Below are 93,711 nucleotides of genomic sequence, written 5' to 3' on the forward strand. Positions count from 1 at the left end.
TGTGTAATTTTGGGGGGGCGGGCGGGGCGGCCCGCCCCCCCCCCCCCCCCGCTCCTACAAAGGCCGTGCATAGTCTGCGACAGGAAAATTTATGGCTTAGTGCCACTAACCTGGCTAAAATCGCCAGGCTTTCTGCGCCTGGCGACATCGCTACCGCTCCATCCCCTCGGACGACGGTGAAATCTTGCGCAGGGAGCGTTACCCCCTCAGCTTCAGTGCGAATTCTCGCGGCTGTTCTCCAGCGTTTCCAGCAAGGCAATCTGCATGCGCGTGTGCACGCGGATGAACCAGCGCCACAACAAAGCCACTACCACCGCAGCCACCACGGCAATCACCAGCAGTAACTCGCTGGTCGGCAGAATGCTCGCCGACAACGCCGACAGCAGCAGGAAAATTACCAACAGCGACAGCAGCGGGATCACTTCGGCGATCACCCGACGCACCCGCTGGGTATGCCGCCCGGCCATTTCCGGCTTCACGCCCATTTCTGCCAGCAGCATCGACAGCGCCTTCAGCTTACGGTATGCGGCAATCAGGAAGGGCAACGACAGCAACAACGCCGCGCCCCAGATAACCGCCTTCTGCTGGCTGGCATCACTGACCCATTCGCTAAGCCAGTTGCCAATGCGCCCGGCAAAGTAGCCACCGCTGAAAAAGATGGCAATTACCAACGCCAGGTTAACCCCCACCTGCAACAGGATGCGCCGGATCATCGCAGCCAGCATGGCACCCTCACCCTGTGGCTGAATGTTGCGCAACCACTCGCCATACAACGACAGCACCCGTGCCAGGCGCCCGGGCACCACGTTGCCCAGTTTCTGCGACAACGGGTCAGCCGCGCGGATCAGGTAGGGTGTGAGCAGTGTGGTGATTGCCGATACGGCGACAGCCACCGGGTAGAGGAAGTCGCTGGTCACCTGCAGGGTCATGCCCAGTGCGGCAATGATGAACGAGAACTCGCCAATCTGCGAAAGCCCCATGCCCACCCGCAGCGAAGTACGCCCGTCATTGCCGGCGATGAACGCGCCCATGCCACAGGACAGCATCTTGCCCAGCACCACCGCCAAGGTAATGACCACGATCGGCCAGGCGTAATCGACCAGTACCTGAGGGTCGATCATCAGGCCGATGGCGACGAAGAAGATGGCGCTGAACAAGTCGCGTACCGGCTCGATCAAGCGCTCGATCTTCAGCAACTGGCGCGATTCGGCCATGATTGCGCCGATCAGGAAGGCCCCCAGCACCATGCTGTATTCCAGCTTCACCACCAGCAGGCAGAAGCCGAAGCACAGGCCCAGCACGGTAATCAGCAGCATCTCGTTGCTTTCGAACTTGGCCACATAGGCCAGCAACCGCGGCACCAGCAAAATGCCAATGACCAGGGCGACGATCATGAACAGCGACAGCTTGCCGACAGTGGAAAACACTTCGCCCGAACTGACCGTGCCGCTGACGGCGATGCCCGAGAGCAAGGCGATGATGCCGATGCCAAGGATGTCCTCGACAATGAGCACGCCGAAGATCAGCTGGGCAAAACGCTCGTTCTTCATCTTCAGGTCGTTAAGCGCCTTGACGATGATGGTGGTCGAGGAGATGGCCAGGATGGCACCGAGGAACAGCGAATCCATGGTGTTCCAGCCGAACCAGCGGCCGATCTCGAAGCCGATCCAGATCATCAGCACGATTTCGAGGAACGCCGCGATGAAGGCCGTGGCCCCCACCTTGAACAGCTTGCGCAGGCTGAACTCGAGCCCCAGGCAGAACATCAGGAAGATCACCCCCAGTTCGGCGAGGGTCTTGATGGTGTCTTCGTCGTGGATCAGGCCGAACGGCGGGGTGTGTGGGCCGATAATGAAGCCAGCGACAATGTAGCCCAGTACCACCGGCTGTTTCAGACGGTGAAAAAGAATGGTGACCACGCCAGCGACCAGCATGATGACTGCCAGGTCCTGGATGAAGCTGATGGCATGCATGGCGTGATACTCCTTTTCTCGTCTTTTTATGAATGCCTGGACAGACCGCTCCTCTGCCGGGGCAAACCTGAGCGAGCAGCAAGTACATACTGTATTGAATGCACGATGGCCCATGTTGCATGGGCGTACTCAGGTTAACATCGCGCTCAGCCGCAAAAAGCCGGTGCAATATGCAGAAACAGATCGGCTGGAAAAGCGCCGCTGATGGCATGATCAGCGTGACGATAGCGCCTCAGCCAACGTCCCGTATCAGCAAGGCAAAATCAAAGAGGGGAACAGAAGTGTCAGCAGATAACGCCCTCCATTCGCCCGATTCAGCGCAACCTAACCGTGAGCACACTATGGAACCTGGAAACGCCCAGCTGAGCATGACCGTCCTGATGACCCCGGACATGGCCAACTTTTCTGGCAACGTACATGGCGGCACCCTGCTCAAGTACCTCGACGAAGTGGCTTACGCGTGCGCCAGCCGCTATGCCGGCAGCTATGTGGTGACGTTGTCTGTCGACCAGGTGATCTTCCGCGAACCGGTACATGTGGGAGAGCTGGTGACCTTTCTGGCGTCAGTCAACTACACCGGCAACACGTCGATGGAAGTCGGCATCAAGGTGGTGACAGAAAACATCCGCGAGCGCTCGGTGCGCCATTCCAACAGCTGTTTCTTCACCATGGTCGCGGTCGACGACAACCGCCGCCCGGTGCCGGTGCCGCCACGCCAGCCGCACAGCAGCGAGGAAAAACGCCGCTTCCTGCAGGGCCAGCAGCGCCGCCAGATCCGTCAGGAACTGGAAAAGCGCTACCAGGACCTGAAAACCGACGCCATTTAAAACGCCAGCAACTGCGCTTCGAAGCGCACCCGTGGGTGGGCGATGCGATCCTGGGCCCGTACCAACTGCAGCTCGTAGCTGGCGCAGGCCTGGGTTTCCAGCAGCACTTCGTGTACCGCTGCGGCAGTGAACTCGAAGGCCTGCACCCAATTGTCGCCGAGCAGCACGCGGGCCAGGAACAGCCCGGAAGTCAGGTCACCCACCCCCACTGGCTGGCGCGGGAACGCCAGCAGCGGGCGGCGCAGGTGCCAGCTGTGCTCGGCAGTTACCAGCAGCATTTCGAATTGGTCCTCGTCACGCCCGGGGTAGGCCAGGTGCTTGACCAGCACCACCTGAGGCCCACGTTGCAACAGGCTGCGTGCCATGCCCACGCAATCCTCCAATGACTGCGCGTGGCGGCCGCAGAAACTGTCCAGCTCCAGCTGGTTGGGGCACAGGATATCCGCCTGGGTGGCGGCCTCGTCGAGCAAAAACTCGCTGACTTCCGGTGGCACGATACAACCTTTTTCAGGGTGCCCCATGACCGGATCGCACAGGTATAGCGCCTTTGGGTTTACCGCCTTGATCCGCTCGACGCCGGCCAGGATTGCCCGGCCTTGTTCAGCACTGCCCAGGTAGCCGGAAAGCACCGCATCGCAGTGGCCCAGTTCGCCGATGTTGGAAATACCTTCCACCAACGCAGGAATTTGCGCTGGGGCAAGCACTTCACCTGCCCACTGGCCATACTGTGTGTGATTGGAGAACTGCACGGTATTGAGCGGCCAGACATTGACCCCGATACGCTGCATGGGAAACACCGCGGCGCTGTTGCCGGCGTGGCCGAACACCACATGGGACTGAATGGCGAGCAGGTGCGGGGTACGTTTCATGCGGGAGGTTTCCAAAGCGGTTTCAAAGGATTGTGCGCAACGCAGTATGAACTCGATTGCCACCTGTACGACAGGCCAGGGACGCAGTTAAGCTGGATCTACCTGTTTGGAGCATATGCAAATGTTGACCCTGGAGAACCTCTTCGTCCTGATGCTGGTAGCCACGGCAGGCGCCTGGTTGTGGCACAACCATGGCTTGCGCGAAAAAGCCCTGGAACGGGTCAAACAGCATTGCGCCAAACTCGACCTCGAGTTGCTCGACGACGCTGTGGCGCTCAAGCGCATCGCCTTCGTGCGGGATGCCAACGGCCGCAAGCGCCTGGCTCGCATTTATGCCTTCGAGTTCACCGTCACTGGCGAACAACGCCACCCCGGCACTGTTACCCAGTTCGGCGCGCACAGCGTGCAAATCGAACTGGCACCCTACCCGTTCGAAATCAAGACCCCGCCGCGCGCCGATAACGTTATCGAAATGCAGCAGTGGCGCCAGGAACATAACCGCTGGCGCAACTGATCAGCTGACGCGGCACTCGCTCAACCCGGCTTGCAGTGCGGGTTGAGGCTGCGGCTGATCGAAAATCAGCTCGATACGGGTGTCCCTGCGCCAGTCGCTGGGCTGCCAAGCGGGCATTTCCCCATCAAGCCCGTTAAATGACTGCCATCCCTCCACACTGTGGATAACTCCCTTGGCGCGACGCCAGGGCCATGCGTGCAAAAACGCCTGGAGCCGCTGTGGATAAAACCGCTCGCCGGGGTGCCAGCGCCACCCAATACTCCAACCTCCCTCACCCTGTTGGGCAAGGCAAATCGGCTGACTGGGGTCTGTCCATAGCAAAGCCGGGGCGCTCGCAGGATTGTCGACAATCCTGACATCGCGAAATGGGCTGTCAACAATCTGCCGAGCCGCCGTCGGCAGGCCTGAAAAGGCTAGCTCTCCCTGCACAGTCCAGGTGATAACCTTGTTTTTAAATTTATTAGTTATCAACAACTTAGTTGATTCATCCACAGCTTCAGACTTGTTGAAAACCACCCTTTCGCAAGCATCGAATGCCTGCTGTTGAGCGTCCGGAAGTGGCTGGTTTCGAACCATGGCTTGAGCATCCAAAACCATCAGTAAAGGCTGAATTGTCAGCACTCCAGCCCACGGGGCTTGTTGCAGTTGCGCCAATAGCTGCAAGGGGTGGCCCAACCCGGAGGGCTCGATGAACAACCGGTCAGGCCGGAATTTGCGCAGCAAACGGCCTAGCCCCACCTGGAACGGCATACCGTTGACGCAGCACAGGCAGCCGCCAGCAACCTCGCCAATGGCGATGCCGTCTTCATCGCGGCTGAGCAAAGCCGCATCCAGACCTACCAGGCCAAATTCGTTGATCAGTACCGCCCAACGTTCATTGGCCGGGCGCTGGGCCAGCAAATGGCGGATAAGGGTGGTTTTGCCGGCACCCAATGGGCCGGCAATTACATGGGTGGGGATGTTCTGCAGCATGGGCGGGGCTTCGACGAGGGTGATGGCTCACTATGCGCCGTCAGGCAAGCCAGTCAAGGCTGAGCAACAACCGCCCCTGCTGGCCCGAAGGCGAACGGTGAACCAGCCCTGCACCTTCGTTACCCTGCCACTTCTCACCCTTGAGCACGGCAACATCGCCGGCTTGCAGATGCTGGACGTTATCCACAGAGGATTCTGCTGTGGGTAACTCCCCTTGTGGGCTAGCCTGCTCCTGCAACCACTCGCTTCCTGGGCCAACATAGGTGGTGAGCAGCCGCAATGGCACGTTATCCACATGGAAGCGCGGGCACATGGGGCCACCCAGTACCCGTAGCCGCAAGCCGACCCGGCGCGCGCCCACCAGGCAGGTGTAGGCCGCCACCAGCCATGTCACATCGGCAACAAAAGACTCGTAACCCTGCAGGTCCGCTGCTTCGCGCAGCAGATCAGGCAATATTGGCGGGCGCTGCTCATCCACCTCGATAACTCGCTGATCAGCCAACGGCTGGCCAAGGCTGATCACCAGTGCGGCAAAGTCTTCCAACTGTGCCGGCAAGCGCCGACGCCATACCGCCAGATTCACGCCATCCTGCAGCACTTCGGTCAGTACTTGTGGGTTCTCGCCGAATACCTGAAAGATATCCACAGGGCGATGGGCCAAGTTCATACTGCCACTTCCTCGTGCCACGGGCCGAACGGATCGGGCAGGCGCAGCCAACCCATGTGCCCCAGGTCCATTTCTTCATCCGTCAACAGGCAGGCATCCAAGGCTGTGGATAGTTTTTCGAAGTCGATATTCTGACCAATGAACACCAGCTCTTGCCGGCAGTCGCCGGTCTCCGCGGTCCAGTGTTTCAAGATCGCACTGGTGTTATCCACATCCTGTGGCCACTGATCACGCGGCACGAAGCGCCACCAGCGACCAGCCAGGCCATGACGCATCATGCCACCTGCTTGCGACCAGCTGCCGGCTTCCTGATATTTGCTCGCCAGCCAGAAAAAGCCTTTGGAACGCAGCAAGCGTCCATTACTCCAGTGGCTGTGGATAAAGTCGAAAAAGCGCTGTGGATGAAGCGGTCGTCGTGCCAACCAGGTGGTGGCCGCGATGCCGTACTCTTCGGTTTCCGGTACATGTTCACCGCGCAGCTCCTGCAGCCAGCCCGGCGCTTGGGCTGCCTGGTCGAAGTCGAACAAGCCGGTATCGAGAATGCGCGCCAGCGGCACCTGACCCATCACCATGGGCACGATCTGCGCCCGTGCATTGAGGCTGCGCAAAATGGCGGTGAGTTCTTCACGCTCATGCTGGCTGATAAGGTCGATCTTGCTCAGCAGCAGCACATCGGCGAATTCGACCTGCTCGATCAGCAGGTCGCTGATCGAGCGTTCGTCTTCCTCGCCCAAGGTTTCACCGCGGCTGGCCAGGCTGTCTGCGGCCTGGTAATCGCGCAGGAAGTTAAGGCCATCAACCACGGTGACCATGGTGTCAAGCCGCGCCATGTCGGACAGGCTGCGGCCTTGCTCATCACGAAAGGTGAAGGTCTCGGCTACCGGCAGGGGCTCCGAGATACCCGTGGACTCGATGAGCAGATAATCGAATCGTCCCTCCTCGGCCAGCCGCGCCACTTCTTCGAGCAGGTCTTCACGCAGCGTGCAGCAGATGCAGCCGTTGCTCATCTCGACCAGTTTCTCTTCAGCGCGGTTAAGGCTGACATTGCGCTGCACCTCACTGGCGTCGATGTTGATTTCACTCATGTCGTTGACGATTACCGCAACTCGCAGGTTGTCGCGATTACGCAGCACATGGTTGAGCAAGGTGCTTTTGCCGGCGCCCAGGAAGCCGGACAGCACGGTGACAGGGAGACGATTGAGCATGGCGAACCTCTTCAGGCAGACGCATTCGAAACGATGCATTGCACAATGTTATAAAGTAACAATACAATTTCGCCAAGCCGTTCTCGACGGACGCGTGCTCACTGGGGATGAATCATGAAGCTTTTTCGTGCCATGGCGGTGCTGCTACTCGCCATGCCCACCACGCTGTTCGCCATGCCACAAGGCAGTGCATTGGCGCTGTGTACCCGCAGCGCAACGCTGCTCGCTTGCCAGGATGGCAAGGGCAATTACTACAGCGTGCGCACCGAGGGCAGCACGTTCTACCTGCGCGGCTACGACTTCAACAGCCGGCGCCTGTGGGCACAAACCAACAGCCGTTATGGCTCGTTGACCTTTTTTACCGGCCTGGCCAGTGATGGCGAGGCCTGGGTGGGTTACAGCCGCCGCGTTGGCTGGACCACTTTGAACCGCGTATCCAGTTCCAGCGGGCAGCGCTTCAACCTGCATTGCAGCTTGATCGGTGGTTGCCGCTGAGGCCCCTTTTTGTGTGGAAAGACAAATGACCCAGCTCCAGCTCCCCGACATCGCTGCACAAACCCAGGAATACACCTTGCCGTTGAACTGGGTGGGGATGTGCGGCATTGCCCTGCCTGTGCAATTTGAAGGGCGCACCGCCGCTGCAAAAGTCGATGCTGGAGTCAGCCTGGTCGATGGCAGCTCACGCGGCATCCACATGTCGCGGCTTTACCTAGCCTTGGAATCACTGGAAAACCAGCCCCTCACACCGCTAGCGATCCGGCAGCTTTTATCCGGTTTTCTCAGCAGCCACGAAGGGCTTTCGTCTGCGGCCTATCTGAGCCTCAGCTTTGAGCATTTATTAAAAAGGCCTGCCTTGATCAGCCCCTTGGCGGGGTGGAAAAGCTATGCCGTAAGAGTCGATGCAAGAATCGAAAATGAAATGTTCCACGTGGAACTATCCGTTTCCGTACCTTACTCGTCGACCTGCCCATGCTCGGCGGCACTTGCTCGGCAGTTGATTCAACAGCAATTTCAGGCGCATTTCACCGAACAGCAGGTCGAAAAAACTGCAGTCCTGGATTGGCTTGGCACGGCCGAAGGCATTGTCGCCACCCCGCATAGCCAACGCAGTAACGCGCAAATCCAGGTACGGTTACGCAACAACCAGCACGTATTGCCCATTACCGAACTGATCGACTGCATTGAGGCCAGCCTCGGAACGGCGGTGCAGACTGCAGTGAAACGCGCAGACGAACAGGCCTTTGCCTTGGCCAATGGGCAGAACCTGATGTTCTGTGAAGATGCCGCTCGACGCCTGCACAAGACGCTGCGACAAATAGAATGGAGTACAGCTTTCAAGCTGCGTGTGGAACATGCAGAAAGCCTGCATGCCCACGACGCTGTTGCCACCAGCCAGTGGCAATGGGATTTCAACTGCGCGGTTTGACCGTGCCGCAGTCGCTACCCACCCACACTGCCCGGGTGTTCATGCTGCCTTGCTGCTGTACACCCGAGGCATTGAACGTACCACTGACCTGGGTGGTGAACTCCCGATCGCTAAGAAAGGTCGCCTGACCACTACCCTGCGCCTTCGGGCAGCTGAACTGGAACTTCCATACGTTCCCGGTCCGGTCGGTAATTTTCTGAGTACAACCTGACTTCGGGTCCTGCAGCGGGATGTCATTGGTTGCAACCTGCTCGGGTGTCAGGCACGAGCGCACGCCGTTGCCGCCAACCGTCACCCCTTGTTTGGCCAACGCCCCTTCCATCATTGCGCGCTGTTCCGGCGGCAGGTTCTTCAGCTGGCTGAGCATGAACGCCATGTCGGGCAGCGGCTTGCCATCGACCTGCATGTTGCTGGTGGTCAGCTCCCACAAACCGGGCTGGAGCATCTGGGCATGCACCAGCGGGCTGCTCAAAGCCAGGGCCAGCGCCAACAGTGGCAGACGAATCTTCATGGGTGAACGCTCCTGGAAAAACCGGCCAAGGGGGCCGGGCTGAGCCTTAGACGCCAAATCCACCTACTGGTTGCAAGGCGGACCGGGAAGTGTTCTGTTAGCTCAAGTGTATATGGCAAGCAGGATGCATATGGATTACCACAGCCCCTACTTCTTTGGTTACCTACTCGGTCTGGTACATCTGCTGGGTATCGTCGCCGCACTGCACGCGCTGTTCACCGTGCGGACTGCCCAAGGTGCCATTGCCTGGGCCATGCCCTTGTTCTTCATCCCCTACCTTACCTTGATCCCCTACCTGATCTTTGGCGCCCGCTCGTTCTATGCCTACATCAAGGCACGGCGCCAGGCCAACCAGGAAATGCACGTGGCCATGGCCAACCTCAACTGGCGTCCCTGGGTAGAAGAAGCGCTCACCGCCCGCGAGTCGGAAAGCTACGCAGCCTTGCGCGCCATGCCCAAACTGGGGCGTATGCCATGCCTGGCGAACAACCAGGTGAAGCTGCTGATCAATGGCAAGGCCACCTTCGATGCCATCTTCGCTGCTATCGAAAAAGCCCGCGATGTGGTGCTGGTGCAATTCTTCATCATCCATGACGACAACCTGGGCAAGGCACTGCAGCAATTGTTATTGCGCAAAGCCGCCGAAGGGGTGCAGGTGTTCGTGCTGTACGACCGCGTCGGCAGCCACGCCTTGCCTGCCAGCTACAGCCAACAGTTGCGCGATGGCGGCGTGCAGATCCATGCCTTCGCTACCCGTCGGGGCTGGTTCAACCGCTTCCAGGTGAATTTCCGCAACCATCGCAAGATTGTGGTGGTGGATGGCCTGCTCGGCTTCATAGGCGGCCACAACGTGGGGGATGAATACCTGGGTGAACACCCGCAGCTGTCACCCTGGCGCGACACCCATGTACAGATCAACGGGCCGGTGCTGGCTTGCCTGCAGGAGTCGTTCGCCGAAGACTGGTACTGGGCTACGCGCCAGCTGCCACCGCTGATCCTGCCCGATACCTATCCGGACAACGGCGTGTTGTGCCAAGCCTTGGCCAGTGGCCCGGCCGACCCGCAGGAAACCTGCTCGCTTTTCTTCCTTGAAGCCATCCACTCGGCCACCCGCAGGGTATGGATCACCAGCCCGTACTTCATCCCGGACGAGGCAGTGTTCGCCGCCCTGCGCCTGGCGGTATTGCGTGGGGTGGATGTGCGGGTGCTGATTCCGTCACGGCCTGACCACCGCATTGTCTATGCTGCCTCCAGCTTGTTCGCCTTCGAAGCGGTACGTGCAGGCGTGCGCATGTTCCGTTACCAGCCGGGCTTCCTGCACCAGAAGGTGGTGCTGGTGGATGACGATGTCAGCGCGATTGGCAGTGCCAACCTGGACAACCGTTCGTTCCGCCTGAACTTCGAGATCACCCTGCTGACCGTCGACCGTGGCTTCGCCGACCAAGTCGAGCAGATGCTGAATGATGACTTTGAACAGGCACGGGAAATTACGGCTGAGGACAGCCGCGATACCCACCGGCTGCAGCAGTTGGGGATGCGCATTGCGCGGCTTATTTCCCCGATTCTGTAACAACCCACTTTCACTCAGGCCCATGTAGGAGCGCATCTGCCTAAGGCCTGCACAGTACCTGTGGGAGCGGGTTCACCCGCAAAGAATCCAACTCGGTACATGGCACCGGCTGTGCCGGTGTTCGCGGCTGAAGCCGCTCCCACAGAGATTGCGCCAGCTTTCAGATTTTGAACAAGACAGTTGATCCCACAGGGTATGGGTTAACCTGCGGGTTTCAGCGGTAGAGATCTTCCCGCGTCCAGGGCAGATCATGGTGCCCATCGGCATACGGCTTAACCGCCAGAATCTGGTGCAGGTTGATCCAGCCCTTCTGGAAGGCATAGGCACACCCAGCGAGGTACAAGCGCCAGATTCGCAGGGTCTTCTCGGGCACCAGCGCCGCCGCCTTGTGCAGCTGGTTTTCCAGGTTCTCGCTCCAGTGGTGCAGTGTCTTGGCGTAGTGCAGGCGCAGGCTTTCCACGTCTACCACTTCCAAGCCCGCTTCACAGATACTGGCACTGATCATCGACAGGTGCGGCAACTCGCCATGGGGGAACACGTAACGATCGATGAATTCGCCCGCGCCGCGCCCAACGGGTCGACCGTCGATATGCTTGGCGGTGATGCCGTGGTTCATCACCACGCCCCCTGCCCTCACCGCACCAAAAAGCTTCTGGCAATAGAGCGCCAGATTGGCATGCCCGACATGCTCGAACATACCCACGCTGACCACCTTGTCGAAGCGGCCGTCTTGAGGCAGGTCGCGGTAATCCAGAATCTGCAGATCGACCTTGTCGCCCAGGCCCTCCGCCTTGACGCGTGCGCGGCCGAGCTTGAGCTGCTCTTTGCTCAGGGTGATACCGAACACCTTGGCGCCATACTCACGCGCAGCAAAACGCGCCAAACCACCCCAGCCACAACCCACATCGAGCAGGTACTCGCCCGCGTCCAACCGCAGCTTGCGGCACAGGTGATCGAACTTGTCCTGCTGCGCCTGATCAAGCGTGTTGTCGGGCTCGCGGAAGTATGCGCAGGAGTAGGCCATGTCCTGATCCAGCCACAGCTGATAGAACTCATTGGACACATCGTAGTGATAAGAGATGGCCTGGGCATCGGTGCTCTTGTCATGGGACAACCGCTGCGGCGGCGTTTCTACTTCGCCCGCCAGTAAGGCTTCACTCAGCTCATCGCAAACGCGAATGGCCTCACCGATGTCGCCTTCCAGCTCCAGCTTGCCTTCAACGAATGCAGTACCCAGCTGATCCATGCTCGGGTGGGTCAACTGGCTGATCAACTGGGGCTCTTTCACCAGTATGGTGACCTGTGGGCTAGGCCCGAGATCGAAGTGGTTACCGTCCCAAAGTTTCAGCCGCAGCGGCAGATGCAAGCTCTGCAGTGCCGGTGGAAGTTGCGCAAGCATGAACGACCCTCCTATCCGTATATGGCCACGACGCCTGATATTTCGAACGTCGCCGGATCAGAGTAGTTCATTCGTGGGATGTTTCCTCTAAACAAGACCATGGTCTAGAACCAACTGATCTTATCCACACAGTCGATTGTATACAATTTCCGCATCTCAGCTTAACCTTGTGCCCCTCTCGCGCTTCTACATCCTGGAGTTGAACCCATGAAATCCTATGACGTGGTGATCATCGGCGGTGGCCCTGGCGGCTACAACGCAGCCATCCGCGCTGGCCAGTTGGGCCTGAGCGTCGCTTGCGTGGAGGGCCGCTCGACCTTGGGCGGCACCTGTCTCAACGTGGGCTGCATGCCGTCCAAGGCACTGTTGCATGCTTCCGAACTGTACGAAGCAGCCAGCGGTGAAGAGTTCGCCCACCTCGGCATCGAAGTGAAACCTACCCTCAACCTCGCCCAGATGATGAAACAGAAGGACGAGAGCGTGACCGGCCTGACCAAGGGCATCGAGTACCTGTTCCGCAAGAACAAGGTCGACTGGATCAAGGGCTGGGGCCGCCTGGACGGCGTCGGCAAGGTCGTGGTCAAGGCCGAGGACGGTAGCGAAACCACGCTGCAGGGCAAGGACATCGTCATTGCCACCGGCTCCGAGCCCACCCCGCTGCCGGGCGTTACCATCGATAATCAGCGCATCATCGATTCGACCGGCGCGCTGTCGCTGCCGCAAGTGCCCAAGCACCTGGTCGTCATCGGTGCCGGCGTGATCGGCCTCGAGCTGGGTTCGGTATGGCGTCGCCTGGGTAGCCAGGTTACGGTCATCGAATACCTCGACCGCATTTGCCCGGGCACCGACACGGAAACCGCCAAGACCTTGCAGAAAGCTCTGGCCAAGCAAGGCATGGTATTCAAGCTGGGTAGCAAAGTGACGCAGGCCACCGCCAGTGCCGACGGCGTGAACCTGACGCTGGAGCCTGCCGCCGGCGACACGGCTGAATCACTGCAAGCCGATTACGTGCTGGTAGCAATCGGCCGCCGCCCTTATACCAAAGGGCTCAACCTTGAAAGCGTGGGCCTGGAAACCGACAAGCGCGGCATGCTCGTTAACGAGCACCACCGCACTTCCGTGCCAGGGGTTTGGGTAATTGGGGACGTCACTTCCGGGCCGATGCTGGCGCACAAGGCCGAAGACGAAGCGGTGGCCTGCATCGAGCGCATCGCCGGCAAGCCGCACGAGGTCAACTACAACCTCATCCCTGGCGTGATCTATACCCGCCCGGAACTGGCCACGGTAGGCAAGACCGAAGAGCAGCTCAAGGCCGAAGGCCGTGCCTACAAGGTTGGCAAGTTCCCTTTCACCGCCAACAGCCGTGCCAAGATCAACCATGAGACCGAAGGCTTCGCCAAGGTCATCGCCGATGCCGAAACCGATGAAGTGCTCGGCGTGCATCTGGTGGGCCCAAGCGTCAGCGAGATGATCGGTGAGTTCTGCGTGGCCATGGAGTTCTCGGCCTCGGCAGAAGATATCGCTCTCACCTGCCACCCCCACCCTACCCGCTCCGAAGCCTTGCGCCAGGCAGCAATGAATGTGGATGGCATGGCCATGCAGATCTGATGCTGCTAGCTCCGCCGGTTTTTTCGAAATACCATTGATGCACGCTTTCGATCAAACCAGCGGAGCCTTGGGTGAGCATCAATTTCGACCTGAACGACTTGCAGGCCTTCCGCGCCGTGGTCGAACAAGGCAGCTTCCGCCGCGCTGCGGATACCATCCGCATCACCCAGTCGGCCTTGAGCCGGCGCATTGAAAAGCTGGAATCAGCGCTTGGCGTGAAGCTGCTTGAACGCACCACGCGCAAGGTGTCGCTCACCAACCTTGGGCGCGCCTTCCTGCCCCAGGTCGAACGCCTGCTCGACGACCTGGACCTGGCCTTGCTCAGCGTCGGCGACGGGGGTGCGCTGCGCACCGGTTCCCTGACTATCGCCTGCGTACCTTCAGCTGCTTATTATTTCATGCCCCACGCGATCCGCGCCTTTCACTCGCAGTACCCGAAGGTGCGCATCAACCTGCACGACGCCTCTGCCAATGAAGTCAGCGCCGCCGTGGCCTCAGGCGAAGCCGACTTCGGCCTGAGCTTCACCGGCAACCTCGCCCCGGAAATCGAATTCAGTGTCTTGCTCGAAGAGCGCTATGTCATCGCCTGCCGGCAGGACCACCCGCTGGCCGGGCAAACGCAGGTGACCTGGGCACAAGCCTACGCGCATGACTACATCACATTGGGCAAATCATCAGGTAACCGCCTGGTGCTGGACCGGGCGCTGGCCGGGATGCCCGTCAGCAAGAACAGCGTGTGCGAGGCCAGGCACGTGACGACCCTGCTGGGGCTTATCGAAGCCGGCCTGGGTATCGCCGCGGTTCCGTCGATTGCCTTGCCGATGACGCCGCACCCCATACTCGCCAGCGTTGCACTGGTCGAGCCGGAGGTCACCCGCAAAATGGGCTTGCTCAAGCGCCGCGGCCGCACACTGACGCCCGCAGCACTTGAAATGATAAGGCTGATTCGTGAGCTGCCCGGGGTACTACCGGGCGACTGAGTCCAGACCGGTAGCCCGCACGGCGGGTTGCACGTCGGGGGAAGCCAGGTAGTTCAGCAACTGCCTGGCCTCGGCAGGGTGCCGGGCGTTTTTCGGTATGCCGGCAGCGAAGCGGGTGACCGACTGCAAGCTTTCTGGAATCTTGCCAACGTAAGTGACGCCCGGCACCGGCAGCAGTTCGGCAACCTGCTGGAAGCCCAGCTGGTAGTTGCCCTTAGCGACCTGCGCCGCCACCGGTACCCGCTCAACCATGGTGCTCTTGCCCGCCAGCTGGTCGTGGATACCCAACTTTTTGTACAGCTGGTTCTCGATGTACACACCGCTTGCGCTGTCCGAGTAGGCCACCGATGTGGCTGCGAGCAACGTCTGCTTCAACTCGGCGGCGGTGCCGATTGCCGGTTTGGCCTGCCCTTCCCGGACCACCAGGCCAATGCGCGAATCGGCCAGTTCTACCCGCGATGCCGGATCGACCTTGCCCTGGCGAATCAGCTCATCCAGCGCGTAGCCAACCATGATGACCACATCAGCGTGCTCACCCCGTGCCAAGCGATTGGGAATGGCCTCGGCGGCCTTGCCCATGGACGGGCCCAGGACCGTGACCAACGTATCACCGCTGCGGGCTGCATACTGCGGCCCAAGCTGCTTGTAGGCGGCCGTGAAGCCACCCGAGGTCATCACCGTAAGTTCGGCCGCCTGGGCAAGGCCAGCGCCGGCCAGCAAGGCAGCACACAGCAAAGCACCGATCGAACGCTTCATGCGGCCACCGCTGCACGGCAGGCCAATCGACGGTACAGCACCCAGGTAGCGACGAACGCACAGAACGCGGCAAACATGAGCCAGTACGCAGGGGCAGCCTTGTCACCGGTTGCGTGGATCATCCAGGTCGAGATGGCAGGGGTAAAGCCGCCGAAGATGGCAGTTGCCAAGCTGTACGCCAGCGAGAAGCCGGCTACCCGCACTTCCACGGGCATGATTTCGGTCAGCGCCGGGATCATCGCACCGTTGTACAGGCCATAAAGGAACGAGAACCACAGCAGCACTTCGAGCATGTGCCCAAAGCTTGGTGTCTGCGCCAGAAACGACAGTGCAGGATACGCCGTGAGCACGGTCAGCAGCGACATCGCGGCGAGCAGCGGCTTGCGCCCGAAGCGGTCGCTGAGCATGCCACCGATGGGCAGCCAGACGAAATTCGACACCCCCACCAGCAAGGTCACGATCAGCGCATCGCTGGTACTCAGTTGCAGCACGGTCTTGCCGAAGGTCGGGGCATACACGGTGATCATGTAGAAGGCAGTGGTGGTCATCGCCACCATCAGCATGCCGAGCAACACCACGCTGGCGTTGTCGAACAGGGTGGCCAACACCTGCTTCATGCTCGGTCGATGCTTGCGGGCGGTGAATTCTTCGGTTTCCTGAAGATTGCGGCGCAACAGGAAGATCATCGGGATGATCAGGCAGCCCAGGGCGAACGGTACGCGCCAGCCCCACTGGGCGATCTCGGCGGCACTCAGCCACTGGTTGAGGGCAAACCCGAGCGCTGCGGCGACGACAATCGCCACCTGCTGACTGGCGGACTGCCAACTGGCATAGAAGCCTTTATGCCCAGGGGTTGCCATTTCTGCCAGGTAAACCGACACACCGCCAAGTTCGGCACCGGCGGAAAAGCCCTGCAGCAAACGCCCTAGCAGCACCAGTGCCGGCGCCCATAGCCCAATGCTGGCGTAGCCGGGCACCAGCACGATCAGCAGTGTCCCGCTGGCCATGATCGCCAAGGTCACGATCAGCCCTTTACGGCGGCCGACATCATCGATGTAGGCACCCAGGATCACCGCCCCCAGCGGACGCATGAGGAAGCCTGCGCCAAAGGCTGCGAAGGTCATCATCAGCGAGGCGAACTCGTTGGATGCCGGGAAGAATGCGGCGGCGATATGGGTGGCATAGAAGCCGAACAGGAAGAAATCGAACTGTTCGAGGAAGTTTCCGGATGTTACCCGAAAGACCATCCCGGCCCTGGACTTAACCGCAGGCAGCGAATGTGACGGCAGACTCATTGGTGGATCTCCAGCGTTTCTTGAAATTTGTAAGTGCTTGTTGCTGGAATGATCGGGCAAAGTCGCGCTGGGGATAATCGTTGAATTCTCATCAATTGATGCGCGGGTGCGATCAATAATGCGCTGAAACAAAAAAGCGGCTGCTGGCATCACTGCCGGCAGCCGCTCTTGATAGGTGCGAATCGCTTATTCGACTGTCACCGACTTTGCCAGGTTACGCGGCTGGTCCACGTCAGTGCCCTTGAGCACGGCCACGTAGTACGACAGCAGCTGCAGCGGAATGGTGTACAAAATCGGCGCCAGTGCATCGGCAATGTGCGGCACCTTGATCACGTGGGTGCCTTCGCCATTGCTCATGCCAGCCTGCTCGTCGGCGAACACCACCAGCTCGCCACCGCGCGCACGGACTTCCTGCAGGTTGGACTTCAGCTTTTCCAGCAGTTCGTTGTTCGGCGCAACGGTAACCACCGGCATGTCGTTGTCCACCAGTGCCAACGGGCCGTGCTTCAGCTCGCCCGCCGGGTAGGCTTCGGCGTGGATATAGGAGATTTCCTTCAGCTTGAGTGCACCTTCCATCGCTACCGGGTACTGCGCACCACGGCCAAGGAACAGGGTGTGGTGCTTGTCGGCGAACAGCTCGGCGATTTTCTCGACCGTGGCGTCCATGGCCAGGGCTTCGCCCAGGCGGGTCGGCAGGCGACGCAGCTCTTCAACCAGCTCGGCTTCGACACCCGCTTCCAGCGTGCCGCGCACCTGGCCCAAGGCCAGGGTCAGCAGCATCAGCGAAACCAGCTGGGTGGTGAAGGCCTTGGTCGAGGCCACGCCAATTTCCGGGCCAGCCAAAGTCAGCAGGGTCAGGTCCGATTCACGCACCAGCGAACTGATGCCCACGTTGCAGATCGCCAGGCTGCCGAGGAAGCCCAGCTCCTTGGCGTTGCGCAGTGCGGCGAGGGTGTCCGCGGTTTCGCCAGATTGCGAGATGGAAACAAACAGGGTGTCCGGCTGGACCACTACCTTGCGGTAACGGAACTCGCTGGCCACTTCGACTTGGCACGGGATGCCAGCCAGGCTTTCCAGCCAGTAACGGGCGACCATGCCGGCATGGTAGCTAGTGCCACAGGCAACGATCTGCACGTTACGCACTTTGGCGAACAGCTCTGCAGCCTGTGGACCGAAAGCCTGGACCAGGACATGGTCCTTACCCAGGCGGCCTTCCAGGGTGCGCTGAACCACGGTTGGCTGCTCGTGAATTTCCTTGAGCATGAAGTGGCGGTAGTTACCCTTGTCTGCCGCCTCGGCACCTTCGTGGTACTGCACGGTTTCGCGCTGTACCTGGTGGCCGGCCTGATCCCAGATGGTGACCTGGTCACGGCGGATTTCAGCGATGTCGCCCTCTTCCAGGTACATGAAGCGGTCGGTGACCTGGCGCAATGCCAACTGGTCGGAGGCCAGGAAGTTCTCGCCCAGGCCCAGGCCGATCACCAGCGGGCTGCCGCTGCGTGCGGCTACCAGGCGGTCAGGCTGCTTGGCGCTGATAAGTGCCAGACCATAGGCGCCATGCAGGCGCTTTACCGCGGCCTTCAGGGCATCGGCAAGGTCCGGAATGCTCTTCAGGGTGTGGTGGATCAGGTGGACAATGACTTCAGTGTCGGTCTGCGACGTGAAGACATAACCCAGGCCCTTCAGCTCTTCGCGCAACTCTTCGTGGTTCTCGATGATGCCGTTATGCACCACAGCCACTTCATTGCCCGAGAAATGCGGGTGGGCGTTGCCTTCGGTCGGTGCACCATGGGTAGCCCAGCGGGTGTGGGCGATGCCCAGCTGGCCGGCCAGGGGGTCAGCAGCAACTGCAGCTTGCAGTTCGCTGACCTTGCCGATGCGGCGGCGGCGCTGCAGCTCACCGTTCTGGGTGAGCACGGCCAGGCCGGCGCTGTCGTAGCCGCGGTATTCAAGACGCTTGAGGCCTTCGATCAGGATGGCGGTGATATTACGCTCGGCGACGGCGCCAACGATTCCACACATAATTATTGCTCCTGGCTGATCGCGGCGCAGATCAGGTTTATGCCGCGGGCTTGAATGTGTTCGCGTGCCGCTGCGGGCAGGCGTTCATCTGTGATAAGGGTGTGTACGCTGCCCCACGGCAGCTCAAGGTTGGGGATCTTGCGCCCGACCTTGTCCGACTCGACCATCACGATCACTTCGCGGGCGACTTCAGCCATGACCCGGCTCAGCCCGAGCAGCTCGTTGAAGGTGGTAGTACCCCGGCCGAGGTCGATGCCGTCGGCACCGATGAACAGCTGGTCGAAATCGTAGGAGCGTAGTACCTGCTCGGCGACCTGGCCCTGGAACGATTCCGAATGCGGGTCCCAGGTACCACCGGTCATCAGCAGTACCGGCTCGTGTTCAAGGTCGCAGATGGCCCGGGCCACATTCAGCGAGTTGGTCATCACCACCAGGCCAGGCTGGCGCCCCAGTTCCGGGATCATCGCTGCCGTGGTGCTGCCACTGTCGATGATGATGCGCGCATGCTCACGGATACGCCCCACGGCCGCGCGGGCGATAGCCTTCTTGTAGGAAGACACCGGCTGGGCGGGTTCACCGAGCAACTCCTGCGGCACTGGCACTGCACCGCCGTAGCGGCGCAGCAACAGGCCGTTGGTTTCCAGGGCGGCCAGGTCTTTGCGAATGGTCACTTCCGAGGTTGCGAAACGCTTGGCCAAGGCATCCACGCTCACCTCGCCCTGCTCACTGAGCAAGGCCAGGATGTTGTGCCGACGTTGGGGGGTATTTCGTTTCGACATGAGCAGTTAAGTTTCGATTCGAAAGATAATGGTTGCAATCAAAACCTAAGATGGGCGATTCGTCAAGCTGTGGATAAATATTCGCGACAACCTTGTCCTTTGTGGGAGCGGGTTTACCCGCGAAGAATGCGGCACGGTGATGGCACCGGCTTCGCCGGTGTTCGCGGGTGAACCCGCTCCCACAGGGGATAGCGTCGGAGTCTGGAAATTGAGCAAGGCAGTTAATCCCTGGGGGTAGGTGGTCAACCAATAAAAAAGCCGACTTATTCACATAAGTCGGCTTTCGATTGAAACAGCTGTGAATAACTCAGCTCTTCTTGATCTTCTCCGGCCGCTTCCAGCCGGGGATGTTGCGCTGGCGCGCACGCGCCACGGCCAGGTCACCCGCCTCGACGGTCTGGGTAATGGTCGAACCGGCAGCCGTGGTCGCACCGGCCTGGATTTCCACAGGCGCCACCAGCGAGTTGTTCGAGCCGATGAACACGTCCTCGCCCATCACGGTCTTGAACTTGTTGGCGCCATCGTAGTTGCAGGTGATGGTGCCGGCACCGATGTTGGTGCGCGCCCCAATCTCCGCATCGCCCAGGTAGGTCAGGTGGCCGGCCTTGGCGCCTTCACCCAGGTGGGCGTTCTTCAGTTCCACGAAGTTACCCACATGGGCCTTGGCCTCCAGCACGCTGCCCGGACGCAGGCGGGCGAACGGGCCGGCATCGCTGCCCTCGCCCATCACGGCACCTTCCAGATGGCTGTTGGCCTTGACCACCGCGCCCTTGCGCAGGGTGGTGTTCTTGATCACGCAGTTGGGGCCAATCTGTACATCGTCCTCGATGACCACCTTGCCTTCGAGAATCACGTTGATGTCGATCAGCACATCACGGCCAACGGTGACCTCGCCGCGAACATCGAAGCGCGCCGGGTCACGCAAGGTCACACCCTGGGCCATCAGGCGACGGCCTTCACGCAGCTGGTAGTGACGCTCCAGCTCGGACAACTGGCGACGGTCGTTGGCGCCCTGCACTTCCATCGGGTCGTGTGGCTGCTCGGTAGCCACCACCAGGCCATCAGACACTGCCATGGCGATGACATCGGTCAGGTAATACTCGCCCTGGGCGTTGTTGTTCGACAGGCGGCCCATCCAGTCAGCCAAGCGTGCAGCCGGCAGCGCCAGAATACCGGTGTTGCCTTCCTTGATGGCTTTCTGCGCGTCATTGGCGTCCTTGTGCTCAACGATGGCAGTGACCTTGCCCTGTGCGTCGCGGACGATGCGGCCATAGCCGGTCGGGTCGTCGAGGGTAACGGTGAGCAGGCCCAGCTGCTTGTCGTTGACGTTGGCCAGCAAGCGCTGCAGGGTTTCCACTTCGATCAGTGGCACGTCGCCGTAAAGCACCAGCACGGTGTCGGCGGTCAGCGCCGGCAGTGCCTGGGCAACCGCATGGCCAGTCCCCAGTTGCTTGTCCTGCATGACGAAGTTCAGGTCGTCAGCGGCCAGGCGCTCGCGGACCAGCTCGGCGCCATGGCCGATAACCACATGGATACCTTGCGGCTGGAGCTGGCGCGCGCTGTGGATAACATGGCCGAGCATGGAGTTGCCGGCGACCGGGTGCAGTACTTTGGGCAGCGCCGAGCGCATGCGGGTACCTTGGCCGGCGGCAAGAATTACGATATCGAGTGACATTACTGGCTACCAATCCTGGGCGGTCAGCTACGTGACCAAAATAGAAATGCAGAAAAAGAAAAAGGGTAGCCGAGGCTACCCTTTAACTCAATCGCAACGGAAGTACCTGGCCTAAGCCGGATTACTTGCCTCTGCGCAATTGCTGGACAGTACGCAGCTGAGCTGCAGCCTCGGCCAGACGTGCGGCAGCTGCGCCGTAGTCGAAGTCCGAGCCTTTAGTGTTCAGCGCGTTCTCGGCAGCCTTGAGGGCTTCCTGAGCCTGAGCTTCGTCCAGGTCGGCAGCACGTTGCACGGTGTCGGCAAGGACCTTCACCATGTTCGGCTGCACTTCGAGGAAGCCACCGGAGATGTAGAACACCTCTTGAGTGCCACCCTGCTTGGTCAGCGTAATCGGACCTGGCTTGAGATTGGTGATCAGCGGCGCGTGGCCTGGAGCGATACCCAGATCGCCCAGGTTGCCGTGCGCTACTACCATCTCGACCAGGCCGGAGAAGATTTCCCCTTCCGCACTGACGATGTCGCAATGGACTGTCATAGCCATCTGCTTGCCTCAACCTGATTAGCGCCCCTTGCGGGGCGCCGGGATTACAGTTTCTTGGCTTTCTCGATCGCTTCGTCGATGCTGCCGACCATGTAGAACGCTTGTTCTGGCAGGTGGTCGTAGTCACCTTTGAGGATGCCGCTGAAGCCAGCGATGGTGTCCTTCAGGGAAACGTACTTGCCTGGCGAGCCGGTGAAGACTTCGGCCACGAAGAACGGCTGCGACAGGAAGCGCTGGATCTTACGAGCGCGGGCTACCAGTTGCTTGTCGCTTTCGGACAGTTCGTCCATACCCAGGATCGCGATGATGTCTTTCAGCTCTTTGTAGCGCTGCAGAACATACTGAACGCCACGAGCGGTCTCGTAGTGCTCGTTGCCGATCACGTTCGGGTCCAGCTGGCGCGAAGTCGAGTCCAGTGGGTCGACCGCCGGGTAGATACCCAGGGAGGCGATGTCACGGGACAGAACGACGGTGGCGTCCAAGTGGGCGAAGGTGGTCGCTGGCGACGGGTCGGTCAGGTCGTCCGCAGGTACGTATACGGCCTGGACGGAGGTGATCGAACCTTCCTTGGTGGAGGTGATGCGCTCTTGCAGAACGCCCATCTCTTCAGCCAGGGTCGGCTGGTAACCTACTGCCGAAGGCATACGGCCCAGCAGAGCGGATACTTCAGTACCGGCCAGGGTGTAACGATAGATGTTGTCGACGAACAGCAGAACGTCGTTACCTTCGTCACGGAACTTCTCAGCCATGGTCAGGCCGGTCAGCGCTACGCGCAGACGGTTTCCTGGTGGCTCGTTCATCTGACCGTAGACCAGCGCTACCTTGTCGAGAACGTTGGAGTCCTTCATCTCGTGGTAGAAGTCGTTACCCTCACGAGTACGCTCACCCACACCAGCGAACACGGAGTAACCGCTGTGTTCCATGGCGATGTTACGGATCAGTTCCATCATGTTTACGGTCTTGCCGACACCGGCACCACCGAACAGACCAACTTTACCACCCTTGGCGAACGGGCAAACCAGGTCGATAACCTTGATGCCGGTTTCCAGCAGGTCGTTGCCGCCTGCCTGGTCAGCGAACGAAGGCGCTGGCTGGTGGATACCGCGACGCTCTTCTTCGCCGATCGGGCCGGCTTCGTCGATTGGGTTGCCCAATACGTCCATGATACGGCCCAGAGTGGCCTTACCAACTGGAACGGAAATGGCAGCGCCAGTGTCGACGACATCCAGACCGCGCTTCAGGCCTTCGGTCGAGCCCATCGCAATGGTACGAACCACGCCGTCGCCCAGCTGCTGCTGAACTTCCAGGGTGGTTTCCGCGCCTTGTACTTTCAGCGCGTTGTAAACACTCGGCACGACGTCACGTGGGAATTCCACGTCGATGACGGCGCCGATGATTTGAACGATACGTCCGCTACTCATAGCTGGATCCTCTGAATTTTTGAACCGTTAAACCGCGGCAGCGCCGCCGACGATTTCCGAGATCTCCTGGGTGATCGCAGCCTGACGCGCCTTGTTGTAGATCAATTGCAGCTCTTTGATCAAATCACCGGCGTTGTCTGTGGCGTTCTTCATGGCGATCATCCGGGCCGCTTGTTCAGCAGCGTTGTTCTCGACCACCGCCTGGTACACCTGCGACTCCACGTAACGCACCATCAAGCCGTCCAGCAGCTCTTTTGCGTCGGGTTCGTACAGGTAGTCCCAGTGGTGCTTGAGTTCCTGATCCGGGGTTGCCACCAACGGTACCAATTGCTCGACCGTCGGTTGTTGGGTCATGGTGTTGATGAACTTGTTCGAAACCACCGAAAGGCGATCGATACGGCCGTCCAGGTAGGCGTCCAGCATCACTTTGACGGAGCCGATCAGATCGTTGATCGATGGCTCTTCGCCCAAGTGGCTGATCGCGGCTACGACGTTGCCGCCAAAGATGCGGAAGAAAGTCGCACCCTTGCTGCCGATCACGCACAGGTCGATTTCCACGCCCTGTTCGCGGTTTGCGTTCATGTCCTTGACCAGGGCCTTGAACAGGTTGGTGTTCAAGCCACCGCACAGACCACGGTCACTGCTCACCACGATATAACCGGCGCGCTTTACAGGGCGGTCGATCATGAACGGGTGGCGGTATTCCGGGTTGGCGTTGGCCAGATGACCGATCACCTGGCGGATACGCTCCGCGTAAGGACGGCTAGCAGCCATGCGCATTTGTGCCTTGCGCATTTTGCTGACCGCCACTTTCTCCATGGCGCTGGTAATTTTTTGCGTGCTTTTGATGCTCGCAATCTTACTGCGAATCTCTTTTGCGCCTGCCATGTATCACCTATCAGGTTAGCAAGCGGGGGCCAGGGCCCCCGCTGCGGCTTACCAGGTCTGGGTGGCCTTGAACTTCTCGATACCGGCTTTCAGGCCAGCGTCGATTTCGTCGTTGAAGTCACCCTTCACGTTGATCTTCGCCAGCAATTCGGCGTGATCACGGTTGAAGTAGGCAATCAGCGCTTGCTCGAAGCTGCCGACCTTGGAGACTTCCACGTCAGTCAGGAAACCACGCTCAGCGGCGTACAGCGACAGGGCCATGTCCGCGATGGACATTGGCGCGTACTGCTTCTGCTTCATCAGCTCGGTTACGCGCTGACCATGCTCCAGCTGCTTGCGGGTCGCTTCGTCCAGATCGGAAGCGAACTGGGCGAATGCAGCCAGTTCACGGTACTGAGCCAGCGCGGTACGAATACCACCGGACAGCTTCTTGATGATCTTGGTCTGAGCGGCACCACCTACGCGGGATACCGAAACACCGGCGTTCACTGCAGGGCGGATGCCCGAGTTGAACATGGCCGATTCCAGGAAGATCTGACCGTCGGTGATGGAAATCACGTTGGTCGGAACGAACGCGGAAACGTCGCCAGCCTGGGTTTCGATGATCGGCAGGGCGGTCAGGGAACCGGTCTTGCCAGTGACTGCGCCGTTGGTGAACTTCTCGACGTACTCTTCCGAAACGCGCGATGCACGCTCCAGCAGACGGGAGTGGAGATAGAACACGTCGCCTGGGTACGCTTCACGTCCTGGTGGACGGCGCAGCAGCAGGGAGATCTGACGGTAGGCAACGGCCTGCTTGGACAGGTCATCGTAAACGATCAGGGCGTCTTCGCCGCGGTCACGGAAGAACTCGCCCATGGTGCAGCCGGCGTATGGCGCCAGGAACTGCAGTGCGGCGGATTCCGAAGCACTGGCAACAACCACGATGGTGTTGGCCAGGGCGCCGTTTTCTTCCAGCTTGCGAACGATGTTGGCAACGGTGGAACGCTTCTGGCCGACAGCAACATAAACACAGAAAATACCGGAGTCTTTCTGGTTGATGATGGCGTCGATGGCCATGGCGGTCTTGCCGATCTGACGGTCACCGATGATCAGCTCGCGCTGGCCACGGCCGACAGGGATCATGGCGTCGACGGACTTGTAGCCAGTCTGTACAGGCTGGTCTACCGACTTACGCCAGATCACGCCTGGGGCTACTTTCTCGACCGCGTCGGTCTCGGTGTTGCCCAGCGGACCTTTGCCGTCGATCGGGTTGCCCAGTGCGTCAACGACGCGGCCCAGCAGTTCCTTACCAACCGGAACTTCCAGGATGCGGCCGGTGCACTTGGCGCTCATGCCTTCGGCGAGGGTGTCATAGGCCCCCAGGATCACTGCACCTACGGAGTCCTGCTCCAGGTTCAGGGCCATGCCGTAGACGCCGCCAGGGAACTCGATCATTTCGCCGTACATGACGTCGGCCAGACCGTGGATCCGCACGATACCGTCGGATACCGAAACAACGGTACCTTCGTTACGGGCTTGGGAGCTCACATCGAGGTTGTCGATGCGGCCCTTGATGATTTCACTAATTTCGGAAGGATTGAGTTGCTGCATTGCTCTGCTGCCCCTTCAAACTCAAGATTTCAATGCTTCGGCCAGTTTCGCGATTTTGCCGCGAACAGAGCCATCGATTACCAGGTCACCAGCGCGGATGACGACGCCGCCAATCAGGCTGGCATCCTCCGACGCGTGCAGGCGAACTTCCTGGCCTAGCCGTGCACTGAGAACCTTGGCGAGTTTGTCTTGCTGTTCTTGGTTCAACGCGAAGGCACTGGTGACTTCCACGTCCACGGATTTTTCTTGCTCGGCCTTGTACAGGTCGAACAGGTTGGCAATCTCCGGCAGAAGCAGGAGACGGTCATTTTCCGCGGCAACATGAATGAAATTCTGTGCCTGTGCATTGAACTTGTCACCGCACACGTCAATGAACGTGGCGGCCTTTTCTGCGCTCGTCAGTCGCGGGGCCTTGAGCAGGCGCTGCATGGTGTCGTCTTGCGACACCGCAGCAGCCAGGCCGAGCATGGCTGACCAATTGGCCAGTTGCTGATGGGCCTGGGCATGCTCAAAGGCAGCCTTAGCGTAAGGTCGGGCCAACGTGGTCAGTTCTGCCATGATCGCCCTCGCTTAAATTTCAGCGGCCAGTTTGTTAACCAGCTCCGCATGCGCGTTTTGATCGATTGTGGCGCCAAGGATCTTTTCAGCACCGCCAACAGCCAGGGCACCCACTTGGGCACGCAGGGCGTCTTTAGCGCTGTTCAGTTCCTGTTCGATCTCGGCCAGAGCCTGAGCCTTCACACGGTCAGCTTCGACGCGGGCCTGTTCACGGGCTTCCTCGACAAGCTGAGCAGCGCGCTTCTTGCTTTGCTCAATGATTTCGGCTGCCTGTGCTTTAGCTTCACGCAGTTGCTGACCCGCTTTCTCTTGGGCCAGCTCCAGGTCGCGAGCTGCGCGGTTGGCAGCGTCCAAGCCGTCGGCAATCTTCTTTTGACGCTCTTGCAGGGCAGTAATGACCGGAGGCCATACGTACTTCATGCAGAAGAGTACAAAAATCAGGAAGGCAACGGATTGGCCAATCAGGGTTGCATTAATGTTCACGCCAACACCTCGCTCGGTCTTTGGTTCATCACAGCTATCAACTCGTGGTTAACGAGTGATTAGCCGGCGATTTGACCAACGAACGGATTCGCGAAGGTGAAGAACAGAGCGATACCAACACCGATCATGGTTACGGCGTCGAGCAGACCGGCAACGATGAACATTTTAACCTGCAGCATTGGAACCATTTCTGGCTGGCGAGCAGCGCCTTCCAGGAATTTGCCGCCCAGCAGGCCGAAACCAATGGCGGTACCCAGAGCACCCAGGCCGATCAGCAGAGCAACAGCGATAGCGGTCAGACCAACTACAGTTTCCATCTTTCCTCCCGACTTTTACGTCGTATTGGTTAGGTTTTTAAGTTGAAGCGGTAAAACAAATCGTTTGGTACAGCATGCCCTTGCGGACTTTTTAAGCCCTCCCCCCAAACAGGCGGGGAAGGCTATCAGACACGCCAGGCGGTCTTAATGGTTATCTTCGTGCGCCATCGACAGGTAGACGATGGTCAGCATCATGAAGATGAAAGCTTGCAGGGTGATGATCAGGATGTGGAACACAGCCCACGCCCATTGCAGCACCACACCCAGGCCACTCAGCCAGAGCAGGCCGGAGCCGAACATTACAGCGATCAGGATGAACACCAGCTCGCCGGCGTACATGTTGCCGAACAGACGCAGTGCCAGCGAGATCGGTTTGGCGATCAGGGTGACGAATTCCAGCAGGAAGTTGACCGGAATCAGCAGGATCTGCACGAAGATGTTCTTGCTGCCGAACGGGTGCAGTGTCAGCTCGCCGATGAAGCCGCCCAGGCCCTTGACCTTGATGCTGTAGAAGATGATCAGGGCGAACACGCAGAAGGCCATGGCCAGGGTCGCGTTCGGGTCGGTGGTCGACACGGCGCGGAACGGAATGTGCGGATCACCGGAAATCAGGATGGCCAGCTGAGGAATCCAGTCGACCGGTACCAGGTCGACGGCGTTCATCAGGAATACCCAGACGAAAATGGTCAGCGCCAGCGGTGCAATGACCGGGCTACGGCCGTGGAAGGAGTCCTTCACGCTGCCGTTGACGAAGTCGACCATCACTTCCACGAAGTTCTGCAGACCGCCAGGCTGACCGGAAGTCGCCTTCTTGGCCGCCATGCGGAAGATGAACAGGAAGATCAGACCCAGCGCAACGGACCAGCCCAGGGTGTCCAGGTGGAACGCCCAGAAGCCCATTGCCTTGGCTTCTGCAGCCGAATGGGCGAAGCCCCAGCTGCCGTCTGGTAGTTGACCGTAGGTCAGGTTCTGCAAGTGGTGCTGGATATAGCCCGAAGCGGTTTCTGCTGCCATGGTTGCCTCAAACGCCCTAAGGTCTCGAAAGTCTTTTATTCATTAGCAGTGGCGCGAACCAGCTGACCATGAGGGTCAGCAGGAAGACGCCGAATACTGCTAACGGCGCCAATGGCTTCACTCCTGCGAAGGTCAGTGCAAACAACACTGCCGTCAAAATCATTTTGCCTGCCTCGCCAGCGTAGAACGACTTGACGATGGCCTGCGCTGCCCGGGCTCCGCTAAAGCGAAATGCCTTCCAGGCGAAGTACAGATTGGGTAGCCAGGCAATCAAACCTCCGCAAAGGCCTGAATATCCACTGACCGCCCCTTTCCACTGCCACAACACCAACGTTGCCAGCAGCGCTACAACAAACTGAGTCAGCAGTACCGGAAAAACCGCCCAGCGATGGAAAGGCAGGCGGTTTGGCGTGCGTATTTCCATCACAACTGCTCCTCGGAAGTCGACCAACAAGTCAGCTATGACTTGGCATAATTTGTGCCGACAAAATGCGCGCAGAGTATAGGGGTGGATTAACCCCTATTCAACTCTTCGGTAGTGATTTCCGACTGCGCGCTACAACAGGAATTGTTTCAGCGGATGTGAGCGAGCACGCCTTGCAACTCGTCAAGCGAGTTGTAGCGAATAACCAACTGGCCCTTGCCCTTGTTGCCATGGCGGATCTGCACGGCAGAGCCCAGGCGCTCTGCGAGCCGCTGTTCAAGGCGTGCGATATCCGGATCAGGTTTGCTCGGTTCGACCGGATCAGGCTTGTCGCTGAGCCACTGGCGAACCAGTGCCTCGGTTTGGCGCACAGTGAGGCCACGTGCGACAACATGACGCGCCCCCTCTTCCTGACGATCTTCGTCCAGGCCGAGCAATGCACGGGCGTGGCCCATTTCCAGATCGCCATGGGCGAGCATGGTCTTGATCGCCTCGGGCAGGGTAATCAGGCGCAGCAAGTTAGCCACGGTCACCCGCGACTTGCCCACAGCGTCAGCCACCTGTTGCTGGGTGAGCTCGAACTCTTGCTGCAGGCGCTGCAGGGCCAGGGCTTCTTCCAGCGGGTTGAGGTCTTCGCGCTGGATGTTCTCGATCAGCGCCATGGCAATGGCGGCTTCGTCGGCCACTTCGCGGACCATGGCCGGGATGGTATCCAGGCCAGCCTGCTGGGTGGCGCGCCAGCGGCGCTCACCGGCGATGATCTCGTAGCGGTTGTCGCCGATCGGGCGCACCACGATCGGTTGCATCACGCCATGCGTGCGAATCGAGTGCGCGAGCTCTTCCAGCGCCTGCGGGTCCATGTCCCGGCGAGGCTGGTACTTGCCACGCTGGATCAGCTCGACCGGCAGGTGTTGCAGTTCTTTCTGGTCGATCTTCACAGCCTGCTCTTCGAGCGCGCTGACGGAAGGACCACTGAGCAGTGCATCCAACCCACGTCCGAGACCCCGTTTCTTGACGGCCATACGGATTCCTTAAGTTGTTTGTGCAGTGCGTGATTGACGGCGTTGACGGCGAACCAGTTCCCCAGCCAGGGCCAGATAAGCCAGCGCGCCACGCGATTGCTTGTCGTAGGCCAAGGCCGGCATGCCGAAGCTGGGGGCCTCGGCCAGGCGAATGTTGCGCGGAATGACCGTGTCGTACAGCTGCGGGCCGAAGTGCTCCTTCAGCTGCGCCGAAACATCATTGTTCAGGCTCAGGCGCGGGTCGTACATGGTCCGCAGCAGGCCTTCGATCTTCAGTTCCGGGTTCAACCGGGCGGCGATGCGCTTGATGTTATCCACAAGGTCACTGAGACCTTCCAGCGCGTAGTACTCGCACTGCATGGGGATAATCACGCCATCGGAAGCGACCAGGGCGTTCAGTGTCAGCATGGACAACGAAGGCGGGCAGTCGATGAGGATGTAGTCGTAGTTCTCGCGGATGGGCGCCAGCGCATTGCGCAGGCGGCTTTCCTTGACCTGCATTTCCAGCAGCACCACCTCGGCGGCGGTCAGGTCGCGGTTGGCCGGCAGCAGCTGGAAACCACCGTGCTCGGAGTAATGCATGGCCTGGGCCAGGTCGCATTCCCCGATCAGCAGGTCGTAGACCGAGTGCTCGAGCTCGTGTTTGTCCACACCGCTGCCCATGGTGGCGTTGCCCTGCGGATCGAGGTCGATCAGCAGCACACGACGCTTGGTCGCGGCCAGCGAGGCGGCGAGATTGATACAGGTGGTGGTCTTGCCTACACCACCTTTCTGGTTCGCGATTGCGAATACCTTAGCCATTGATGCGCGTGTTCCCAGTCATGCCTTGCGGCGCAGTATCAGCAGATGGCGCTGGCCCTGGCAACCCGGAACGGTCAGGGCCTGTTCGCTTTCCACTGTGAAGTCTGCGGGCAATGCTACCAGTTCATCGGCAGGATGCAGCCCCTTCATTGCAAGCCATTGCGTCCCGGTGTCGCCCAGGTGGCGGGTCCAATTGGTGAAGTTCTCCATGCTGCTGAAAGCACGCGAGATGATTCCGTCGAACGGTTGCGCTGGCTGGAAGGCTTCGACCCGGCTGTGGATAACCGTCAGGTTGTCCAGCTTCAGCTCCATTTTCACCTGGGTCAGGAAGCGGGTTTTCTTGCCATTGGCGTCCAGCACGGTAACGCGTTTGTGCGGATGCAGGATAGCCAACGGGATGCCTGGCATGCCACCACCGCTGCCAACATCCAGCCAGTTGTCACGCTCACTGTGGATAAACGACATGACGCTGAGGCTGTCGAGCAAGTGGCGCGAAACCATCTCGTCCGGGTCACGCACAGCAGTCAGGTTGTAGGCTTTGTTCCATTTGATCAACAGGGCCAGATAACCAAGCAGCCTCTCGTGCTGTTCGGCACTCAGCTCGACACCTAGCTGGCGCGCACCTGTGGACAACTCTTCAGCGTGTTGCGGGGTGACCAGGGAACTCAAGCGCTTTGCTCCAATTCGCGGCCAGCGCCGCGTTTTTTCAAGTGAATCAGCAACAGGGAAATCGCCGCCGGGGTCACGCCCGGGATGCGCGAAGCCTGGCCCAAGGTTTCCGGGCGGGTCTGGCCCAGCTTGCCCTGGATCTCCTTGGACAGGCCGGAAATCGTCGTGTAGTCGATATCCACAGGCAGGCGGGTATCTTCGCTGGCGCGCAGCCGGGCGATTTCATCCTGCTGGCGGTCGATGTAGCCAGCGTACTTGGTGCGGATTTCAACCTGCTCGGCGACCTGTGGGTCGATGGCTGCACCGCCGGTCGCCTCAATCAGGCCGGCATAGTCGATTTCCGGGCGCGCCAGCAGGTTCAGCAGGCTGTACTCGTGGCTGAGTGGGGTGCCGAACTTATCCACAATGGCCTGGCCTTGCTCGGTGTTCGGCCGTACCCAGGTCGACTTCAGGCGCTGTTCTTCGCGCTCGATGCCATCGCGCTTGGCGCAGAACGCGGCCCAGCGCTGGTCATCGATCAGGCCCAGTTCACGGCCCTTTTCGGTCAGGCGCAGGTCGGCGTTGTCTTCGCGCAGGATCAGGCGGTACTCGGCACGCGAGGTGAACATGCGGTACGGCTCCTGGGTACCCAGGGTAATCAGGTCATCGACCAGTACGCCGATGTATGCCTCGTCGCGGCGCGGGCACCAGCTTTCACGGCCCTGCGCCCGCAGTGCGGCGTTGGTCCCGGCCAGCAGACCTTGGGCACCGGCTTCTTCGTAACCGGTAGTGCCATTGATCTGCCCGGCGAAGAACAGGCCGCCGATGACTTTGGTCTCGAGGCTGTACTTCAGGTCGCGCGGGTCGAAGTAGTCGTACTCGATCGCGTAGCCCGGGCGCACGATGTGGGCGTTTTCCATGCCGCGGATCGACCGCACCAGCTCCAGCTGCACGTCGAACGGCAGCGAAGTGGAAATGCCGTTGGGGTACAGCTCATGAGTGGTCAGGCCTTCCGGCTCGATGAACACCTGGTGGCTGTCCTTGTCGGCGAAGCGGTGGATCTTGTCTTCGATCGACGGGCAGTAGCGCGGGCCAACCCCTTCGATCACACCCGAGTACATCGGCGAACGATCAAGGTTCGAGGCAATGATTTCGTGGGTACGCGCGTTGGTGTGGGTGATCCAGCAGCTCACCTGGCGCGGGTGCATGTCGGCATTGCCCATGAACGACATCACCGGGATCGGCGTATCACCCGGCTGCTCGGTCATGACCGAGAAGTCTACCGAGCGGCCATCGATGCGTGGCGGGGTACCGGTTTTCAGGCGGCCGACGCGCAGCGGCAATTCACGCATACGGTGGGCCAGTGCAATCGAAGGCGGGTCGCCGGCACGACCGCCGGAATGGTTTTGCAAGCCAATGTGGATAAGGCCGCCGAGGAAAGTACCGGTGGTCAGTACCACCGATTCGGCGAAGAAACGCAGGCCCATCTGGGTAACCACGCCCTTGACCTGGTCCTGCTCGACGATCAGGTCGTCGCAGGACTGCTGGAATATCCACAGGTTTGGCTGGTTTTCCAGGATTTCACGCACCACTGCCTTGTAGATGGCGCGGTCCGCCTGTGCACGGGTGGCGCGTACGGCCGGGCCCTTGCGGTTGTTCAGAACGCGGAACTGGATGCCGCTCTTGTCGGTGGCCAGCGCCATGGCGCCGCCGAGCGCATCGATCTCTTTCACCAGATGGCTTTTGCCAATACCGCCGATGGCGGGGTTGCAGCTCATGTGACCGAGGGTTTCCACGTTATGGGTCAGCAGCAGGGTTTTTACACCCATGCGTGCAGACGCAAGCGCAGCCTCGGTACCGGCATGGCCGCCGCCGATGACGATCACTTCAAAACGGGAAGGGAAATCCACCACGCACCTCGTGCCTGTTTTTGCGAATAGAGAAGGTAAGCGGACAAGTATAGGGACTTCACCCCCCTTAAAGAAACCGTCTGAGCAAATTTTGACCAGTCTGTGGATGAGTGGCAAACAACAGAAATCAAAGAAGAGAAATTTATAAAAGCTTTGTTTTTATGTTTATTCTTATGCACAGCCTTATCTGTGGATAAACCTTTGTAGACCATGAATTACGCCATGTACAGAGAAATTAAACCCTGTGGTTGGAGTGCCATAAGGGGTATGGATAACGCGATTTAGCCTGTGGATTAAACGCCTGTTTACCCACAGGCGGTTTTGTCCTCAGAAAAAAAGCATGCTTATCAACGGAGCTGAAGGCGGGTTTTCCACAGGGCTCCTGAAGCCAGATTTATGCCTGTGGATGAAAGAAGATTCAGATTTGCGGCCAGGTACGGACAAGGTGGGAGCGGGCGTGCCCGCGAAGAGGCCGGTGCAATCGCTGAAAATTTTTGGCTGGACCGGCGCCTTCGCGGGCACGCCCGCTCCCACAGGTAAACGCTTAACCTGACTACGGTCATCTTCCGCAACGAATTTCTGGCAAAAAAAAGCCGCTCCCGAAGAAGCGGCCTATGGCATTGCCTGACTGTGGATTATTTGCCAATACAGAAGCTGGAGAAGATTCGCCCCAGCAAATCATCCGAACTGAATGCCCCGGTGATCTCGCCCAACGCGTGCTGCGCCTGGCGCAGGTCTTCCGCCAACAGCTCTCCTGCGCCCGCCAATGTCAGTTGTGCACGACCGTGCTCCAGGTGCTCACTGGCCTGGCGCAACGCATCCAGATGGCGCCGGCGGGCGCTGAAACCGCTCTCGGCAGTCTGTTCATAACCCATGCAGGCCTTCAGGTGGTCGCGTAGCAGCTGCAGGCCTGCATCATTGCCCTTGGCACTGAGGGTAATGGTCACATGCCCGTCATCGCAAAGTTCCAGCCCCACCTGCTCGCCACTCAGGTCGGCCTTGTTGCGAATCAGCGTAACCTTGGCCGGGTCTGGCCGCTGGTCGAGAAACTCGGGCCACAACGCGAACGGGTCGCTGGCCTCGGGCGCGGTGGAGTCGACCACCAGCAACACCCGGTCAGCCTCGCCAATGGCCTTCAACGCGCGTTCCACGCCGATCTTTTCCACATGGTCATCGGTATCGCGCAAACCGGCTGTATCAACCACATGCAGCGGCATGCCGTCGATGTGGATATGTTCACGCAGGATATCCCGGGTGGTGCCGGCGATATCGGTAACGATAGCCGCTTCGCGTCCGGCGAGCTGGTTCAGCAGGCTGGATTTGCCAGCATTCGGCCGGCCAGCGATGACCACGGTCATGCCGTCACGCAGCAAGGCACCCTGCCCGGCTTCACGCTGCACGGTGGATAACTCGCCACGCACCGCATCTAACATCGACAGCACATGGCCATCGGCAAGGAAGTCGATTTCCTCTTCGGGGAAGTCGATTGCTGCCTCGACGTAGATACGCAGGGCAATCAACGCCTCAGTCAGGCTGTGCACACGCTTGGAGAACTCCCCCTGCAATGAGCGCAGCGCGTTGCGCGCGGCCTGACTGGAGCTGGCCTCGATCAGGTCGGCGATGGCTTCTGCCTGGGCCAGGTCGAGCTTGTCGTTGAGAAATGCGCGCTCGCTGAACTCGCCCGGGCGGGCCAGGCGGCAGCCCACTTGTACACAGCGCTGCAGCAGCATGTCCAGGACCACCGGGCCACCGTGCCCCTGCAGTTCCAGCACATCTTCACCGGTGAACGAATTCGGCCCGGGGAAGAACAACGCGATCCCCTCGTCCAGCACCAGCCCTTCCTCATCGCGGAACGGGCCATAGTGGGCGTGCCGCGGGGTAAGTGTACGACCGGTTATCAACTGGCCAGCCTTGGCCGCCAGAGGGCCGGACAACCTGACAATACCCACACCACCGCGGCCCTGGGCAGTAGCGATGGCGGCGATGGTTTCACGCACAGTGTTCATGCTCGAAAGCCTCTACGACAAAAACGACAGATAGCAAAAACGCCCCACTAGGGGGCGTTTTTTATTCACAGGCTAGCGTATCAGCCCGTCAGGCAGCAGCTTTTTTCGTTGCTGCTTCGATGCGACGGGTGATGTACCACTGCTGCGAAATCGACAGGCAGTTGTTCACAACCCAGTACAGCACCAGACCAGCTGGGAACCACAGGAAGAAGAAGGTGAAGATGATTGGCATCATTTTCATTACCTTGGCCTGCATCGGATCCGGCGGCGTCGGATTCAGGCGCTGCTGGATGAACATGGTAGCGCCCATGATGATCGGCAGGATGAAGAACGGATCCTTGATCGACAGGTCGGTAATCCACAGCATCCATGGGGCCTGGCGCATTTCCACGCTTTCCAGCAGTACCCAGTACAGGGCCAGGAACACCGGCATCTGCACCAGGATCGGCAAGCATCCGCCCAACGGGTTGATCTTCTCTTTCTTGTACAGCTCCATCATCGCCTGGGACATCTTCTGGCGATCGTCACCGAAGCGTTCCTTCAGTGCGGCGAGCTTCGGCGCAACGGCACGCATGCGCGCCATGGAGCGGTAGCTGGCAGCCGACAGCGGGAAGAACAGGCCTTTGATGAGCATGGTCAGGACAATGATCGACCAGCCCCAGTTACCCAACAGGCTGTGGATATGTTGCAGCAGCCAGAAGATTGGCTGAGCGATGAACCACAGGAAGCCGTAGTCGACAGTCAGTTCCAGGCCTGGGGACAACTCTTTCAGCTTGGACTGGATCTTCGGACCGGCGTACAGCATGGCGCTGGTTTCAACCTTGCCACCTGCGGGTACGTTAAGAGCCGGGCCGGTGTAGCCGATGATGTAGTTGCCTTGACTGTCCTTGCGGGTCTGGACAACGTTGTTGTCCGATTTAGCCGGAATCCAGGCGGTTACGAAGTAGTGCTGCAGCCAGGCAACCCAGCCGCCAGACACATTTTCTTTCAAACTACCTTTGTCGATGTCCTTCATCGAGACCTTTTTGTAAGGCTCGGAAGCTGTCCACAGGGCTGCACCCAGATAGGTCGCGGTGCCGGTGGCAGTGCTCGAAGACGGGTCACCGCTGGCGTCACGCTTGAGCTGGGCAAACATGTTGCCGCTCCACGCCTGACTGCTCTGGTTGTCGATCAGGTAGCTGACATTCAGGTCGTACTCACCGCGCTTGAAGCTGAAGCGCTTGATGTAGTTGACGCCGTTGTCGCTGAACTTCAGGTCGACCACCAGTTGTTGCTGGCCATCAGCCAGCTGGTAGCTCTTCTGTTCGGCAGCATACAGCGGGCGACCGCTGGCGCGAGCGTCCGGGCCGTTGGCGCCGGTCAGACCGCTTTGTGCCAGGTAGACACGCTCACCACCGTTGTCGAACAACTGGAACGGAATGTCCGGGTGGTCCTGACGGCGTGGGTACTGCGGCAGGTTCAGTTGGACGATGTCACCACCGACCGGATCGATAGCCAGTTCCAGGACGTCGGTCTTGACGCGGATCAGGTCCTTGCTGAGTGCGGCCGGTGCCAGTTCGGCAGGGCTCGATTCGGCGTTGGCGCTCGGTACATCGGCGCTGGCACCGTTGTTACCGGCCGGCACGCCATCGGGCAAGCCCGGAGCAACAGTGCTGGCAGCAGTATTCTGAGTCGGCAGGGCAGCCTGGCCGTAGTCATCGTTCCACTTCAGGACCATGACGTAGGACACGACTGCCAGCGCGGCGATCAGGATCGTGCGTTTAATATCCATGATTACTCGGCTATCGAAGAAGTTCGGGAGGAAGGAGCGGGTGGAACGGGGTCGAAACCGCCGTCATTCCACGGATGACAACGCCCCAGGCGACGAACGGCCAGCCACCCACCACGCCAGAGGCCATGGTTTTCGATGGCTTCATATGCATAACAGGAGCAGCTGGGGAAGAAACGACAGTGGCTGGCCATCAGAGGACTAATGGCATAACGGTAAAACTGGATCGGAACGAGCGCCAGTTTACGCATCTTGGCTGTCTACCCCTGCCGAATTGGCGGTGACTGCTGGTGTTGGCCGGCTGCGCGCCAGGCGTTTCCAGAGTTTGCCAAAGTGTTGGTGCAATTCCGGGTTTTCTACCTCACCCAATCCCTTGCGCGCGACGATCACAATGTCCAACCCGGCAAGCATTTGCTGGTTCAGACGAAAGGAATCGCGCATCAAGCGCTTGAGGCGATTGCGTTGAACGGCGAGCTTGACGCTCTTCTTGCCGATCACCAGGCCGAGGCGTGGGTGATCAAGGCCGTTCTCGCGAGCAAGGATCAGCAGGTTTTTCCCTGGAACCTTGCCGGTTGGGGAGTCGAAGACCGCTTTGAAATGTCGGGGTGTAAGCAGTCGCTTTTCCCGACTGAAGTCCTGACTCACCACCTGTGCCGAAAAATCAAATGGCCAGACGCTTACGGCCTTTGGCACGACGACGCGACAGGACAGCGCGGCCGTTCTTGGTAGCCATACGGGCACGGAAACCGTGAGTGCGCGCGCGCTTGATGGTGCTTGGTTGGAAAGTACGTTTCATGGCGTGTTACCTGGTTTGTCGACGACGGGCCGGGATGGCCCCCTTTTTAAGAGACCGGCGATTCTAGAGAAAGCAAGCCCGTAGGTCAATTTCCAACCAGTCTTTCCCTATAGAGCACGTGATGGACGGTGCTGGTTGGTACATCACCAGAGGGTGCTTGATCGGACACACGAATCGGGGACAACATGAAAAAAAAGAAGAGACATATAAAAAGCTTTTCTGAAAAATCTATAAATCTTAAGTGGATAAGTTTCTGTGGATAACAAGCTCTAGGCCAGTATTCATGCACTGTACAGAGTTTCATAAGGTTGTTCTGAACCGGTGCTGCGCTTGTTTTCTACGTGGTCGAAACCTGTGGATTAAAATGTCGATTATCCACAGATGAGTTATCAACAGGACTGACCTCAGGGTTGTGCATAGCCCTCGTGGGCGGTTATCCACAGGCCTTATTCACATGGCCGCCAAGCCGATTTGGTCGATAAATGGCTGTTTTGTCATGGTTCCTAACGTGTCCACATGTGGATAACTGAACGCTCGACCGGTACAATGGCGGTTTGTTTTTGCCTCATCCGGCTTTCAAACTCAGGGGATATCCGTGTCAGTGGAACTTTGGCAGCAGTGCGTGGAGCTTCTGCGCGATGAACTGCCTGCCCAGCAATTCAACACCTGGATCCGTCCGCTACAGGTCGAAGCCGAAGGCGACGAGTTGCGCGTCTATGCGCCTAACCGTTTCGTTCTCGATTGGGTCAATGAAAAGTACCTGGGCCGCTTGCTCGAGCTGTTGGGCGAGAACGGCAGCGGCATAGCACCTGCCCTTTCCTTATTAATAGGTAGCCGCCGCAGTTCGGCGCCACGGGCTGCGCCCAACGCGCCGGTCAGTGCCGCCGTGGCCGCTTCGCTGGCGCAGAGCCAGGCCCCCAAGGCCGCTCCGCTGGCAGCTGCGGCCGAACCGGTTGCCCTGGCCCCAGCCGAACCTGTGCTGGTCGATCAACTGGCCGAGCCGTCTTCACGTGATAGCTTCGATGCCATGGCCGAACCTGCTGCAGCACCCGCTGCCAGTGGCCGGGCCGAGCAGCGCACCGTGCAGGTTGAAGGCGCGCTCAAGCACACCAGCTACCTGAACCGGACCTTTACCTTCGACACTTTCGTCGAGGGTAAGTCGAACCAACTGGCACGTGCAGCCGCCTGGCAGGTGGCAGATAACCCCAAGCATGGCTACAACCCGCTGTTCCTTTATGGCGGCGTAGGTTTGGGCAAAACCCACCTCATGCATGCTGTGGGTAACCATCTGCTGAAGAAGAACCCGAACGCCAAGGTGGTGTACCTGCATTCGGAGCGCTTCGTCGCCGACATGGTCAAGGCGTTGCAGCTCAACGCCATCAACGAATTCAAGCGCTTCTACCGCTCGGTAGACGCGCTGCTGATCGACGATATCCAGTTCTTTGCCCGTAAAGAGCGCTCGCAGGAAGAGTTTTTCCACACCTTCAACGCCCTGCTTGAGGGTGGCCAGCAGGTAATCCTGACCTCTGACCGCTATCCCAAGGAGATCGAAGGCCTGGAAGAGCGCCTGAAATCGCGCTTCGGCTGGGGCCTGACGGTGGCTGTCGAGCCGCCAGAGCTGGAAACCCGCGTGGCGATCCTGATGAAGAAAGCCGACCAGGCCAAGGTCGAGCTGCCGCATGACGCAGCCTTCTTCATTGCCCAGCGTATTCGCTCCAACGTCCGTGAGCTGGAAGGTGCACTGAAGCGGGTGATCGCCCACTCGCACTTCATGGGCCGTGACATCACCATCGAGCTGATCCGCGAATCGCTGAAAGACCTGCTGGCGCTGCAAGACAAACTGGTCAGTGTGGATAACATTCAGCGTACCGTCGCCGAGTACTACAAGATCAAGATCTCCGATCTGTTGTCCAAGCGCCGTTCGCGCTCTGTTGCGCGCCCGCGCCAGGTGGCCATGGCCCTGTCCAAGGAGCTGACCAACCACAGTCTGCCGGAAATCGGCGACATGTTCGGTGGTCGCGACCATACGACCGTGCTGCACGCCTGCCGCAAGATCAACGAACTGAAGGAATCCGACGCGGACATCCGCGAGGACTACAAGAACCTGCTGCGGACGCTGACGACCTGATGGCCGTTTGCGCAGCTAATTGAAGGCAAGGGACTAGACCATGCATTTCACCATTCAACGCGAAGCCCTGTTGAAACCCCTGCAACTGGTCGCCGGTGTCGTCGAGCGCCGTCAGACCTTGCCGGTCCTGTCCAACGTATTGCTGGTCGTGCAAGGCCAGCAACTGTCGTTGACCGGTACCGACCTGGAAGTCGAACTGGTAGGCCGCGTGCAACTGGAAGAGCCGGCTGAGCCTGGCGAGATCACTGTCCCGGCGCGCAAGCTGATGGACATCTGCAAAAGCCTGCCGAACGACGCCCTGATCGATATCAAGGTCGATGAGCAGAAGTTGTTGGTCAAGGCCGGCCGCAGCCGCTTCACCTTGTCGACCCTGCCAGCGAACGACTTCCCGACTGTGGAAGAAGGCCCGGGCTCGCTGACCTGCAACCTGGAGCAGAGCAAGCTGCGCCGCTTGATCGAGCGTACCAGCTTCGCCATGGCTCAGCAGGATGTGCGTTACTACCTCAACGGCATGCTGCTTGAGGTTTCCCGCAACACCCTGCGTGCAGTGTCGACTGATGGCCACCGCTTGGCGCTGTGCTCCATGACTGCGCCGATCGAGCAGGATGATCGCCACCAGGTCATCGTGCCACGTAAAGGTATCCTGGAACTGGCGCGCCTGCTAACCGACCCGGAAGGCATGGTTAGCATCGTCCTGGGCCAGCATCACATCCGTGCGACCACCGGCGAGTTCACCTTTACCTCCAAGTTGGTGGACGGCAAGTTCCCTGATTACGAGCGCGTACTGCCTAAAGGTGGCGACAAACTGGTGGTCGGTGACCGTCAGGCCCTGCGTGAAGCCTTCAGCCGTACCGCGATCCTCTCCAACGAGAAGTACCGTGGTATTCGCCTGCAACTGGCTGCTGGCCAGTTGAAGATCCAGGCGAACAACCCCGAGCAGGAAGAAGCGGAAGAAGAAATCAGCGTGGACTACGAAGGTAGTTCGCTGGAAATCGGCTTCAACGTCAGCTACCTGCTGGACGTGCTGGGGGTGATGACTACAGAGCAAGTTCGTCTGATTTTGTCTGATTCCAACAGCAGTGCCCTGCTGCAGGAAGCTGGCAACGACGATTCTTCCTACGTTGTCATGCCGATGCGCCTGTAACCGTAGCAGGCGACATGTCCCTTCGACGTATCATGGTCACCGCGGTGCGCAACCTGCACCCGGTGACTCTCTTACCTTCCCCCCGCATCAACATCCTTTACGGCGATAATGGCAGCGGCAAGACCAGCGTGCTCGAAGCCGTACATTTGCTTGGGCTGGCGCGGTCTTTCCGTAGCACCCGCTTGAACCCGGTCATTCAATACGAACAGCCTGCTTGTACCGTGTTTGGTGAGGTGGAGTTGACCGAGGGTGGCACCAGCAACCTGGGTGTTTCTCGGGAGCGCCAGGGGGAATTTACTATTCGCATCGACGGGCAGAATGCGCGCAGCGCTGCCCAGTTGGCAGAGTTGTTACCGCTTCAGCTCATCAACCCAGACAGTTTCCGTCTTCTGGAGGGGGCGCCGAAAATACGCCGCCAGTTCCTGGATTGGGGGGTGTTCCACGTGGAACCTCGTTTTCTGCCTGCCTGGCAACGGCTGCAGAAGGCGCTGCGGCAGCGGAACTCATGGTTGCGGCATGGTACACTTGACCCAGCTTCGCAAGCCGCTTGGGACCGGGAATTGTGCCTGGCCAGCGCGGAAATAGATGAATACCGTCGCAACTACATCAAGGCCTTGAAGCCCGTCTTCGAGCGAACCCTGAGCGAACTGGTCGAGCTGGACGGGTTGACCCTGAGCTACTACCGAGGCTGGGACAAGGATCGGGAACTGCAAGAAGTACTCGCCTCCTCTCTCCTTCGCGATCAGCAGATGGGCCATACCCAGGCCGGTCCGCAGCGTGCTGATCTGCGTCTTCGTCTGGCTGCCAACAATGCAGCCGACATTCTGTCGCGTGGTCAGCAAAAGCTGGTGGTATGCGCATTGCGCATTGCCCAAGGCCACCTCGTTAGCCAGGCTCGCCGCGGTCACTGTATTTATCTCGTGGATGACTTGCCGTCCGAACTGGACGACCAGCATCGCCGCGCACTGTGCCGCTTGCTTGAAGAATTACGCTGCCAGGTGTTCATCACCTGTGTAGATCACGAATTACTGAGGGAAGGCTGGCAGACGGAAACGCCAGTTGCTTTGTTCCACGTGGAACAAGGCCGTATCACCCAGACCCACGACCATCGGGAGTGAAGGCATGAGCGAAAATCAAACGTACGACTCCTCCAGCATCAAGGTGCTGAAAGGTTTGGATGCCGTACGCAAGCGTCCCGGCATGTACATTGGCGACACCGATGATGGTAGCGGCCTGCACCACATGGTCTTCGAAGTGGTCGACAACTCGATCGACGAAGCCCTCGCCGGTCACTGCGATGACATCACCGTCATCATCCACCCGGACGAATCCATCAGTGTGCGCGACAACGGTCGCGGCATTCCGGTCGACGTGCATAAAGAAGAAGGCGTTTCCGCAGCTGAGGTCATCATGACCGTACTGCACGCCGGCGGTAAGTTCGACGACAACTCCTACAAAGTATCCGGCGGTCTGCACGGCGTAGGTGTATCGGTTGTTAACGCCCTGTCCGAGAAGTTGGTACTCACCGTTCGCCGCAGCGGCAAGATCTGGGAACAGACCTACGTTCACGGTGTTCCACAAGCGCCGATGGCGGTTGTCGGTGAAAGCGAAACCACCGGTACCCACATCCACTTCAAACCGTCGGCTGAAACCTTCAAGAACATTCACTTCAGCTGGGACATCCTGGCCAAGCGTATCCGTGAGTTGTCGTTCCTCAACTCGGGCGTTGGCATTCTGCTGAAGGATGAGCGCAGCGGTAAGGAAGAGTTCTTCAAGTACGAAGGCGGCCTGCGTGCGTTTGTTGAGTACCTGAACACCAACAAGACCCCGGTCAACTCCCAGGTCTTCCACTTCAACGTTCAGCGTGACGATGGCGTGGGTGTTGAAGTCGCCCTGCAATGGAACGACAGCTTCAACGAAAACCTGCTGTGCTTCACCAACAACATTCCGCAGCGTGACGGCGGTACTCACCTAGTGGGCTTCCGCTCTTCGCTAACTCGTAGCCTGAACAGCTACATCGAGCAGGAAGGCCTGGCCAAGAAGAACAAGGTGGCAACCACTGGCGACGACGCCCGTGAAGGCCTGACCGCAATCATCTCGGTAAAGGTGCCGGACCCGAAGTTCAGCTCGCAGACCAAAGACAAGCTGGTCTCCTCGGAGGTGAAAACCGCCGTGGAACAGGAGATGAACAAATACTTCGCCGACTTCCTGCTGGAAAACCCGAACGAAGCCAAGGCCGTCGTTGGCAAGATGATCGACGCTGCCCGTGCTCGTGAAGCGGCCCGTAAAGCCCGTGAGATGACTCGTCGCAAAGGTGCGCTGGATATCGCCGGCCTGCCAGGCAAACTGGCGGACTGCCAGGAGAAGGACCCTGCCCTTTCCGAACTGTACCTGGTGGAGGGTGACTCCGCAGGTGGCTCGGCCAAGCAAGGCCGTAACCGTCGTACCCAGGCGATCTTGCCGCTGAAGGGTAAAATCCTCAACGTCGAGAAAGCGCGCTTCGACAAGATGATTTCGTCCCAGGAAGTGGGCACGCTGATCACGGCGCTGGGCTGCGGTATCGGTCGCGAAGAGTACAACATCGACAAGCTGCGTTATCACAACATCATCATCATGACCGATGCTGACGTTGACGGTTCGCACATCCGTACCCTGCTGCTGACCTTCTTCTTCCGTCAGTTGCCGGAGCTGGTCGAGCGCGGCTACATCTACATTGCCCAGCCACCGCTGTACAAGGTGAAGAAAGGCAAGCAGGAGCAGTACATCAAGGACGACGAGGCCATGGAAGAGTACATGACCCAGTCGGCCCTGGAAGATGCCAGCCTGCACCTGGACGAATCGGCGCCAGCAGTTTCCGGTGTGCAGCTCGAGGCGCTGGTCAATGAGTTCCGCAGTGTGATGAAGACGCTCAAGCGTCTGTCTCGCCTGTATCCGGAAGAGCTGACCGAGCACTTCATCTACCTGCCTGAAGTTACGCTGGATCAGTTGGGCGACCATGCTGTGATGCAGTCGTGGCTGAGCAAGTTCCAGGAGCGTTTGAACAACAGCCAGAAGTCTGGCCTGGTGTACAAGGCAAGCCTGCGCGAAGACAAGGAGCGCAACGTCTGGCTGCCGGAAGTGGAAGTGACTTCCCACGGTCTGGCCAGCTACGTCACCTTCAACCGCGACTTCTTCGGCAGCAACGACTACCGTACAGTGGTCAACATCGGTTCCAAGCTGTCCAGCTTGCTGGGTGAAGGTGCCTACGTTCAACGTGGGGAGCGCCGCAAGGCGATTGTCGAATTCAAGGAAGGCCTGGACTGGCTGATGAACGAGACCACCAAGCGTCATACCATTCAGCGATACAAAGGGCTGGGTGAGATGAACCCTGACCAGCTGTGGGAAACAACCATGGACCCAACCGTGCGCCGTATGCTCAAGGTCACCATCGAAGATGCGATCGCAGCCGACCAGATCTTCAACACCCTGATGGGTGATGCGGTCGAACCTCGCCGTGACTTCATTGAAAGTAATGCGCTGTCGGTTTCGAACCTGGACTTCTGATTCAATCGCCTTTCGAAAGAATCAGTATCAGAAAGTCCATAAAATTAAAGCCCCGGCCTAGTGCCGGGGCTTTATATTTTGAAGCCGATGATCGAGGACCCCATTGGCCAGCGACCTAGGTAGGTGAACTGATTTGTAACCCATGAGGGTGAGTCATACCCCAGCACTTCACGACCATTTTGTTGAAGCCAACAAAATGGTGTTGTTGGGCTCCGGTTCCCAGCGCGAGCTTGACGACGTGCACCTCTCGCGTACAAGTAATCGATTTTGTGGATGAGGGCAACGTCGCATTAATGCGAATTTGGGAAAAGCGCAAGATGGGCTATAAGACGATGGGGTACAGGATGGTCGACAGCCTGGCCACTAAGAAACTGCTCTAGCGGGCGATCGCAAAGCTCCTGTATCTACACTCGAAGGCAAATTAAACGAACCCCAGTATTACTGGCGTTCTGCTTTTTGATCCCCAGGAATGAAATATATTCCGGGCGGGCCCTAAGCCATCTTCACGGGCTTGATCAGGCTTTCTGCCGGAATGCCAAACAGATCGTGCAGCTTCCATATCATGGGCAGCGTCAAAGAGCGCTTACGGTTCAGCACTTCATAGACCCGGTTTGTCTTACCGATGGCAGGAGCCAGATCGGCAGCGGTGAGGCCGGACTGTTCCATGCGGAACTTGATGGCCTCGATCGGGTCTGGCAACTCCACTGGAAAATGCTTGCTCTCGTAAGCCTCGATCAAGGTGATCATGACCTCAAAAGCATCTCCCTCTGGCGTGCCAGGTTCTGGCTCACTCTCAAACAGCGGAGAAATCTCCTTGAGTGCAGCCCGGTAATCGTCATCGTTGCGGATTGGGCGGATGTTCATAAATGGTCACTCCATCTCCACAGTGTTTGCGTCGATTTTGTCGTAATCCTCGTGCGTGCCAACAAATTTTATGTAGACCGCTCCAAAGCGGTAGGCAACGGCTACCACCAGCCTGTAATCGTTACCTTTGATATTGAAGACCACGCGCCTGCCTTTCAGGATGCTTGCGTTACGGTATTGGCTCTTGATGGCATCAGGGCTGACCCATTTAGCGTTCCTGGTTTCGTCTACCCATGCGCGTAATGGCTGTTCAGCTTTTGGGTACATTTCCCAAAACGATTTCAACTGGCTGATGGCGATAATCTTCATGGTTTGCAGTGTAGTCCCAAGGTGGGACTACATGCAAGGTTTGGCGAAATCGCTTAGAAACTATTCAACGTTCCACGTGGAACAGGCCTTCAGTAGCCAGTAAGAATGTTGACGATTACGCCACTGGCAATCGCTACCAGCACATAGTCTCCGTTCACATACAACCAGCGGTGATCGCGCGGCGGTGCATACAGGTGGCGTGCTTTCCAGTCGGTCACCCAGTAACGGTCGCCACGGTAATGCGGGTCGACCGCATGCCCACGCTGCCACTGTTGATGGGGTACCGGCATGCCTTATTGTGGGCGGAAGTTCGGGTCGCGGTACGCCGGGCCACGGCCATTGTCATGGCGACCTTGTTGCTGTGGTTGGCCATGTGGCGGGTTGCCCTGATGCGATGGGCCGCCATCATGCCGGTCAGGCGGGCCTGGCTGGGCGAAGCTGGCCAGAGGTGCGCTGAGCATGAGCGCGGCGCAGATCACGGTTAGGGTTTTCTTCATTTGTTGCGGTCCTCTGTGCGGTTAACTCATCAGACCATGGATTTGGGTACTTAATGTCAGGACAGAGGTAAAGGTCGGGTAAAGGTATACGAGGGTCTCTAGGCTTTCGCCATACCTGTGGGAGCGGGTTCACCCGCGAACACCGGCGAGGCCGGTGCCATGCACCGCGTCACATTCTTCGCGGGTAAACCCGCTCCCACAGGTGTTGCGCTGTATTTGGGATCTGCGCTGTACCTTTGGGAGCTGTCAGCGATAGGGCCAGCACAGGCAACGGGTTAATTCAGACCGAGCGCCTTCAAGCGGCGGTACAGCGTGCGTTCGCTCAATCCCAGGTGAAGGGCAAGCTCACTGCGCGACCCCTTGAACTGCTCAAGGGCCTGCGCCAGCTCCCCTAGGTCATTACGCCGTCCGCCTGACTTCATGACCGGCATTGGCTCAATGTCTTCCGGCAAATGCTCCGGCCGAATCACCCCGTCATCAGCAAACAATCGCGCCCGCTCCAGAATATTGCGCAGCTCGCGAATGTTGCCCGGGAACGGGTGCAACCCAAGCTGCTGCAAGGCACCGTCGCTCAAGCTGGGCGTCGACTTGCCGGCCATGCGTTGCAGCAGGCTCAGCGCCAGCAAGGGCAGATCCTCGACCCGCTCGCGCAGCGCCGGCAGACGAATCGGGAAACCGCTGATGCGGTAGTAGAGGTCTTCGCGGAAGCTACCCTCGGCAACCATTTGCCTGAGCGGTTTGTGCGTCGCCGATACCAGGCGAAAATCGGAGTGCACCGTACGCAGGCTGCCCACCGGGCGGAAGCTGCCAGACTCGATCAGGCGCAGCAGCTTCACTTGCATGGCCAGCGGCACTTCGCCAATTTCATCGAGGAACAAGGTACCGCCATGGGCTGCCTCAGCCAGGCCGATCTTGCGCTGGTTGGCGCCGGTGAATGCACCCTTCTCGTAGCCGAACAATTCGCTCTCGAACAGTGATTCAGTCAAGCCGGTGCAGTCGACCACCACCAACGGGCCGTTTGCCCTGGGGCTGCCCATATGCAGCGCGCGGGCGAACAATTCCTTTCCGGTACCCGACTCACCCTGCAGCAATACCGGAATCTGTGCTGGCGCCGCACGTTGCAGGCTGGCCAGGGCCGCTTTGAAGGCCGGAGCCCGGCCGACCAAGCCCTGCTCCTGAGGCTGCGCCGAAGCAAGGGTGATGGTAGTCAGGCGTTCGACAAAGGCCACCACCCTGCCCTGTTCGTCCAGGATAGGCCGCAGCTCGACATCCACATGCTCCGGCCCGCGTGGCGTGTGATGGATGTGCAACACCCGCTCCGGTACCTTGCTGTCCCACGCCTTGCGCATCGGGCAATGTTCGCCGGCCTGGTCGCACGGTACGGCGTAGTGGTGCGAGACCTTGTGGCACTTTTCGCCCAGCGGCGCCTGGTCATGGCTACCGAACTGGCGGCGATAGGCTGCGTTGGCAGCGAGGATGTTGTAGTCGGTGTCCAGCACGATGGTCGGCAGGGCATCGTGCTCAAGGTAGGAAACCAGCGCTAGGATGAGGGGATGGGCTTCAGGCATGACGGCACCGTTTGGATGACCGGCGCAGGGTAACAAGGACTGCCAAACACTGCCATTGGCTGACAGTCGACTGCCATTCGCGCTGCCAGTACGGCCCACAGCTGTCAGCGCCCGGCCGGTTTCATTGAGCCATGCGCGGGAAAAAGCCTGGCATGCATCTTGATAAACCTCCTGTCACTGCCTACGCCTTAAAAGGCGCGGCGGATAAATTGGAGAACGTGATGATCATCGGCAACAACCTTCACGTGGACGCCTTTTACGACAAGGCGACCTCGACCATCAGCTACCTGGTCATGGACCGTGAAACCCGGCAATGCGCGTTGATCGATAGCGTGCTGGATTACGACCCCAAGTCCGGGCGCACCTGCAGCGCGTCGGCCGATCGCCTGATCGAGCGCGTGACTGAACTGAATGCCAGCGTGCGTTGGGTGCTGGAAACCCATGTGCACGCCGACCACCTTTCAGCAGCGGCCTACTTGAAGGAAAAGCTAGGCGGCCATACCGCCATCGGCGCGCACATTACCCAGGTGCAGAAAGTGTTCGGGGCCCTGTTCAATGCCGAGCCTGGTTTTGCCCGCGATGGCAGCCAGTTCGACGTGCTGTTCGAAGACGAGGAAGGGTTCCGCATTGGCAACCTGCGTGCCCGCGCATTGCACACCCCGGGGCATACGCCCGCTTGCATGAGCTACATGATCGAGGATGCTGGCGAGATCGCAGTGTTCGTCGGTGACACCCTGTTCATGCCCGACTACGGCACCGCCCGCTGTGACTTCCCGGGCGCTGACGCCCGCACCTTGTATCGCTCAATCCGTCGCCTGCTGGCCTTCCCCGACCAGACCCGCCTGTTCATGTGCCACGACTACCTGCCAGGCGGCCGCGACATGCAGTACGTCACCACCGTGGCCGAGCAGCGCGCCGGTAATATCCACATCCATCAGGGTGTCGATGAGGACAGCTTCGTCGCCATGCGTGAAGCCCGTGACAAGACCCTCGACATGCCGGTGCTGATCCTGCCTTCGGTGCAGGTGAACATGCGCAGCGGCCAGCTCCCCCCGCCGGAAGCCAACGGCGTGAGCTACCTGAAGATCCCGCTGAACAAGCTGTAAGCGCCCTGCCCCCATAACCAGATTTCCAGGATTTACCGCCATGCCTGCCTTGTTGTCCCCTGCCACTACCGACCACCACAAGGTGGTCATCGTCGGTGCCGGTGCCGCTGGTATCGCCACTGCTGCCAGCCTGATCAGCCGCGATCCGTCTTTGGATATCACCTTGATCGATCCCGCCGAGGTGCACTACTACCAGCCCGGCTGGACCATGGTTGGCGCTGGTGTGTTCAAGGCGCCGAGCACTGCCCGTACAATGGCCTCGACCATTCCGCGCGGTGTGCGCTGGGTCAAGGCGCGCGTTCAGGGCTTCGACCCGTTGGGCCAGTTGGTCATGCTCGAAGATGGCCGCGCCATCAGCTATGAACAGCTGGTGGTCTGCCCCGGCCTCAAGCTGGACTGGGCCGCGATCGAGGGGCTTGGCGAGACCCTGGGCCGCAACGGTGTCACCTCAAACTACCGCTACGACCTGGCGCCCTATACCTGGGAACTGGTGCAAAAGCTCAAGCAAGGCCGTGCCCTGTTCAGCCAACCGCCCATGCCGATCAAGTGCGCCGGTGCGCCGCAAAAGGCACTGTACCTGTCGTGCGACCACTGGCTGCGCAACGGCCATCTGGGGGCGGTGAAGGCCAGCTTCTTCAATGCCGGCGCAGTATTGTTCGGCGTGGCGGACTACGTGCCTGCACTGATGAAGTACATTGAAAAGTACGCCGTGGACCTGAATTTTTCCCACCGCCTGGTAGCCGTGGACGGCCCGAACAAGCGCGCCACCTTCGTGCGCAGCCTGCCCGATGGCAGCAGCGAAACCTGCACAGAGGCCTTTGACATGCTGCATGTGGTGCCGCCACAGGTAGCGCCGGACTTCATCCGCGAAAGCCCGCTGGCCGACAGCGCTGGCTGGGTCGATGTCGACCCGCACACCCTACGCCATCGCAAGTACAGCAACGTTCATGCCTTGGGTGATGTAGCCAATACCAGCAATGCCAAGACCGCTGCGGCTGCTCGCAAGCAGGCACCGGTCGTGGCTAATAACGTGCTGGTGGCGCTGGGCAGGTTGCCGACCCTGGCCCAGTACGACGGCTATGGCTCCTGCCCGCTCACCGTCGAGCGCGGCAAGATCGTGCTGGCCGAGTTCACCTATGGCGGCAAGCTGGCCCCGAGCTTCCCCAACTGGCTGCTGGATGGCCGCAAGCCGACGCGCCTTGCCTGGTTACTCAAGGCCCAGGCGCTGCCGCCGCTTTACTGGCGAGGCATGCTCAAGGGCCGCGAGTGGCTGGCGCGGCCACAGCCGCTGGCAGCCGAGGGTGGGCAGTGATCGAACATCAATTGTTGGGCGCAGGCCTGGGCGCAATTATCGGCGCAGTGCTGGCGTTGACCGGCGCAGGCGGTGGGATTCTTGCCGTTCCCCTGCTGGTGTTCGGCCTCGGGCTGTCGATGGTCGAGGCGGCGCCGGTCGGCCTGTTGGCGGTAGGTCTGGCTGCGGCGGTGGGTGCGGTGCTGGGCTTGCGCCAAGGTTTGGTGCGCTACAGGGCGGCATTGTTCATTGCCCTGATTGGTGTGGCGGCAGCGCCGTTCGGGTTGATGCTGGCGCACCGTTTGCCGAATACACCCTTGCAGTTGGTGTTTGCCGGGGTGCTGGTTTACGCCTGCCTGCGCATCTGGCGCAAGGCGGCCAAAGAGCTGCGCGGCGAGGCCAATGATGCTCACCGCTTTATCGAGCCTTGTGTGTTGAACCCGCTTCAGGGGCGCTTGCGCTGGACCCTGCCCTGCGCACGCGCCCTGGCCTTCACTGGGGCGTTGTCGGGGTTGCTGTCCGGGCTACTCGGTGTGGGCGGCGGGTTCGTCATTATCCCGGCCCTTAACCGCTATACCAACCTGCGCATGGCCAGCATCGTTTCCACCTCGTTGGCGGTGATCGCCCTGGTCTCTGCCGGCAGTGTGGTCAGCGCCAGCCTTGCGGGTGTCATGCATTGGCAGGTGGGTGCCCCGTTTGCCGTTGGTGCAGTGCTCGGCTTGCTATTGGCCCGGCCGCTGGCGGCCAGGCTGGCCGGGCCGCGCCTGCAGCAGATGTTTGCTGTAGCAGGCTGGGCCGCGGCCCTGCTGCTGGCCGGCAAGGCGCTACTGAGCTAGCAGCTCGTTCTGCTCTTCTGCACACAGGCCCAGCAGGTAGTCCCACACTACCCGCAGGCGCACTGACTTGTGCAGCTCGCGGCGCGTGCAGATCCAGTAACTGCGTTGGATGGTTTCGCCAGGCAGCACGCGCACCAGGGTGGGATCATGGCGGGCCATGTAGTTGGGTAGCACGGCGATGCCCAGCCCGGCGCGGGCGGCGGTTTGCTGGGCGATCACGCTGGTGCTGCGGAACACCACGTTGGGTGCCCGGCAGAAGCTGTTGAGAAACAGCAGTTCCTGGCTGAACAACAGGTCATCAACGTAGCCGATCCAGTTGTGCCGGGCCAGGTCTTCGCGGTTGTGCAGTGGCGGCGCACGGTCCAGGTAAGCCTGGCTGGCGTACAGCGCCAGGCGGTAGTCGGTGAGTTTGCGCGTGATCAGCAAATCGGCGTTGGGCCGCTCCAGGTGGATGCTGATTTCCGCTTCGCGGTTGAGGATGCTGACGAAGCGCGGCACTGCTACCAATTCCACCTCCAGCCCCGGGTAGCGCTCGAACAGCGCGTTCATGCGCGGGGTGAAGAACATGATGCCGATGCCTTCGGTCACCCCCAGGCGAATCTTGCCCAGCGGGGTGATGGCCTGGGTGATTTCTTCTTGCGCCAGCAGGGCGACGTTTTCCATGGCCTCGGCGTGCTTGAGCAAGGCCTGACCCGAGGGGGTCAGCTCGTAGCCCTGGGCATGCTGCACGAACAGCGCAGTGCCCAGGCTCTGCTCGATGCTTTCGATGTGCCGGGCCACGGTGCTGTGGGTGGTATTGAGGCGCTTGGCGGCGGTAAGCAGGCGGCCGCTGCGCTGCAACTCGAGGAAAAACCGCAGATCGTTCCAGTCGAACATGCTGATCCTTGTGGCTGTTCGTCCGACCCTTTCGCGGCGGTGCGACGATTCGATAAACCCGCTCCCACAGGGATTGCACTAATCCTGTGGGAGCGGGTTCACCCGCGAAGAGGCCAGCAAAGGCATACCGCTGTGCTAAAACGCACAACGGCTGCGCGAAATCTCGTGTTTCCCCCACGAAATTACTCACTAAGATGGATCGGGACAAGAATAATAATCAGGCCCGAGGTTGCACATGCCATCAGCCGATTCTGTCTTCGATTACGTGGTCGTAGGGGCCGGCCCCGCCGGGTGCCTGCTGGCCAATCGTTTGTCCGCCGACCCGGCCTGCCGCGTGTTGCTGCTGGAAGCGGGCGGCCGCGACAACTATCCCTGGATTCATATCCCCGTCGGCTACCTCTACTGCATCGGCAATCCTCGCACCGACTGGTGCTTCAAGACCGAGGCCCAGCCCGGCCTGGGTGGTCGCGCACTGGGTTATCCACGGGGCAAGGTGCTCGGTGGCTGTTCCTCGATCAACGGCATGATCTACATGCGCGGCCAAGCTGCCGACTATGACCGCTGGGCCGAGCAAGGCAACGACGGCTGGGCCTGGAAGGACGTGCTGCCACTGTTCAAGGCCAGCGAAAACCACTTTGCCGGCGCCAGCGAACACCATGGCGGTGATGGCGAATGGCGCGTCGAGCGCCAGCGCTACAGTTGGCCAATCCTCGATGCCTTCCGCGATGCTGCCGAGCAAAGCGGCATCGGCAAGGTCGACGACTTCAACACCGGCGACAATCAGGGCTGTGGATATTTTCAGGTCAACCAGCGCAGTGGTGTGCGCTGGAATGCCTCGAAGGCGTTCTTGCGGCCGATCAAAGACCGCGCCAACCTCACCGTGCTGACCGGCGTGCAGGTTGACCAGGTGCTGCTCAACAACACCCGTGCCCGCGCGGTGAAAGCGTTCTGGCAAGGTGCCTGGCACGAGTTTGCCGCGCGCCGTGAAATCATTCTCTGCGCTGGCGCTATCGGCTCGCCCGGTATCCTGCAGCGCTCCGGCATTGGCCCTCGCCAGCTGCTGGAAGGTTTGGGCATCGGCGTGCGTCATGACATGCCTGGCGTCGGTGGCAACCTGCAGGACCACCTGCAACTGCGGCTGATCTACCAGATCCGCAACACCCGTACCTTGAACCAGATGGCCAACAGCCTGTGGGGCAAGATGGGCATGGGCCTGCGCTACCTCTACGATCGCAGCGGCCCGCTGGCCATGGCGCCGAGCCAGCTAGGCGCGTTTGTACGTTCCAGCCCGGACCAGGCCACTGCCAACTTGCAGTACCACGTACAGCCACTGTCACTCGAGCGCTTCGGCGAACCGTTGCATCAGTTCCCGGCCTTCACCGCTTCGGTGTGCAACCTGCGCCCGGCCAGCCGCGGGCGTATCGATATTCGCAGCACCGACATGAACAGCACGCCGCTGATCGACCCCAACTACCTCAGCGACCCCCAGGACCTGCGCGTCGCCGCCGATGCCATCCGCCTCACCCGGCGCATTGTCCAGGCCCCTGCCCTCGCTGCGTTCGAGCCCCAGGAATACCTGCCAGGCCCCACCCTGCAAACCGAGCAGGATCTGTTCGAAGCCGCCGGCAAGATCGGCACCACCATTTTCCACCCGGTCGGTACCTGCCGCATGGGCAATGGCGCCATGGACGTTGTGGATAACCAGCTGCGCGTGCATGGCATCCCTGGCCTACGCGTGGCTGACGCTTCGATCATGCCGCAGATCACCTCCGGCAATACCTGTTCCCCCACCCTGATGATCGCCGAGAAGGCGGCGCAACTGATCCTCAAAGGAGCGGCTACCCAAACCTACTTGAACGAAGACGCGTTACCGACCCCCTGACCCGGGTGCGTGCAGTAGCGGCAGCTTGCGGTCGAGAGCTGTCGGCAGTGGAACAAAAAGAATAATCACTGTGGCCTGCGGGCCGAGGACAGCAACGATGTCGGATTACATCCAGGAACAGGGTGCGGCGGCCAGCAGCCCCAGCCGCCGTGAAGAACGCAAGATCATTTTCGCGTCATCCCTCGGGACGGTTTTCGAGTGGTATGACTTTTTTCTCTATGGCGCGCTGGCAGCGGTCATCAGCAAGCAGTTCTTTGCGGGTGTGAACGACACCACGGCCTTCATCTTCGCCCTCATGGCTTTTGCCGCCGGCTTCCTGGTGCGGCCGTTCGGCGCGCTGGTATTTGGCCGGCTGGGCGACATGATCGGGCGCAAGTACACCTTTCTGGTCACCATCGTGCTGATGGGCCTGTCCACCTTCGCGGTGGGCTTGTTGCCCACCTACGCCAGCATCGGCATCGCCGCCCCGATCATCCTGGTGATCCTGCGCATGCTGCAGGGGCTGGCGCTGGGCGGTGAGTACGGCGGTGCGGCTACCTATGTGGCCGAGCATGCGCCGCAGGGCAAGCGTGGTTTCCACACCGGTTTCATCCAGTCCACTGCCACCCTGGGCCTGTTGCTGTCGCTGCTGGTGGTGCTGGGTAGCCGCTACATCAGTGGTGACCAGTTCGAAACCTGGGGCTGGCGCCTGCCGTTCCTGCTGTCGATCGTGTTGTTGGCAATCTCCACCTGGATCCGCATGAGCATGCACGAATCGCCGGCCTTCGTGAAAATGAAGGCCCAGGGCAAGGTCAGCAAGTCGCCAATCCGTGAATCGTTCACCTCCTGGCCGAACCTGAAAGTGGTGCTTACTGCACTGTTCAGCATCAACGCCGGGCAAGCCGTGACTTTCTACACGGCGCAGTTCTACGTGCTGTTCTTCATGACCCAGATGCTGAAGATGGACCCGGCCCAGGCCAACACCCTGCTGATCATCAGCGTCGTGATTGGTGCACCGTTCTTCGTATTCTTCGGCTGGTTGTCCGACCGTATCGGCCGCAAGCCGATCCTGATGCTTGGCCTGCTGTTGGCCACCGTGCTGTACTTCCCGCTGTTCAAGGCGCTGAGCCACTACGCCAACCCACAGATTGACGCCGCCAGCCGTCAGGCGCCCATCGTGGTTACCGCCGACCCGCAAGGCTGTACCTTCCAGTTCGACCCGGTCGGCAAGGCACGTTTCGACAGCCCGTGCGACAAGGTCAAGACCTTCCTGGTCAAGCAGGGCCTGCCGTACAGCTCGGTGAGCGTGGCCGGTAGCGATGTGGTGGTGAACATTGGCGACAAGACCATCAACGGCTTCGACGAAGCGGCCATGCGTACGGCGGTGGAACAGGCCGGCTACCCGGCCAAGGCCGACCCGGCACAGGTCAACCAGGTGATGGTGGTGGTACTGATCGTGGCGATGATCCTGATCGCGACCATGACCTACGGGCCACTGGCGGCGGTGATGGTCGAACTGTTCCCCACCCGCATCCGCTATACCTCGATGTCGCTGCCCTACCACATCGGCAACGGCTGGTTTGGTGGTTTCCTGCCGACAGTGTCGTTCGCGCTGGTGGTGTATACCGGGGATATCTTCTACGGGCTGTGGTACCCCGTGCTGGTCACTGGTATCAGCCTGGTGGTGGGGATCTTCTGCCTGAAAGAAACCAAGGATGTGGATATCGACAAGATCTAAAAGGCTGGCGTGGCCCCCTGTAGGAGCGGCCTTGCGTCGCGATCGGGCCGCACAGCGGCCCCAGGATTTCTGCCTTGATGCACAAATTGCTGGGGCTGCTTTGCAGCCCGATCGCGACACAAGGCCGCTCCTACACAAAGCGATCCGAGCTTGCATGGGCCCATAAAAAAACCGGCTGTAAAAGCCGGTTTTCTTATGCCCCGAAAAAACTTATGCACGCTTTTAAGAAAAATGTCACACAAAGAAATAAACAGCTAATTCAATTACTTACCGATTACTTCAAGCATTTCACCGAAAAACTGCTCACAAGTTATCCACAGATTCTCAGGCCATCTGTTCCTGCGGTTTCTCTTCTGCTGGCGGCAGCGAACCCATGGCCCGCTGGGTCGCTTCGTTCCACGCCTGAGCGCGGTCGTTGAGCTCGGCAATGGCACGTGGCCCGGTGCCGTTGGCGTACATCGGCTCGCCAATCACCACCTCGATGGTGCCCGAGCGCTTGCCCCAACCGGTCTTCGGCCAGAACTTGCCGGCGTTGTGGGCAATCGGCAACACCGGCAGCCCGGCATTGACCGCCAGCGCAGTACCGCCGCGGGAGAACTTGCCGACAGTCCCGAACGGCACGCGGGTACCTTCCGGGAAGATCAGCACCCAGGTTTTCTGCTTGAGCAGCTCATCGCCCTTGCTCGCTACCTGGCGCAGCGCTTCCTTGGGGTTATCGCGGTTGATCGCGATCGGCCGCAGCATGGCCATGGCCCAGCCGAAGAAAGGCACATACAGCAGTTCGCGCTTGAGCACCTGGCTCAGTGGCGAGAAATACTGGGACAGGAAGAAGGTTTCCCAGGTGCTCTGGTGGTTGGACAGGATCACGCAAGGCTCAGCCGGCACGTTCTCGGCGCCAGTGATCTTGTAGTCGATGCCCAGGATGGTGCGCACCAGGAACAGCGCGCAGCGGCACCAGTATACGTTGATGAACTTATAGCGCTTGGGGAACGACAAAAACGGCGCGACGAAGAAGCTCAGCGAGCACCACAGCAGCGAACTGGTGCCCAGCAGCAGGTAAAAAAGAAAGATTCTGATCGCCTGCAGGATCGACATAGTGGCTTGTACCATTGCGGGGCATGCCCGCCTGAGAAAAATGCGCCCGAAGGCGCACTGTTTAAATTAGTTCTCTGGCGATAGCAGCCAGATCGTCGAAAATCAGTGTAGTTTCCGGGACACCTTTTTCCAGGGTCCGCTCGCCCTTGCCGGTTTTCACCAACACGGGTTGTGCACCGACGGCCAGGGCGGCCTCCAGGTCACCTTTGCTGTCGCCGACAAACCAGACGCCTTCAAGGCCCACCTGGTAATGCTCGGCAATCGCCCGCAGCATGCCAGGCTTGGGCTTGCGGCAATCGCAGCCTTCGTCCGGCCCGTGCGGGCAAAACACGATGTGGCCCACCTCGCCGCCCTGCTCGGCCACCAGTTGGCGCAGGCGCGCATGCATGGCCTCCAGGGTTGCCAGCGGGTAGTAGCCACGGGCAATGCCGGACTGGTTGGTGGCCACGGCCACCGTCCAGCCCGCCTTGCTCAACTGCGCGATTGCTGCGACCGAGCCAGGGATGGGCACCCACTCTTCCAGCGTCTTGATGTAGGCGTCGGAGTCGTAGTTGATGACCCCGTCACGGTCGAGAATCAGCAGTTTCAAGGCTTACCCCAGCAGCGAAATGTCAGCCACGCCCAGGAACAGGCCGCGCAGGCGGCTGAGCAGGGCATAACGGTTGGCACGTACCTTGGCGTCTTCGGCATTGACCATCACCGCCTCGAAGAAGGCGTCGACCGGGTCACGCAGGGCCGCCAGGCGGGCCAGCGATTCGCTGTACTGGCGTGCAGCAGCCATCGGTTGCACGGCCTGGTCGGCCTGCTGGATGGCCGAGTACAGGGAGAACTCGTTGGCATTGTCGAAGTACTTCGGCTCGACCTGTTCGGCGATGGCGCCTTCAGCCTTGCTCAGCAGGTTCGACACACGCTTGTTCACCGCGGCCAGGGCCTCGGCTTCCGGCAGCTTGCGGAACGCCTGCACGGCCTGTACGCGCTGGTCGAAGTCCAGGGCGGAGCCTGGCTGCAGGGCACGCACCGACAGGTAGGTGGCCACGTCGATGCCTTCGTCTTCGTAACGCGCACGCAGGCGGTCGAAGATGAATTCCAGTACCTGCTCGGACAAACCGGCAGCCTTGACCTTGGCACCGAACTGCTTGACCGCGAACTCGACCGCACCGGTCAGGTTCAGGTCCAGCTGCTTCTCGATCAGGATCCGCAGCACGCCCAGCGCGGCGCGGCGCAGGGCGTACGGGTCTTTGCTGCCGGTAGGCAGCATGCCGATGCCGAAGATGCCGACCAGAGTGTCGAGCTTGTCGGCAATGGCCACGGCAGCACCGGTGAGGGTCTGCGGCAGCTCGGCGCCAGCACCGCGCGGCATGTACTGCTCGTTCAGGGCCAGGGCAACGTCTTCCGGCTCGCCGTCGTTGAGCGCGTAGTAGTAACCGGCAACACCCTGCATTTCAGGGAATTCGCCAACCATTTCGGTGGCCAGGTCGCACTTCGACAGCAGGCCGGCACGGCCAGCGCGCTGGGCGTCGCCGCCGATCAGCGGGGCGATGAAGGCAGCCAGTTTGGAAACGCGCTCGGCCTTGTCGTACACAGTGCCCAGCTGAGCCTGGAACACCACGTTTTTCAGGCGCTCGTTGAAGGTTTCCAGCGGCTGCTTCTTGTCCTGCTTGAAGAAGAACTCGGCGTCGGTCAGGCGTGGGCGCACGACCTTCTCGTTGCCTTGCACGATCTGCTTCGGGTCACGGCTTTCAACGTTGGCCACGGTGATGAAGCGCGGCAGCAGCTTGCCTTCGCTGTCCAGCAGGCAGAAGTACTTCTGGTTGTCCTGCATGGTGGTAATCAGGGCTTCCTGCGGCACTTCAAGGAAACGCTCCTCGAACGAGCACACCAGCGGCACCGGCCACTCAACCAGGGCGGTCACTTCGTCCAGCAGCGCCGGTGGCACGATGGCCGTGCCTTCCTGCTGCATCGCCAGCTCTGCGGTGCGCTTGCTGATCAGCTCGCGGCGCTCGGCGAAGTCAGCCAGCACGTAGGCTTTGCGCAAGTCTTCGACGTAGTTGGCCGGGGTGGTGACCAGCACGTTTTCCGGGTGGTGGAAGCGGTGGCCACGGGACTCACGGCCAGCCTTTTGCGAAAGGATGGTGCAATCGACGACCTGGTCGCCCAGCAGCATTACCAGCCATTGGGTCGGGCGCACGAACTCTTCACGGCTGGCCGCCCAGCGCATGCGCTTGGGGATTGGCAGGTCGTTCAGCGAATCTTCGACGATGGTCGGCAGCAGGCCGGCGGTGGCCTTTCCCGGAATGTGCTGGGAGAAACGCAGCTTAGGGCCGCTCTGGTCGATTTCGGCCAGCTCTACGCCGCACTTCTTGGCAAAGCCCAGCGCAGCCTGGGTCGGCTCGCCGTCTTTGAAAGCAGCCTGCAGGGGTGGGCCGTCGATGTTGATGCTGCGGTCAGGCTGCTGCACGTCCAGTTGGCGGATCAGCACGGCCAGGCGGCGCGGCGCGGCGTATACCTGCTTGCCGGTGTAGTTCAGGCCAGCGGCCTGCAGGCCTTTTTCGATGCCGGCCAGGAAGGCGTCGCCGAGGCTGGCGAGGGCCTTGGGTGGCAGCTCTTCGGTGCCCAGTTCTACCAGGAAATCTTGAGCACTCATTGTGCAGCCTCCAGCTTAGCCAACACTTCGTCACGCAGTTCAGGGGTGGCCATCGGGAAGCCCAGGCGTGCGCGGGCTTGCAGATAGCTTTGTGCCACGTCCCGGGCCAGGGTACGTACGCGCAGGATGTAGCGCTGGCGCTCGGTTACCGAGATGGCGCGGCGGGCGTCCAGCAGGTTGAAGGTGTGCGAAGCCTTCAGGACCATTTCGTAGGTCGGCAGCGGCAGCTCCAGCTTGATCAGGCGGTTGGCTTCGCTTTCGTAGAAGTCGAACAGTTCGAACAGCTTCTCGACGTTGGCGTGTTCGAAGTTGTAGGTCGACTGCTCCACCTCGTTCTGGTGGAACACGTCGCCATAGGTCACCTTGCCGAACGGGCCGTCTGCCCACACCAGGTCGTACACCGAGTCTACGCCCTGGATGTACATGGCCAGGCGCTCGAGGCCGTAGGTGATTTCACCGGTGACCGGGTAGCACTCGATGCCGCCTACCTGCTGGAAGTAGGTGAACTGGGTGACTTCCATGCCGTTCAGCCAGATTTCCCAGCCCAGGCCCCAGGCGCCGAGGGTCGGCGATTCCCAGTTGTCTTCGACAAAGCGAATGTCGTGCACCAGCGGGTCCAGGCCAATGGCCTTCAGCGAGCCGAGGTACAGCTCCTGGAAGTTGGCCGGGTTCGGCTTGAGCACCACCTGGAACTGGTAGTAGTGCTGCAGGCGGTTGGGGTTTTCGCCATACCGCCCGTCGGCAGGGCGACGGCTAGGCTGCACGTAGGCGGCGTTCCAGGTTTCTGGACCCACGGCGCGCAGGAATGTAGCGGTGTGGAAAGTGCCGGCGCCTACTTCCATATCGTAGGGCTGAAGCACCACACAACCTTGAGCTGCCCAGTAGTTTTGCAGGGCGAGGATCAGGTCTTGGAAGGTACGCACGGCTGGCGTAGGCTGGCTCACGAAATTCACCTGTATCTGGGGATGCGGATGTAAAGAGCGGGAGTATAACCTGATTCGCCTCGCCCTCTACTCATTGGAGCCTTATGCCACGCTGCTTTTGGTGTACCGACGATCCGTTGTACCAGGCCTACCATGACCAGGAATGGGGAACGCCCCAGCGTGACCCGGCGTTGCTGTTCGAGATGCTTTTGCTCGAAGGGTTCCAGGCCGGGCTGTCATGGATCACTGTTTTGCGTAAACGCGAGCGTTATCGCGAGGTGATGCATGGCTTCGACCCGGTGAAACTGGCGGCCATGAGCGACGAACGCATCGAAGAACTGATGCAGGATGCCGGCATCATCCGCAACCGCCTCAAGCTCAAGGCTGCCCGGCGCAACGCGCAGGCCTGGCTGGCTGTGGATAACCCCGCCGAATGGCTGTGGTCGTTCGTTGGCGGCGCGCCGAAGGTCAACCACTTCAGCGGCCGCAGCGAGGTGCCGGCGGTGACCGATGAAGCCAAGGCGATGAGCAAGGCCCTGCAGAAAGCCGGCTTCACCTTCGTCGGCCCGACCATCTGCTACGCGTTCATGCAGGCCACCGGCATGGTCATGGATCACACTACCGATTGTGATCGCTACGCCGCCTTGCTGCGCTGAGGGGTTACAATGCGCGCCTTGCTGAAATAAGGAATTCGCCTGTGGAAAAGTTCAAGGGCGCCCTGATGGTCGGGGTGCTGCGCCTGTTTGCCAAGCTGCCCTGGGGCGCTGTGCAGCGCGTGGGTGCCGGTATCGGCTGGCTGATGTGGAAGATCCCCAACGGTTCGCGCAACGTGGTGCGGATCAACCTGGCCAAGTGCTTCCCCGAAATGGACCCGGTTGCCCGTGAGCAACTGGTCGGTCAGGCCCTGCGGGATATCGGCAAGTCCTTTGTCGAAAGCGCCTGCGCCTGGATCTGGCCGCCGCAGCGTTCGCTGGAGCTGGTCAAGGAAGTGCACGGCCTGGAAGTGCTGGAGCAGGCCCTGGCCTCGGGCAAGGGCGTGGTGGGGATCACCAGCCACCTGGGCAACTGGGAAGTGCTGAACCACTTCTACTGCAACCAGTGCAAACCGATCATCTTCTACCGCCCGCCGAAGCTGAAGGCGGTAGATGACCTGCTGCGTGAGCAGCGGGTGCAGATGGGCAACCGCGTGGCGCCTTCGACCAAGGAAGGCATTCTCAGCGTGATCAAGGAAGTGCGCCGGGGTGGCCAGGTAGGTATTCCGGCTGACCCGGAGCCGGCGGAGTCGGCTGGCGTGTTCGTGCCGTTCCTCGGCACCCAGGCGCTTACCAGCAAGTTCGTGCCGAACATGCTGGCGGGTGGCAAGGCGGTGGGGGTGTTCCTGCATGCCCTGCGGCTGCCGGATGGTTCGGGCTTCAAGGTATTCCTTGAAGCCGCGCCGGAAGAGATGTACAGCACCGACGTGAACGTGTCGGCGGCGGCGATGAGCAAGGTGGTCGAGCGCTATGTGCGTGAGTACCCGAGCCAGTACATGTGGAGCATGAAGCGCTTCAAGAAGCGCCCGGCTGGCGAGCCGCGCTGGTACTAAGCCTTACACCGCCCCATGTAGGAGCGGGTTTACCCGCGAATGCGTCGGTTGATCCAGCATCGCATTCGCGGGTAAACCCGCTCCTACATGGTCCGCGTTAACTAGAGGCCTTGTTGAGCTTCTTCAGGAACACGGTCATCTCTTTTTCGGCCTGCTTGTCACCATGGGTCTGTGCCGCCACGATCCCGTCCTCCCAGGCCTTGCGCGCCGCCGCCAGGTCACCCTGCAGCTGATACGCCTTGCCCAGCAGCTTCCAAGCCGCCGAATACTTCGGATCCTGCTCCACACAGCGCGCCAGGTGCACCGCCGCTTCAGCACCATTACCCTCATCCAGCCAGGCCTTGCCCAACCCGAACCGCAGCAACGGGTTATCCACACCCTTGGCCAGCATCTTCTCCAGCGACTCGCGCATGCCCTCTTCTCCTAGAAGAAACTCAAGCCGACGTGGAACAGCTTTTCCACATCGCGAATATGCTTTTTATCCACAACGAACAGGATCACGTGGTCGCCCGATTCGATCAGGGTGTCGTCGTGGGCAATCATCACCTCTTCGTCACGGATGATCGCGCCGATGGTGGTACCCGGTGGCAGGGCAATGTCCTCGATGGCCTTGCCGACCACCTTGCTCGACTTCGAATCGCCATGGGCCACCGCCTCAATCGCCTCAGCTGCACCGCGGCGCAGCGAGTGTACGCTGACAATATCGCCGCGGCGAACGTGCGCCAGCAGGGTACCGATGGTGGCCAGCTGCGGGCTGATGGCGATGTCGATATCGCCGCCCTGCACCAGGTCGACGTAGGCCGGGTTGTTGATGATGGTCATCACCTTGCCCGCGCCCAGGCGCTTGGCCAGCAGCGACGACATGATGTTGGCTTCGTCGTCGTTGGTCAGGGCCAGGAAAATATCAGCGTCGGCGATGTTCTCTTCGAGCATCAAGTCCTTGTCCGAGGCGCTGCCCTGCAGCACCACGGTGCTTTCCAGGGTATCGGAGAGGTGCCGACAGCGGGCCGGACTCATCTCGATGATTTTCACCTGGTAGCGGCTTTCGATGGCTTCGGCCAGGCGCTCGCCGATCTGCCCGCCGCCAGCGATGACAATGCGCTTGTTGGTCTCGTCGATGCGGCGCAGTTCGCCCATCACCGCACGGATGTCCTTCTTCGCGGCAATGAAGAACACCTCATCATCAGCTTCGATCACCGTGTCGCCGCGCGGGGTGATCGGCCGGTCGCGGCGGAAGATGGCTGCCACGCGGGTGTCGACGTTAGGCATGTGCGCGCGGATCTGGCGCAGTTGCTGGCCGACCAGCGGGCCGCCGTAGTAGGCCTTCACCGCCACCAGCTGGGCCTTGCCTTCGGCGAAGTCGATCACCTGCAGCGAGCCCGGGTGTTCGATCAGGCGCTTGATGTAGTTGGTCACCACCTGCTCAGGGCTGATCAGCACGTCGACCGGGATATGGTCGTTGTCGAACAGCTCTTCACGGGTCAGGTACGAAGACTCGCGCACCCGGGCGATCTTGGTCGGGGTGTGAAACAGCGAATAGGCCACCTGGCAGGCAACCATGTTGGTCTCGTCACTGTTGGTGACCGCCACCAGCATGTCGGCGTCGTCGGCACCGGCCTGGCGCAGCACCGTCGGCAGCGAGCCGCGGCCTTGCACGGTGCGGATATCCAGGCGGTCGCCCAGGTCGCGCAGGCGGTCGCCGTCGGTGTCGACCACGGTAATGTCGTTGGCTTCGCTGGCCAGGTGTTCCGCCAGCGTACCGCCTACCTGTCCTGCGCCGAGGATGATGATCTTCATCCGCTACTCCCTACCCGTTTGTGCTTACCCGCGCGTGGCGGCGATCTTGATCAGCTTGGCATAGTAGAAACCGTCGTGGCCGCCTTCCTGGGCCAGCAACTGGCGACCGTGGGGCTGGCGCAGGCCGGCTTCGGTGGCCAGGTCCAGCTCCCGCGCGCCCGGGGTGCGGGCGAGGAAGGCGTCGATCACTTCGGTGTTCTCGGTCGGCAGGCTGGAGCAGGTGGCGTACAGCAGCATGCCGCCCACTTCCAGGGTCGGCCACAGGGCATCAAGCAGCTCGCCTTGCAGCGCGGCCAAGGCCGGGATGTCGTCGGCCTGGCGGGTCAGCTTGATGTCCGGGTGGCGGCGGATCACGCCTGTGGCCGAGCATGGCGCATCGAGCAAGATGCGCTGGAACGGCTTGCCGTCCCACCAGCTGGCGGTATCGCGGGCATCGCAGGCGATCAGCTCGGCGTCCAGTTGCAGGCGGTCGAGGTTCTCGCGCACGCGGGTCAGGCGCTTGGCTTCGAGGTCGATGGCCGTCATGTGGGCCAAGCCCGGTTCGGCTTCCAGCAGGTGGCAGGTTTTGCCGCCCGGGGCACAGCAGGCGTCGAGCACGCGCTGGCCGGGGGCCAGCTCCAGCAGGTCGGCAGACAGTTGCGCAGCTTCGTCCTGCACGCTCACCCAGCCCTCAGCAAAGCCCGGCAAGCCGCGCACGTCGCAGGCTTCGGCCAGCACGATACCGTCACGGCTGAACTGGCAGGCGCTGGCGGCAACGCCCGCTGCGGCCAACAGTGCCAGGTAGGCGTCGCGGCTGTGGTGACGGCGGTTGACCCGCAAAATCATCGGTGGGTGGGCATTGTTGGCGGCGCAGATGGCTTCCCACTGCTCCGGCCAGAAGGCCTTCAGCGTTTTCTGCAGCCAGCGCGGGTGGGCGGTGCGCACCACCGGGTCGCGCTCCATGCCGGCCAGCAGCTCTTCGCCCTCACGCTGGGCGCGGCGCAGCACGGCATTGAGCAGGCCCTTGGCCCACGGCTTTTTCAGTTTGTCGGCGCAGCCCACGGTTTCACCGATGGCGGCGTGGGCCGGAATGCGGGTGTAGAACAGCTGGTACAGGCCGACCAGCAGCAGCGCCTGCACATCAGCATCGGCGGCCTTGAACGGCTTTTGCAGCAATTGCGCGGCCAGCAGGTCCAGGCGTGGCTGCCAGCGCGCGGTGCCGAACGCCAGGTCCTGGGTCAGGCCGCGGTCGCGTTCCTCGACCTTGTCCAGCTGGGCTGGCAGCGAGCTGTTCAGCGAGGCCTTGCCGCTGAGCACAGCGGCAAGGGCACGGGCGGCGGCGAGGCGCGGGTTCATTGGCCCAGCACCTTGCCGGCGGCGAACTTCTCGCGGCGGCTGTTGAACAGGTCGCTGAAGTTCAGCGCCTTGCCACCGGGCAGTTGCAGGCGGGTCAGGCTCAGCACTTGGTCACCGCAGGCGACTACAAGGCCGTCCTTGCTGGCGGAGAGGATCTCGCCGGGGGCGCCCTTGCCTGTGGACAAGTTGGCGGTCAGCACCTTCACGCTCTCGCCATCCAGGGTGCTGTGGCACACCGGCCATGGGTTGAAGGCGCGGATCAGGCGCTCCAGCTCGACGGCCGGGCGGCTCCAGTCGATGCGCGCTTCGTCCTTGTTCAGCTTGTGTGCATAGGTGGCCAGGGCATCGTCCTGTACCTCGCCTTGCAACGAACCGTCGGCCAGGCCGGCGATGGCTTGCACTACAGCCGGCGGCCCCATCTCGGCCAAGCGGTCGTGCAGGCTGCCGCCGGTATCGTCGGCGCTGATCGGGGTGACTACCTTGAGCAGCATCGGACCGGTGTCCAGGCCCGCCTCCATGCGCATCACGGTCACGCCGCTCTCGGCGTCACCGGCCTCCACGGCGCGCTGGATCGGCGCCGCACCACGCCAGCGCGGCAGCAGTGAGGCATGGCTGTTGATGCAGCCCAGGCGCGGAATATCCAGCACGGCTTGCGGCAGGATCAGGCCATAGGCGACCACCACCATCAAGTCGGGCTGCAACGCGGCGAGTTCGGCTTGCGCATCGGCATTGCGCAGGGTCTGCGGCTGGAACACCGGGATGTCATGGGCCACTGCCAGTGCCTTGACCGCGCTCGGCATCAGCTTCTGGCCACGGCCGGCAGGGCGATCGGGCTGGGTGTAGACGGCCACGATCTCGTACGGGCTGTCGAGCAGGGCCTTGAGGTGTTCGGCGGCAAACTCTGGAGTGCCTGCAAAGACGATGCGCATGGAGTTCTCGCTTCAAAAAAGAAAAAGGCTTGCCGGAGCAAGCCTTCTGGAAGGTGGGGATCAGGCTTGCTGGCGGTGCTGCTTTTCCAGCTTCTTCTTGATCCGGTCGCGCTTGAGCTGCGACAGGTAGTCGACGAACAGCTTGCCGTTGAGGTGATCGAATTCGTGCTGTACGCACACGGCCAGCAGGCCCTCGCATTCCAGCTCGTACGGCTTGCCGTCGCGGTCCTGGGCCTTGACGCGGACACGCAGCGGGCGGTCGACGTTCTCGTAGAAGCCCGGTACCGACAGGCAGCCTTCCTGGTACTGGCCCATGTCGTGGGTCAGCTCTTCGACCGTAGGGTTGATGAAAACCCGCGGCTCGCTGCGGTCTTCGCTGAGGTCCATGACCACGACTTGCAGGTGCACGTTGACCTGGGTAGCGGCCAGGCCGATGCCAGGGGCTTCGTACATGGTTTCAAACATGTCGTCGATCAGCTGACGCAGGGCGTCGTCGAACACCGTCACCGGCTTGGCGATGGTGCGCAGGCGCGGGTCCGGGAATTCGAGAATGTTCAAGATGGCCATAAGGTCAGGCAGTCACTGTGCGTTCGGTTGAAAACTGAGCACACATAATAAAGGGAAACGGGGATTTCAGCACCTGTGAAAGCTCGTCTAGGGTTTTCAGGGCCTGTTTATGGCCCATTCAATGGACAGGTTGTCAAAGCGTTATCAACAAAGTTATCCACAGCTTGTGCCACGTCGATGGCCCTTTCTTGATCAAGGATGATCCCCATGCAGACTTACCATTCGTCACCTATTCCGCCCGCCGAACTGGAGGCGCGATTACGCCTGCATCGCCTGCCAGAGACCGGATTGCGACGCTTTCGCACCTTGCTGGAAGCCTTTGGCAGTGCCTCTTCGGCGCTGTGCGCACCGGCTGGCGCCTGGCGTGCATTGGGCATACCGCAGGCCACCATCGATGCCCGGCGCAGTGCCGAAGTACGCGAAGGTGCGCTGGCCGCAATGGCCTGGCTAGAGCGTCCCGGCCAGCATTTACTGATGTGGGACGGCCCTGGCTACCCGCCACTATTGGCCGAAATCGACGATGCTCCACCGCTGCTTTTCGTTGCTGGCGACCCGGCCCTGCTTGAGCGCCCGCAGCTGGCAATTGTGGGCAGCAGGCGTGCTTCACCCCCGGCACTCGACACGGCTGCGGCATTTTCCCGCTACCTGGCGCAGGCCGGTTTCACCATCACCAGCGGGCTGGCCGTGGGCATCGACGGTGCCGCTCATCGGGCCGCATTGCAGGCCGGCGGGGGCACGATTGGCGTGCTCGGCACGGGGTTGCAAAAACTTTATCCACAGCGCCATCAAGCGCTTGCGCAGGCGATGATGGACAACGGTGGGGCGCTGGTTTCCGAGTACCCGCTGGATGCCGGGCCGCAGCCTGCCAACTTCCCACGGCGTAATCGCATCATCAGTGGCTTGTCGCTGGGGGTGCTGGTTGTGGAGGCCAGTCTGGCCAGCGGTTCGCTGATTACAGCGCGGTTGGCGGCCGAGCAAGGCCGCGAGGTCTATGCCATACCGGGTTCCATTCACCACCCTGGGGCCAAGGGCTGCCACCAGCTGATTCGTGATGGCGCGCTATTGGTGGAAACCGTGGAACAGATAATGGAAACCCTGCAGGGCTGGCAGAACCTGCCGCCGGCAGTTGTGGACAGATTCGACCACCCGCTGCTCGCCTTGCTGCATGCCGCGCCACAAACCAGCGAAAGCCTTGCCCATTGCAGCGAGCTGCCGCTGGCTGAGGTGCTGGCGCAACTGACCGAATTGGAGCTGGATGGCCGGGTCAGCAATGAAGCCGGGCGTTGGTTTGCCCGCGTGGGCTAAGTACACTGCGCACATGCAAGGTATATAGGCGGAGTAACAGCAATGGTGAGCAGTTTTCGTGTGCAACAAGCCGCACGTGAGATCCGGGCGGGTGCAGTGATCGCCTACCCGACTGAAGCGGTCTGGGGCCTGGGCTGCGACCCCTGGAACGAGGACGCGGTGTATCGCCTGCTGGCGCTGAAGTCGCGCCCTGTGGATAAAGGGCTGATCCTGATTGCCGACAACATCCGCCAGTTCGACTTCCTGTTCGAGGATTTCCCCGAAGACTGGATCGACCGCATGGGCAGCACCTGGCCGGGGCCGAACACCTGGCTGGTGCCGCACCAGGACCTGTTGCCCGAGTGGGTGACCGGGCAGCATGACACCGTGGCGCTGCGGGTCAGCGACCACCCGGTGGTGCGTGAGTTGTGCGCGCTGGTCGGGCCGTTGATTTCCACCTCGTGCAACCCCGGCGGGCGCCCTGCGGCGAAGACCCGGTTGCGGGTGGAGCAGTATTTCCATGGCCAGCTGGATCTGGTGCTGGGTGGGGCGTTGGGGGGGCGGAAGAATCCGAGTGTGATTCGCAACCTGGCTACTGGCGAGGTTGTGCGACCGGGCTAAATACATATCCACAGGTGTGGCATGGAATCCTGTGGGAGCGGGTTCACCCGCGAAGAGGCCAGCCCAGGCAACCTCTACGAATGGCACGGACTTCGCCCGTGTTCGCGGGTGAACCCGCTCCCACAGAGGGGCAAGTTCCACGCAGATTTTTCTGATTTTGTTTCGAATGGCTGTTCGGTGCACAGTTTGGGAAACCTCCTACTGCCCGTGTCCAATGCCGTCACCTTCCCTGAACAAACCCCAGTCTCTAGCTTGCTAGTCATGCGTCGCATCGTCGGCGGTCGGTCTTTGTAGCTAGGGAGAGCCGTCGAAAATCGGCGGCAGCACTGGGAATAATGCCGCTATTCGAAAATGCCGAATACCTCATAAGGGCCAATCTAGAGCAGCTCGCGTCCAACAACCGGGTCAGAGCAGTGGAAATTGGTAGGCTCACCGCAGAACAGTTCGAAGCGATCAATAGGCAGAAAGAGGCGCAGGATTTGCCACTGTTGCAGGACTCCGGGATCGTCTTCATCGGCAGCCATGCCTACAGAAGCCGGGTGATACGGGATGGATATACCATCGATGACATGGTTCTGCAGATCAAGGCAGCGCTGGCGGCGACGTCGATCTGGAAAAGCGCTACGCGCATGACCGCTCTTCGCAGCACGATTGGTCGTGACGATGGCTATGGAAATGAAATTTTTGATGAGGCGATTTTTGAGCTGACGGCTCGCAAGCCCAAGGCAGAGCTCTATTCGATTATCCCTAAAGGGGACAGAAACAAGCCCAAAAAATAAAGGCCGCTTGAGCGGCCTGAATGGTAAGGATGTACTCGCCCGGATAACTTGAAACTCAACCGGCGCACCAGCACATCCTCAAGAAGAAAGGCTACGCTTCCGAGTCTGTACGGTCAAGCCGGGACCATTTTCTCGCGTGCTATGCATGGGCCTCCTGTTGCCGTCTGCGTGATCAGGGTTTTCTGATTGTTGCCAAAATTGCTGTCCAGCTAGTCACTTCGGAAATATCCTACGAGCCGCGTCCCCTGCCATCACCTTCTCAGTGGGAACCTCTGCCCTTAGGCTTAAACCGTCGCCGAATAATTTGGCGATCGGGTGTGGTAACCCGGGCTCAGGGTGATCTTGGCAGTCCATGGCGGCTGTTCGCAGGAGGCTTCGTGCCTGCTGGGTTTTAGATCTCCCACCCGGTTTACCACCCTGCGTACAGCTGCCACCTATTCGTGTGGTAACGACTGGGTGGGGCCATGAAGCGAGATCTAATGATGAAGAAAATTGTTCCAGATCCACCCCTACCCTGCACCTCCACCCGCCCCTTCGGCCGCTGCGATGCCGGCCATGACCCGCTCTTCACCGTCAACCCGAACATTTCCGCCGAGGACGCTCTGGTCCACGTAGCCCTATACCTGCGTAGTGCCTACGAGACCGGATACAAAGCCCTGGACTACATGCGCGAAGAGGGCCGTGGCATGTTCTGGTCGAACCTGCATGCGATTGAAATGGCAGAGGGAGTGGTTGAGGCAATACTCGATGGGATCGAGTCGACCCCGCCACCGACGAACCGGCCCTCACAGGTATAGCGCAGCTATCGAAGCCGACGCAGTAACCTGTGGGAGCGGGTTTGTTCACCCGCGAACACCGGCAGAGCCGGTGCCATCCACCGCGGTGGCTTCTTCGCGGGTAAACCCGCTCCCACAGGGAACGTGTGTGGCTTAGGGAATTAGTACTGTCGATCCCACAGTCCGCCGCGCCGACAGCTCCGTCTGCGCCTTCGCCGCCTCACTCAGCGGGTACCTTTGCTGGATATCCACAACCAACTTGCCACTGCCAATCATCGCAAACAGGTCATCGGCCATGGCCTGGGTGTTCTCGGCATTGTTGGCATAGGTCGCCAAGGTCGGTCGGGTCACATACAGCGAGCCCTTCTGCGCCAGAATCCCCAGGTTCACCCCGCTCACCGCGCCCGAGGCATTGCCGAAGCTCACCATCAACCCACGCGGTTGCAGGCAGTCCAGCGAGGTCAGCCAAGTGTCGGCGCCTACGCCGTCATACACCACCGGGCACTTTTTGCCGTCGGTCAGCTCCAGCACCCGCTTGGCAACATCTTCATGGCTGTAGTCGATGGTTTCCCATGCCCCCAGCGCCTTGGCCCGCTCGGCCTTTTCGGCAGAGCTCACGGTCCCGATCAGCTTGGCCCCCAGCGCCTTGGCCCACTGGCACGCCAGCGAACCCACACCACCCGCTGCGGCATGGAACAGGATCACGTCACCCGCCTTTACCTCATAGGTCTGCTTCAGCAGGTACTGCACGGTCAAACCCTTGAGCATCACCGCCGCCGCCTGCTCGAAGCTGATGTTGTCGGGCAGCTTGACCAGGTTGGCCTCCGGCAGCGTATGCACCTCGCTGTACGCACCCAGCGGGCCACCGGCATGGGCCACGCGATCACCCACCTTCAACCGGGTCACGCCCTCGCCCACGGCTTCGACCACGCCCGCCGCTTCGGTACCCAACCCCGAAGGTAGGGCTGGCGGCGCGTACAGCCCGCTGCGGAAATAGGTGTCGATGAAGTTCAGGCCGATTGCATGGTTGCGCACGCGCACCTGCTGCGGCCCGGGCGGGGCGGGTTCGAATTCCACAAACTGCAGCACTTCCGGGCCGCCATGCTGGCTGAACTGGATACGCTTGGCCATCTCGCACTCCTGTAGTCTGGATCGGGAAAAGGCCTTCTATCGGACGCCTTTGCTTGATCGCCGTCAACTGCGGCGCGCGCGCTGGCGGTGGTATGCTACGCGGCGAATTCTTCCCTGCCCGTTCCTGGTGACCCGATGACTAGCCGCACCGAGGCCGTGAAAGCCTACCTGCTCGACCTGCAAGACCGCATCTGCTCTGCCCTCGAAAACGAAGACGGCGGCGCCCGCTTCGTCGAGGACGCCTGGGTGCGCGAAGCCGGTGGCGGCGGGCGCACGCGGGTGATCGGCGACGGCAAGCTGATCGAAAAGGGCGGGGTCAACTTCTCCCACGTGTTCGGCGCCGGCCTGCCACCTTCGGCCAGTGCCCACCGCCCGGAACTGGCGGGCCGTGGTTTCGAGGCGCTGGGCGTGTCGCTGGTGATCCACCCGCACAACCCGCACGTGCCCACTTCCCACGCCAATGTGCGCTTCTTCATCGCCGAGAAGGAAGGCGAAGAGGCGGTTTGGTGGTTTGGCGGCGGCTTCGACCTGACCCCGTACTACGGCAATGAAGAAGACTGCATCCACTGGCACCGCGTGGCCGAGCAGGCCTGTGCGCCGTTCGGCGCCGATGTGTACCCGCGCTACAAGGCCTGGTGCGACCGCTACTTCCACCTCAAGCACCGGGGCGAGCCTCGCGGCATCGGCGGCCTGTTCTTCGATGACCTGAACGAGTGGGACTTCGACACCTGCTTCGCCTTCATCCGCGCCATCGGCGATGCCTATGTCGACGCCTACCTGCCGATCATCCAGCGCCGCAAAGACACGCCATATACCGCAGAGCAACGCGAGTTCCAGGAGTACCGTCGCGGCCGCTACGTCGAGTTCAACCTGGTCTACGACCGTGGCACGCTGTTCGGCCTGCAGTCCGGCGGCCGCACCGAGTCCATCCTCATGTCGCTGCCGCCGCAAGTGCGCTGGGGCTACGACTGGAAGGCCGCGCCCGGCAGTGAAGAAGCGCGCCTGACCGAGTACTTCCTGCAAGACCGCGACTGGCTAGGCCAGTAAGCCTGTGGACAACCAAGGAGCCGTCATGGACCAGTACGTCGTTTTTGGTAACCCCATCGGCCACAGCAAGTCGCCGCTGATTCACCGCCTGTTCGCCGAGCAGACCGGCCAGGACCTGGAATACGCCACCCTGCTGGCGCCGCTGGACGAGTTCAGCGACTGCGCGCGCGGCTTCTTCAAGCAAGGCAGCGGCGGCAATGTCACGGTACCGTTCAAGGAAGAGGCCTACCGCCTGTGCGACAGCCTGACCCCGCGTGCCCAGCGCGCTGGCGCGGTGAACACGCTGAGCAAGCTGGCTGACGGCACTTTGCAAGGCGACAACACCGATGGCGCCGGCCTGGTGCGTGACCTGACGGTGAATGCCGGGGTCGAGCTGACGGGCAAGCGCATTTTGATCCTCGGTGCCGGTGGTGCAGTGCGTGGCGTGCTGGAGCCGATCCTGGCGCACAAGCCGCAATCGCTGGTGATCGCCAACCGAACCGTGGAAAAGGCCGAGCAGCTGGCGCGTGAGTTCGATGAACTGGGGCCGGTGGTGGCCAGTGGGTTTGCCTGGTTGCAGGAGCCGGTGGATGTGATCATCAATGCCACTTCGGCGAGTCTGGCCGGGGAATTGCCGCCGATTGCCGACAGTTTGGTCGAGGCAGGGCGCACGGTTTGCTATGACATGATGTATGGCAAGGAGCCTACGCCGTTTTGCCAGTGGGCTGAGAAGCTGGGCGCGGCCAAGGTGCTGGATGGGTTGGGGATGCTGGCTGAGCAGGCGGCTGAGGCGTTCTTTATCTGGCGGGGGGTGCGGCCGGATACCGCTCCGGTGTTGGCTGAGTTGCGCCGGCAATTGGCTCGAGGCTGAGAATTTGGGGCCGCTTTGCGGCCCATCGCGACGCAAGGCCGCTCCTACAACGACCGCGAAATGCCTGCAGGCGCGGTCCCCTGTAGGAGCGGCCTTGCGTCGCGATGGGCTGCGCAGCAGCCCCAGAATCTCAACCCAACCTCATTCTTCAAACCGGATCGGACACAACTCCACCCCTTCCAGCTTCTGCAATTCTTCAATCACCTGCGGCCTGGCCCGATGCAAGGTGAGACTCCCCCCCAACCGCCGCAGCCGCCGTGCCTCGCGGTGCAACATATCCACCCCCGAGTAGTCGATAAAATTCACCTGCCGCGCATCGATCACTACATGCGGCCCCTGGCAGCGCTGCAAGCGCACCTGCAGGTAATGCGCCGCACCAAAGAAGATCGACCCGCCGACCCGCAGCACGTCCGCCTCCCCTTCACGGCTCTGCTGCACCCGTGGCCGTGAGGTGCGCTTCAAATAGAAGAACAGCGACGCCAGCACCCCGGCATAGATCGCCGTCTGCAGCTCGAGCAACAAGGTCGCCGTCGCCGTCAGCGCCATCACCAGAAACTCCGAGCGGCTGACCCGGAACAGCGCACGAATCCCGCGGCGGTCCACCAATCCCCAGCAGATCAACAGGATGCTGCCAGCCATGGCCGGGATCGGCAGGTGTGCGATCAACCCGGCACCGACAACGGCGAACAACGCCACCCATAGCGCCGAGAACACCCCGGCCATCGGCGAGCGGGCACCGGCCTCATAGCTCAGGCCCGAACGGGTGAAGGAACCGGCAGACAGGTAGCCGGAGAAGAATGCGCCAGCAATGTTCGACAGACCTTGTGCGCGAATTTCCTGGTCAGGGTCGATCAGCTGTTCCGAGCGCGCCGACAGCGAACGGGCAATGGACAGGCTGGTCACCAGCCCCAGCATGCCCACTGCCACGGCGCTGGGCAGCAGGCGCAGGATCAGTTCCACGTCCAGCAGGGGCAGCGGACTGAACGGTGGAAGTTGCCCGGTGAAGGCCGTCACCCTTGGCACATGGCCAAACCAGCCCGGCAGCAGCCAGGCCAACAGGCTGACCAGCATCAGACTTATCAACAGGCTCGGCCAACGTGGGCGCCAGAGCTTGAGCGCCACACCGATCACCACAGTGGCCAGGCCGAGGACCAGCGACGGCAGGTCGACCTCGCCGGCGTGGCTGGCCAGGTCTTGCACGGTCTTCAGGGCCGTGGCCTGGCTGGGCAGGTCCATGCCCAGCAGGTTCGGCAACTGGCCCAGGGCGATGACGATGGCCGCGCCGAGGGTGAAGCCGAGCACCACGGAATGCGAGACGAAATTGACCAGCGCGCCAAAGCGCAGCAGCCCCAGCAGCAACTGGAAGATGCCGCCAAGGAAGGTCAGCAGCAGTACCAGCGTGATGTAGTCGCTGCTGCCGGCCACCGCAAGCGGGCTGATGCTGGCGTACAAGACGATGGAGATGGCGGCCGTCGGTCCGCAGATCAGGTGCCAGGACGAGCCCCACAAGCAGGCGATCAGCACCGGCACGATGGCGGCGTACAGGCCGTACTCGGCGGGCAGGCCGGCGATCAGCGCATAGGCGATGGATTGCGGCAGGGCGAGGATGGCACCGCTCAGGCCGACCTGCAGGTCCTGGCGCAGGCTGCGGCCCGATTGGCGGGGGAGCCAGTTAAGGAAGGGCAGCAGATGGAAGAGGCGATGCATGAGATATCCACAGTTCCGAAGGTGCACTGTCCCATTGTAGGAGCGGGTTTACCCGCGAATGCGGTGGTACATTCACTGCAGCATTCGCGGGTAAACCCGCTCCTACAATGGGGCGCGTCGCGTCTGAGATTACAGCTTGGCTTTGACGGCCTCTAGGGCATTGCCATCGGCCTTGGTAGTCACCCCAGCCAACCACCCTTCCAGCAACTGGGGATGCGCTTTCACCCAAGCCTTGGCCGCATCATCAAAGCTGATCTTCTTGTCCACAACCTCAGCCATGATGGTGTTTTCCATGTCCAGCGTGAACTTCAGGTTACCCAGCAGCTTCGCCGCATTCGGGCAGGCTTGTGGATAACCCTTGCGGGTCAGTGTATAGACCTCGCCCTTGCTGCCAAACCACTTCTCCCCACCCGTCAGGTAATGCATCTTCAACTTCACGTTCATTGGGTGTGGGGTCCAGCCAAGGAAGGTGATGAACTGCTGCTTCTTCACCGCCCGGTCGACCTGGGTCAGCATCGCTTGCTCGCTGGACTCGACGAGCTTCCACTGGCCGAGGTTGAACTCATTTTTGTCGATGATTTCCTTCAGCGACAGGTTGGCCGGTGCGCCCGAGCCAATCCCGTACAGCTTTTTGTCGAATTTGTCGGCGTGCTGCTGCAGGTCGGCGAAATCCTTCACCCCGGCATTCCACACATAGTCTGGCACTGCGAGGGTAAATTCGGTTCCCTCCAGGTTGCGCGACAGCTGCTGCACATCGCCATTGGCGATGAACTTGTCATGGAAACCCTGCTGCGCCGGCATCCAGTTGCCGAGGAAGGCATCGACGCGGCCGTCCTTGAGGCCGCCGTAGATGATCGGCACCGCCAGGCTGTCGATCTTCACCTGGTAGCCCAGGCTTTCCAGCAGCAGGCGGGCAACGGCATTGGTCGAGGCGATGTCGCTCCAGCCGGGGTCAGCCATTTTTACGATGCTGCATTGTGCGTCGCTGTCGGCGGCGTGGGCCGTGGCGGCACCCAGGCCCAAGGCCAGGGTGAACACGGCGGCGGAGAACTTGTGCATGGCGGCCTCTCTTCTCAATCCATGGGTGCGGGCTGTGGATAACGTGCCTTGCGCTCGAGGTCGTCGAGATCGATGTGGTTGCGCATGTACTGTTGGCTGGCGTCCACCAGCGGTTGGTGGTCCCAGCTTTTCAGCTTGCCGATGGCCAGCGCCTCGGCCACCAGGCGCCGCCGCCGTTGGCTGGCCAGCACCTGCTGGCGCAGGCTGGGGATATCCCAGCGCTGCTGTGCTTCATCGACAAATGCCTGCAGCAGCGCCTGGTGGTCCGGGCTGCCGGTGAGATTCTCCCGCTCGTGCGGGTCGCGGCTCAGGTCATAGAGTAGGCAAGGGTCGTCTTCGCTGTACACGAATTTGTACGGCCCGCGGCGGATCATCATCAGCGGGCCGACGGTGCCTTCGGCCATGTACTCGCCGATTACTTCGTCGTGGCCGCCCTGCCCTTGCAGGTGGCCGAGCAGCGAGCGGCCGTCCAGGTGCAGGGCGTTATCCACAGCCCCGCCAGCCAGTTCGACCAGTGTTGGCAGCAGGTCGCAGGTGGATACCGAGGCGCTGACCCGGCCAGCGGCGAAGCGCTGAGGCGCGTGGATCAGAAGTGGCACCCGCGCCGACATCTCGAACCAGTGCATCTTGTACCAGAGGCCACGCTCGCCAAGCATGTCGCCGTGGTCGCCGGAGAATACGATCAGGGTGTCGTCGGCCAGCTGGCATTCTTCCAGGGTCTGCAACAGCTGGCCGATGTTGTCGTCGATGTAGCTGCACGCGCCGAAATAGGCGCGGCGGGCATCGCGGATCTTGTCCACAGGCAGCGGCTTGTTCCACAGGTCGTAGACCTTGAGCAGGCGCTGCGAGTGCGGGTCGAGTTCCGCCTGGCTGAATTCGGCACGCGGCATGGGGATATCCACACCTTCGTAGCGGTCCCAATAGCGCCTGGGGATGGTGTACGGGTCGTGCGGGTGGGTCATCGACACGGTCAGGCAGAACGGCCGGCCGTCGTTCTCGCGCACATGGTCGTACAGGTACTGGCGCGCCTTGAACACCACCTCTTCATCGAAATCCAGCTGGTTGGTGCGCACGCATGGCCCGGCCTGCAACACCGAGGACATGTTGTGGTACCAGCTTGGGCGCACGTCTGGCTCATCCCAGTTCACCGCCCAGCCGTAGTCGGCCGGGTAGATGTCGCTGGTCAGGCGTTCTTCGTAGCCGTGCAGCTGGTCCGGGCCGCAGAAGTGCATCTTGCCCGACAGCGCGGTGCGATAGCCAAGGCGGCGCAGGTAATGGGCGTAGGTCGGTATGTCGCCGGGGAAGTCGGCAGCGTTGTCGTAGGCACCGATGCGGCTGGGCAACTGGCCGCTGACCAAGGTGAAGCGCGACGGTGCACACAGTGGGCTGTTGCAGTACGCCGAATCGAACACGACGGCCTGTTCTGCCAGGCGGCTCAGGTGTGGCATGTGGATCGGTGACGGGCCGTAGATCGGCAGCAAGGGTGCGGCCATCTGGTCGGCCATGATGAACAGGATATTCGGGCGCGTCATGGTGGCTTCCATCGTTGAGGGTTATGCGAACCGCTTGCCTACCAAGATGCGACTATGAATAACATGGGTAAAGCCCATGGCGGGCAATGACTGGGATTAGCTGAACTTATGTTTGACCACCTGGCCGAGTTGTCGCTGGATACCTTGCGTGTGTTCGAGGCCGCTGCGCGCTTGCGTGGTTTCACGGCCGCGGCGCTGGAACTGGGCACTACTCAGCCGGCGGTGAGCCAGCAGGTGAAACGGCTGGAGGCGCAGTTGGGCACGCGCCTGTTTGACCGTATCTACCGCGGCATCGAACTGACCGAGGCGGGCCAGATGCTGTTCGAGCAAGTGCATCAGGGCCTGCAGGCGATGGAGGATGGTATTGCCCAGGCCAGCGGGCGCGGCCAGCGCGAAGTGCTGCAGGTGGCCACCGACTTTGCCTTTGCGGCGTTCTGGCTGATGCCACGGTTGCAGCGCTTTCACGAGGCTTATCCACAGGTGGACGTAAGCCTGGTGACCGGCGAGCGCAGCCAGGGCATGTTGCGCCCGGATATAGATGTGGCGGTGCTGTTTGGCGATGGGCGTTTTCACCAAGGCGAGAGCCGCTGGTTGTTCGATGAAGAAGTTTTCCCGGTCTGCAGCCCCCGGCTGATTCATGGCAAACCCTTGTCTGCTGTGGCTTTGCAACGATTGCCGCTACTGCATTTGAAGGGGGAGCAGGCCAGCGGCTGGTTTGACTGGGCAGGGGTATTTCGCGGGTTTGGTGTGGCCAGCCCGCCGCCGGCTGGGCAGTTGCGGTTCGACAACTATACATTGCTGATCCAGGCGGCGATTGCCGGGCAAGGCGTGGCGATTGGCTGGGGGCACCTGGTGGATGGGCTGGTCGAGCAAGGGATGCTGTGCCGGCCGCTGGAGGGGAGTTTGCGTTCGGCGCGGGGGTATTACGTGGTGCTGCCGCCGCGTAAGCGCCGTGGGGCGTTGATCGAGCGGTTTGTAAGTTGGCTGGAGCATGAGCGTAGCCTTTGAGATTTTGGGGCCGCTTTGCGGCCCATCGCGACACAAGGCCGCTCCTACAAAGGCACTGCGCACGCCGGCCCCATGTAGGAGCGGCCTTGCGTCGCGATGGGCTGCGCAGCAGCCCCGGCAATCCAGACTACGAAGTTCAGTTGCCCGCCCCGGTGCAAATCCAGCACATCGAAATCGCCCACCGGCAAAAGCCGGCGTATAGTCGAACGCTTCAGGGTTATTCACTGCATCACACCCTTCGCAGGTGGAGATGGTTGGACCGCAATCAGGAGTTATCGTGCAGAGGATCAAGGGTTACCACGCCCACGTTTATTACGACGCCACCACCCTGGAGCAGGCCCGTGAGCTGTGCGAGGAAGCGGCGCGGCTGTTTCCGGTGACCATGGGGCGTATGCACCAGAAACCGGTGGGGCCGCACCCGGACTGGAGCTGCCAGCTGGCGTTCGAGCCGGAGTATGTCGGGGTGGTGCTGCCTTGGTTGGCGCTGTATCGGAAGGGCTTGGTGGTGTTCATGCACCCGCTGACCGGGGATGAACTGGCGGACCACCGCGATCATGCGATCTGGATGGGGGCTGTGCGGCCTTTGGATCTGTCGATCTTCGGGGGGTAGATTGCGGTAGCCTGGGCTGGCCTCTTCGCGGGTGAACCCGCTCCCACAGGGACCGCACAGATGCTGAAAACTGTGGGGGACCTGTGGGAGCGGGTTTACCCGCGAATCAGGCGACGCGGTTCAGCGACGGGCGCCACGCACCCCTTCAGCCAGCGCCGAGCACAGGCTCAACACATCGCTGACCGCCTGCTCGCCAGTCTTGGCCTGGGCAATCTTGTCGACCAGCGCCGACCCCACCACCACACCATCGGCCAGGCGGGCGATGTTCGCCGCCTGCTCTGGCGTACGAATGCCGAAACCAACGCTGATCGGCAAATCGGTATGCCGACGCAGGCGGGCAATGGCTTCAGTAACGTGCTCGGTGGTCGCCGAGCCGGCACCGGTCACGCCGGCCACCGACACGTAATAGACAAACCCGGAACTGCGCTCCAGCACGCGCGGCAGGCGCGCATCGTCGGTGGTCGGGGTGGTCAGGCGGATGAAGTCGATGCCTGCAGCCTGGGCCGGGGTGGCCAGTTCGGCGTCGTGCTCTGGCGGCAGGTCGACGATGATCAGGCCATCGACGCCGGCTTGCTTGGCTTCAGCCACAAACTTTTCCACGCCAAAGCGGTGGATCGGGTTGTAGTAGCCCATCAGCACGATCGGCGTGGTCTGGTTATCCACACGGAATTCGCGAACCATCTGCAGGGTCTTGGCCAGGGTCTGGCCAGCTTCCAGGGCGCGCAGGGTGGCCAGCTGGATCGCCACGCCATCGGCCATCGGGTCGGTGAACGGCATGCCCAGTTCGATCACGTCGGCGCCAGCGGCCGGCAGGCCCTTGAGAATCTGCAGCGAGGCGTCGTAGCCCGGGTCGCCTGCGGTGACGAAGGTGACCAGCGCCGAGCGGCCTTCGGCTTTCAGCTCGGCGAAACGTTGTTCAAGACGGCTCATGCCTGTTTCTCCTGGGCGGCCATGTGGCTCATGACGGTTTGCATGTCTTTGTCACCGCGGCCCGACAGGCAGATCACCATGAGGTGGTCCTTGGGCAGCTTCGGTGCGCGCTTGATCGCTTCGGCCAGGGCGTGGGAGCTTTCCAGGGCCGGGATGATGCCTTCCAGGCGGCAGCAAGCATGGAACGCGTCCAGCGCCTCGTCGTCGGTGATGCTGACGTATTCCACGCGCTTCACTTCGTGCAGGTAGGCGTGCTCCGGGCCGATGCCCGGGTAGTCCAGGCCCGCGGAAATCGAGTGGGCGTCGGTGATCTGGCCGTCTTCGTCCTGCAGCAGGTAGGTACGGTTGCCGTGCAGCACACCCGGTACGCCGCCGTTCAGGCTGGCTGCGTGCTTGTCGGTGTGCACGCCGTGGCCACCGGCTTCAACGCCGATGATCTGCACGCTTGGCTCTTCGAGAAACTCGTGGAACAGGCCCATGGCGTTGGAGCCACCACCGACGCAGGCAATCAGGCTGTCTGGCAGGCGGCCTTCCTTTTCTTGCAACTGGGCGCGGGTTTCCTTGCCGATGATCGACTGGAAGTCGCGGACCATGGCTGGGTACGGGTGTGGGCCAGCCACGGTGCCGATCAGGTAGAAGGTATCTTCAACGTTGGTGACCCAGTCGCGCAGGGCTTCGTTCATGGCGTCTTTCAGGGTGCCGGTGCCGGCGGTAACCGGCACGATTTCGGCGCCCAGCAGCTTCATGCGGAACACGTTGGCCTGCTGGCGCTCGATGTCGGTGGCGCCCATGTAGATCACGCAAGGCAGGCCGAAGCGGGCGGCGACGGTGGCGGTGGCCACGCCGTGCATGCCGGCGCCGGTTTCGGCGATAAGGCGTTTCTTGCCCATGCGCTTGGCCAGCAGCACTTGGCCGATGCAGTTGTTCACCTTGTGCGCGCCGGTGTGGTTGAGCTCTTCACGCTTGAAGAAGATCCTGGCGCCGCCACAGTGCTCGGTCAGGCGCTCGGCGAAGTACAGCGGGTTGGGGCGGCCGATGTAGTCGCGCTGGAAGTAGGCCAGCTCTTCAAGGAACTTGGGGTCGGCCTTGGCCGCTTCGTACTCGCGGGCCAGGTCCAGCACCAGTGGCATCAGGGTTTCGGCCACGTAGCGGCCGCCGAACGAGCCGAACAGGCCGTTGGCGTCGGGGCCGGGGCGGTATTGGGACTGGGTCATGGGGCGCTCCAGGGCGTAATGAATGAGTGATGGGCTTTACTCTAACCACGGCAAGCCCGGCTGAAAACCGATAAGATTGCGTTAACTTGTCAGAAAAACTCACAGGTAACATGGCCCACGACCTCCCTCCCCTGAATGCCCTGCGCGCCTTCGAGGCGACCGCCCGGTTCAACAGCGTCAGCCAGGCGGCTGAAGCGCTGCACGTCACCCATGGCGCCGTCAGCCGGCAGATCAAGGTACTTGAGGAGCACCTGGGCGTAGCCTTGTTCGTCAAGGACGGGCGTGGCATCAAACTCACAGATGCCGGTGTGCGCCTGCGCGATGCCAGTGGCGAGGCCTTCGACCGCCTGCGTAGCGTGTGTGCCGAGCTGAGCCGCGATGTCAGCGAGGCGCCGTTCGTGCTGGGCTGCTCCGGCAGCCTGCTGGCGCGCTGGTTCATCCCGCGGCTGGGGCGGCTTCAGGCGGACCTGCCGGAGTTGCGCCTGCACTTGTCGGCGGGTGAAGGTGACCTCGACCCACGGCGGCCGGGGCTGGATGCGCTGCTGGTGTATGCCGAGCCCCCTTGGCCGGCAGACATGCAGGTGCATGTGCTGGCCGAGGAACGCATCGGGCCGGTACTGAGCCCGCATTTCGCTGGCTTTGAACGGTTGCAGGGCGCGCCTGCCAAGGCGTTGCTGGGCGAAGCCTTGCTGCACACCACATCGCGCCCGCAAGCCTGGCCGACCTGGGTGGTGCAACAGGGGCTGGAGCCTGCGGCCATCCACTATGGCCAAGCCTTCGAGCACCTGTATTACCTGCTGGAAGCTGCGGTGGCGGGGTTGGGCGTGGCGATTGCGCCGCAGCCGCTGGTTGCCGATGACTTGCGGGCGGGTCGCCTGAGTGCGCCATGGGGTTTTTCACCGACCCCGGCGGCGCTGGCGCTGTGGGTGCCGCGGCGCGCCGCTGATGGGCGCGCCGAGCAACTGGCGCAGTGGTTAAGGGCAGAGCTGTCGCGGCAGAGCGCTTAGTTGCGCTTGCACATCAGGTACGCCGCCAGCAGGCCCAGCGCACCGATGGCCACGCCGGCGGTGGTGTACGGGTGCTCCTGGGCGTAGTCACGGGTGGCGATGCCGGTCTGGCGGGTACGTTCCTTCACTTCCTCGTAGGCATCGCTCAGCAGGCTGCGCGAATGACGAAGGGCGCTCTCGGCGTTGCTGCGCATCGCCTTGACTGACTTCTGGGTTTCCTCGGAGGCGTCGTGCTTCAGGTTTTCCAGGCTTTTCAGCAGGCTTTCGATCTCTGCTTCCATGCTTTCCAGGGACGTTTTACGCAGCGAGTTGCGGGGCATGTTGACTCTCCTTTGCAGTATGGGCTGTAAGAATTGCGACCCCCCGGCTGCGGGAAAGTGCGATCGAACTTTTGCTTGCGGTGACGGCTCGCAGGTAAACCAGGCCTGCGCTGCTAGGCTCAATCTCACTGTCACCCAAGGAGAGCGCTCATGACCGATCATCACACCTACAAGAAGATCGAACTGGTAGGGTCTTCGCCAACCAGCATCGAAGAAGCGATCAACAATGCCCTGGCCGAAGCCGGCAAGAGCATTAAGCATCTGGAGTGGTTCGAAGTGATCGATACCCGTGGCCATATCCGCGACAACAAGGCCGCGCACTTCCAGGTCACGCTGAAGGTGGGCTTCCGCATCGCCAATAGCTGATACATCTGCGGGCTGGAACAGCCTGGCGGGATGGGGTATTTAGGAAAGGGGTGCCTTGGCGGGCGCCCTTTCTGATTTCATCTGCACAAGGAATGCGAGTGATGAACAAACTGATTCTGGCGCTGGGCCTGATGTCCCTGGCTGGCGGTGCGCTTGCAGCGGGCAAGCCCTGTGAAGAGCTGAAGGCGGAAATTGCCGCCAAGCTGGATGCCAAGGGGGTTACCGGCTACAAGCTGGAGATCGTCAATAAAGGCGACCCGGCGGGCAAGGTGATTGGTAGCTGTGAAGCCGGTACCAAGGAGATTGTGTACCGGCGCGGCTAAGGTGTTGGCTTCTTCGCGGGTAAACCCGCTCCCACAGCTACGGTGCCGTTCTCAGGCCCTGTGATATCCCTGTGGGAGCGGGTTTACCCGCGAAGAAGCTCACTCGGTCTTCAAGGCCTGCGCCATCAATTCATAGGACCGAATCCGGTCCGCATGCTCGTACAGGTCACAGGTAAAGATCAGCTCATCCGCCCCGGTCTGCTCCAGCAGCACTTCCACCTTGGCCCGCACCTTCTGCGGGCTGCCGATCATCGCCAAGCCCAGGAAACTGCCTACCGCATCGCGCTCATGGGGCAGCCACAAACCCTCCATGCTTTCTACCGGTGGCTTCTGCATCAGGCTCTGCCCACGAATCAGCGCGAGAATGCGCTGGTACACCGAGGTAGCCAGATACTCGGCTTTCTCATCCGTCTCGGCCACCACCATGGGAATACCCAGCATCACATACGGCTTGTCCAGCGTGGTCGAGGGCTTGAAGTGGTTGCGGTACACGCGGATCGCCTCGTGCATGTAGCGCGGCGCAAAGTGCGAGGCGAAGGCGTAGGGCATGCCGCGCATGCCGGCCAGTTGGGCGCTGAACAGGCTGGAACCGAGCAGCCACAGCGGCACGTCGGTGTCGTGCCCCGGCACGGCGATCACTTTCTGATCATCGGTACGTGGCCCGAGGTAGCGCGACAGCTCTTCGACATCGTCCGGGAAATCGTCCGGGCCGCCCGCGCGATCACGGCGCAGGGCATAGGCGGTCATCTGGTCAGAACCCGGCGCACGCCCCAGGCCCAGGTCGATGCGCCCCGGGTACAGGCTGGCCAGGGTGCCGAACTGCTCGGCGATCACCAGTGGCGCATGGTTGGGCAGCATCACCCCGCCAGAGCCCACACGGATAGTCGAGGTGCCCCCGGCAAGGTAACCGATCAGCACCGATGTGGCCGAGCTGGCGATGCCGTCCATGTTGTGGTGTTCGGCCACCCAGAAGCGGTTGTAGCCAAAACGCTCGACATGCTGCGCCAAATCCAGCGAGTTGTGCAGCGATTGCGCCGGGCCGGCGTCGGCGCGCACGGGCACCAGGTCGAGGGTGGAAATCTTCAAGTCACGCAGCTGCGTCATGGAGCCTCCGCAAAGGTGGTTGGCCACAGGCCTTTTCAACTCTGTATGGGCACATTCGGCGGATTCAATGCTTGCTGTGCGATTGCGCTGAACTTGCCGTAGGCCGCTGGCCTCTGAACCCATAAGCACGTAACCCAGTGACCAGGAGGCATCATGAAAAAGACAGCATCGGCAATCTGGCAAGGTGGCCTGAAGGACGGCAAGGGCCTGCTTTCCACCGAAAGCGGCGCACTCAAACAGAACCCCTACGGCTTCAATACCCGTTTCGAGGGTACGCCCGGGACCAACCCTGAGGAACTGATCGGTGCCGCGCATGCCGGCTGCTTCTCGATGGCGCTGTCGATGATGCTCGGTGAGGCGGGGCTCACTGCGGACCGGATCGACACCGCAGCCGAGGTGACCCTCGACAAGCAGGCGGATGGTTTTGCGATTACCGCCGTGCACCTGGTGCTAAGGGCCAAGGTGCCCGGGGCCAGCGAGGCGCAGTTCCTCGAGATCGCCAACAAGGCAAAGGAAGGCTGCCCGGTGTCCAAGGTGTTGAACGCGAAGATCAGCCTGGATGCTGCGTTGGTAGGCTGAAGCGGCGCAACGATGGCAGTTTGCTGTAGTCTAAACAGCGTCGGCAGCACTACTGCCCTTTCAGGAGCCGCTCCATGATTCGCGTAGCAATCGCCGTGTTGGCTTCGCTGGTCGCCACGTCTGCGCTGGCGGCGGTGAAGCCGTGCGAGGAACTCAAAGCCGAGATCGAGGCGAAGATCCAGGCCCAGGGCGTGCCGTCCTATACCCTGGAGATCGTGCCCAACAGCGAGGTCAAGGACCAGAACATGGTGGTCGGGACCTGTGATGGTGGGACCAAGAAGATCATTTACCAAAAGAATGATCGGTAAAGTTTGAGATTTTGGGGCCGCTTTGCGGCCCCAAAGTCACGGAATGCAGAACACGTTGCTAGGCTCGTTCACCAGCACTTTGCGGTTGGCGTCATACAGCAACACTTGCGGCTCCATCACCGGCGCCCGCGCCTCCAGGCGATAACGCTCGCCAGCCTTGAAGTCATCAAAGCGCACGGTCAGGTAACAGGTACGGTCGCGCGGCTCGGTCATGGTGCCGCCTGAGTAGATTTCATAATCAAAGCGCACCACCAATTCGTGCTTGCCCGGCGTTACCTGAAAGTAACGGCCGTCTTCCAGGCGCTTGCCGTCCAGGCGGTCGGCCATGATCACCCGGCCTGGGGTCATGGTGTAGAGGTCGACCCAGGCCTGCTTGGGGTCGACGGGCGGCAAGGGGCTGGCGCAAGCCCCCAGTGCACTGAGGGCGATCAGCATCATGGGCTGGCGCATGGCAAAACTCCCACTTGCGAGTTACACGCTACAAGCATAGCGCCGTTTGCGCGTTTCAGGTGCGCTGGCAACCCGCCGGCAGGCCTTGGCCGAGTAGTTTTTGCTGATGGTCGTACAGTTTGATCCAGGGACGGAAGCCGATACTGCCGGCCTGCAGCTGGTAACGCTGCCCGGCGCTGAAATCCTTGAAGGTCAGCTTTACCTGGCAATCGCGCCACAGCGGCGCGTCGACCGGGCCGATATTGCTGGGGGTAACCGGGAACTGGTAACGCACGGTCAGCTCGTGGCTGCCGGGTTGTACTTCGAAGTAACGGCTGTCGACCCAGTCGCGCTCATCCACCTGCACGGCGTCAAGCGAAGTGTTGTCGTAGGGGGTGAGGTCGATCCAGGCCTGGTTCGGGTCCGGGTCTGGCAACGTCGAACAGGCAGATATCAGCAACAGTGAACCGGCGACCAACAATGCACGCATGGCGAAACTCCCCCTTGGCGAGATAGTCTTGGAGCGAATCGGCCTTGAGCGAGTCAGACAGTCCCGGATGCTTCGACTTTTTCTTATGCAGCGCTCAGGCCCTGGGGCACTCGACCGCGTTTTCACCCGTTTGGTTCCGCTGCTGGCAGCGCTTCTGCTGAACGGTTGCAGCAGTGCTGCCTACTATGGGCAACTGGCCGAGGGCCAATGGCAACTGCTACGGGCACGCCAGCCGGTGGAGCAGGTAGTGGCCGACCCCGCCACCCCGGCGCCCTTGCGCGCGCACCTGCAACAGGCCGAACAGGCGCGCGTGTTTGCCAGCCAGCACCTGAAACTGCCCGACAACCGCAGCTACCGCGTGTACGCCGACCTTGGCCGCCCCTACGTGGTGTGGAATGTGTTTGCCACGCCGGAACTTTCGTTGCAGCCGGTGACGCATTGCTTCCCGATTGCCGGTTGCGTGGCGTACCGCGGCTACTACCGGCAAGGCGCTGCACGTGGTGCGGCGGCACTGATGCGCCAGGACGGGCTGGATGTGTATGTCGGTGGGGTGGAAGCCTATTCGACCCTGGGCTGGTTTGATGACCCGATCTTGTCGTCGATGGTGGGTTGGGGCGACGAGCGCCTGGCGACGTTGATCTTCCACGAGCTGGCCCACCAGCGCTTTTATGTGCAGGACGACACCGAGTTCAACGAGTCGTTTGCCTCGTTTGTCGAGCAGGAAGGCACGCGGCAATGGCGTGTGGCGCGCGGGCTGGCACCGGCTGGCGAGGACCAGGGGCAGCAGCGTGAGCAGTTCATCCGCCTGGTATTGGCCAGCCGTGAGCGGTTGCAGGCGATTTATGCCGGGCCGCTGGATGATGCGCACAAGCGCCAGGCCAAGCGGGCGGAGTTCGAGCGGCTGAGGCAGGCGTACCGGCAGGTTCGGGATGGTCAGTGGGGCGGGGACAAGCGCTATGACGCCTGGGTGTATGGGCCAATGAACAATGCCAAGTTGTTGCCGTTTGGGTTGTATGACCAGTGGGTGCCGGCGTTTGCGGCGGTGTTCAGGGAGGTTGGCGGGGATTGGGGGCGGTTTTATGAGCGGGTTGAGCAACTGAGAAGGTTGCCGGTCGCTGAAAGGAAGGCGGCATTGCAGAGGTTGATGGTTAACTTGTGAGATTTTGGGGCCGCTTTGCGGCCCATCGCGACGCAAGGCCGCTCCTACAAAGGCCCTGCATACGCTGGAAAATGTAGGAGCGGCCTTGTGTCGCGATGGGCTGCAAAGCAGCCCCAAAGGCCCTCAAGCCTTGATAAATGCCTGATGCATCTCGGCCAAGGTCGCAAAGTGGAACGCCGGCGCTTCGGCCATCAACTCCTCCTGGCTACCAAACCCATACCCCACCGCCACGGCCTGCAAGCCATTGCTGCGCGCGCCGATCAGGTCATGCTTGCGGTCACCGATCATCAGCGTCTGCGCCGGGTCCAGCCCTTCTTCGTCCAGTAAATGGCGAATCAGCTCGACCTTGTTGGTACGCGTGCCGTCCAGCTCGCTGCCGTAGATCACCTTGAAGTGGTGGTCGAAGGCGAAGTGGCGGGCGATTTCTCGGGCGAATTCCCAAGGCTTGGAGGTGGCGATGTACAGCGTGCGGCCCTGGCCATTGAGGGCTGCAAGCAGCTCCGGTACGCCGGCGAAAACCAGGTTTTCGTAGAGGCCGGTCACCCGGAAGCGCTCGCGATAGAAGTTGACCGCTTCCCAGGCCTTGGCTTCGTCGAAGCTGTAGAACTGCATGAAGGCCTGCAGCAGCGGTGGGCCGATGAAGTGTTCGAGGCGGGCCAGGTCCGGCTCGTCGATGCCCAGCTTGGCCAGGGCATACTGGATCGAGCGGGTGATGCCCAGGCGCGGGTCGGTCAGGGTGCCGTCGAGGTCGAACAGGATGTTTTGCTGGTGCATGTACGGGGTTCCACTTGAGTACTGTGTGGTCTTCTTCGCGGGTGAACCCGCTCCCACAGGGATATCACAGGGGCATACATAGGCCTGTGGGAGCGGGCGAGCCCGCGAATACGGTCATTCAGGTTGGTCGTAGCCTTCGGCCAGATGCTGGTCCTTGAGCTTCACATAATTGCCCGCGCTGTAGGAAAAGAACGCGCGCTCCTTGTCGTTCAGCAACCGGGCCTGTTTCACCGGGCTGCCCATGTACAGGTAGCCACTGACCAGGCGCTTGCCGGGCGGCACCAGGCTGCCGGCGCCAATGATCACTTCGTCCTCGACGATGGCGCCGTCCATGATGGTGCTGCCCATGCCAACCAGAATGCGGTTGCCCAGGGTACAGCCATGCAGCATCACCTTGTGGCCGATGGTCACTTCGTCACCGATGATCAGCGGGAAACCGTCGGGGTTGAACGGGCCGGCGTGGGTGATGTGCAGCACACTGCCATCCTGCACGCTGGTGCGCGCGCCAATGCGGATGCGGTGCATGTCGCCGCGTACCACGGTCAGTGGCCAGACCGAGCTGTCTTCGCCGATTTCCACGTCGCCCAGCACCACCGCCGAACGGTCGACGAATGCCCTGGGCCCCACTTTCGGAGTGTGTTGCTGGAAGCTGCGAATGGCCATGATAGCGTCTCTCATCTATGCCGATAGGCAGGCTGCCTGCTGCGGTCGGCGTCGATTGTAATTAAGATGGGGCAGTGTTTCTTCTGCCAAGGTATCCGAACCGTGAGTGCGAACAACCCGCTTCTGCAGCCATACGATCTGCCGCCCTTCTCGCAAATCCGTGCCGAACACGTGTTGCCGGCGATCGAAGCGATCCTGGCCGACAACCGTAAAGCCATTGCCGAGATCCTCGAAAAGCAGGGCAAAAACCCTACCTGGGCCGGCCTGGTGCTGGCCATGGACGAACTGAACGACCGCCTGGGCGCCGCCTGGAGCCCGGTCAGCCACCTCAATGCGGTGTGCAACAGCGTCGAGCTGCGCGAGGCGTACGAGTCGTGCCTGCCGGCATTGAGCGCCTACTCTACCGAACTGGGCCAGAACCGTGCGCTGTTCGAGGCTTATCAGGCGCTGATCGCCAGCCCTGAGGCAGCCAGCTTCGACGTGGCGCAAAAGACTATCCTCGAGCACGCCCTGCGTGACTTCCGCCTGTCGGGTATCGACCTGCCGGCGGACCAGCAGCAGCGCTATGCTGAAGTGCAAAGCAAGCTCAGCGAGCTGGGCAGCCGTTTCTCCAACCAGTTGCTCGACGCCACCCAGGCCTGGACCAAGCACGTTACCGACGAAGCTGCACTGGCCGGCCTGACCGATTCGGCCAAGGCGCAGATGGCTGCTGCGGCCCAGGCCAAAGGCCTCGACGGCTGGCTGATCACCCTGGAATTCCCCAGCTACTACGCCGTCATGACCTACGCCAGCGACCGCGCCCTGCGCGAAGAGCTGTACGCGGCCTACTGCACCCGTGCTTCGGACCAGGGCCCGAACGCCGGCCAGAACGACAACGGCCCGGTGATGCAGGAAATCCTCGGCCTGCGCCAGGAACTGGCCGGGCTGCTGGGCTACAAGAACTACGCCGAGCTGAGTCTGGCGACCAAGATGGCCGAGTCCAGCGACCAGGTGCTGAGCTTCCTGCGTGACCTGGCCAAGCGCTCCAAGCCGTTCGCCGCCCAGGACCTGCAGCAGCTCAAGGCCTACGCCGCCGAGCAGGGCACCCCTGAGTTGGCCAGCTGGGACGCCGGCTACTTTGGCGAAAAGCTGCGCGAGCAGCGTTACAGCGTGTCGCAGGAAGCCCTGCGCGCCTACTTCCCGATCGACAAGGTGCTGGGCGGCCTGTTCAGCATCGTGCAGCGCCTGTACGGCATCGAAATCGCCGAACTGAAAGGCTTCGACAGCTGGCACCCCGATGTGCGCCTGTTCGAGATCAAGGAAAACGGCCAGCACGTCGGCCGCTTCTTCTTCGACCTGTATGCCCGCGCCAACAAGCGTGGCGGTGCCTGGATGGACGGTGCCCGCGACCGTCGCCGCACGGCTGGCGGCCAGCTGCAGAGCCCGGTGGCCAACCTGGTGTGCAACTTCACCCCGGCCGCGCCTGGCAAACCGGCGCTGCTGACCCACGATGAAGTCACCACGCTGTTCCACGAATTTGGCCATGGCCTGCACCACATGCTGACCCGCATCGAGCATGCCGGGGTTTCCGGTATCAACGGCGTGGCCTGGGATGCGGTGGAGCTGCCAAGCCAGTTCATGGAAAACTGGTGCTGGGAGCCGGAAGGCCTGGCGCTGATCTCCGGCCATTATGAAACCGGTGCGGCCCTGCCCCAGGACCTGCTGGACAAGATGCTGGCGGCGAAGAACTTCCAGTCGGGCATGATGATGGTGCGCCAGCTGGAGTTCTCGCTGTTCGACTTCGAACTGCATGCCAGCCATGGCGACGGCCGCAGCGTGCTGCAGGTGCTCGAAGGCGTGCGCGACGAGGTATCGGTCATGCGCCCACCGGCGTACAACCGCTTCCCCAACAGCTTCGCGCACATCTTTGCCGGCGGTTACGCGGCGGGCTACTACAGCTACAAATGGGCCGAAGTGCTGTCGGCCGACGCCTTCTCGCGCTTCGAGGAAGAAGGCGTGCTGAACGCCGAAACCGGTCGCGCCTTCCGTGAGGCGATCCTGGCCCGTGGCGGTTCGCGCGAGCCGATGGAGCTGTTCGTCGACTTCCGTGGCCGTGAGCCTTCCATCGATGCATTGCTGCGCCACAGTGGCCTGACCGAGGCTGCGGCGGCATGAGTGAGGTAGCCGTGAACAAGACCAAGAAACGCTTCATTGCCGGGGCTGTGTGCCCGGCGTGCAGCGAGCCCGACAAGCTGATGATGTGGAACGAAGACGGCGTACCACACCGTGAGTGCGTAGCCTGTGGCTTTACCGATACCCTCAACGAACAGGGCTTGTCGGTGCCGAAGGAACTCGGTACCCGGGTCAACCATCTTGAACCGAAAGCCGCACCGGCCAAGGTGCAGACGGTGCAGTTCTTCCCTAACCCTAAGTTGAAGAAACCGGCTGAATAAAGCCGTTGTGGCACCCGGGCAGGCATGCCCGGGTGGTACATAGTCAGTCCGTCCTCATCCTGCTGGCCATGCAAGCTTGCCTGCTCTTCAATACGAGCAAGGTATTACGTCATGGGCAACCCGCTGCTGCAAAAAAGCTATATCCCCATCGATTACCCGGCGATCACCCTTGAAAATATGCAAGTAGCCTTTGATCAAGTGCTGTTGGCGCATGAGCAAGGTATCGAGCGCATCCTCATTGATCAGCATGCCATGCCGACTTGGGACGACATGGTGCTGGCAGTGGACGAACTGGATGCCCGCTTGCAGACCGTGGTGTTTGCCGCCCTCCCGTTGGTCGCCAAGGATGAGAACTGGACCCGCGCAATCATGGCTTGTTACGCCAGGTTGATAGCGCGGTTCGAACAAAAACTGTCGGATGCCAGGCTGCAACGCTTGTACCAGCGCTTGGCTGACAGTGATATTGGCAAAAACCTGGATGCCCACCAGCGTGCCACCTTGCATTGGTACCTGAAAACTTTCTCCGCCAGCGGTGCACTGCTTGACGCGGCTGGCAAGGTGCAGCTGGCTGAATTGAATACGCAGATTGGCACTGCAAACGAAGTGTTCCGCAGAAACGTCAACCGGCCAGGGCTGATTATTGTCGATGACAGTGAGCTGGCCGGCATACCCCAGCGTGTACGCGATGAACTGGCAACTCGTGCCCGGGACGAGGGGCAGCAGGGCTGGCTGGTTGCCTGTGAAAGCGTGGCCACCGAGGCCGTGCTCGAACATGCTGAAAACCGTCAGTTGCGAGAGCGCGTGTACCGGGCTTATCACACACGAGGCGTCAGCCCTGATCCGCAATTCGACAATGGCTCTCACCTTCAACGCCTTGCACAGTTGCGCGATGAGAAAGCCCACTTGCTTGGTTTCGCCAGCCATATGGCGCTGAGCCTTCAGGCCAAGAGTGCCGGCTCGGTGGAGCAGGTGCGCGACTTTCTTCATGACCTTGCCGCGCAGGTACGCCCGGCGATGGTGCAATTGCGTTCGGGTGTCGAGCGCCAGGCAGCAGCCAAGGGCTTGGGCAATGTCCAGCCATGGGACGTCGATTACCTGCAGGCGCCCTCGTCTACCGATCTCTCCCCCGAGGCATTGCGTGACTACTTCCCGTTGAACGCGGTCGTTAGCGCTTTGCAGGACTTGGCAAATTCACTGTTTGGCGTGGTACTCCAGCCCAAAGCGCTGCCCACCTGGGATGACAGCGTGCAAACGTTCGAGGTGTGGCAGGACCACGCACTGATCGGGTACCTGTACCTGGATGCCGTGCAACATACCGGCAAGCAGGCAGACGCAGTGATGACCAGCTACATATGCAACCGTCGGGTCGATGCCGAAGGTGTCTATCAGCTTGCCTCGGTGGTGGTTTTCAGTGACGTGCCACAAGCGCCGCTGGGAGAGCAGCCGTTGCTTGACCATTTGTCCTTGCGCAAGCTGTATCACGAGTTCGGCCACGCGCTGCATCACTTGCTGGTGCGTACCACGAATCATGTCTTGTCCAACGTGACCGCACTCGGCACCGACGGTGTGGAACTGTTCGGTAAGCTGTTCGAGCGCTGGGTGTGGGATGCGGACTACCTGGTGGCGATCTCGTCGCAACGGCACGACGCAAGCCAGCTCGCACTTTCGCAAGCGCAGGCGTGCCTGGAACGGTTGCGGCAGAAGGGCGTACAGGAGACCGCAAGGGAACTGAGCCTGGCGTTGTTCGACATGGACTTGCACGCTACGCCGAACGATGGTCGGTCCCTCGAGCAGCGTCTGAGTGATGCTCGGGAACGTTGCGGTTACTGGCCACTGGCCGACTTCGAGCGCCCGGCGCATGCTTTCGACCACCTGGTGAATAACTACGATGCAGGCTATTACGCGTACCTCTGGTCGGATGTGAACGCTTTCGACCTGTTTACCCGCTTCGAGGCCGCAGGGCTATTGGACCGGACCACTGGCCGAGCGCTGCAGGAGGCGCTGTTCGCCCCAGGAGCATCGCGCCCTTTGCGCGAAGGCATCGAGGCGTTTCTGGGGCGGCAAGTGAGCCATACGCCTTACCTGCGTTGGCATGGCCTGGCATGAAGGTCTGCTGACCAGAGGTGCTGGATAGTTTCTGGCTTGCACGTTACTGTATATAAATACAGTGATGAGGTAAGCCATGAATCCTCCAGCAGCGCAAAAGGGCCGTGGCACTGCGCACAACCCGCATAATCGCTTCGCCCCGAACCACTCGGTGGCGGAAGATGATGGCTGGTATCAGGAGGTACCGCGAAGCCAAGGTACTGAAGTGCGGCTTGAAACAGCCAAATCGGTGATCAGCCGCAACACTTCACCCGACCTACCCTTCGATCGTTCGATCAACCCCTACCGTGGCTGCGAGCATGGCTGCATTTACTGCTATGCCCGCCCTTCCCATGCCTATTGGGATCTGTCTCCCGGCCTGGATTTTGAAACCAAGCTGATTGCCAAGACCAACGCCGCCGAGGTGCTCGCGCAGCAGTTGAGCAAACCAGGGTATGTGTGTGCGCCAATCAACCTGGGCTCCAATACCGATCCGTATCAGCCGATCGAGCGGGATCAACTGCTGACACGGCGCCTGCTTGAAGTGCTGCTGCGCTTTCGTCACCCGGTGACCATTGTTACCAAAGGGGCGTTGATCCTGCGCGACCTTGATTTGCTCGCCGAGATGGCCCGCCAGCGCCTGGCACGGGTGATGATCAGCCTGACTACGCTGGACGATGACCTCAAGCGCGTGCTCGAACCCCGGGCAGCCTCGCCCGGTGCGAGGTTGCGGGCAATCCGCGTGTTGCGCGAAGCGGGTGTGCCGGTGGGTGTGTTGTGCTCGCCGATGATTCCTATGATCAACGACAGTGAACTGGAGCGCCTGCTCGAGGCGGCCAAGGAGGCCGGTGCGCAAAGTGCGGCGTACATGATGCTGCGCCTGCCGCTGGAGGTGGCACCGTTGTTCGAGCAGTGGTTGCAGGACCATTACCCGCAGCGGGCGGCGCATGTGTTGAGCCTGATCCGCCAGAGCCGCGGGGGTGAGCTGTATGACAGCCGCTTTGGCACACGCATGCGCGGTGAAGGGGTGTTTGCCGAGTTGCTGGCGCAGCGCTTTGCCAAGGCCATGAAACGCCTGGAGTTCGAGGGGCGGGAAGCGCAGGCGCTGGATTGCTCGGCGTTCTGCCCACCGGGTGGGCAGCTGGCGCTGTTCTGATATTCAAATGGTGTTAGGGCCCAGTGTAGGAGCGGGGGTTTTTGTGGGGGGGGGGGGGGGGGGGGGGGGGGGGGGGGGGGGGGGGGGGGGGGGG

92 protein-coding genes and 1 pseudogene are annotated in these 93,711 nt (G+C 61.1%); 37 read left to right on the forward strand and 56 right to left on the reverse strand.

The window, feature by feature from the left end; genetic code table 11:
• Positions 1 to 212 precede the first annotated feature (212 nt).
• A complete protein-coding gene (locus IAE39_RS05900; protein WP_201200243.1) occupies positions 213 to 1,973 on the reverse strand; it encodes a cation:proton antiporter in 1,761 nt (586 codons plus the stop codon).
• A 341-nt stretch (positions 1,974 to 2,314) separates the two neighbouring features.
• Here IAE39_RS05900 and IAE39_RS05905 point away from each other — a divergent pair, with 341 nt between their 5' ends.
• A complete protein-coding gene (locus IAE39_RS05905; protein WP_003253263.1) occupies positions 2,315 to 2,800 on the forward strand; it encodes an acyl-CoA thioesterase in 486 nt (161 codons plus the stop codon).
• Here IAE39_RS05905 and pdxY read toward each other — a convergent pair.
• Entirely contained in the window at positions 2,797 to 3,669 is an 873-nt protein-coding gene (pdxY, locus tag IAE39_RS05910; RefSeq protein ID WP_201200245.1) for a pyridoxal kinase PdxY, read from the reverse strand. The two genes, IAE39_RS05905 and pdxY, sit on opposite strands and share 4 nt — an antisense overlap.
• A 121-nt stretch (positions 3,670 to 3,790) precedes the next feature.
• Here pdxY and IAE39_RS05915 point away from each other — a divergent pair, with 121 nt between their 5' ends.
• Positions 3,791 to 4,183, forward strand: a complete 393-nt coding sequence (locus tag IAE39_RS05915; RefSeq protein WP_012274886.1) for a DUF3301 domain-containing protein — start codon at positions 3,791 to 3,793, stop codon at positions 4,181 to 4,183.
• Here the strand turns inward: IAE39_RS05915 and IAE39_RS05920 are convergent, their stop codons facing one another.
• Genes IAE39_RS05920 through zigA form a run of 3 tightly spaced genes read right to left on the reverse strand, consistent with a single transcriptional unit; the run spans position 4,184 to position 7,027 of the window.
• A complete protein-coding gene (locus tag IAE39_RS05920; RefSeq protein ID WP_201200247.1) occupies positions 4,184 to 5,155 on the reverse strand; it encodes a CobW family GTP-binding protein in 972 nt (323 codons plus the stop codon).
• Between the two features lie 40 nt (positions 5,156 to 5,195).
• A complete protein-coding gene (locus tag IAE39_RS05925; RefSeq protein WP_201200256.1) occupies positions 5,196 to 5,822 on the reverse strand; it encodes a DUF1826 domain-containing protein in 627 nt (208 codons plus the stop codon).
• Positions 5,819 to 7,027, reverse strand: coding sequence for a zinc metallochaperone GTPase ZigA (zigA, locus tag IAE39_RS05930; RefSeq protein WP_201200258.1), 1,209 nt, complete (start codon positions 7,025 to 7,027; stop codon positions 5,819 to 5,821). Before zigA ends, IAE39_RS05925 begins: the two co-directional genes overlap by 4 nt.
• 114 nt (positions 7,028 to 7,141) lie before the next feature.
• Here zigA and IAE39_RS05935 point away from each other — a divergent pair, with 114 nt between their 5' ends.
• Together IAE39_RS05935 and folE2 are read left to right on the forward strand one after the other, a co-directional pair.
• Positions 7,142 to 7,522, forward strand: a complete 381-nt coding sequence (locus tag IAE39_RS05935) for a glutamine synthetase (protein ID WP_201200260.1) — start codon at positions 7,142 to 7,144, stop codon at positions 7,520 to 7,522.
• A 25-nt stretch (positions 7,523 to 7,547) separates the two neighbouring features.
• The gene (gene folE2, locus IAE39_RS05940; RefSeq protein ID WP_201200262.1) at positions 7,548 to 8,453 is read left to right on the forward strand and encodes a GTP cyclohydrolase FolE2; all 906 of its coding nucleotides are present in this window, start codon (positions 7,548 to 7,550) and stop codon (positions 8,451 to 8,453) included.
• Here folE2 and IAE39_RS05945 read toward each other — a convergent pair.
• Complete coding sequence (locus tag IAE39_RS05945) at positions 8,437 to 8,964, reverse strand: DUF3617 domain-containing protein (protein ID WP_201200264.1); 528 nt, start codon at positions 8,962 to 8,964, stop codon at positions 8,437 to 8,439. The genes folE2 and IAE39_RS05945 overlap by 17 nt on opposite strands.
• Before the next feature lie 130 nt (positions 8,965 to 9,094).
• Here IAE39_RS05945 and cls point away from each other — a divergent pair, with 130 nt between their 5' ends.
• Positions 9,095 to 10,534 carry a cardiolipin synthase gene (gene cls, locus IAE39_RS05950; RefSeq protein WP_201200266.1) on the forward strand — a complete coding sequence of 480 codons (1,440 nt, stop codon included), beginning with the start codon at positions 9,095 to 9,097 and terminating at the stop codon, positions 10,532 to 10,534.
• Between the two features lie 214 nt (positions 10,535 to 10,748).
• Here cls and cfaB read toward each other — a convergent pair whose 3' ends face one another.
• A complete protein-coding gene (gene cfaB, locus IAE39_RS05955; RefSeq protein WP_201200269.1) occupies positions 10,749 to 11,933 on the reverse strand; it encodes a C17 cyclopropane fatty acid synthase CfaB in 1,185 nt (394 codons plus the stop codon).
• Between the two features lie 207 nt (positions 11,934 to 12,140).
• On the opposite strand from cfaB, the gene lpdA reads away from it, so the two are divergent.
• Entirely contained in the window at positions 12,141 to 13,541 is a 1,401-nt protein-coding gene (lpdA, locus tag IAE39_RS05960) for a dihydrolipoyl dehydrogenase (RefSeq protein WP_201200271.1), read from the forward strand.
• A 71-nt stretch (positions 13,542 to 13,612) separates the two neighbouring features.
• Positions 13,613 to 14,521: a LysR family transcriptional regulator gene (locus IAE39_RS05965; RefSeq protein ID WP_201200273.1), complete on the forward strand. Its 909-nt coding sequence runs from the start codon at positions 13,613 to 13,615 to the stop codon at positions 14,519 to 14,521.
• Here IAE39_RS05965 and IAE39_RS05970 read toward each other — a convergent pair.
• The 18 genes from IAE39_RS05970 to mnmG all read right to left on the reverse strand — a co-directional run bounded on the left by IAE39_RS05970 (position 14,507) and on the right by mnmG (position 32,668).
• Entirely contained in the window at positions 14,507 to 15,277 is a 771-nt protein-coding gene (locus IAE39_RS05970; RefSeq protein ID WP_201200275.1) for a substrate-binding domain-containing protein, read from the reverse strand. The genes IAE39_RS05965 and IAE39_RS05970 overlap by 15 nt on opposite strands.
• Positions 15,274 to 16,572 carry an MFS transporter gene (locus IAE39_RS05975; protein WP_328825530.1) on the reverse strand — a complete coding sequence of 433 codons (1,299 nt, stop codon included), beginning with the start codon at positions 16,570 to 16,572 and terminating at the stop codon, positions 15,274 to 15,276. Before IAE39_RS05975 ends, IAE39_RS05970 begins: the two co-directional genes overlap by 4 nt.
• 186 nt (positions 16,573 to 16,758) lie before the next feature.
• A complete protein-coding gene (gene glmS / locus IAE39_RS05980; protein ID WP_201200276.1) occupies positions 16,759 to 18,594 on the reverse strand; it encodes a glutamine--fructose-6-phosphate transaminase (isomerizing) in 1,836 nt (611 codons plus the stop codon).
• Between the two features lie 2 nt (positions 18,595 to 18,596).
• Positions 18,597 to 19,373: a DeoR/GlpR family DNA-binding transcription regulator gene (locus IAE39_RS05985; RefSeq protein ID WP_201200277.1), complete on the reverse strand. Its 777-nt coding sequence runs from the start codon at positions 19,371 to 19,373 to the stop codon at positions 18,597 to 18,599.
• A gap of 307 nt (positions 19,374 to 19,680) precedes the next feature.
• Entirely contained in the window at positions 19,681 to 21,048 is a 1,368-nt protein-coding gene (gene glmU / locus IAE39_RS05990; RefSeq protein ID WP_201200278.1) for a bifunctional UDP-N-acetylglucosamine diphosphorylase/glucosamine-1-phosphate N-acetyltransferase GlmU, read from the reverse strand.
• Positions 21,049 to 21,169: 121 nt separating this feature from the next.
• A complete protein-coding gene (locus IAE39_RS05995; protein WP_201200279.1) occupies positions 21,170 to 21,589 on the reverse strand; it encodes a F0F1 ATP synthase subunit epsilon in 420 nt (139 codons plus the stop codon).
• Positions 21,590 to 21,633: 44 nt separating this feature from the next.
• A complete protein-coding gene (gene atpD / locus IAE39_RS06000) occupies positions 21,634 to 23,010 on the reverse strand; it encodes a F0F1 ATP synthase subunit beta (protein ID WP_009684662.1) in 1,377 nt (458 codons plus the stop codon).
• Between the two features lie 27 nt (positions 23,011 to 23,037).
• The gene (gene atpG / locus IAE39_RS06005; protein ID WP_201200281.1) at positions 23,038 to 23,898 is read right to left on the reverse strand and encodes a F0F1 ATP synthase subunit gamma; all 861 of its coding nucleotides are present in this window, start codon (positions 23,896 to 23,898) and stop codon (positions 23,038 to 23,040) included.
• A 48-nt stretch (positions 23,899 to 23,946) separates the two neighbouring features.
• A complete protein-coding gene (atpA, locus tag IAE39_RS06010) occupies positions 23,947 to 25,491 on the reverse strand; it encodes a F0F1 ATP synthase subunit alpha (protein ID WP_201200282.1) in 1,545 nt (514 codons plus the stop codon).
• 21 nt (positions 25,492 to 25,512) lie between these two features.
• Entirely contained in the window at positions 25,513 to 26,049 is a 537-nt protein-coding gene (locus IAE39_RS06015) for a F0F1 ATP synthase subunit delta (RefSeq protein ID WP_201200283.1), read from the reverse strand.
• A gap of 12 nt (positions 26,050 to 26,061) precedes the next feature.
• Positions 26,062 to 26,532 carry a F0F1 ATP synthase subunit B gene (locus IAE39_RS06020; protein WP_003253189.1) on the reverse strand — a complete coding sequence of 157 codons (471 nt, stop codon included), beginning with the start codon at positions 26,530 to 26,532 and terminating at the stop codon, positions 26,062 to 26,064.
• A 59-nt stretch (positions 26,533 to 26,591) separates the two neighbouring features.
• Positions 26,592 to 26,849: a F0F1 ATP synthase subunit C gene (gene atpE / locus IAE39_RS06025; RefSeq protein ID WP_003097235.1), complete on the reverse strand. Its 258-nt coding sequence runs from the start codon at positions 26,847 to 26,849 to the stop codon at positions 26,592 to 26,594.
• A 144-nt stretch (positions 26,850 to 26,993) separates the two neighbouring features.
• Positions 26,994 to 27,863, reverse strand: a complete 870-nt coding sequence (gene atpB, locus IAE39_RS06030) for a F0F1 ATP synthase subunit A (protein ID WP_003260030.1) — start codon at positions 27,861 to 27,863, stop codon at positions 26,994 to 26,996.
• A gap of 16 nt (positions 27,864 to 27,879) precedes the next feature.
• The gene (locus tag IAE39_RS06035) at positions 27,880 to 28,287 is read right to left on the reverse strand and encodes a F0F1 ATP synthase subunit I (protein WP_201200285.1); all 408 of its coding nucleotides are present in this window, start codon (positions 28,285 to 28,287) and stop codon (positions 27,880 to 27,882) included.
• 149 nt (positions 28,288 to 28,436) lie between these two features.
• Entirely contained in the window at positions 28,437 to 29,309 is an 873-nt protein-coding gene (locus tag IAE39_RS06040; RefSeq protein WP_201200289.1) for a ParB/RepB/Spo0J family partition protein, read from the reverse strand.
• A 9-nt stretch (positions 29,310 to 29,318) separates the two neighbouring features.
• A complete protein-coding gene (locus IAE39_RS06045) occupies positions 29,319 to 30,110 on the reverse strand; it encodes a ParA family protein (protein WP_012274913.1) in 792 nt (263 codons plus the stop codon).
• 18 nt (positions 30,111 to 30,128) lie between these two features.
• Positions 30,129 to 30,779 (reverse strand): 16S rRNA (guanine(527)-N(7))-methyltransferase RsmG, encoded by a 651-nt coding sequence (gene rsmG, locus IAE39_RS06050; RefSeq protein WP_201200291.1) that lies wholly within the window; start codon positions 30,777 to 30,779, stop codon positions 30,129 to 30,131.
• On the reverse strand, positions 30,776 to 32,668 hold the full coding sequence (mnmG, locus tag IAE39_RS06055; RefSeq protein WP_201200293.1) for a tRNA uridine-5-carboxymethylaminomethyl(34) synthesis enzyme MnmG: 1,893 nt from the start codon (positions 32,666 to 32,668) through the stop codon (positions 30,776 to 30,778). The genes rsmG and mnmG overlap by 4 nt, the downstream gene beginning before the upstream one ends.
• Before the next feature lie 340 nt (positions 32,669 to 33,008).
• On the opposite strand from mnmG, the gene IAE39_RS06060 reads away from it, so the two are divergent.
• Positions 33,009 to 33,221, forward strand: a complete 213-nt coding sequence (locus IAE39_RS06060) for a hypothetical protein (RefSeq protein ID WP_201200295.1) — start codon at positions 33,009 to 33,011, stop codon at positions 33,219 to 33,221.
• Between the two features lie 82 nt (positions 33,222 to 33,303).
• Here IAE39_RS06060 and mnmE read toward each other — a convergent pair whose 3' ends face one another.
• The 5 genes from mnmE to rpmH all read right to left on the reverse strand — a co-directional run bounded on the left by mnmE (position 33,304) and on the right by rpmH (position 37,238).
• Complete coding sequence (mnmE, locus tag IAE39_RS06065) at positions 33,304 to 34,674, reverse strand: tRNA uridine-5-carboxymethylaminomethyl(34) synthesis GTPase MnmE (RefSeq protein WP_201200302.1); 1,371 nt, start codon at positions 34,672 to 34,674, stop codon at positions 33,304 to 33,306.
• A gap of 88 nt (positions 34,675 to 34,762) precedes the next feature.
• Positions 34,763 to 36,445, reverse strand: a complete 1,683-nt coding sequence (gene yidC, locus IAE39_RS06070) for a membrane protein insertase YidC (protein WP_201200304.1) — start codon at positions 36,443 to 36,445, stop codon at positions 34,763 to 34,765.
• A gap of 2 nt (positions 36,446 to 36,447) precedes the next feature.
• The gene (gene yidD / locus IAE39_RS06075) at positions 36,448 to 36,693 is read right to left on the reverse strand and encodes a membrane protein insertion efficiency factor YidD (protein ID WP_075046823.1); all 246 of its coding nucleotides are present in this window, start codon (positions 36,691 to 36,693) and stop codon (positions 36,448 to 36,450) included.
• A complete protein-coding gene (gene rnpA / locus IAE39_RS06080; protein ID WP_016712775.1) occupies positions 36,686 to 37,090 on the reverse strand; it encodes a ribonuclease P protein component in 405 nt (134 codons plus the stop codon). The genes yidD and rnpA overlap by 8 nt, the downstream gene beginning before the upstream one ends.
• A 13-nt stretch (positions 37,091 to 37,103) precedes the next feature.
• Positions 37,104 to 37,238, reverse strand: a complete 135-nt coding sequence (gene rpmH, locus IAE39_RS06085; RefSeq protein WP_003253163.1) for a 50S ribosomal protein L34 — start codon at positions 37,236 to 37,238, stop codon at positions 37,104 to 37,106.
• A 595-nt stretch (positions 37,239 to 37,833) separates the two neighbouring features.
• Here rpmH and dnaA point away from each other — a divergent pair.
• Genes dnaA through gyrB form a run of 4 tightly spaced genes read left to right on the forward strand, consistent with a single transcriptional unit; the run spans position 37,834 to position 44,053 of the window.
• Entirely contained in the window at positions 37,834 to 39,366 is a 1,533-nt protein-coding gene (dnaA, locus tag IAE39_RS06090; RefSeq protein ID WP_201200306.1) for a chromosomal replication initiator protein DnaA, read from the forward strand.
• 40 nt (positions 39,367 to 39,406) lie between these two features.
• Complete coding sequence (gene dnaN, locus IAE39_RS06095) at positions 39,407 to 40,510, forward strand: DNA polymerase III subunit beta (protein ID WP_016712777.1); 1,104 nt, start codon at positions 39,407 to 39,409, stop codon at positions 40,508 to 40,510.
• Between the two features lie 14 nt (positions 40,511 to 40,524).
• Positions 40,525 to 41,628: a DNA replication/repair protein RecF gene (gene recF / locus IAE39_RS06100; protein WP_201200308.1), complete on the forward strand. Its 1,104-nt coding sequence runs from the start codon at positions 40,525 to 40,527 to the stop codon at positions 41,626 to 41,628.
• 4 nt (positions 41,629 to 41,632) lie between these two features.
• Positions 41,633 to 44,053 carry a DNA topoisomerase (ATP-hydrolyzing) subunit B gene (gene gyrB / locus IAE39_RS06105; RefSeq protein WP_201200310.1) on the forward strand — a complete coding sequence of 807 codons (2,421 nt, stop codon included), beginning with the start codon at positions 41,633 to 41,635 and terminating at the stop codon, positions 44,051 to 44,053.
• A 492-nt stretch (positions 44,054 to 44,545) separates the two neighbouring features.
• Here the strand turns inward: gyrB and IAE39_RS06110 are convergent, their stop codons facing one another.
• The 4 genes and pseudogenes from IAE39_RS06110 to IAE39_RS06125 form a co-directional block, all read right to left on the reverse strand.
• Positions 44,546 to 44,917 (reverse strand): helix-turn-helix domain-containing protein, encoded by a 372-nt coding sequence (locus IAE39_RS06110; RefSeq protein ID WP_201200312.1) that lies wholly within the window; start codon positions 44,915 to 44,917, stop codon positions 44,546 to 44,548.
• Positions 44,918 to 44,923: 6 nt separating this feature from the next.
• Positions 44,924 to 45,226: a type II toxin-antitoxin system HigB family toxin gene (locus IAE39_RS06115; protein ID WP_201200315.1), complete on the reverse strand. Its 303-nt coding sequence runs from the start codon at positions 45,224 to 45,226 to the stop codon at positions 44,924 to 44,926.
• An 89-nt stretch (positions 45,227 to 45,315) separates the two neighbouring features.
• Positions 45,316 to 45,723 (reverse strand): annotated as a pseudogene (locus IAE39_RS06120) (RcnB family protein).
• A 275-nt stretch (positions 45,724 to 45,998) separates the two neighbouring features.
• The gene (locus tag IAE39_RS06125) at positions 45,999 to 47,291 is read right to left on the reverse strand and encodes a sigma-54 interaction domain-containing protein (protein WP_201200317.1); all 1,293 of its coding nucleotides are present in this window, start codon (positions 47,289 to 47,291) and stop codon (positions 45,999 to 46,001) included.
• Between the two features lie 221 nt (positions 47,292 to 47,512).
• Between IAE39_RS06125 and IAE39_RS06130 the strand changes: the two genes are divergently transcribed.
• From IAE39_RS06130 to IAE39_RS06140, 3 genes are read left to right on the forward strand one after another with little or no spacing between them, the layout of a single operon-like run.
• On the forward strand, positions 47,513 to 48,397 hold the full coding sequence (locus IAE39_RS06130; RefSeq protein ID WP_201200319.1) for an MBL fold metallo-hydrolase: 885 nt from the start codon (positions 47,513 to 47,515) through the stop codon (positions 48,395 to 48,397).
• Positions 48,398 to 48,437: 40 nt separating this feature from the next.
• Entirely contained in the window at positions 48,438 to 49,709 is a 1,272-nt protein-coding gene (locus tag IAE39_RS06135) for an NAD(P)/FAD-dependent oxidoreductase (protein ID WP_201200321.1), read from the forward strand.
• Entirely contained in the window at positions 49,706 to 50,524 is an 819-nt protein-coding gene (locus IAE39_RS06140) for a sulfite exporter TauE/SafE family protein (protein WP_201200323.1), read from the forward strand. The genes IAE39_RS06135 and IAE39_RS06140 overlap by 4 nt, the downstream gene beginning before the upstream one ends.
• On the opposite strand, the gene IAE39_RS06145 is transcribed toward IAE39_RS06140, so the two are convergent.
• Positions 50,513 to 51,400 carry a LysR family transcriptional regulator gene (locus IAE39_RS06145; protein ID WP_201200325.1) on the reverse strand — a complete coding sequence of 296 codons (888 nt, stop codon included), beginning with the start codon at positions 51,398 to 51,400 and terminating at the stop codon, positions 50,513 to 50,515. The two genes, IAE39_RS06140 and IAE39_RS06145, sit on opposite strands and share 12 nt — an antisense overlap.
• A 235-nt stretch (positions 51,401 to 51,635) precedes the next feature.
• On the opposite strand from IAE39_RS06145, the gene IAE39_RS06150 reads away from it, so the two are divergent.
• Together IAE39_RS06150 and IAE39_RS06155 are read left to right on the forward strand one after the other, a co-directional pair.
• A complete protein-coding gene (locus IAE39_RS06150; protein WP_201200332.1) occupies positions 51,636 to 53,282 on the forward strand; it encodes a GMC family oxidoreductase in 1,647 nt (548 codons plus the stop codon).
• A 97-nt stretch (positions 53,283 to 53,379) separates the two neighbouring features.
• A complete protein-coding gene (locus IAE39_RS06155) occupies positions 53,380 to 54,999 on the forward strand; it encodes an MFS transporter (protein WP_201200334.1) in 1,620 nt (539 codons plus the stop codon).
• Between the two features lie 324 nt (positions 55,000 to 55,323).
• On the opposite strand, the gene IAE39_RS06160 is transcribed toward IAE39_RS06155, so the two are convergent.
• From IAE39_RS06160 to glyQ, 4 genes are read right to left on the reverse strand one after another with little or no spacing between them, the layout of a single operon-like run.
• Positions 55,324 to 56,109 (reverse strand): lysophospholipid acyltransferase family protein, encoded by a 786-nt coding sequence (locus IAE39_RS06160; RefSeq protein WP_201200336.1) that lies wholly within the window; start codon positions 56,107 to 56,109, stop codon positions 55,324 to 55,326.
• Between the two features lie 46 nt (positions 56,110 to 56,155).
• On the reverse strand, positions 56,156 to 56,683 hold the full coding sequence (gmhB, locus tag IAE39_RS06165) for a D-glycero-beta-D-manno-heptose 1,7-bisphosphate 7-phosphatase (protein WP_201200338.1): 528 nt from the start codon (positions 56,681 to 56,683) through the stop codon (positions 56,156 to 56,158).
• Positions 56,684 to 56,686: 3 nt separating this feature from the next.
• Entirely contained in the window at positions 56,687 to 58,738 is a 2,052-nt protein-coding gene (gene glyS / locus IAE39_RS06170) for a glycine--tRNA ligase subunit beta (RefSeq protein ID WP_201200340.1), read from the reverse strand.
• A complete protein-coding gene (gene glyQ, locus IAE39_RS06175; protein ID WP_027592054.1) occupies positions 58,735 to 59,682 on the reverse strand; it encodes a glycine--tRNA ligase subunit alpha in 948 nt (315 codons plus the stop codon). Before glyQ ends, glyS begins: the two co-directional genes overlap by 4 nt.
• Before the next feature lie 83 nt (positions 59,683 to 59,765).
• Here glyQ and IAE39_RS06180 point away from each other — a divergent pair, with 83 nt between their 5' ends.
• Together IAE39_RS06180 and IAE39_RS06185 are read left to right on the forward strand one after the other, a co-directional pair.
• Positions 59,766 to 60,317, forward strand: coding sequence for a DNA-3-methyladenine glycosylase I (locus tag IAE39_RS06180; RefSeq protein ID WP_201200342.1), 552 nt, complete (start codon positions 59,766 to 59,768; stop codon positions 60,315 to 60,317).
• Positions 60,318 to 60,358: 41 nt separating this feature from the next.
• Positions 60,359 to 61,246: a lysophospholipid acyltransferase gene (locus IAE39_RS06185; RefSeq protein WP_201200344.1), complete on the forward strand. Its 888-nt coding sequence runs from the start codon at positions 60,359 to 60,361 to the stop codon at positions 61,244 to 61,246.
• A gap of 97 nt (positions 61,247 to 61,343) precedes the next feature.
• Here IAE39_RS06185 and IAE39_RS06190 read toward each other — a convergent pair whose 3' ends face one another.
• From IAE39_RS06190 to def, 5 genes are read right to left on the reverse strand one after another with little or no spacing between them, the layout of a single operon-like run.
• Complete coding sequence (locus IAE39_RS06190; protein ID WP_201200346.1) at positions 61,344 to 61,658, reverse strand: tetratricopeptide repeat protein; 315 nt, start codon at positions 61,656 to 61,658, stop codon at positions 61,344 to 61,346.
• An 11-nt stretch (positions 61,659 to 61,669) separates the two neighbouring features.
• A complete protein-coding gene (gene trkA, locus IAE39_RS06195) occupies positions 61,670 to 63,043 on the reverse strand; it encodes a Trk system potassium transporter TrkA (protein WP_201200348.1) in 1,374 nt (457 codons plus the stop codon).
• 24 nt (positions 63,044 to 63,067) lie between these two features.
• Entirely contained in the window at positions 63,068 to 64,378 is a 1,311-nt protein-coding gene (gene rsmB, locus IAE39_RS06200) for a 16S rRNA (cytosine(967)-C(5))-methyltransferase RsmB (protein WP_201200351.1), read from the reverse strand.
• On the reverse strand, positions 64,375 to 65,307 hold the full coding sequence (fmt, locus tag IAE39_RS06205) for a methionyl-tRNA formyltransferase (RefSeq protein ID WP_201200353.1): 933 nt from the start codon (positions 65,305 to 65,307) through the stop codon (positions 64,375 to 64,377). The genes rsmB and fmt overlap by 4 nt, the downstream gene beginning before the upstream one ends.
• 60 nt (positions 65,308 to 65,367) lie before the next feature.
• The gene (gene def, locus IAE39_RS06210; RefSeq protein WP_016712797.1) at positions 65,368 to 65,874 is read right to left on the reverse strand and encodes a peptide deformylase; all 507 of its coding nucleotides are present in this window, start codon (positions 65,872 to 65,874) and stop codon (positions 65,368 to 65,370) included.
• 207 nt (positions 65,875 to 66,081) lie between these two features.
• On the opposite strand from def, the gene dprA reads away from it, so the two are divergent.
• The 4 genes from dprA (at position 66,082) to IAE39_RS06230 (ending at position 69,355) form a co-directional block, all read left to right on the forward strand.
• The gene (gene dprA / locus IAE39_RS06215) at positions 66,082 to 67,179 is read left to right on the forward strand and encodes a DNA-processing protein DprA (RefSeq protein WP_201200357.1); all 1,098 of its coding nucleotides are present in this window, start codon (positions 66,082 to 66,084) and stop codon (positions 67,177 to 67,179) included.
• Positions 67,180 to 67,221: 42 nt separating this feature from the next.
• Positions 67,222 to 67,779 carry an L-threonylcarbamoyladenylate synthase gene (locus tag IAE39_RS06220; protein WP_011953122.1) on the forward strand — a complete coding sequence of 186 codons (558 nt, stop codon included), beginning with the start codon at positions 67,222 to 67,224 and terminating at the stop codon, positions 67,777 to 67,779.
• A 335-nt stretch (positions 67,780 to 68,114) separates the two neighbouring features.
• Entirely contained in the window at positions 68,115 to 68,558 is a 444-nt protein-coding gene (locus IAE39_RS06225; protein WP_201200359.1) for a hypothetical protein, read from the forward strand.
• Between the two features lie 479 nt (positions 68,559 to 69,037).
• Positions 69,038 to 69,355, forward strand: coding sequence for a hypothetical protein (locus IAE39_RS06230; protein WP_201200362.1), 318 nt, complete (start codon positions 69,038 to 69,040; stop codon positions 69,353 to 69,355).
• A 132-nt stretch (positions 69,356 to 69,487) separates the two neighbouring features.
• Here IAE39_RS06230 and IAE39_RS06235 read toward each other — a convergent pair whose 3' ends face one another.
• Positions 69,488 to 70,465: an NADPH:quinone reductase gene (locus IAE39_RS06235; protein ID WP_201200363.1), complete on the reverse strand. Its 978-nt coding sequence runs from the start codon at positions 70,463 to 70,465 to the stop codon at positions 69,488 to 69,490.
• 135 nt (positions 70,466 to 70,600) lie between these two features.
• Here IAE39_RS06235 and hemF point away from each other — a divergent pair, with 135 nt between their 5' ends.
• Together hemF and aroE are read left to right on the forward strand one after the other, a co-directional pair.
• Complete coding sequence (hemF, locus tag IAE39_RS06240) at positions 70,601 to 71,512, forward strand: oxygen-dependent coproporphyrinogen oxidase (protein ID WP_201200365.1); 912 nt, start codon at positions 70,601 to 70,603, stop codon at positions 71,510 to 71,512.
• Positions 71,513 to 71,537: 25 nt separating this feature from the next.
• A complete protein-coding gene (aroE, locus tag IAE39_RS06245; RefSeq protein WP_201200366.1) occupies positions 71,538 to 72,362 on the forward strand; it encodes a shikimate dehydrogenase in 825 nt (274 codons plus the stop codon).
• A 141-nt stretch (positions 72,363 to 72,503) separates the two neighbouring features.
• Here aroE and IAE39_RS06250 read toward each other — a convergent pair whose 3' ends face one another.
• From IAE39_RS06250 to betC, 3 genes are all read right to left on the reverse strand, one after another.
• The gene (locus IAE39_RS06250) at positions 72,504 to 74,069 is read right to left on the reverse strand and encodes a SulP family inorganic anion transporter (RefSeq protein ID WP_201200367.1); all 1,566 of its coding nucleotides are present in this window, start codon (positions 74,067 to 74,069) and stop codon (positions 72,504 to 72,506) included.
• Between the two features lie 129 nt (positions 74,070 to 74,198).
• Positions 74,199 to 75,128: a choline ABC transporter substrate-binding protein gene (gene choX, locus IAE39_RS06255; protein WP_201200371.1), complete on the reverse strand. Its 930-nt coding sequence runs from the start codon at positions 75,126 to 75,128 to the stop codon at positions 74,199 to 74,201.
• A 14-nt stretch (positions 75,129 to 75,142) separates the two neighbouring features.
• The gene (gene betC, locus IAE39_RS06260; RefSeq protein ID WP_201200373.1) at positions 75,143 to 76,660 is read right to left on the reverse strand and encodes a choline-sulfatase; all 1,518 of its coding nucleotides are present in this window, start codon (positions 76,658 to 76,660) and stop codon (positions 75,143 to 75,145) included.
• A gap of 108 nt (positions 76,661 to 76,768) precedes the next feature.
• Here betC and IAE39_RS06265 point away from each other — a divergent pair, with 108 nt between their 5' ends.
• Both IAE39_RS06265 and IAE39_RS06270 read left to right on the forward strand, forming a co-directional pair.
• Positions 76,769 to 77,668, forward strand: coding sequence for a choline sulfate utilization transcriptional regulator (locus tag IAE39_RS06265; protein WP_201200375.1), 900 nt, complete (start codon positions 76,769 to 76,771; stop codon positions 77,666 to 77,668).
• Positions 77,669 to 77,945: 277 nt separating this feature from the next.
• Positions 77,946 to 78,278 carry a DOPA 4,5-dioxygenase family protein gene (locus IAE39_RS06270; protein ID WP_201200377.1) on the forward strand — a complete coding sequence of 111 codons (333 nt, stop codon included), beginning with the start codon at positions 77,946 to 77,948 and terminating at the stop codon, positions 78,276 to 78,278.
• Positions 78,279 to 78,398: 120 nt separating this feature from the next.
• On the opposite strand, the gene trpA is transcribed toward IAE39_RS06270, so the two are convergent.
• Positions 78,399 to 79,208, reverse strand: a complete 810-nt coding sequence (gene trpA, locus IAE39_RS06275) for a tryptophan synthase subunit alpha (protein WP_201200379.1) — start codon at positions 79,206 to 79,208, stop codon at positions 78,399 to 78,401.
• Positions 79,205 to 80,422 carry a tryptophan synthase subunit beta gene (gene trpB, locus IAE39_RS06280; protein ID WP_201200381.1) on the reverse strand — a complete coding sequence of 406 codons (1,218 nt, stop codon included), beginning with the start codon at positions 80,420 to 80,422 and terminating at the stop codon, positions 79,205 to 79,207. Before trpB ends, trpA begins: the two co-directional genes overlap by 4 nt.
• A gap of 110 nt (positions 80,423 to 80,532) precedes the next feature.
• Here trpB and IAE39_RS06285 point away from each other — a divergent pair, with 110 nt between their 5' ends.
• On the forward strand, positions 80,533 to 81,429 hold the full coding sequence (locus tag IAE39_RS06285) for a LysR family transcriptional regulator (RefSeq protein ID WP_201200383.1): 897 nt from the start codon (positions 80,533 to 80,535) through the stop codon (positions 81,427 to 81,429).
• Here IAE39_RS06285 and IAE39_RS06290 read toward each other — a convergent pair.
• Entirely contained in the window at positions 81,426 to 81,749 is a 324-nt protein-coding gene (locus tag IAE39_RS06290) for a DUF883 family protein (protein WP_201200385.1), read from the reverse strand. The two genes, IAE39_RS06285 and IAE39_RS06290, sit on opposite strands and share 4 nt — an antisense overlap.
• A gap of 150 nt (positions 81,750 to 81,899) precedes the next feature.
• Here IAE39_RS06290 and IAE39_RS06295 point away from each other — a divergent pair, with 150 nt between their 5' ends.
• Together IAE39_RS06295 and IAE39_RS06300 are read left to right on the forward strand one after the other, a co-directional pair.
• Positions 81,900 to 82,115, forward strand: coding sequence for a dodecin (locus IAE39_RS06295; RefSeq protein WP_056793784.1), 216 nt, complete (start codon positions 81,900 to 81,902; stop codon positions 82,113 to 82,115).
• Between the two features lie 101 nt (positions 82,116 to 82,216).
• On the forward strand, positions 82,217 to 82,438 hold the full coding sequence (locus IAE39_RS06300) for a DUF1161 domain-containing protein (RefSeq protein WP_201200386.1): 222 nt from the start codon (positions 82,217 to 82,219) through the stop codon (positions 82,436 to 82,438).
• A gap of 99 nt (positions 82,439 to 82,537) precedes the next feature.
• On the opposite strand, the gene IAE39_RS06305 is transcribed toward IAE39_RS06300, so the two are convergent.
• Positions 82,538 to 83,542 (reverse strand): LLM class flavin-dependent oxidoreductase, encoded by a 1,005-nt coding sequence (locus IAE39_RS06305; protein ID WP_201200388.1) that lies wholly within the window; start codon positions 83,540 to 83,542, stop codon positions 82,538 to 82,540.
• Positions 83,543 to 83,695: 153 nt separating this feature from the next.
• Here IAE39_RS06305 and IAE39_RS06310 point away from each other — a divergent pair, with 153 nt between their 5' ends.
• A complete protein-coding gene (locus tag IAE39_RS06310; protein WP_012269895.1) occupies positions 83,696 to 84,121 on the forward strand; it encodes an OsmC family protein in 426 nt (141 codons plus the stop codon).
• Positions 84,122 to 84,195: 74 nt separating this feature from the next.
• Positions 84,196 to 84,429, forward strand: coding sequence for a DUF1161 domain-containing protein (locus tag IAE39_RS06315; RefSeq protein WP_046615292.1), 234 nt, complete (start codon positions 84,196 to 84,198; stop codon positions 84,427 to 84,429).
• A 36-nt stretch (positions 84,430 to 84,465) separates the two neighbouring features.
• On the opposite strand, the gene IAE39_RS06320 is transcribed toward IAE39_RS06315, so the two are convergent.
• Complete coding sequence (locus IAE39_RS06320; RefSeq protein ID WP_201200396.1) at positions 84,466 to 84,879, reverse strand: PA0061/PA0062 family lipoprotein; 414 nt, start codon at positions 84,877 to 84,879, stop codon at positions 84,466 to 84,468.
• 55 nt (positions 84,880 to 84,934) lie between these two features.
• Positions 84,935 to 85,348: a PA0061/PA0062 family lipoprotein gene (locus tag IAE39_RS06325; RefSeq protein WP_201200398.1), complete on the reverse strand. Its 414-nt coding sequence runs from the start codon at positions 85,346 to 85,348 to the stop codon at positions 84,935 to 84,937.
• 85 nt (positions 85,349 to 85,433) lie between these two features.
• Here IAE39_RS06325 and IAE39_RS06330 point away from each other — a divergent pair, with 85 nt between their 5' ends.
• Positions 85,434 to 86,507: an aminopeptidase gene (locus IAE39_RS06330; protein WP_201200400.1), complete on the forward strand. Its 1,074-nt coding sequence runs from the start codon at positions 85,434 to 85,436 to the stop codon at positions 86,505 to 86,507.
• Between the two features lie 123 nt (positions 86,508 to 86,630).
• On the opposite strand, the gene IAE39_RS06335 is transcribed toward IAE39_RS06330, so the two are convergent.
• Together IAE39_RS06335 and IAE39_RS06340 are read right to left on the reverse strand one after the other, a co-directional pair.
• A complete protein-coding gene (locus tag IAE39_RS06335; protein ID WP_201200402.1) occupies positions 86,631 to 87,281 on the reverse strand; it encodes an HAD family hydrolase in 651 nt (216 codons plus the stop codon).
• 114 nt (positions 87,282 to 87,395) lie between these two features.
• Positions 87,396 to 87,944 (reverse strand): gamma carbonic anhydrase family protein, encoded by a 549-nt coding sequence (locus tag IAE39_RS06340; protein WP_004575263.1) that lies wholly within the window; start codon positions 87,942 to 87,944, stop codon positions 87,396 to 87,398.
• A 66-nt stretch (positions 87,945 to 88,010) separates the two neighbouring features.
• On the opposite strand from IAE39_RS06340, the gene prlC reads away from it, so the two are divergent.
• The 4 genes from prlC to IAE39_RS06360 all read left to right on the forward strand — a co-directional run bounded on the left by prlC (position 88,011) and on the right by IAE39_RS06360 (position 93,617).
• Positions 88,011 to 90,098: an oligopeptidase A gene (prlC, locus tag IAE39_RS06345; protein ID WP_201200403.1), complete on the forward strand. Its 2,088-nt coding sequence runs from the start codon at positions 88,011 to 88,013 to the stop codon at positions 90,096 to 90,098.
• Complete coding sequence (locus tag IAE39_RS06350; protein ID WP_085621407.1) at positions 90,095 to 90,376, forward strand: YheV family putative zinc ribbon protein; 282 nt, start codon at positions 90,095 to 90,097, stop codon at positions 90,374 to 90,376. The genes prlC and IAE39_RS06350 overlap by 4 nt, the downstream gene beginning before the upstream one ends.
• 111 nt (positions 90,377 to 90,487) lie before the next feature.
• Positions 90,488 to 92,482, forward strand: a complete 1,995-nt coding sequence (locus IAE39_RS06355; RefSeq protein WP_201200405.1) for a M3 family metallopeptidase — start codon at positions 90,488 to 90,490, stop codon at positions 92,480 to 92,482.
• Between the two features lie 76 nt (positions 92,483 to 92,558).
• Positions 92,559 to 93,617, forward strand: a complete 1,059-nt coding sequence (locus IAE39_RS06360) for a PA0069 family radical SAM protein (protein ID WP_201200407.1) — start codon at positions 92,559 to 92,561, stop codon at positions 93,615 to 93,617.
• The last annotated feature ends 94 nt before the right edge of the window (positions 93,618 to 93,711 follow it).

Origin of the sequence: Pseudomonas sp. S37 (assembly GCF_016658545.1) — a bacterium.
Taxonomy (GTDB): domain Bacteria; phylum Pseudomonadota; class Gammaproteobacteria; order Pseudomonadales; family Pseudomonadaceae; genus Aquipseudomonas.

Excerpts from the sequence above, each read along its gene's own strand:
- IAE39_RS05900 (WP_201200243.1), bottom strand. The coding sequence starts at position 1,973 with ATGCATGCCATCAGCTTCATCCAGGACCTGGCAGTCATCATGCTGGTC.
- IAE39_RS05905 (WP_003253263.1), top strand. The coding sequence starts at position 2,315 with ATGGAACCTGGAAACGCCCAGCTGAGCATGACCGTCCTGATGACCCCG.
- pdxY (WP_201200245.1), bottom strand. The coding sequence starts at position 3,669 with ATGAAACGTACCCCGCACCTGCTCGCCATTCAGTCCCATGTGGTGTTC.
- IAE39_RS05915 (WP_012274886.1), top strand. The coding sequence starts at position 3,791 with ATGTTGACCCTGGAGAACCTCTTCGTCCTGATGCTGGTAGCCACGGCA.
- IAE39_RS05920 (WP_201200247.1), bottom strand. The coding sequence starts at position 5,155 with ATGCTGCAGAACATCCCCACCCATGTAATTGCCGGCCCATTGGGTGCC.
- IAE39_RS05925 (WP_201200256.1), bottom strand. The coding sequence starts at position 5,822 with ATGAACTTGGCCCATCGCCCTGTGGATATCTTTCAGGTATTCGGCGAG.
- zigA (WP_201200258.1), bottom strand. The coding sequence starts at position 7,027 with ATGCTCAATCGTCTCCCTGTCACCGTGCTGTCCGGCTTCCTGGGCGCC.
- IAE39_RS05935 (WP_201200260.1), top strand. The coding sequence starts at position 7,142 with ATGAAGCTTTTTCGTGCCATGGCGGTGCTGCTACTCGCCATGCCCACC.
- folE2 (WP_201200262.1), top strand. The coding sequence starts at position 7,548 with ATGACCCAGCTCCAGCTCCCCGACATCGCTGCACAAACCCAGGAATAC.
- IAE39_RS05945 (WP_201200264.1), bottom strand. The coding sequence starts at position 8,964 with ATGAAGATTCGTCTGCCACTGTTGGCGCTGGCCCTGGCTTTGAGCAGC.
- cls (WP_201200266.1), top strand. The coding sequence starts at position 9,095 with ATGGATTACCACAGCCCCTACTTCTTTGGTTACCTACTCGGTCTGGTA.
- cfaB (WP_201200269.1), bottom strand. The coding sequence starts at position 11,933 with ATGCTTGCGCAACTTCCACCGGCACTGCAGAGCTTGCATCTGCCGCTG.
- lpdA (WP_201200271.1), top strand. The coding sequence starts at position 12,141 with ATGAAATCCTATGACGTGGTGATCATCGGCGGTGGCCCTGGCGGCTAC.
- IAE39_RS05970 (WP_201200275.1), bottom strand. The coding sequence starts at position 15,277 with ATGAAGCGTTCGATCGGTGCTTTGCTGTGTGCTGCCTTGCTGGCCGGC.
- IAE39_RS05975 (WP_328825530.1), bottom strand. The coding sequence starts at position 16,572 with ATGAGTCTGCCGTCACATTCGCTGCCTGCGGTTAAGTCCAGGGCCGGG.
- glmS (WP_201200276.1), bottom strand. The coding sequence starts at position 18,594 with ATGTGTGGAATCGTTGGCGCCGTCGCCGAGCGTAATATCACCGCCATC.
- IAE39_RS05985 (WP_201200277.1), bottom strand. The coding sequence starts at position 19,373 with ATGTCGAAACGAAATACCCCCCAACGTCGGCACAACATCCTGGCCTTG.
- glmU (WP_201200278.1), bottom strand. The coding sequence starts at position 21,048 with ATGTCACTCGATATCGTAATTCTTGCCGCCGGCCAAGGTACCCGCATG.
- IAE39_RS05995 (WP_201200279.1), bottom strand. The coding sequence starts at position 21,589 with ATGGCTATGACAGTCCATTGCGACATCGTCAGTGCGGAAGGGGAAATC.
- atpD (WP_009684662.1), bottom strand. The coding sequence starts at position 23,010 with ATGAGTAGCGGACGTATCGTTCAAATCATCGGCGCCGTCATCGACGTG.
- atpG (WP_201200281.1), bottom strand. The coding sequence starts at position 23,898 with ATGGCAGGCGCAAAAGAGATTCGCAGTAAGATTGCGAGCATCAAAAGC.
- atpA (WP_201200282.1), bottom strand. The coding sequence starts at position 25,491 with ATGCAGCAACTCAATCCTTCCGAAATTAGTGAAATCATCAAGGGCCGC.
- IAE39_RS06015 (WP_201200283.1), bottom strand. The coding sequence starts at position 26,049 with ATGGCAGAACTGACCACGTTGGCCCGACCTTACGCTAAGGCTGCCTTT.
- atpE (WP_003097235.1), bottom strand. The coding sequence starts at position 26,849 with ATGGAAACTGTAGTTGGTCTGACCGCTATCGCTGTTGCTCTGCTGATC.
- atpB (WP_003260030.1), bottom strand. The coding sequence starts at position 27,863 with ATGGCAGCAGAAACCGCTTCGGGCTATATCCAGCACCACTTGCAGAAC.
- IAE39_RS06035 (WP_201200285.1), bottom strand. The coding sequence starts at position 28,287 with ATGGAAATACGCACGCCAAACCGCCTGCCTTTCCATCGCTGGGCGGTT.
- IAE39_RS06040 (WP_201200289.1), bottom strand. The coding sequence starts at position 29,309 with ATGGCCGTCAAGAAACGGGGTCTCGGACGTGGGTTGGATGCACTGCTC.
- IAE39_RS06045 (WP_012274913.1), bottom strand. The coding sequence starts at position 30,110 with ATGGCTAAGGTATTCGCAATCGCGAACCAGAAAGGTGGTGTAGGCAAG.
- IAE39_RS06060 (WP_201200295.1), top strand. The coding sequence starts at position 33,009 with ATGCTTATCAACGGAGCTGAAGGCGGGTTTTCCACAGGGCTCCTGAAG.
- mnmE (WP_201200302.1), bottom strand. The coding sequence starts at position 34,674 with ATGAACACTGTGCGTGAAACCATCGCCGCCATCGCTACTGCCCAGGGC.
- yidC (WP_201200304.1), bottom strand. The coding sequence starts at position 36,445 with ATGGATATTAAACGCACGATCCTGATCGCCGCGCTGGCAGTCGTGTCC.
- yidD (WP_075046823.1), bottom strand. The coding sequence starts at position 36,693 with ATGCGTAAACTGGCGCTCGTTCCGATCCAGTTTTACCGTTATGCCATT.
- rpmH (WP_003253163.1), bottom strand. The coding sequence starts at position 37,238 with ATGAAACGTACTTTCCAACCAAGCACCATCAAGCGCGCGCGCACTCAC.
- dnaN (WP_016712777.1), top strand. The coding sequence starts at position 39,407 with ATGCATTTCACCATTCAACGCGAAGCCCTGTTGAAACCCCTGCAACTG.
- recF (WP_201200308.1), top strand. The coding sequence starts at position 40,525 with ATGTCCCTTCGACGTATCATGGTCACCGCGGTGCGCAACCTGCACCCG.
- gyrB (WP_201200310.1), top strand. The coding sequence starts at position 41,633 with ATGAGCGAAAATCAAACGTACGACTCCTCCAGCATCAAGGTGCTGAAA.
- IAE39_RS06110 (WP_201200312.1), bottom strand. The coding sequence starts at position 44,917 with ATGAACATCCGCCCAATCCGCAACGATGACGATTACCGGGCTGCACTC.
- IAE39_RS06115 (WP_201200315.1), bottom strand. The coding sequence starts at position 45,226 with ATGAAGATTATCGCCATCAGCCAGTTGAAATCGTTTTGGGAAATGTAC.
- IAE39_RS06125 (WP_201200317.1), bottom strand. The coding sequence starts at position 47,291 with ATGCCTGAAGCCCATCCCCTCATCCTAGCGCTGGTTTCCTACCTTGAG.
- IAE39_RS06130 (WP_201200319.1), top strand. The coding sequence starts at position 47,513 with ATGATCATCGGCAACAACCTTCACGTGGACGCCTTTTACGACAAGGCG.
- IAE39_RS06135 (WP_201200321.1), top strand. The coding sequence starts at position 48,438 with ATGCCTGCCTTGTTGTCCCCTGCCACTACCGACCACCACAAGGTGGTC.
- IAE39_RS06145 (WP_201200325.1), bottom strand. The coding sequence starts at position 51,400 with ATGTTCGACTGGAACGATCTGCGGTTTTTCCTCGAGTTGCAGCGCAGC.
- IAE39_RS06150 (WP_201200332.1), top strand. The coding sequence starts at position 51,636 with ATGCCATCAGCCGATTCTGTCTTCGATTACGTGGTCGTAGGGGCCGGC.
- IAE39_RS06155 (WP_201200334.1), top strand. The coding sequence starts at position 53,380 with ATGTCGGATTACATCCAGGAACAGGGTGCGGCGGCCAGCAGCCCCAGC.
- IAE39_RS06160 (WP_201200336.1), bottom strand. The coding sequence starts at position 56,109 with ATGGTACAAGCCACTATGTCGATCCTGCAGGCGATCAGAATCTTTCTT.
- glyS (WP_201200340.1), bottom strand. The coding sequence starts at position 58,738 with ATGAGTGCTCAAGATTTCCTGGTAGAACTGGGCACCGAAGAGCTGCCA.
- IAE39_RS06180 (WP_201200342.1), top strand. The coding sequence starts at position 59,766 with ATGCCACGCTGCTTTTGGTGTACCGACGATCCGTTGTACCAGGCCTAC.
- IAE39_RS06190 (WP_201200346.1), bottom strand. The coding sequence starts at position 61,658 with ATGCGCGAGTCGCTGGAGAAGATGCTGGCCAAGGGTGTGGATAACCCG.
- trkA (WP_201200348.1), bottom strand. The coding sequence starts at position 63,043 with ATGAAGATCATCATCCTCGGCGCAGGACAGGTAGGCGGTACGCTGGCG.
- rsmB (WP_201200351.1), bottom strand. The coding sequence starts at position 64,378 with ATGAACCCGCGCCTCGCCGCCGCCCGTGCCCTTGCCGCTGTGCTCAGC.
- fmt (WP_201200353.1), bottom strand. The coding sequence starts at position 65,307 with ATGCGCATCGTCTTTGCAGGCACTCCAGAGTTTGCCGCCGAACACCTC.
- def (WP_016712797.1), bottom strand. The coding sequence starts at position 65,874 with ATGGCCATCTTGAACATTCTCGAATTCCCGGACCCGCGCCTGCGCACC.
- dprA (WP_201200357.1), top strand. The coding sequence starts at position 66,082 with ATGCAGACTTACCATTCGTCACCTATTCCGCCCGCCGAACTGGAGGCG.
- IAE39_RS06220 (WP_011953122.1), top strand. The coding sequence starts at position 67,222 with ATGGTGAGCAGTTTTCGTGTGCAACAAGCCGCACGTGAGATCCGGGCG.
- IAE39_RS06225 (WP_201200359.1), top strand. The coding sequence starts at position 68,115 with ATGCCGCTATTCGAAAATGCCGAATACCTCATAAGGGCCAATCTAGAG.
- IAE39_RS06230 (WP_201200362.1), top strand. The coding sequence starts at position 69,038 with ATGATGAAGAAAATTGTTCCAGATCCACCCCTACCCTGCACCTCCACC.
- IAE39_RS06235 (WP_201200363.1), bottom strand. The coding sequence starts at position 70,465 with ATGGCCAAGCGTATCCAGTTCAGCCAGCATGGCGGCCCGGAAGTGCTG.
- hemF (WP_201200365.1), top strand. The coding sequence starts at position 70,601 with ATGACTAGCCGCACCGAGGCCGTGAAAGCCTACCTGCTCGACCTGCAA.
- aroE (WP_201200366.1), top strand. The coding sequence starts at position 71,538 with ATGGACCAGTACGTCGTTTTTGGTAACCCCATCGGCCACAGCAAGTCG.
- IAE39_RS06250 (WP_201200367.1), bottom strand. The coding sequence starts at position 74,069 with ATGCATCGCCTCTTCCATCTGCTGCCCTTCCTTAACTGGCTCCCCCGC.
- choX (WP_201200371.1), bottom strand. The coding sequence starts at position 75,128 with ATGCACAAGTTCTCCGCCGCCGTGTTCACCCTGGCCTTGGGCCTGGGT.
- betC (WP_201200373.1), bottom strand. The coding sequence starts at position 76,660 with ATGACGCGCCCGAATATCCTGTTCATCATGGCCGACCAGATGGCCGCA.
- IAE39_RS06265 (WP_201200375.1), top strand. The coding sequence starts at position 76,769 with ATGTTTGACCACCTGGCCGAGTTGTCGCTGGATACCTTGCGTGTGTTC.
- trpA (WP_201200379.1), bottom strand. The coding sequence starts at position 79,208 with ATGAGCCGTCTTGAACAACGTTTCGCCGAGCTGAAAGCCGAAGGCCGC.
- trpB (WP_201200381.1), bottom strand. The coding sequence starts at position 80,422 with ATGACCCAGTCCCAATACCGCCCCGGCCCCGACGCCAACGGCCTGTTC.
- IAE39_RS06285 (WP_201200383.1), top strand. The coding sequence starts at position 80,533 with ATGGCCCACGACCTCCCTCCCCTGAATGCCCTGCGCGCCTTCGAGGCG.
- IAE39_RS06290 (WP_201200385.1), bottom strand. The coding sequence starts at position 81,749 with ATGCCCCGCAACTCGCTGCGTAAAACGTCCCTGGAAAGCATGGAAGCA.
- IAE39_RS06295 (WP_056793784.1), top strand. The coding sequence starts at position 81,900 with ATGACCGATCATCACACCTACAAGAAGATCGAACTGGTAGGGTCTTCG.
- IAE39_RS06300 (WP_201200386.1), top strand. The coding sequence starts at position 82,217 with ATGAACAAACTGATTCTGGCGCTGGGCCTGATGTCCCTGGCTGGCGGT.
- IAE39_RS06305 (WP_201200388.1), bottom strand. The coding sequence starts at position 83,542 with ATGACGCAGCTGCGTGACTTGAAGATTTCCACCCTCGACCTGGTGCCC.
- IAE39_RS06310 (WP_012269895.1), top strand. The coding sequence starts at position 83,696 with ATGAAAAAGACAGCATCGGCAATCTGGCAAGGTGGCCTGAAGGACGGC.
- IAE39_RS06315 (WP_046615292.1), top strand. The coding sequence starts at position 84,196 with ATGATTCGCGTAGCAATCGCCGTGTTGGCTTCGCTGGTCGCCACGTCT.
- IAE39_RS06320 (WP_201200396.1), bottom strand. The coding sequence starts at position 84,879 with ATGCGCCAGCCCATGATGCTGATCGCCCTCAGTGCACTGGGGGCTTGC.
- IAE39_RS06325 (WP_201200398.1), bottom strand. The coding sequence starts at position 85,348 with ATGCGTGCATTGTTGGTCGCCGGTTCACTGTTGCTGATATCTGCCTGT.
- IAE39_RS06330 (WP_201200400.1), top strand. The coding sequence starts at position 85,434 with ATGCAGCGCTCAGGCCCTGGGGCACTCGACCGCGTTTTCACCCGTTTG.
- IAE39_RS06335 (WP_201200402.1), bottom strand. The coding sequence starts at position 87,281 with ATGCACCAGCAAAACATCCTGTTCGACCTCGACGGCACCCTGACCGAC.
- IAE39_RS06340 (WP_004575263.1), bottom strand. The coding sequence starts at position 87,944 with ATGGCCATTCGCAGCTTCCAGCAACACACTCCGAAAGTGGGGCCCAGG.
- prlC (WP_201200403.1), top strand. The coding sequence starts at position 88,011 with ATGGGGCAGTGTTTCTTCTGCCAAGGTATCCGAACCGTGAGTGCGAAC.
- IAE39_RS06350 (WP_085621407.1), top strand. The coding sequence starts at position 90,095 with ATGAGTGAGGTAGCCGTGAACAAGACCAAGAAACGCTTCATTGCCGGG.
- IAE39_RS06355 (WP_201200405.1), top strand. The coding sequence starts at position 90,488 with ATGGGCAACCCGCTGCTGCAAAAAAGCTATATCCCCATCGATTACCCG.
- IAE39_RS06360 (WP_201200407.1), top strand. The coding sequence starts at position 92,559 with ATGAATCCTCCAGCAGCGCAAAAGGGCCGTGGCACTGCGCACAACCCG.